The organism is Bacillus sp. CCNWLW194, assembly GCF_037120585.1.
GTDB lineage: Bacteria > Bacillota > Bacilli > Bacillales > Bacillaceae_G > Bacillus_A > Bacillus_A basilensis.
Genome location: NZ_JBBBBL010000001.1, coordinates 517,576 through 616,776, shown reverse-complemented (window position 1 = coordinate 616,776; position 99,201 = coordinate 517,576). Strand labels below are relative to the sequence as shown.

Annotated in this window: 88 protein-coding genes, 4 pseudogenes and 1 riboswitch (1 of these 93 only partly in view); of the genes and pseudogenes, 17 read left to right on the top strand and 75 right to left on the bottom strand. The window is 34.8% G+C overall.

Translation table 11 applies throughout. The features are described 5' to 3' along the window. On the top strand, positions 1-1,371 hold a 1,371-nt coding region (locus tag V7S50_RS03300), incomplete at its 5' end, for a Gly-Xaa-Xaa repeat protein (protein ID WP_336584246.1). 80 nt (positions 1,372-1,451) lie between these two features. Here the strand turns inward: V7S50_RS03300 and hfq are convergent. Both hfq and miaA read right to left on the bottom strand, forming a co-directional pair. Next, the gene (gene hfq / locus V7S50_RS03295; protein WP_000813896.1) at positions 1,452-1,676 is read right to left on the bottom strand and encodes an RNA chaperone Hfq; all 225 of its coding nucleotides are present in this window, start codon (positions 1,674-1,676) and stop codon (positions 1,452-1,454) included. A 21-nt stretch (positions 1,677-1,697) separates the two neighbouring features. After that, the gene (gene miaA, locus V7S50_RS03290; RefSeq protein WP_242251937.1) at positions 1,698-2,651 is read right to left on the bottom strand and encodes a tRNA (adenosine(37)-N6)-dimethylallyltransferase MiaA; all 954 of its coding nucleotides are present in this window, start codon (positions 2,649-2,651) and stop codon (positions 1,698-1,700) included. 182 nt (positions 2,652-2,833) lie between these two features. On the opposite strand from miaA, the gene V7S50_RS03285 reads away from it, so the two are divergent. Further along, a complete protein-coding gene (locus tag V7S50_RS03285; protein WP_242251938.1) occupies positions 2,834-3,079 on the top strand; it encodes a hypothetical protein in 246 nt (81 codons plus the stop codon). A gap of 62 nt (positions 3,080-3,141) precedes the next feature. Here V7S50_RS03285 and entD read toward each other — a convergent pair whose 3' ends face one another. The 8 genes from entD to gabP form a co-directional block, all read right to left on the bottom strand. After that, positions 3,142-4,074, bottom strand: a complete 933-nt coding sequence (entD, locus tag V7S50_RS03280; protein ID WP_242251939.1) for a cell wall-binding protein EntD — start codon at positions 4,072-4,074, stop codon at positions 3,142-3,144. 348 nt (positions 4,075-4,422) lie between these two features. Beyond that, a complete protein-coding gene (locus V7S50_RS03275) occupies positions 4,423-6,282 on the bottom strand; it encodes a PTS fructose transporter subunit IIABC (RefSeq protein ID WP_242251940.1) in 1,860 nt (619 codons plus the stop codon). 13 nt (positions 6,283-6,295) lie between these two features. Next, complete coding sequence (gene pfkB / locus V7S50_RS03270) at positions 6,296-7,207, bottom strand: 1-phosphofructokinase (protein ID WP_242251941.1); 912 nt, start codon at positions 7,205-7,207, stop codon at positions 6,296-6,298. Further along, positions 7,204-7,956: a DeoR/GlpR family DNA-binding transcription regulator gene (locus V7S50_RS03265; RefSeq protein WP_048530344.1), complete on the bottom strand. Its 753-nt coding sequence runs from the start codon at positions 7,954-7,956 to the stop codon at positions 7,204-7,206. The genes pfkB and V7S50_RS03265 overlap by 4 nt, the downstream gene beginning before the upstream one ends. 158 nt (positions 7,957-8,114) lie before the next feature. Beyond that, entirely contained in the window at positions 8,115-9,278 is a 1,164-nt protein-coding gene (locus V7S50_RS03260; RefSeq protein ID WP_242251943.1) for an iron-containing alcohol dehydrogenase, read from the bottom strand. Positions 9,279-9,395: 117 nt separating this feature from the next. Continuing rightward, on the bottom strand, positions 9,396-9,938 hold the full coding sequence (locus V7S50_RS03255; protein ID WP_242251944.1) for a DUF420 domain-containing protein: 543 nt from the start codon (positions 9,936-9,938) through the stop codon (positions 9,396-9,398). 317 nt (positions 9,939-10,255) lie between these two features. Further along, positions 10,256-10,594, bottom strand: coding sequence for a hypothetical protein (locus V7S50_RS03250; protein ID WP_242251945.1), 339 nt, complete (start codon positions 10,592-10,594; stop codon positions 10,256-10,258). Between the two features lie 134 nt (positions 10,595-10,728). Beyond that, positions 10,729-12,123: a GABA permease gene (gene gabP, locus V7S50_RS03245; protein ID WP_242251946.1), complete on the bottom strand. Its 1,395-nt coding sequence runs from the start codon at positions 12,121-12,123 to the stop codon at positions 10,729-10,731. Positions 12,124-12,393: 270 nt separating this feature from the next. Between gabP and V7S50_RS03240 the strand changes: the two genes are divergently transcribed. After that, positions 12,394-13,476 carry a chitinase gene (locus tag V7S50_RS03240; protein ID WP_242251947.1) on the top strand — a complete coding sequence of 361 codons (1,083 nt, stop codon included), beginning with the start codon at positions 12,394-12,396 and terminating at the stop codon, positions 13,474-13,476. A gap of 154 nt (positions 13,477-13,630) precedes the next feature. Here V7S50_RS03240 and V7S50_RS03235 read toward each other — a convergent pair. Together V7S50_RS03235 and V7S50_RS03230 are read right to left on the bottom strand one after the other, a co-directional pair. After that, positions 13,631-13,870 (bottom strand): annotated as a pseudogene (locus V7S50_RS03235) (amidohydrolase); the annotation flags it as partial. Positions 13,871-13,967: 97 nt separating this feature from the next. Then, on the bottom strand, positions 13,968-14,873 hold the full coding sequence (locus tag V7S50_RS03230; RefSeq protein WP_242251948.1) for a metallophosphoesterase: 906 nt from the start codon (positions 14,871-14,873) through the stop codon (positions 13,968-13,970). 193 nt (positions 14,874-15,066) lie between these two features. Here V7S50_RS03230 and V7S50_RS03225 point away from each other — a divergent pair, with 193 nt between their 5' ends. Both V7S50_RS03225 and V7S50_RS03220 read left to right on the top strand, forming a co-directional pair. Continuing rightward, entirely contained in the window at positions 15,067-15,882 is an 816-nt protein-coding gene (locus tag V7S50_RS03225; RefSeq protein ID WP_242251949.1) for a formate/nitrite transporter family protein, read from the top strand. 140 nt (positions 15,883-16,022) lie between these two features. Continuing rightward, entirely contained in the window at positions 16,023-16,295 is a 273-nt protein-coding gene (locus tag V7S50_RS03220) for an HU family DNA-binding protein (protein WP_001043904.1), read from the top strand. A gap of 30 nt (positions 16,296-16,325) precedes the next feature. Here V7S50_RS03220 and V7S50_RS03215 read toward each other — a convergent pair whose 3' ends face one another. The 11 genes from V7S50_RS03215 to V7S50_RS03165 all read right to left on the bottom strand — a co-directional run bounded on the left by V7S50_RS03215 (position 16,326) and on the right by V7S50_RS03165 (position 26,762). Next, the gene (locus V7S50_RS03215) at positions 16,326-16,793 is read right to left on the bottom strand and encodes a GNAT family N-acetyltransferase (RefSeq protein WP_242251950.1); all 468 of its coding nucleotides are present in this window, start codon (positions 16,791-16,793) and stop codon (positions 16,326-16,328) included. 170 nt (positions 16,794-16,963) lie between these two features. Beyond that, positions 16,964-19,381: a heavy metal translocating P-type ATPase gene (locus V7S50_RS03210; RefSeq protein WP_242251951.1), complete on the bottom strand. Its 2,418-nt coding sequence runs from the start codon at positions 19,379-19,381 to the stop codon at positions 16,964-16,966. 96 nt (positions 19,382-19,477) lie between these two features. Next, complete coding sequence (gene copZ, locus V7S50_RS03205; protein WP_060631903.1) at positions 19,478-19,684, bottom strand: copper chaperone CopZ; 207 nt, start codon at positions 19,682-19,684, stop codon at positions 19,478-19,480. 203 nt (positions 19,685-19,887) lie between these two features. Continuing rightward, positions 19,888-20,190, bottom strand: coding sequence for a metal-sensing transcriptional repressor (locus V7S50_RS03200; RefSeq protein WP_063221009.1), 303 nt, complete (start codon positions 20,188-20,190; stop codon positions 19,888-19,890). Positions 20,191-20,516: 326 nt separating this feature from the next. Further along, entirely contained in the window at positions 20,517-20,744 is a 228-nt protein-coding gene (locus tag V7S50_RS03195; protein ID WP_000849103.1) for a hypothetical protein, read from the bottom strand. Between the two features lie 275 nt (positions 20,745-21,019). After that, a complete protein-coding gene (locus V7S50_RS03190) occupies positions 21,020-21,838 on the bottom strand; it encodes an alpha/beta hydrolase (RefSeq protein WP_242251953.1) in 819 nt (272 codons plus the stop codon). Between the two features lie 13 nt (positions 21,839-21,851). Then, positions 21,852-22,673 carry an ABC transporter ATP-binding protein gene (locus tag V7S50_RS03185; RefSeq protein WP_242251955.1) on the bottom strand — a complete coding sequence of 274 codons (822 nt, stop codon included), beginning with the start codon at positions 22,671-22,673 and terminating at the stop codon, positions 21,852-21,854. A 14-nt stretch (positions 22,674-22,687) separates the two neighbouring features. Then, entirely contained in the window at positions 22,688-23,710 is a 1,023-nt protein-coding gene (locus tag V7S50_RS03180; RefSeq protein ID WP_029439532.1) for a FecCD family ABC transporter permease, read from the bottom strand. Then, positions 23,703-24,710, bottom strand: coding sequence for a FecCD family ABC transporter permease (locus V7S50_RS03175; protein ID WP_242251958.1), 1,008 nt, complete (start codon positions 24,708-24,710; stop codon positions 23,703-23,705). The genes V7S50_RS03180 and V7S50_RS03175 overlap by 8 nt, the downstream gene beginning before the upstream one ends. Before the next feature lie 27 nt (positions 24,711-24,737). Further along, a complete protein-coding gene (locus V7S50_RS03170) occupies positions 24,738-25,703 on the bottom strand; it encodes an iron-hydroxamate ABC transporter substrate-binding protein (protein WP_242251960.1) in 966 nt (321 codons plus the stop codon). A 300-nt stretch (positions 25,704-26,003) separates the two neighbouring features. Beyond that, positions 26,004-26,762: an exodeoxyribonuclease III gene (locus V7S50_RS03165; protein ID WP_242251962.1), complete on the bottom strand. Its 759-nt coding sequence runs from the start codon at positions 26,760-26,762 to the stop codon at positions 26,004-26,006. Between the two features lie 154 nt (positions 26,763-26,916). On the opposite strand from V7S50_RS03165, the gene V7S50_RS03160 reads away from it, so the two are divergent. Genes V7S50_RS03160 through V7S50_RS03150 form a run of 3 tightly spaced genes read left to right on the top strand, consistent with a single transcriptional unit; the run spans position 26,917 to position 28,932 of the window. After that, positions 26,917-27,513 carry a bifunctional transcriptional activator/DNA repair enzyme AdaA gene (locus tag V7S50_RS03160; protein WP_242251964.1) on the top strand — a complete coding sequence of 199 codons (597 nt, stop codon included), beginning with the start codon at positions 26,917-26,919 and terminating at the stop codon, positions 27,511-27,513. After that, positions 27,494-28,024 (top strand): methylated-DNA--[protein]-cysteine S-methyltransferase, encoded by a 531-nt coding sequence (locus tag V7S50_RS03155; RefSeq protein ID WP_242251966.1) that lies wholly within the window; start codon positions 27,494-27,496, stop codon positions 28,022-28,024. The genes V7S50_RS03160 and V7S50_RS03155 overlap by 20 nt, the downstream gene beginning before the upstream one ends. Continuing rightward, on the top strand, positions 28,021-28,932 hold the full coding sequence (locus V7S50_RS03150; protein WP_242251967.1) for a DNA-3-methyladenine glycosylase family protein: 912 nt from the start codon (positions 28,021-28,023) through the stop codon (positions 28,930-28,932). Before V7S50_RS03155 ends, V7S50_RS03150 begins: the two co-directional genes overlap by 4 nt. 37 nt (positions 28,933-28,969) lie before the next feature. Here the strand turns inward: V7S50_RS03150 and pepT are convergent, their stop codons facing one another. Next, the gene (gene pepT, locus V7S50_RS03145; protein WP_063221019.1) at positions 28,970-30,202 is read right to left on the bottom strand and encodes a peptidase T; all 1,233 of its coding nucleotides are present in this window, start codon (positions 30,200-30,202) and stop codon (positions 28,970-28,972) included. A 195-nt stretch (positions 30,203-30,397) separates the two neighbouring features. Here pepT and V7S50_RS03140 point away from each other — a divergent pair, with 195 nt between their 5' ends. Beyond that, a complete protein-coding gene (locus V7S50_RS03140) occupies positions 30,398-31,042 on the top strand; it encodes a YczE/YyaS/YitT family protein (protein ID WP_242251968.1) in 645 nt (214 codons plus the stop codon). A 92-nt stretch (positions 31,043-31,134) separates the two neighbouring features. Here V7S50_RS03140 and V7S50_RS03135 read toward each other — a convergent pair whose 3' ends face one another. The 3 genes and pseudogenes from V7S50_RS03135 to V7S50_RS03125 form a co-directional block, all read right to left on the bottom strand. Next, the gene (locus V7S50_RS03135) at positions 31,135-31,452 is read right to left on the bottom strand and encodes a hypothetical protein (RefSeq protein WP_242251969.1); all 318 of its coding nucleotides are present in this window, start codon (positions 31,450-31,452) and stop codon (positions 31,135-31,137) included. Between the two features lie 319 nt (positions 31,453-31,771). Next, positions 31,772-32,348, bottom strand: a pseudogene (locus V7S50_RS03130) (histidine phosphatase family protein). 30 nt (positions 32,349-32,378) lie between these two features. Beyond that, complete coding sequence (locus tag V7S50_RS03125; protein ID WP_242251971.1) at positions 32,379-33,194, bottom strand: alpha/beta fold hydrolase; 816 nt, start codon at positions 33,192-33,194, stop codon at positions 32,379-32,381. Positions 33,195-33,633: 439 nt separating this feature from the next. Here V7S50_RS03125 and V7S50_RS03120 point away from each other — a divergent pair, with 439 nt between their 5' ends. Further along, positions 33,634-36,354 carry a putative bifunctional diguanylate cyclase/phosphodiesterase gene (locus V7S50_RS03120; protein ID WP_242251972.1) on the top strand — a complete coding sequence of 907 codons (2,721 nt, stop codon included), beginning with the start codon at positions 33,634-33,636 and terminating at the stop codon, positions 36,352-36,354. A gap of 98 nt (positions 36,355-36,452) precedes the next feature. Here V7S50_RS03120 and V7S50_RS03115 read toward each other — a convergent pair whose 3' ends face one another. From V7S50_RS03115 to V7S50_RS03100, 4 genes are read right to left on the bottom strand one after another with little or no spacing between them, the layout of a single operon-like run. After that, on the bottom strand, positions 36,453-37,517 hold the full coding sequence (locus V7S50_RS03115) for an undecaprenyldiphospho-muramoylpentapeptide beta-N-acetylglucosaminyltransferase (protein ID WP_242251973.1): 1,065 nt from the start codon (positions 37,515-37,517) through the stop codon (positions 36,453-36,455). Between the two features lie 48 nt (positions 37,518-37,565). Then, positions 37,566-37,883 carry a DUF6572 domain-containing protein gene (locus tag V7S50_RS03110; protein WP_336375956.1) on the bottom strand — a complete coding sequence of 106 codons (318 nt, stop codon included), beginning with the start codon at positions 37,881-37,883 and terminating at the stop codon, positions 37,566-37,568. Between the two features lie 25 nt (positions 37,884-37,908). Further along, positions 37,909-38,820, bottom strand: coding sequence for an NAD-dependent epimerase/dehydratase family protein (locus V7S50_RS03105; protein WP_336375957.1), 912 nt, complete (start codon positions 38,818-38,820; stop codon positions 37,909-37,911). Next, complete coding sequence (locus tag V7S50_RS03100; RefSeq protein WP_063221028.1) at positions 38,817-39,803, bottom strand: UDP-N-acetylglucosamine 4,6-dehydratase family protein; 987 nt, start codon at positions 39,801-39,803, stop codon at positions 38,817-38,819. Before V7S50_RS03100 ends, V7S50_RS03105 begins: the two co-directional genes overlap by 4 nt. A gap of 298 nt (positions 39,804-40,101) precedes the next feature. Between V7S50_RS03100 and V7S50_RS03095 the strand changes: the two genes are divergently transcribed. Further along, positions 40,102-41,280, top strand: a complete 1,179-nt coding sequence (locus V7S50_RS03095) for a DUF2515 domain-containing protein (RefSeq protein ID WP_242251978.1) — start codon at positions 40,102-40,104, stop codon at positions 41,278-41,280. Beyond that, positions 41,186-41,656: a CBO0543 family protein gene (locus V7S50_RS03090; RefSeq protein WP_336584245.1), complete on the top strand. Its 471-nt coding sequence runs from the start codon at positions 41,186-41,188 to the stop codon at positions 41,654-41,656. Before V7S50_RS03095 ends, V7S50_RS03090 begins: the two co-directional genes overlap by 95 nt. A gap of 26 nt (positions 41,657-41,682) precedes the next feature. On the opposite strand, the gene V7S50_RS03085 is transcribed toward V7S50_RS03090, so the two are convergent. From V7S50_RS03085 to V7S50_RS03035, 11 genes and pseudogenes are all read right to left on the bottom strand, one after another. After that, positions 41,683-42,540 (bottom strand): PhzF family phenazine biosynthesis protein, encoded by an 858-nt coding sequence (locus V7S50_RS03085; protein ID WP_242251979.1) that lies wholly within the window; start codon positions 42,538-42,540, stop codon positions 41,683-41,685. Between the two features lie 165 nt (positions 42,541-42,705). Further along, on the bottom strand, positions 42,706-43,131 hold the full coding sequence (locus tag V7S50_RS03080; RefSeq protein ID WP_242251980.1) for a YfmQ family protein: 426 nt from the start codon (positions 43,129-43,131) through the stop codon (positions 42,706-42,708). Positions 43,132-43,152: 21 nt separating this feature from the next. After that, the gene (locus tag V7S50_RS03075; protein WP_242251981.1) at positions 43,153-43,824 is read right to left on the bottom strand and encodes an LrgB family protein; all 672 of its coding nucleotides are present in this window, start codon (positions 43,822-43,824) and stop codon (positions 43,153-43,155) included. A 23-nt stretch (positions 43,825-43,847) separates the two neighbouring features. Continuing rightward, entirely contained in the window at positions 43,848-44,204 is a 357-nt protein-coding gene (locus V7S50_RS03070; RefSeq protein WP_242251982.1) for a CidA/LrgA family holin-like protein, read from the bottom strand. Positions 44,205-44,237: 33 nt separating this feature from the next. Next, complete coding sequence (gene pdxR / locus V7S50_RS03065) at positions 44,238-45,671, bottom strand: MocR-like pyridoxine biosynthesis transcription factor PdxR (protein WP_242251983.1); 1,434 nt, start codon at positions 45,669-45,671, stop codon at positions 44,238-44,240. Between the two features lie 72 nt (positions 45,672-45,743). Continuing rightward, positions 45,744-46,517: an alpha/beta fold hydrolase gene (locus V7S50_RS03060; RefSeq protein WP_336375958.1), complete on the bottom strand. Its 774-nt coding sequence runs from the start codon at positions 46,515-46,517 to the stop codon at positions 45,744-45,746. 23 nt (positions 46,518-46,540) lie between these two features. Then, positions 46,541-47,221 (bottom strand): bacillithiol biosynthesis deacetylase BshB2, encoded by a 681-nt coding sequence (gene bshB2, locus V7S50_RS03055; protein WP_242252296.1) that lies wholly within the window; start codon positions 47,219-47,221, stop codon positions 46,541-46,543. Positions 47,222-47,274: 53 nt separating this feature from the next. Further along, the gene (locus tag V7S50_RS03050; RefSeq protein WP_242251986.1) at positions 47,275-47,466 is read right to left on the bottom strand and encodes a hypothetical protein; all 192 of its coding nucleotides are present in this window, start codon (positions 47,464-47,466) and stop codon (positions 47,275-47,277) included. Between the two features lie 214 nt (positions 47,467-47,680). Then, positions 47,681-47,794 (bottom strand): annotated as a pseudogene (locus tag V7S50_RS03045) (GntR family transcriptional regulator); the annotation flags it as partial. A 31-nt stretch (positions 47,795-47,825) separates the two neighbouring features. After that, positions 47,826-48,815: a phosphatidylinositol diacylglycerol-lyase gene (plcA, locus tag V7S50_RS03040; protein ID WP_242251988.1), complete on the bottom strand. Its 990-nt coding sequence runs from the start codon at positions 48,813-48,815 to the stop codon at positions 47,826-47,828. A gap of 177 nt (positions 48,816-48,992) precedes the next feature. Continuing rightward, positions 48,993-50,834: a S8 family peptidase gene (locus V7S50_RS03035; protein WP_242251990.1), complete on the bottom strand. Its 1,842-nt coding sequence runs from the start codon at positions 50,832-50,834 to the stop codon at positions 48,993-48,995. A gap of 294 nt (positions 50,835-51,128) precedes the next feature. Between V7S50_RS03035 and V7S50_RS03030 the strand changes: the two genes are divergently transcribed. The 3 genes from V7S50_RS03030 (at position 51,129) to V7S50_RS03020 (ending at position 55,918) form a co-directional block, all read left to right on the top strand. After that, the gene (locus tag V7S50_RS03030; protein ID WP_242251991.1) at positions 51,129-51,926 is read left to right on the top strand and encodes a cell wall hydrolase; all 798 of its coding nucleotides are present in this window, start codon (positions 51,129-51,131) and stop codon (positions 51,924-51,926) included. Positions 51,927-52,191: 265 nt separating this feature from the next. After that, positions 52,192-53,529: an NAD(P)/FAD-dependent oxidoreductase gene (locus tag V7S50_RS03025; protein WP_242251993.1), complete on the top strand. Its 1,338-nt coding sequence runs from the start codon at positions 52,192-52,194 to the stop codon at positions 53,527-53,529. 469 nt (positions 53,530-53,998) lie between these two features. Further along, positions 53,999-55,918: an LTA synthase family protein gene (locus V7S50_RS03020; protein WP_242251995.1), complete on the top strand. Its 1,920-nt coding sequence runs from the start codon at positions 53,999-54,001 to the stop codon at positions 55,916-55,918. A gap of 99 nt (positions 55,919-56,017) precedes the next feature. Here V7S50_RS03020 and V7S50_RS03015 read toward each other — a convergent pair whose 3' ends face one another. After that, positions 56,018-58,801 (bottom strand): dynamin family protein, encoded by a 2,784-nt coding sequence (locus tag V7S50_RS03015; protein WP_242251996.1) that lies wholly within the window; start codon positions 58,799-58,801, stop codon positions 56,018-56,020. A 572-nt stretch (positions 58,802-59,373) separates the two neighbouring features. Here V7S50_RS03015 and V7S50_RS03010 point away from each other — a divergent pair. Together V7S50_RS03010 and V7S50_RS03005 are read left to right on the top strand one after the other, a co-directional pair. Then, complete coding sequence (locus tag V7S50_RS03010) at positions 59,374-59,553, top strand: hypothetical protein (RefSeq protein WP_242251997.1); 180 nt, start codon at positions 59,374-59,376, stop codon at positions 59,551-59,553. Between the two features lie 219 nt (positions 59,554-59,772). Beyond that, positions 59,773-59,971: pseudogene (locus V7S50_RS03005) on the top strand (GNAT family N-acetyltransferase); the annotation flags it as partial. 186 nt (positions 59,972-60,157) lie between these two features. Here the strand turns inward: V7S50_RS03005 and mutL are convergent. The 32 genes from mutL to asd form a co-directional block, all read right to left on the bottom strand. Next, positions 60,158-62,101, bottom strand: coding sequence for a DNA mismatch repair endonuclease MutL (gene mutL / locus V7S50_RS03000; protein WP_242251998.1), 1,944 nt, complete (start codon positions 62,099-62,101; stop codon positions 60,158-60,160). 8 nt (positions 62,102-62,109) lie between these two features. Then, positions 62,110-64,788, bottom strand: coding sequence for a DNA mismatch repair protein MutS (gene mutS, locus V7S50_RS02995; protein WP_336375959.1), 2,679 nt, complete (start codon positions 64,786-64,788; stop codon positions 62,110-62,112). A 181-nt stretch (positions 64,789-64,969) separates the two neighbouring features. Beyond that, positions 64,970-65,512, bottom strand: coding sequence for an outer spore coat protein CotE (gene cotE / locus V7S50_RS02990; protein ID WP_001288800.1), 543 nt, complete (start codon positions 65,510-65,512; stop codon positions 64,970-64,972). Positions 65,513-65,636: 124 nt separating this feature from the next. Continuing rightward, a complete protein-coding gene (locus V7S50_RS02985; RefSeq protein WP_016086647.1) occupies positions 65,637-66,068 on the bottom strand; it encodes a RicAFT regulatory complex protein RicA family protein in 432 nt (143 codons plus the stop codon). Positions 66,069-66,071: 3 nt separating this feature from the next. Then, positions 66,072-67,601 (bottom strand): tRNA (N6-isopentenyl adenosine(37)-C2)-methylthiotransferase MiaB, encoded by a 1,530-nt coding sequence (gene miaB, locus V7S50_RS02980; protein WP_242252000.1) that lies wholly within the window; start codon positions 67,599-67,601, stop codon positions 66,072-66,074. 428 nt (positions 67,602-68,029) lie between these two features. Continuing rightward, positions 68,030-68,896, bottom strand: coding sequence for a 2-oxoacid:ferredoxin oxidoreductase subunit beta (locus V7S50_RS02975; protein WP_000190154.1), 867 nt, complete (start codon positions 68,894-68,896; stop codon positions 68,030-68,032). Beyond that, entirely contained in the window at positions 68,883-70,640 is a 1,758-nt protein-coding gene (locus V7S50_RS02970) for a 2-oxoacid:acceptor oxidoreductase subunit alpha (RefSeq protein WP_242252001.1), read from the bottom strand. Before V7S50_RS02970 ends, V7S50_RS02975 begins: the two co-directional genes overlap by 14 nt. A 226-nt stretch (positions 70,641-70,866) precedes the next feature. Then, positions 70,867-71,790 carry a dipeptidase gene (locus V7S50_RS02965; protein WP_149293650.1) on the bottom strand — a complete coding sequence of 308 codons (924 nt, stop codon included), beginning with the start codon at positions 71,788-71,790 and terminating at the stop codon, positions 70,867-70,869. Positions 71,791-71,860: 70 nt separating this feature from the next. Then, a complete protein-coding gene (gene spoVS / locus V7S50_RS02960; protein WP_000404341.1) occupies positions 71,861-72,121 on the bottom strand; it encodes a stage V sporulation protein SpoVS in 261 nt (86 codons plus the stop codon). Positions 72,122-72,270: 149 nt separating this feature from the next. Further along, the gene (locus V7S50_RS02955; RefSeq protein ID WP_003199419.1) at positions 72,271-73,065 is read right to left on the bottom strand and encodes a TIGR00282 family metallophosphoesterase; all 795 of its coding nucleotides are present in this window, start codon (positions 73,063-73,065) and stop codon (positions 72,271-72,273) included. A gap of 164 nt (positions 73,066-73,229) precedes the next feature. Further along, positions 73,230-74,792 (bottom strand): ribonuclease Y, encoded by a 1,563-nt coding sequence (gene rny / locus V7S50_RS02950; protein WP_063221052.1) that lies wholly within the window; start codon positions 74,790-74,792, stop codon positions 73,230-73,232. Positions 74,793-75,274: 482 nt separating this feature from the next. Next, positions 75,275-76,306 carry a recombinase RecA gene (gene recA / locus V7S50_RS02945; RefSeq protein WP_001283854.1) on the bottom strand — a complete coding sequence of 344 codons (1,032 nt, stop codon included), beginning with the start codon at positions 76,304-76,306 and terminating at the stop codon, positions 75,275-75,277. A gap of 143 nt (positions 76,307-76,449) precedes the next feature. Further along, a complete protein-coding gene (cinA, locus tag V7S50_RS02940) occupies positions 76,450-77,688 on the bottom strand; it encodes a competence/damage-inducible protein CinA (protein WP_242252003.1) in 1,239 nt (412 codons plus the stop codon). A gap of 20 nt (positions 77,689-77,708) precedes the next feature. After that, a complete protein-coding gene (pgsA, locus tag V7S50_RS02935; RefSeq protein ID WP_060631950.1) occupies positions 77,709-78,287 on the bottom strand; it encodes a CDP-diacylglycerol--glycerol-3-phosphate 3-phosphatidyltransferase in 579 nt (192 codons plus the stop codon). Positions 78,288-78,350: 63 nt separating this feature from the next. Beyond that, a complete protein-coding gene (locus V7S50_RS02930) occupies positions 78,351-79,262 on the bottom strand; it encodes a helix-turn-helix domain-containing protein (RefSeq protein ID WP_242252004.1) in 912 nt (303 codons plus the stop codon). A gap of 21 nt (positions 79,263-79,283) precedes the next feature. Beyond that, positions 79,284-80,069 carry a DUF3388 domain-containing protein gene (locus tag V7S50_RS02925; RefSeq protein ID WP_000574107.1) on the bottom strand — a complete coding sequence of 262 codons (786 nt, stop codon included), beginning with the start codon at positions 80,067-80,069 and terminating at the stop codon, positions 79,284-79,286. Between the two features lie 139 nt (positions 80,070-80,208). Further along, on the bottom strand, positions 80,209-80,457 hold the full coding sequence (locus V7S50_RS02920; RefSeq protein WP_029439572.1) for a DUF3243 domain-containing protein: 249 nt from the start codon (positions 80,455-80,457) through the stop codon (positions 80,209-80,211). Between the two features lie 75 nt (positions 80,458-80,532). Beyond that, entirely contained in the window at positions 80,533-81,246 is a 714-nt protein-coding gene (gene ymfI, locus V7S50_RS02915) for an elongation factor P 5-aminopentanone reductase (RefSeq protein WP_242252005.1), read from the bottom strand. Between the two features lie 103 nt (positions 81,247-81,349). Then, positions 81,350-82,636, bottom strand: coding sequence for an EF-P 5-aminopentanol modification-associated protein YfmH (yfmH, locus tag V7S50_RS02910; RefSeq protein WP_098554995.1), 1,287 nt, complete (start codon positions 82,634-82,636; stop codon positions 81,350-81,352). Continuing rightward, complete coding sequence (gene yfmF / locus V7S50_RS02905) at positions 82,637-83,911, bottom strand: EF-P 5-aminopentanol modification-associated protein YfmF (RefSeq protein WP_242252006.1); 1,275 nt, start codon at positions 83,909-83,911, stop codon at positions 82,637-82,639. A gap of 198 nt (positions 83,912-84,109) precedes the next feature. Beyond that, complete coding sequence (locus tag V7S50_RS02900; RefSeq protein ID WP_000008857.1) at positions 84,110-85,069, bottom strand: ABC transporter permease; 960 nt, start codon at positions 85,067-85,069, stop codon at positions 84,110-84,112. Continuing rightward, the gene (locus V7S50_RS02895; protein ID WP_060631955.1) at positions 85,070-86,128 is read right to left on the bottom strand and encodes an ABC transporter permease; all 1,059 of its coding nucleotides are present in this window, start codon (positions 86,126-86,128) and stop codon (positions 85,070-85,072) included. Continuing rightward, a complete protein-coding gene (locus V7S50_RS02890) occupies positions 86,121-87,653 on the bottom strand; it encodes an ABC transporter ATP-binding protein (RefSeq protein ID WP_242252007.1) in 1,533 nt (510 codons plus the stop codon). Before V7S50_RS02890 ends, V7S50_RS02895 begins: the two co-directional genes overlap by 8 nt. Positions 87,654-87,770: 117 nt before the next feature. Then, entirely contained in the window at positions 87,771-88,847 is a 1,077-nt protein-coding gene (locus tag V7S50_RS02885; RefSeq protein WP_242252008.1) for a BMP family lipoprotein, read from the bottom strand. A gap of 90 nt (positions 88,848-88,937) precedes the next feature. Next, entirely contained in the window at positions 88,938-89,663 is a 726-nt protein-coding gene (locus V7S50_RS02880; protein ID WP_000114176.1) for a GntR family transcriptional regulator, read from the bottom strand. 232 nt (positions 89,664-89,895) lie between these two features. Then, positions 89,896-89,997, bottom strand: a riboswitch (purine riboswitch). A 203-nt stretch (positions 89,998-90,200) separates the two neighbouring features. Next, positions 90,201-92,582: a DNA translocase FtsK gene (locus tag V7S50_RS02875; protein ID WP_063221062.1), complete on the bottom strand. Its 2,382-nt coding sequence runs from the start codon at positions 92,580-92,582 to the stop codon at positions 90,201-90,203. A gap of 211 nt (positions 92,583-92,793) precedes the next feature. Beyond that, the gene (locus V7S50_RS02870) at positions 92,794-92,997 is read right to left on the bottom strand and encodes a YlzJ-like family protein (protein WP_063221063.1); all 204 of its coding nucleotides are present in this window, start codon (positions 92,995-92,997) and stop codon (positions 92,794-92,796) included. After that, positions 92,994-93,743 carry a translocation-enhancing protein TepA gene (gene tepA, locus V7S50_RS02865; RefSeq protein ID WP_060631960.1) on the bottom strand — a complete coding sequence of 250 codons (750 nt, stop codon included), beginning with the start codon at positions 93,741-93,743 and terminating at the stop codon, positions 92,994-92,996. The genes V7S50_RS02870 and tepA overlap by 4 nt, the downstream gene beginning before the upstream one ends. 104 nt (positions 93,744-93,847) lie before the next feature. Beyond that, positions 93,848-95,518 (bottom strand): ribonuclease J, encoded by a 1,671-nt coding sequence (locus V7S50_RS02860; protein ID WP_063221064.1) that lies wholly within the window; start codon positions 95,516-95,518, stop codon positions 93,848-93,850. A 775-nt stretch (positions 95,519-96,293) separates the two neighbouring features. Further along, on the bottom strand, positions 96,294-97,172 hold the full coding sequence (gene dapA, locus V7S50_RS02855) for a 4-hydroxy-tetrahydrodipicolinate synthase (RefSeq protein ID WP_000564761.1): 879 nt from the start codon (positions 97,170-97,172) through the stop codon (positions 96,294-96,296). A gap of 11 nt (positions 97,173-97,183) precedes the next feature. Then, positions 97,184-98,416: an aspartate kinase gene (dapG, locus tag V7S50_RS02850; RefSeq protein ID WP_063221065.1), complete on the bottom strand. Its 1,233-nt coding sequence runs from the start codon at positions 98,414-98,416 to the stop codon at positions 97,184-97,186. A gap of 23 nt (positions 98,417-98,439) precedes the next feature. Next, positions 98,440-99,201 carry the 3' portion of an aspartate-semialdehyde dehydrogenase gene (gene asd / locus V7S50_RS02845; RefSeq protein WP_063221066.1) on the bottom strand. It continues 285 nt past the right edge of the window, so 762 of the gene's 1,047 nt are visible here — the last part of the coding sequence; the start codon falls outside the window, past its right edge — the gene reads right to left on this strand; its stop codon occupies positions 98,440-98,442.

Sequence of the window (99,201 nt, the reverse complement as noted above, 5' to 3'; positions counted from 1 at the left end):
GGTGCTACTGGACCTCAAGGTAACACTGGCGCTACTGGTGCTACTGGACCTCAAGGTAACACTGGCGCTACTGGTGCTACTGGTGCTACTGGACCTCAAGGTAACACTGGCGCTACCGGTGCTACTGGACCTCAAGGTAACACTGGTGCTACTGGTGCTACCGGTGCCACTGGCGCTACTGGGCCTCAAGGTGTTCAAGGTAACACTGGTGCTACTGGACCTCAAGGTGTTCAAGGTAACACAGGTGCTACCGGTGCTACTGGTGCCACTGGCGCTACTGGTGCCACTGGCGCTACTGGACCTCAAGGTAACACTGGCGCTACCGGTGCTACTGGACCTCAAGGTAACACTGGTGCTACTGGACCTCAAGGTGTTCAAGGTAACACAGGTGCTACTGGGCCTCAAGGTGTTCAAGGTAACACAGGTGCTACCGGCGCTACTGGACCTCAAGGTGCTCAAGGTAACACAGGTGCTACTGGTGCCACTGGACCTCAGGGTGTTCAAGGTAACACAGGTGCTACTGGGCCTCAAGGTGTTCAAGGTAACACAGGTGCTACTGGTGCCACTGGGCCTCAAGGCGTTCAAGGTAACACAGGTGCTACTGGGCCTCAAGGTGCTCAAGGTAACACAGGTGCTACTGGGCCTCAAGGTGTTCAAGGTAACACAGGTGCTACCGGCGCTACTGGACCTCAGGGACCTCAAGGTAACACGGGCGCTACTGGTATAGGAGTTACCGGACCTACCGGACCTTCTGGTGGGCCTCAGGGACCTACTGGACCTCAGGGACCTCAAGGTAACACAGGTGCTACTGGACCTCAAGGTGTTCAAGGACCAGCTGGTGCTACCGGCGCTACTGGACCTCAAGGTGCTCAAGGACCAGCTGGTGCTACCGGCGCTACTGGACCTCAAGGTGTTCAAGGACCAACGGGCGCTACTGGTATAGGAGTTACCGGACCTACTGGGCCTACTGGACCTAGCTTCCCTGTAGCAACAATTGTTGTAACAAACAACATTCAACAAACAGTACTCCAATTTAACAACTTCATTTTTAATACTGCAATTAATGTAAACAATATTATCTTCAACGGCACAGATACAGTTACTGTTATCAACGGTGGTATTTATGTAATTAGCGTATCCATCTCTACAACTGCACCAGGATGCGCTCCACTCGGAGTAGGAATTTCAATAAATGGAGCAGTCGCAACTGACAACTTCTCTTCAAATCTAATAGGCGACTCACTTTCATTTACTACAATCGAAACATTAACTGCCGGCGCAAACATTTCTGTCCAATCTACTCTTAACGAGATTACGATCCCCGTAACAGGAAACACTAACATTCGTCTAACTGTATTTAGAATCGCTTAAATTTCACTATTTATTGTTTATGGCAAATAAAAAAAGAGCGAGAAACTCGCTCTTTTTTTGTTATGTACAATAATTCATTACTACTCTAATTCAATTGAAACATTTTTTTGTGGAACAAATGTAGAAATTGCATGTTTATAAATAAGCTGTTGCTTACCTTCTGTTTCCAGTAGGACTGTAAAATTATCAAATCCTTTAATTAATCCACGAAGCTGGAAACCATTTAATAAGTACAGCGTAACAAACGTATTCTCTTTACGGAGTTGATTTAAAAACTGATCTTGAATATTGATTGATTGCTTCATGTCGAATCCTCCTCTTTTTCTCTACTTACTATTATTCGACTTTAGTTGTAACTTTCCTTCTATGTATCGTAAAATTTCTGACGTTTTTTCACCGTCTGTAACATCAAACCATGTGACATCCATCTTATTACGGAACCACGTTAATTGACGCTTTGCATAACGACGTGAATTCGTCTTTAATTGTGATACCGCTTCTTCTAAAGAGACACGATCCTCAAAATAATTATATATCTCTTTATACCCAATTGCTTGAATAGATTGACAATCACTTATCCCTCTATTATACAATCCTTCTACTTCTTCTAATAAACCTTGGTCCATCATTATATCAACTCGTAAGTTAATGCGATCGTATAGCATTTCTCGATCCATTGTCAAGCCAATCAAGGAAACATTGTATAACAACTCGTTTTCTTGTTTTTCAAGTTGATCACTCATTTTTTCACCCGTCGTGTGGAAAATTTCTAACGCTCTAATGACACGGCGTACATTATTTGCATGAATACGCTCAGCGCTTTCTGGGTCTACTTCTTGTAATTTCTTATGTACATATTCCACACCACGTTCTAATGCTAATTTTTCCATTTGCTCTCGATATATAGTATCACCAGCATCATCCGTAAACTGATAATCGAATAAAACAGATTGTATATACAGACCAGTTCCACCAACGATAATTGGCAATTTACCACGCTCTGTAATCTCTCGAATATGCTTACGAACACGTTCTTGAAATTCGGCAACTGAAAATGATTCTTCCGGATTTTTTATATCGACCATATAATGTGGAATTCCGTCCATCTCTTCTTTCGTCACCTTTGCAGTTCCAATATCCATCGTACGATAAATCTGCATGGAATCTCCACTTATAATTTCACCATTCAACGCTTTGGCAAGATCAATACTTAACTTCGTCTTCCCAACAGCAGTTGGTCCAATGATGACAGCAACTTTTTCACGTTGCACTTCTCCCATATCATTCAACTCTCTTTATGTAATGTACTCCATCTATTGATTATATCCAATCTTACCAATTTTAACGGCATGATTGCAAGTTCTTTCATTTCGGTACATGAAATTATAAATAAAAAAAGAACATAGTTTGTCCAATTCCGCATATACATGATTAAAAGTACCTTCGAGAGGATGAGTTGACTATGAAACAAACCACCATTAATTTTTCATCTTTAACAAAAGACCTCATTTTAGCTACTGCTACAAAAGAACAAAATTGTTCACAAGAAGAATTATACTTCGCCTTAAATTGTTTGCTACGCTCTTTTCATTCTACTCTCCAAGAAACAACATTACATCCAGAAAATAAAGATACAGAGTATATACAAAATCAATTTTGCAGTGCATATAAAATTATTACAGGTAAAACTATTTATCCTTTTCAATAATCCATAAAAGGCGGTTGCTTACATACTTTCAAGCAACCGCCTTTTATATTAATACATATACACTACTGGATAACTTTCACTTTTACAGATTTGCGCCCCCAGCTATTAGCAGTACCATCTGAGCCTACTAATACATCAATACGATTTCCTTTAATCGCACCACCAGTATCTCCAGCAATCGCTTCTCCATATCCTTCTACCCACACTTTTGATCCTAGTGGAATTACTTTAGGATCAACAGCAATTACTTTCATGTTTGGATTCGCTGTTAAATCATGCCCCATTGCAGTTAATACACGACCACCATACGTACCATTCTCACTTGGATGCGCTGTATACGCTGTCGCTTCTACTGTTATTTCACGTCCACCAGCAGGTGCACTTGTTTCAGTAGATTTCGCAACTTGTTTCGTAGTTGACTGCTGTTTTGCCACAGGTTTACTTGAATCTACATTCTTAACAGATTCTTTACTCTTAACTACTTTATTATTTTTAACCGGCGTATTTACCCTTACCGGCGCTTCTTCTTGCGTTACAACTTCTTTCTTTTCAATCACTGGTGCCGTTCCTGTTAAAAATGGCACGTGAACATATCCAACTTTTCCATTGTAGTCGAATTGTAACCATTCATTTTGAACCTGATTTGTCGTTTCAATTACATCATCTTTATTCAGTTTACCAAGAATTTCAGAGTCAGTATTCGCTCCGGCACGAACATTTAACACGCCTGCCGTTACATAATATGTACTTTTTGTAAATTCAGCACTTACAAACGCTTCTTTACCATTTACTTTAATTTTTGTCCATCCATTTTCTGTATTTATAACGTCTAATTTATTTCCACTTAACATTTTACCTACAAGCTTTGACTCTACAGTTGGGTTTTCTCTAACATTTAATACGTCTGTTGTTACAATCGTTTCTGCTTTCGCAGAACCTGTAAAAATCCCAAGACCAAAAACTGCCGCCGTTGCTATACCTAATAATTTTTTCATGAATAGCCTCCATTTGCTTTGTTTTCGTATTTTCATTATAGCAACGGATTTTTAAAATTTTTAGAAAACACACAATTACAAACCATTCGTAATATACGATTAATGATTTGTAACATAAATTTCCATATTAATGAATTACATTTCCAATAGAACCCCCAATAGTTTTCATATATTTTCCACATACAAGCACCAGAATTTTTTTCCAGAAAAAATTACAGTATTACTTTTTTGTTACAAAAAAACCATATTTCATTACATCTTTTACTAAAATTCATCTTTCTTCAATTATTAACCTCCTTTCTTGTAATAAAAGGGAGCAGCTAATAAAAGCTACTCCCTTTACACGTATTATTTAACTTTCTTTTTCCAAATTCCCATCATAAGAGCAGAAACAACTGCCCCTATCAATATCGAGAAAATATATAACACTGGTTTATTTACTAATGCGATAACAAACAATCCACCATGCGGTGCCGGTAATGTAATTTGGAATAACATAGATAATGCACCTGCAATACTTGAACCAACAACACAACTTACTATTACTCGAACCGGATCTGCAGCTGCAAATGGAATCGCACCTTCTGTAATAAACGATGCTCCCATAATATAATTTGTTAAACCAGACTTACGTTCCGCTTCTGTAAACTTCGATTTAAAGAATGTAGTTGCTAATGCAATTGCTAGCGGCGGTACCATACCACCAGCCATAACTGCTGAGTGAACACCAAAGTTCCCTGCTGAGATTGCAGCGATACCAAATGTAAATGCTGCTTTATTAATTGGTCCCCCCATATCGATTGCCATCATCCCACCTAAAATTAAACCTAATAGTATAGCATTTGTACCACCTAAACTATTTAACCAACTCGTTAACATTTCGTTTAACGCAACTACAGGTGGATTAACTACTTTTAACATGATAACACCTGTAATTAATAACCCTAATACCGGATAAATCAAGACTGGTTTAATACCTTCTAACTGCGCTGGTAAACTAGAAAATAATTTTTTCAAACCAACAACAACATATCCAGCTAAGAACCCAGCAATTAACCCACCTAAAAAGCCAGCATTTGCTTGCGCTGCTAAAAATCCACCTACAATACCAGGCATAAAACCAGGTCGATCAGCAATAGAACTTGCAATAAATCCAGCTAAAATTGGTACAAGGAATAAAAAGGCTCCTTTTTCTCCACCGCCAATAGTCATTAATATTTCAGCAATAGGACCTTCCGCCTTAATTCCACCGAACATAAATGCTAATGCGATTAAAATCCCGCCACCAACAACGAATGGAAGCATATTACTTACACCGTTCATTAAATGCTTATAAATTCCTAATCCTTTTTCTTTCTCCGTATTTTCTGCCTTTCCATCCTCTTTTACACCTTTAAAGATTGGTGCATCTTGTTTTACAGCACGATTAAGAAGATTTTCAGTTTTTCTAATCCCGTCAGCGACTGGCACTTGAATGACATGCTTCCCAGCAAAACGGTTCATTTCTACTTGTTTATCTGCCGCGACGATAATAGCCGTTGCACGTTCAATATCCTCTTTCGTTAAACCGTTTTTTATACCTGTTGATCCGTTTGTTTCAACTTTAATTACTATTCCTAACTCTGCTGCTTTTGCTTTCAAGCTATCCGCAGCCATGTATGTGTGAGCGATTCCAGTTGGGCAAGCCGTAACTGCTAATACGTACGGTTCATTTCCTTCTGGTTTTGCAACTTCAATATCAGCTTCTTCTTTTTCATTTTCTTTTTCATCAAATAAACGAAGAAGTTCCTCTTCATCCTTTGCTTCTAACAATTGCTTACGAAACCCTTCATCCATTAATAGTGTAGATAGGCGTGATAACGTTTCTAAATGAGTATTATTCGCCCCTTCACTCGCAGCAATCATAAAGAATAAATGTGCAGACTGTCCGTCAAGCGATTCATAGTTGATACCGCTTACACTTCTACCAAAACAAATCGCTGGTTGCTTAACAGCTTTTGTTTTCGCATGAGGTATAGCAATCCCTTCACCAATGCCGGTTGTACTTTGTGACTCCCGCTTTAAAATAGCTTCTTTAAATTCGGCTTTACTATTTAAACGATTTGCCCCGTTTAATTTCTCAACTAATTCATCTATGACAGCTTCTTTATTTGAAGCTGTCAAATTCATAATAACTGTATCCCTTTTTAATAGTTCTGTAATTTTCATATGTTACTTCCCCCTATCGCTTAGTTACAATTACTTGCGACAATAATTCTTCTACTTTTTCCTTTTCACATAAATCAGCTGAAAATGCTGTTGCACTCCCTGTAGCAACGCCATATTGAAATGCCTTTTCAATATCTTTTGTCTGTTCATATTTACCTATAAATCCCGCAACAAGAGAATCTCCAGCCCCAACCGAATTAATTACAACACCTTTTGGAACAGTTGCTTCATATATACCTTCTGCCGTAAACAATAAAGCTCCATCTCCGGCCATTGATACGATAACGTGCTCTACACCTTGTTCAATTAATTTTCTTCCATACGGTAAAATATCTTCTACTGTTGAAATCTCTACTCCAAATAACTCACCAAGTTCATGATGATTTGGCTTTATTAAAAATGGTTTGTTTTTAATTACATGCTGCAGCGCATTACCACTTGCATCTACCACTACACGAATGCCTTTTCCAGCTCCGAACGCTGCGATTGATTCATAAAAAGTAGTTGGGATAGACGCGGGTACACTTCCAGCTAGTACAACACAATCTCCCTTTTGCATACTTTCAATTTGTTCCATTAATTGTTCAAATTGCTCATTTGTCACACTAGGTCCTTGCCCATTTAATTCCGTCTCTTCTTGCCCTTTTATTTTCACATTAATTCGAGTATCTTCATTTACTTGGATGAAGTTTATTATTACCCCTTCATCATGTAATACATCTTTAATAAATTGACCGGTAAATCCACCAGTAAATCCAAGCGCTACATTTTCAACACCTAAACGATGAAGAACGCGAGAAACATTAATGCCTTTTCCTCCAGGAAACTTCATATCTTTCTCCGCTCGATTTACTTCTCCTAAATCGAAGGTATTAACTTGCACTACATAATCAATAGATGGGTTTAAAGTAACTGTATAGATCATTGTTTATCAGCCTCAATTACATTGGTTTGTCTTTTATATTTTTCTAAATCGATTTCTAAATGGTTTGTAATAATATTTGCATCTTCAACATTGGCAATTTTCGCAAACGCAACTTCTGAAAACTTACTTTCATCAATTAAGAAATATCCTTCGTTTGCTAATGTTAATGCCATTTGCTTTAAAAGTGCCTCTTCTGGATCTGGAGTTGTAAAACCAAGCTGTTCATGTACACCATTCGCCCCTAAAAAACATTTATCAAAGCGATATTTCTGTATACTTTCCTGCGCCATTGCACCGATTAAAGCTTTCGTCCTACTCTTCATCATCCCGCCTAGTAAATATGCACGAATATTATTTTCAACTAAAGCTTCAATATGCATAAGTCCATTCGTAACGACTGTAACATCTTTATTTATTAAAAATGGAATCATTTCAAATGTTGTACTTCCTGCATCTAAATAAATACAATCACCTTGTTCAACTATGTTAGCCGCATACTTCGCAATTTGTTGTTTTATTTGAATGTTTTTGGATGATTTTTCAACCATCGTTGGCTCCTGTCCTTTTCCTGTTAAAACAGCAGCACCACCATGAACTCTCTTTAATAACCTTTGCTTTTCCAATTGTGCTAAATCACGACGAATTGTTGATTCAGAGCTTTCTGTTCTTTCCACTAATTGTTGTAATTTAACAACCTTCTGCTCTTTTACAAGTTGTAATATCATTTGATGACGTTCAGGAGTTAACATTTTACTCACCTCTTCTTTGATTACAGTATAATGAAAACGATCACAAAAATCAACCATAAACATTCACAAATAACCAAAAACAATCAAAAACGGTTATAAACAACAAAAAAGAAACCCATTTGATCGTTATATCAAATGGGTTTCTTTACTCAATTCACTTATAAGGAAGCTTTATATATACTGAAAACATCATCTTTATTTAATTTTTTAAAGTTACCAAATTCGCCATAAGCCATCGCTTTATCCGCCATTAAATCAATTTCATTTTCACCAATAGCGTAATCAGATAATGTTACTGGTGCCTCAATCGAAGTCCAAAATTGACGTAACGCCCCAATTCCTTCTAACGCAATTTCTCGATCAGTCTTTCCATCTGTTTCTACATCGAATACACAAATAGCAAACTGTTTAAAACGACTTACATTTTCATCTACAACATGCTTCATCCAGTGCGGGAATAGAATTGCAAGGCCACCCCCGTGTGGTATATCATGAACAGCTGAAACTGCATGCTCAATATTATGAGTTGCCCAGTCTCCTTTTACTCCCATCGCTAAAATGCCGTTTAACGCCATAGTACCGCAATATAAAATAGTTTCTCTATGCTCATAATTTTCTAGATCACTTAAAAGCTTAGGAGCTGTCTCAATTACTGTTTTTAAAACAGATTCACAATAACGATCTTGTAGTTCTGTATTTGTTCCATGGTGGAAATATTGTTCTAATACGTGCGACATAATATCCACCATACCATAAATTGTTTGATCTTTCGGTACAGAAGCAGTATGCACTGGATCTAAAATTGAAAACTGCGGGAAGGTAACTGAGCTACCCCAACCATACTTTTCATTCGTTTCCCAGTTTGTAATGACAGAGCCAGCATTCATTTCAGATCCTGTTGCTGCAAGAGTAAGCACAGTACCAAATGGTAATGCCTCACTAGCAAATGTTTTTTTCGTTACAATATCCCACACATCTCCATCGTACTTACTACCAGCTGCAATTGCCTTCGTACAGTCGATTACACTTCCTCCACCAACTGCTAAAATAAATTCAACACCATTATCTTTACAAATTTGAATTCCTTTCTTTACAGTTGATACACGTGGATTCGGTTCAACACCTGTCAATTCAAATACTTCTGCATTTATATCCTTTAAAATAGAAATTACATTATCATAAATACCGTTTCTTTTAATGCTGCCTCCCCCGTATACGAGAAGAACTTTTTTACCAAAATGTGGAATTTCAGTTTTTAACTGTTCTAATTGACCTTTACCGAAAATAAGTTTCGTTGGATTACGAAATACAAAATTTTGCATATTCCTTTACCATCCCTTCTATATGAAAAGCAACTATACTTTTGTATACCATATTTTTTTCATTTCACAAAAATATTTGCTTAATAAAAAAATCCCAGCCTACAGGCTGAGATTTTTTTATTGGTAATAAGGTGAGATCATTAAGTAAACAATAACACCAGATAAACTTACATATAACCAAATCGGCATCGTCCAACGTACAATTTTACGGTGACGTGTTAATTGATTTGTAAAACCAAATACAAGTGCAAACAATGCAAGTGGTACAATAATTGCTGCTAGGATAATATGTGTAATTAAAATAATGAAATACACATATTTAATAAATCCTTCTCCACCAAAATGTGTTGCTGGCGCTAAGTAATGATACGATAAATACGAAACACAAAATAGCAACGTTGTTATAAATGCTGCTAGGATGAAACCACGGTGCATTTTCACATTCTTCTTAATAATAGAATATAAAGCAGCTAATAAGAATACGAACGTAAAACTATTAAAAATTGCGTTTAACATTGGTAAAATCGTTACATCAAAATGTACTTCTCCTTCATAGCCAACAGGTCCAAAGAACAAAAATAAAATAATCGCATTTACAATTACAGAAAGCGTTATCACAATAGGAGCATAGCTTTTCTGATTTGTTGATTGATCTACCAAAATGGTCACTCCTTCTTCCTTCAAATATGTATACGTAACCTCACTATTTTAACATACTATTCACAGTGTAAATGTGACAATAGTTTGACACAGCAAGACAAAACAAAGAAAAAATCCTTCTTAATAAAACTTCTTAAGAAGGATTTTATCGCTTTATTATTCAAATAGCAACGCGATTAGTTTTTGTTAAAAAATGTATCGCTATATGCTTGAAAAATTTCAGACACTTGATATCCCATTAATGAAATTGCTGTTAATGAAAAGAAACCAATCATAAGAAATCGAAACCACATATAAATCTCCTCCTTGTATTTAGCTTAAAAAACATTCGCTATATTACAAGTTGAATGGCACTCTTCATCGTCACTTTCCTTTTTCTTTACAATTGCTGTAATAAATCGAATCATAAAGAAAGCTACAAAAGGAAATTGTTCGTAATTTACCTTGGCATAGTTCAGCAACGGCTCGCGTTGCACATCGAACGGGGATGAGAAAGAATAGAACATACCTTGCTCTTCCATATATACAATTACAATCTTCATACAAAATACGATTCCTAGAAACGAAACAATATCTTGCCATTCTGTCGTATATAACAGGTTATACAGCTCTAATACGTACTCTTCCATCTTCATCCCCCCTTCCTTTTTTACCATTTTGCTCGCCTTCGTATAAAAAGTCAAGAAAAAAGTTTATATTCACTATGACAATAGTAATTACTCTTTTCTTTACTTATATATGAATCTTTTCTACTAATGATTGGATGTAGCATTTCTTAGAAAACAAGAAATTAGAATCGAACAGATTCCTCATTCTTACTTTTAGTATTCAACACTGTACTATTTTTATTTCTATTAAAAAGAAAATAAGAAATGATTATAAGAACTGTAACAAGCATCGTCAAAAGTGCTTGTGAACGTAAAGATTCAATTGCAAGCATCGCAACTAAAACTACTATAATAGCTGCAATTGTAACATACGTCACATACGGGAAGAACCACATTTTCACTTTCAAATTTTGTTGTTCCACTCTTCCCATTTTTTTACGAATCTTTAAATGCGAAACAGCAATAACGAGATAAACGAGTAACGCAATCCCGCCAGATGCATTCACTAAAAATAAAAAGACTTTATCTGGAGATATGTAGCTAAAAACAACTCCAATATAAGCGAAGAACGTTCCGAATAAAACTGCCCGGACTGGAACACCACTACTGTTTAATTTCAAAAACGCCTTTGGAGCATCTCCTCTTTCTGCCATCGAAAAAAGCATTCTTGAGTTTGTATATAAACCCGAATTTAAACATGAAAGTACAGCTGTTAAAACGATAAAATTCATAATTTGTGCTGCCGCTGGTATTCCTATATGTTCCAGTACCGCTACAAACGGACTTTTTAGTATGTTCGCTGAATTCCATGGAAGAAGTGTAACAACTACAGCGATAGATCCAATGAAAAATACGAGAATACGCCAAATCACGCTATTTGTTGCTGTTTTAACTGCTTTTACAGGTTCAGCAGATTCACCAGCTGCTACTGCAACAATCTCAGATCCCATAAATGAAAATATAACGACAGTAATTCCAAGTAGCACCGAACTTATACCGTTTGGCATAAATCCTCCTTGTCCTACTAAATTCGAAGTACCAGGTGCTTCCGTTCCTGGTACAAATCCTAAAATAACAGCTAGTCCAAGACAAAGGAACAAAACAATACTAATTACTTTAATAAAAGAAAACCAATATTCAAACTCTCCAAATGATTTCACCGAAAAAACATTCGTCAATGTTAATAAAATCGTTAATATTAGGCTTAATAACCAGAGTGGGATTTCTGGAATCCAGTATTGAATAATACCAGCACCTGCTGTGGCTTCAATCGCAATAACAATTACCCAGAAAAACCAATATAGCCATCCAATTGTATAACCTGCCCATGGCCCAATTGCTTCTCGTGCATATGTTGCAAATGAACCACTTGTCGGGTTAATAGCCGCCATTTCTCCTAACATTCTCATAACGAAAATAACTAGTAGGCCTGCTAAAGCATATGAAACGATAGAGCCCGGTCCTGCTGAATGCACAACTGCACCGCTCCCAACAAACAAACCAGCTCCTATTACGCCGCCAATTGAGATCATTGTAATGTGGCGTATTTTGAGGTCTTTCTTAAGATTTTTATCCAACTCTTGTACATCCCCTTCCAAACTTAATTTTGAAATTTATGTAAGAGTATTATGCGAAAAACCTTGTCCCATACTTTAAAATATATCAAAATATTCTGAAATTAACAATTGTAATGCAATCTCCTATAGAAATTATTACATTAGGTTTAATATTTTTCCATGCACAATTGTTGAGAAAATTATAGCCACCTTACAAAAGGAAGAATTTTCAGATATTATTAAATTGACAAGATTATACATCTAGACAACTTTTTGTATAGGAGTGTTAATATGTTAAACAAGTTCAAATTCATTTGTTGTACTTTAGTAATCTTCTTACTGCTACCGCTGGTTTCCTTTCAAGCACAAGCAGCAAACAATTTAGGATCAAAATTACTCGTTGGATACTGGCATAACTTCGATAACGGTACTGGCATTATTAAATTAAAAGACGTTTCATCAAAATGGGATGTAATCAACGTATCTTTCGGTGAAACTGGTGGTGACCGTTCCACTGTTGAATTTTCTCCTGTATATGGTACAGATGCAGAGTTCAAATCAGATATTTCTTATTTAAAAAGTAAAGGAAAGAAAGTAGTTCTTTCAATAGGCGGACAAAATGGGGTCGTTTTACTTCCTGACAATGCTGCTAAGCAACGTTTTATTAATTCCATACAATCTCTGATCGATAAATACGATTTTGATGGAATAGATATTGACCTTGAATCAGGTATTTACTTAAATGGAAATGACACTAATTTCAAAAACCCAACTACTCCTCAAATCGTAAATCTTATTTCAGCTATTCGAACAATCTCTGATCATTATGGTCCAGATTTTCTATTAAGCATGGCTCCTGAAACAGCTTATGTTCAAGGTGGTTATAGCGCATACGGAAGCATCTGGGGTGCATATTTACCAATTATTTACGGAGTGAAAGATAAACTAACATACATTCACGTTCAACACTATAATGCTGGCAGTGGCATTGGAATGGACGGTAATAACTACAATCAAGGTACTGCAGACTACGAAGTCGCTATGGCAGATATGCTCTTACATGGTTTTCCAGTAGGAGGTAATGCAAATAACATTTTCCCAGCTCTTCGTTCGGATCAAGTAATGATTGGACTCCCTGCAGCACCAGCGGCAGCTCCAAGTGGCGGATATATTTCTCCAACTGAAATGAAAAAAGCTTTAGATTATATCATTAAAGGCATTCCTTTCGGCGGAAAGTATAAACTTTCAAATCAAAGTGGCTATCCTGCCTTCCGCGGTCTAATGTCTTGGTCTATTAATTGGGATGCAAAAAATAACTTTGAATTCTCTAGTAACTCTAGAACATATTTCGATGCTATTCCCTTTCAAAAATAATAAAAAACAACAATAGGTTATAGGACCTATTGTTGTTTTTTATTTATGTAAATTACTTTTTCACTTCTACATGATGAAGAGATTTTTTTCGATCTCTTACATAACTATTTACAAGGCTTAAAAGTAATTTACCACCAATTAACATCGCGCGTTCATCAAAATCAGCACGTAACGCCATCGTCTCTCCAGGTCTTTCACCTTCAATTACACCGATTACCCCTCTTCCCCCAACATCTGTTGTCACATCAATATGAAAACTTTTTAAGATTTTAGCTATTTTTTTCGGCGTTTCTATTTCTTGAAACGATAGCTCTGGGTATTGATGAAAATCTCTTCGCCACAAAACCATTTGGTTATATAAACTTTCCAATTCTTTATGCCATGTTTCTATCATAGAAATTCCCCTTTCTTTTTTAACACTTTAAATAAAAGTTACATAATATTCTGTTTTTAATCAATAAAAAAGAGAACTTTCTCTGAAAGTCCTGCTACTATTGAATAGGCAAGTTACTATTTTGCTTCAACACAAATACTGAAAGTTCAGGCACACTCCAAAATCTAACAGGCATTCGAGTTGTCCCAATACCACGATTTACGTATAAATGTAACTGCTTATTCTTCCCTTCTAATTCATACATACCTTCAACATGACTTTCAGCTAGTTTTGTAGTAATTAATGGACCTATAAAAGGAATTTGAACTTGTCCTCCGTGACTATGTCCTGACATTTGAAAATCAACCGGATAACGAGCTACTTTATCTACAACATCCGGCTCATGTACTAATAGCATATTGAAATCTTGTTGCCTTACATGTTTTAAAGTCGAGTCTATTTGCGGCTTACCTAATAAGAAATCATCCAAACCTGATATTGTAATATATTTACCGTTTTCCGCTTTAATTTTCTGCACTTCATTTACTAACACAGAGAAACCAGCTTCCTCCATATACTTTTTATAAAATAAACTACCTCCACCGCCCCTGTCATGATTCCCAAACACAGCATATTTCCCTAAGGGCGCATGTATTTTCTGTAAAATACTTTTCGCTTCTTCTCTTTCTGCTTTATACGATCCAAACTTATCTATTAAATCCCCTGTGAAAACTACTACATCTGGACTTAATGCATTCATCTTCTCCACCAAATTTTCTAGTTGTTTCAATGTGAATTCTGGCCCTAAATGTACATCTGAGAACTGCAATATTTTTTTATTATTAAACTCTTTAGGAATTGTAGAAGCTTCTATTTCATTCCACGTAACTGTTACTAGTTTTCGTTCTATTTCTGTCGCATAGAAATACAAACTTATAGAAATCATTACTATACTTATGAAACTGATTATAGATATCTTGACGATTGATTTTTTTTGTTCTTCTTTTACATGATACGTATTCATGTTCTCACCTCTAGACGTACTTTAAAGCCTTATTGTTACATTAATGTGACAACACGAACAACATTAGTTATATCCAATTCCACCCCTGCTCACTTTGACAAATTTATACAGAAGTCATAACATATTTTTATAATACATAGATTCTTAAAAATGTTCCATTTATTTTTATCATTTTATTAAGGAGAGATTATTCATGTCTGTATTTACACCAGAAGAAATTACGGAACTTGCTGCTAATTCTGGAAGAAAAAAAGCTCATTTATCATTACTCCCTATGCTAATTCTCGGTTTTTTTGGCGGTGCTTTCATAGCATTAGGGTATTTACTCGATATTCATGTTATTGGAACAATGCCAAAGTCTTGGGGATCATTTACTAGTTTTCTAGGTGCTGCTGTATTCCCTATCGGACTTATACTCGTTATTCTTGCAGGCGGTGAGTTAGTAACTGGAAATATGATGACCGTTTCAATGGCGTGGCTTCATAAAAAAATTGACTTATTTCACTTCATTCGAAATTTAGTTATTGTTACGTTTAGCAACTTCATAGGTGCTGTATTCGTTGCTTATTTTTTCGGTCATATCGTCGGATTAACAGAGGGAGCTTTTTTAGCGAAAACAATTTCTATTGCGCAAGCTAAACTACAAGATACACCACTACAAGCTTTCATTTCTGCAATCGGATGTAATTGGCTCGTTTGTTTAGCTGTTTGGCTCAGTATGGGAAGTAAAGAATTTATCGGAAAGATTATCGGCATTTGGTTCCCAGTTATGACTTTTGTTGCGATTGGATTTCAACACGTTGTAGCCAATATGTTTGTCATCCCAGCTGCAATTTTTTCCGGTCATTTAACTTGGGCTGAATATTTTCCAAACTTCATTTTTGTTTTCTTCGGAAACTTAGTAGGCGGTATGTTCTTTGTAGCATTACCTTATTTCATATCTTATAATAAGAAACTATCTCTAAATAAAGAGAAGAATGAAATAAAGAACAAATCTGTATCGGCTTAAATTAGAGGTCTATAAAGTGACTCTAAAAATATTACAAATTTCATTTTTTTTGCGAATATATGTACGTACACTTGTTCTCGAATGTTTTATACGTTATAATAACAACTTAAATAGCATTATTTACATATGAGGTGAAAAACATGAACAAAACAGAATTAATTAAAAACGTAGCACAAAATGCTGAGATTTCTCAAAAAGAAGCTACTGTAGTTGTACAAACTGTAGTAGAATCAATCACTAACACTTTAGCTGCTGGTGAAAAAGTACAACTTATCGGATTCGGTACATTCGAAGTTCGCGAAAGAGCTGCTCGTACAGGCCGTAACCCACAAACTGGTGAAGAAATGCAAATCGCAGCTTCTAAAGTACCTGCTTTCAAAGCTGGTAAAGAACTAAAAGAAGCTGTAAAATAATGAAAAATAGCCTTCTCGTTTACGAGAGGGCTATTTTTTCATTATATAATTAATAAAAATCTGACCATTATGCTGTTTCTTTTGTTCCTTTATGCAAATAAAACCTTTACTTTCAAAGAAAGGTTTTGCTGTAATACTCGCCTCTGTATATATCTCCCTATGTCCCAAGTTCACTGCTTCTTTTTCTAACTTCTGTAATATGGATGAAGCTATCCTTTTCCCTTGATAATCTTTATGTGTAAATAAGCGATCTACGTAATAATCCTCATTATAATCTCCAAATCCGACTATCACACCGTTATGATCCGCTACATAACTAATATTCTTCTCTAAAGACTTTAACCAGCTTTCCCTATCTAGTTGATCTGATGCCCATGCCTGTAACTGTAACACGTTATAATCTTTTGCATTAATTGTATGAACTGTTTCATAGAACAACTGTAATACTTGGTCTAAATCGTCTTTATGGAATGTCCTAATGATCGTATCTTTTAACATATTTGAGCCTCCTTACTAAACTATCATTTAACTTTTCTACCATTTACGATTCAATATTTCTGCTTTATTATAACTTTTTTCTTCCTATATAAACAAAAAACAATACTTATTTCAAAGTATTGTTTTTTGTTTAAAAGCATATTCAATTACTCTATAGATTTACATTTTTATTATTTTAATTTCACTCTTTGCAATCGTAATGCATTTAATACGACCGATACAGAACTAAATGCCATAGCCGCTCCTGCAACCCAAGGTGCTAAGAAGCCGAACGCTGCAATCGGGATTCCTAAGCCGTTATAAGCTAGTGCCCAGAATAAATTTTGCTTAATATTTCTTATCGTCATCTTACTCATAAAGATTGCATCAGCAATACTATTTAAATCACCACGAATTAACGTAATATCTGCTGCTTCCATCGCTACATCCGTTCCTGTTCCAATTGCCATACCGATATCCGCCGTAGCAAGAGCAGGTGCATCATTTATTCCATCTCCAACCATTGCTACTTTCTTACCTTGCGCTTGAAGTTTTTTCACTTCTTCTGCTTTTCCTTCTGGTAATACTTCTGCAATTACGTGATCAATACCAACTTGCTTAGCGATTGCTTGAGCAGTTTGTGTATTATCTCCTGTAATCATAACAACGTCTAGACCCATTTTCTTCAGTCTAGCGATTGCTGCTTTTGAAGTATCTTTTACAGTATCTGCAACAGCCACTATACCAGCATATTCTTTATTGATCGCAATAAGCATTGCTGTTTTTCCTTCTCGTTCTAGCTCTTCCATCGATTTAGAAATTTCTTCAATATCAATATCGAATTTCTTCATTAATCGACGTGTACCAATTAATAGTTGTTTCCCTTCTACAACTGATTCGATACCGAATCCCGGAATCGCTTCAAACGTTTCTGAACTTGGGATATCAATTTTCTTTTCTTTAATTCCTTCTACAATCGCTTCTGCGAGTGGGTGTTCAGAATTTTTTTCTGCCGCACCTACTAAACGTAGTATCTCTTCTTCGTGGAATCCATCTGCTACAATTACATCTGTTAACACTGGTTTCCCATTTGTCACAGTACCTGTTTTATCTAGAATAACTGTATCTAATCGATGCGTTGCTTCTAAATGCTCCCCGCCTTTAAATAAAATGCCATACTCAGCTGATCTTCCTGATCCAGCCATAATAGATGTAGGTGTCGCAAGACCTAGTGCACATGGACATGCGATAACAAGTACTGCTATCATTTTCTCAAGTGCCCCGCCAAAATCACCTGGTGTAACAAATATCATCCACACTACAAATGTAATAATAGCAATTACAACTACAACCGGTACGAAAATACCTGAAATTTGATCTGCTACCCTTTGAATAGGAGCTTTTGAACCTTGAGCCTCTTCTACTACTTTAATAATTTGAGCTAATGCAGTATCTCTTCCTACCTTAGTTGCTTTCACTTTTAAAAATCCATTTTTATTCATTGTAGAACCGATTACTAAATCCCCAATTGTTTTATCAACTGGAATACTTTCACCCGTTAACATCGATTCATCAATTGCTGATTTCCCTTCTACAATCTCACCATCTACCGGAATTTTTTCACCAGGCTTTACATAAACGATATCACCAGCTACTACTTCTTCGATTAAAATTTTCATTTCTGTTCCATCTCGCACAACTGTAGCTGTCTTTGCTTGTAAACCCATCAATTTTTTAATTGCTTCTGATGAACGTCCCTTTGCTTTTGCTTCAAATAATTTACCTAAAATAATTAGTGTAATAAGTACCGCGCTTGTTTCAAAATATAAATCTGTCATATGTTCCGAAGAACCGATAGATTGAATGCTTAAATATACACTATAGAAATAAGCAGCCGATGTTCCAAGCGCCACAAGAACATCCATGTTAGCACTTTTATTACGTAACGCTTTATAAGCCCCAACATAAAACTGTCCACCAATGATAAATTGAACTGGTGTTGCAAGAGCTAGCTGCACCCAAGGATTCATAAGCATATCAGGTAAATAAATAAACGATGTAAATGAGAAGTGACTTACCATTGCCCACAGTAACGGGAATGATAAAATAAACGAAATGATAAACTTCTTCTTTTGTCGCTCAATTTCTTGTAAGCGATGATCAGTTGATCCATCTTGCTCATCTGATTTCACTTCCAATTTATATCCTAATTTTGTAATTGCACTCTTCATTTCATTTACATTAACTTCATCAGGATTAAAATCTACTGTAGCCGTTTCCAAAGCGAAATTTACTGTCGCTTCATTCACACCTTCTAATTTATTTAAACGCTTTTCTACTCTATTGGCACATGCTGCGCATGTCATTCCTGAAACAGTAAATTCAGCTTTATCACTTAAAATTCCATATCCTAACGATTCAACTTTTTCCTTAAATTGTTGTGGATTTGTTTTTTGGGGATCATACATTATTTTTGTTTTTTCAAGTGCAAAATTTACATTTGCATCATGAACACCTTCTACTTTTTTTAGACCTTTTTCAATTCTATTTGCACACGCCGCACATGTCATTCCTGATATTTGAAGATTGGCCTCTTTTTTTTCATTCATGTCTCTCACCTCTACATACCCTTATGAGGTATAATTATTAGCAAAATAAATCGTACTTCCTATAAAGTACGATTTATTTCCATATCTAAAAAATAATTATTGAACATCGTATCCTTGATCTTCGATTACAGCAACGATATCTTTTAATGTTATAGCAGACGAATCGATAGTAACTTCAACAGTTCCTTCTGCCAATTGAACCTTCACTTGTTCAACACCGTTTAACTCTTTCACACTGCTTTCGATAGCATTTACACAATGTCCACAAGACATACCTTCAACTTTTAATGTTAACTGTTCCATTTAAAATCCTCCTCTTGTTTATTCATTGTTTGTTAATCACAACCTCATCTTACCATACCCCCCTAAGGTAATCAATGGTTTTGTGTCATGATTTTTCAATTATTTTCTAAAAATTTATTTTACACACACTTTTTCACACCAATACCTCGAAATCCTATATAGAGGTAAATAAAAAAACAAGCCAGTTACATACTAGCTTGTTCTTACGCTTTTGAAAAACGTTCAAATACTGTCATTAATTCTTCAATTGCTTCGTCACCATTACCGTTTTTAATAGCACCCGAAACACAATGATTCGTATGGTTTTTGAGAACACCCATCCCTACTTTTTTCATTGCTGCATTAATCGCTGAAATTTGCACTAAAATATCCACGCAATAACGATCATTTTCAATCATATTTTGAATACCACGAACTTGTCCTTCGATTCTCTTCAATCTATTTATAATTTGCTCTTTTTCTTTTTCTGATCTATGTGTTACTGATTCATGCTCTTTATGATCCATATTATCACCTTCTTAAAAGTTCTCTTCATCCAATAAAACAATTGATTTTATGAGTATACCAATTATAGCATTAAATATCTATGTATGATACCCCATATGAGTATATTTCCACTTTATGATTATTCTTAACACATTATTAGCTTCTCAGTCTCAATTTTCATGATACCCTTTCCTTTTTGTCAAAAAATCATTATATGTCCGATCAAAATCCAATAAATTAAAACAATAATAAGCGAGGATTATCCATCCCCGCTTATTATTCGTCTACAAATATAAAAGCCTCAATCTTCACATATTTGAATTGAGACTTTTTTCTCCCTATATAATTATTGCTGATCACATACTTTTGTATCATTCACTACTGAAGTTCCTTCAACGGTTACCGTATGAAAACAATCATTCACTCGAACTGTCACAACATTATCTTGCCGATCAATGATATGATATTCATTAAAATTTTTATTCAGAGCACTGCGAATTTGTTCTCCTTCATAAATTGGGATGCCATGCGATAAAACCCAAATAAGTCCAGCGATAGCAAGAATAGTTTTCATACGATCTACCTCCTTGGGAATATAGTGAACTTTTCATCCATGCTTTTTCAGCTCTACGAATCCTGCTTGTAATAAACCAAGCCTTTTGGAAATAAGTTCATTTCGTCTATTTTATGTTTATGCTAATTGTGACCGAATTGTGACAACTTTTTGTCTCTTTAGACGAAAAGTTGAAACAAAACTTTCAAAAAGGACAATTCTACTTGCACAAACAAAAGGCTATGGAGAATTTCCCAGAGCCTTTTGTTTGCATTTTATTAGATATTCATTTCAATTTATAGGTAACTAATAAATCTTAATCCTTTACTTAAAGAAGTCGGCACAATAGATGCATGATTTTCCCCTTCAGCCTCATAAAACGCAAATCGAAACTGGTCGTTTTTTACCTGAAGAAGGCGCTCTGATAATTCGTTTGCACCTACAACCATATGCTCTCGTTCTAGTGAACCAACTGTAAGAAATACTCCTGTTTTAACTTTTGCATTGTTTAATTCATTTATAAGATTCTCTTCTTTTTCAAGCACAGATTGGTTATTCCACCAAATAGATGGACTACTAATAAAGTAATTTTGAAAGGCATTTACGTTTGTAAATAATATATGTAAAGCAAATAGACCACCTAGCGAATGCCCAAATAATGTTTGTTTTCTTTCATTAATTTTATAATGTTTTTCAATTTGAGGTTTCAGTTCTTCTTCTATAAAAGTAAAGAAGTTATGCGCACCTCCTGTTTTAGGCCACGGTTTACCGTCTGGTTTTAAAGGCGCATCTTTTGAAATTACGCTAGGCGTAAAATCATAGCACCTTTCTTCACCTGAAAATGCCCCTTCAATACGATAACCAATCCCTACTATAACGGCTGGTGAAACACCTGTTTTTTCTGCTCTAACTGATTGTATTTTAACTGCTTCATGGAATGTTTGAAAAAAGGCATTGCCATCTAATACGTATATAACAGGATATCCTGACTCTGGTGCTGGCTGTCTCGGCTTTGAAATATGAATTTGATATTCCTTACCTTCTAATTTTGAATACATGTTCCACTGCTCTGTATTAGATGTTATAATCTGCTGTTTTTCAATAGTAGTATTCATCTTATATCCCCCCTTAACTCGTTACATATATTCCCACTTTTTCATCTTGAGGTACAACGCTATCGTATCCAAAACAAACAGGAGACCCATTATACGGATCAATCATGACACGTGCATCAATATGAAATACTTCTTTTAACACTTCATTTGTAATGATTTCTTCTGGGCTACCAGTTGTAACGATTTCCCCTTCCTTCATTGCAATAATTTCATCTGAAAACCTCGCTGCATGGTTAATATCATGTAGTACCATTACGACCGTACAATTATGCTCTTTGTTTAATTTTTCTACAATTTGTAATACATCTAATTGATGAGACATATCAAGATATGTAGTTGGTTCATCTAGTAGTAACACTTCTGTCTCTTGTGCTAACGCCATCGCTAGCCATACCTTTTGTCGTTGACCGCCTGATAAATTTGCAATTTGTCTCGTTCGAAATTCAGAAGTTTTCGTTATATCTAATGCCCAGTCAATCATCTCTTTATCTTTTGAAGTTAGCTTATTTACATTATTTCGATGTGGATAACGTCCATAAGAAATTAATTCTTCTACTTTCAGCTCTCCTGGCGCAATTGGAGTTTGCGGGAGTAAAGCTAACTGCTTCGCAATTTCTTTCGTTGGAATTGTATTTAAATCCTGTCCTTGCAAATATACTTTACCGCTCTTTTGCTTTAAAATTCTTCCCATTGTTTTTAACAGTGTCGATTTACCGCACCCGTTTGGTCCTATAATTGTCGTTACTTTTCCTTCTTGTATTTCCACATTTAAATCGCGAAACACTGTAAGCTTTTCATAACTTGTTTCTAAATTTTTTGTACTTAAAATACTCACTTTTATTCCTCCTCTTACGCTTTCGCCTTATAAAGTAAATATAAGAAATAAGGTACACCGACAATAGAAATAACGATTCCAACTGGTAACTCTACAGGTGTGAAAACTGTTTTTGCAATAAAGTCTGAAGCAATTACAAGGAACATTCCGATTACTCCGCACGTCGGAATGATATGCTTATGCTGAATACCGACAAGTCGTTTCGCTATATGCGGTGCCATTAGTCCAATGAAACCAATACTTCCTGAAACAGCAACACATGCGCTCACAAGTCCAATACTACTTAGTAGTAAAATTGATTTCTCTCTTTCTACTGAAACACCTAAACTTGTAATACTCGTTTCTTCCAATTGAAATAAATCTAATAAATAAGCTTTCTTTTGTATGAGAGGAATTAATATAATAAGCCATGGCAACATAGCAATAATATATTTCCAGTTTGCATTATAAATACTTCCAGACACCCATACTGCAGCCATTTCAAAATCAGTTGACTTCATTTTGAGTGATAAGTACATAGAAAAGGCTCCAAATCCTGATCCAATCGCAATCCCTGTTAATAAAAGACGCTGCGAATCTAACTTACCGTTTTTCCAAGAAAACAGATAAATAATGATAGCTGCACCTAATCCGCCCACTAAACCAAACATTGGCATCATCATAATAGAAACCCAGTCTGTACTTTTTAATTGTCCTTGAAAGAAAAACATAAAAATAACGATGGCTGTTCCTGCTCCGGCATTTACGCCTAAAATACCTGGGTCCGCCAATCCATTTCTCGTAATCCCTTGAATTACAGCACCGGCAACGCCGAGACCTAATCCTACTAATCCAGCAATTACAATGCGCGGAAGACGAAACTCAAAAATAACTAAATCATGGTCTGGCACTGGATCTATTCTAAGGAGTGTTTTAAATACATCTGTAATTGTAATATCAAACGTACCATTCGTTAAACTTATGTAAATAGCACATAGTATTAAAAATATAATAATCCCCATCGTCATTCCAAAACGTTGACTTGAGCTTTTAAGCATGTCTCTCTCCTCCTCTTGTACGGATTAAATAAAGGAAGAAAGGAATTCCAATTAAAGATGTTACGACTCCGATTGGCGTTTCAAATGGATAATTTACAAATCTACTTAAAACGTCACATAATGCTAAAAAAACGCCGCCAATAACGCCTGCACATGGTAAAATCCATTTATAATCTACCCCAATTATAAAGCGAGTAATGTGCGGAATAATTAAACCTACAAAACCAACTTTCCCCACTAAAGCAACTGCAGTTCCTGTTAAAAAGATAACTGATAAAATAGCCATCGCTTTAACTAGTTTTGTACGCTGTCCTAGATTAATAGAAACTTCTTCTCCTAAAGAAAGAATAGTAATAGATTTTGAGATTAACAGAGCTAAAACTATTCCTATTATCCCAAAAGGTATCGTGATTTTAATTATATTAGGATCGACTTGATCTAATTTTGCATTAAACCAAAAACTAACATTTTGAGAAATTTGGAAATATGAAGCCATTGCAGCAGATACACTGCTTAAAAATGTTCCAATAACTGTCCCTATAATTGCTAACCGAACTGGTGATAAGCCATTTTGAAGAAGCGAACCAAAACCAAACACAATACCGGCTCCGAGTGCAGAACCAATCATTGAACATAAAACCATGCCAATTGAGGACATTCCTGGAAGAAAAATCATACAAAGTGTAATAACAAAGGCTGCCCCATCCGTCACACCCATAATAGAAGGGGATGCAAGATAGTTTCTTGTCATCCCCTGCATAAGTGCTCCTGATATGGCTAGAAATGCTCCGACTAAAAGAGCTGCAACTACCCTTGGCAAACGTGAAGTAATAATAATATTATGATTTACATCGCTTGAATCAAAATGAAATAATGCATTCCACACTGTTTGAGCATCGATGTTTTTCGCACCATATAATACAGAAAGTATAACTGTAAATAAAATCAATACGGGCGCTATACATAAAATGGTTACTGGTACCGCATTCGTTTTCTGCATATCATTCAACGCACCTTACTTATTATATTATTTAGATAAATTTTTCACTGCTTCTTTTAAGAATGCTGTTTTACTCCAAGCTGTACCACCTTGTGCCATTGGGTCCACAACGTTTACAAATACTTTCTTTTCTTTCGCAGCATTCATACTTTGCCAAATTGGATTGCCTTCAATTTCTTCTAGCACTTCCGGGTTTTTATTTTCAGTTGTCTCATATTGTAAGAAAATATAATCTGGGTTAAGTTCAGCAAGTTTTTCAAATGAGATTTTCTCTTGTGCTTTTACTGTTTTCAATTGTTCTGGAGCAGTTAATCCAAGATCTTTATAAATTACAGGGTTGAAGTACACTCCTTCTGGATATAGGAATAATTCGTTTGCTCTTAGTCTAATGACAAGTACTTTTTTGTCTTTTAACTTATCTCCTAGTTTTGCTTTTGCTTTTTCAGCATCCGCATTGTAATCTTTAATAATTTTTTCTGCTTTATCTTTTTTACCAGTTAATTCTCCCATTAACTTTAAGTTATCTTCCCAATTTGTTGAAACGTGTGATACCGGGAATGTCGGAGCTACTTTCGTAAACTTTTCAGCTGTTTCTGCTGGGAATTTCGTACTTGATGTAATAACATCTGGTTTTAATTGAAGTAATGTTTCGAAATTTGGTTGCATTTTCTCACCAACAGATTTCGCACCTTCTAAATCTTTCTCAAGATACTTTGGTAATTTTCCACCTACAGTAATCGCACCTACTGGTTTAATTCCAAGTACCGCTGCATCTTCCATTGACTCTAAACTAGCTGTCGCAATTTTATCTACTTTTGCTGGTACTGTATATTCTTTACCTAAGTATGTAATTTTTCGTTTTTCGTCTTTTTTCGTCTCACTAGCCTTTGTCTGTTGTGTTTTTTCTCCTGAAGTCTTATCCGCACTATTACATGCTGCTAGTCCTACACTTAAAACTGTAACCATCCCTAATGTAAATAACTTCTTATTCATCTTTATATATCTCCTCTCGAGTTTTCAAAACTATATTCTCAATAAAATTTAACTATATGAAACTTGTCTTACATATATATTTCATTAGATTAATAATTCTATCCAGAACTCATTCTCGTTCACTTCCCCTAGGATATAATTCTTTTACACCTCATCCATTGATAATCTTTTCCATTGATAATGATTATCGTTACTAAGTATATATTTAATATGCAATTATTTCAAGAAAGATTTGAAAAATTTTAACAAACTGAATTAAAAAAGAAGTATCCGCCTAATCTTAGGGGGATACTTCTTTTTTTAGAAATTTATATGTAATTCAACTGGGCAATGGTCTGATCCCATTACTTCACTATTAATTTTCGCCTCTGTTATTTGGTCTTTCATTCTTTCGGAAGCAACAAAATAATCTAAACGCCATCCAATATTTTTTGCTCTCGCTCCCATTCGATACGACCACCACGAATATGCGCCTTCCTGATCAGGATATAGATGACGATACGTATCAATAAATCCTTCTTCTAAAATACATGTAAACTTCTCTCTTTCTTCATCAGAAAACCCAGGATTTTTACGATTACTTTTTGGATTTTTCAAATCTATTTCTTTATGAGCAACGTTTAAGTCTCCGCAAAAAATAACTGGTTTTTTCTCATCTAATCGTTTAATATACGCCCGGAAATCATCTTCCCATTTCATTCTGTAATCTAATCGTTCTAATCCTCGTTTTGAATTTGGTGTATATAACGTAATTATGTAAAAATTTTCGAACTCTAAAGTAATAACTCGTCCTTCTTGATCATGCTCTTCAATGCCCAAACCATAAGTAACAGAAAGCGGTTCTTTTTTCGTGAAAATAGCCGTTCCTGAATAGCCTTTTTTCACAGCATAATTCCAATATGTATAATATCCCTCTGGATTTAAATCGATTTGCCCATCTTGTAATTTAATCTCTTGTAAACAAAATATATCTGCATTAGATTCCTCGAGATATTCTAAAAATCCACCTTTTGCGATAACTGCACGTAAACCATTTACATTCCATGAAATGAACTTCATTTATAGTCCTCCTCTTGATGTTTATTTCCAAATTTCATGCTATCACAAAATAGAAAAACAATCATATTTTCACCTTTGTAATCTTGCTCTTACATTTGTGAATACATACATACGTACATTATTCAGGTTATACTAATTTCAGAGGTGATGTTCTTTGCACAATGAAGGGTTTACGTTAACAAGTGAGCATTGGCAAGCAATTATTCATAATGATTCTTCCTATGATAACAAATTCTTTTATGCCGTGAAATCAACCGGAATCTTTTGCAGGCCGTCATGCAAATCAAGAATACCGAATAAAAACAATGTACGAATTTTTCTTCATGCAAATCAAGCATTAAGTGAAAACTTTCGCCCATGCAAACGTTGTAAACCAAATGGGCTCACTTTACCTAATGAAGAGTGGATAGAACAAATTAAAAATTATATTGAAAAGCACTTTGAAGAATTATTAACTCTCGACATACTTGCGGAAATGTGCCATGGTAGCCCCTTTCATTTACAACGTACTTTCAAAAAAATGACAGGAATAAGTCCAATAGAATATATACAACAATTCAGGATTGTTAAAGCAGAAGAATATCTATCAAATACAAATCAATCTATTAAAGAAATTAGTACTGCTGTCGGGATAGAAAACCCGGAGTATTTCGCAACTTTATTTAAAAAGAAAACCGGATTTACTCCTACTGAATATCGAAAAAAGAACGAAATGAAAGAGGGATACAATAATGAATTCCTACAAAAATAATTATATATATTGGACACTACTTACACATAAAAATTGGCATTTTCATATTGCTGCGACTGAAAATGGACTATGTTTCATTGGATCACAAAACGAAAACTTTGAAGAATTAAATATATGGGCTAGCAAAAAACTACCCCATCATATATTGATCCATAGTCCAGATTACTTGCAAATATATACGAAAGAAATTATCGAGTATTTAGAAAACAAGCGAGAAACTTTTACATTCTCTATCGATGCTTACGGAACTGACTTTCAATTATCTGTTTGGAATACGGTACGTGAAATTCCTTATGGAAACACATATTCTTATACAGAAATTGCCGAAAGAATTCAAAAACCTAAAGCTGTACGTGCCGTTGCTTCTGCTATTGCTGCCAACCCTCTTCTCATTACAATTCCTTGTCATCGTGTTATCGGGAAGAATGGTAAACTAACTGGTTTTAGAGGGGGATTAGAAATGAAGAAAGAATTGCTTGCATTAGAAAAGTTACAGGTGGAATTCATATGACAGCAAAATATAATAACGCATTAACTTTAGCAGTTCCAACAGAATTTAGTTTCCAAGAAAATTTGCGCTATCTATCCCGCTCTAACAATGAATGTATGTTTCACATTGAAGATAACAAAATTTATAAAGTTATCCCTGTTCACGATGTAAATCCTTTAGTTGAGATTAGTATGAATACGGATGATACTATTCAAATACGTTTTTTAGGAGAATCCTATATCTCTGAAAAGTGGATATGCAACGCTGTAGCTAACTATGTAACTGAATGGTTTGATTTAAATACTGATTTGGCTCCCTTCTATCAATTAGCTAAACTTGATCCACTCCTTCGAGGTCCTATTCAAAAGTTTTATGGACTTCGAACTTTAGGTATTCCTGATTTATTTGAGGCACTTTCCTGGGGAATTATTGGTCAGCAAATTAATCTTACATATGCTTATACGCTAAAAAGAAGATTAGTCGAGACATTTGGAAGTTATGTAGAATGGGACGATAGAAAACATTGGATATTCCCTTCTCCTGAAACGATTGGAAAGCTACATGTAGAAGATCTCAAAAAGTTAAAAATGACAACTAGAAAATGTGAATATTTAATCGGGGTTGCAAAGCTTATTACAGAAGGAAAACTATCAAAAGAATCTTTACTACAAATACAAAATATAAAAATCGCTGAAAAACAATTAACTGCTATACATGGTATAGGACCATGGACTGCCAACTATGTTTTAATGCGCTGTTTACGCTTTCCTTCCGCTTTTCCAATTGACGATGTCGGCTTGCACAATGCAATTAAATGCATAACAGGTTCCAAAAGTAAACCGACTAAACATGAAATAAAAGATTTTGCGGCAAATTGGATCAACTGGGAGTCTTACGCAACTTTTTATTTGTGGCAAGTTTTATACTAAAGAACCAAGTAGCACATCTGTACTACTTGGTTCTTTTTTAAGCCTGTTCTTCGAATCGTCTTGCAATTTCTACAATAACTTGAACTGCTTTTTCCATCGTATCTACCGAAACATACTCAAATTTACCGTGATAGTTTTCACCACCAGTGAAAATATTCGGCGTTGGTAATCCCATATATGATAATTGTGATCCATCTGTTCCTCCGCGAATTGGATGAATATTTGGTTCAATGTCTAAACTTTTCATTGCTTCATAAGCAATATCAACAATTTCTCTCACCGGTTCGATTTTTTCAAGCATGTTATAGTATTGATCATTCATTTCTAAAACGACTGCATCTTTCCCATACTTCTCTTGCATTTGTTTCACAATATTTTCAATGGTATTTTTACGTGTCTCAAAATTTTCACGATCAAAATCTCGAATAATATAATATGCTTTACTTTGCTCAACATCACCATTTAAAGAGAGTAAATGGTAGAATCCTTCGTATCCTTCAGTATACTCTGGTGCCTCTTCTACTGGTAAATGTCTATTAAACTCCATAGCAAGTTTAGTTGCATTACGCATTTTATTTTTTGCTGTCCCAGGATGTGTATTTGTTCCGTTAAACGTTAACTTAGCACCTGCAGCATTAAAGCTTTCATATTCTAAGCCACCTAATGGACCTCCATCCATCGTATAAGCAAATGATGCACCAAACGCTTCTACATCAAAATGAGCTGGTCCACGGCCGATTTCTTCATCTGGCGTAAATGCCACTCTAATTTTCCCATGCTTAATTTGTGGATTATGTATTAAATAATTCATTGCAACCATAATTTCTGTAAGACCAGCTTTATCATCTGCTCCTAGCAGTGTTGTACCATCAGTTGTAATAATCGTATGCCCTTTATAAGATGGTAATTCTGGGAACTGTTCCGGCGTTAACACAACATTTAGCTCTTCATTTAACGTAATCGCATTACCATCAAAGTTTTCATGAATTTGTGGCTTTACGTTTTTCCCCGTAAAGTCTGTTGCTGTATCTAAATGTGCTAAAAAGCCAATTACGGGAACATCCTTGTCCGTATTAGCCGGAAGTGTTGCCATTACATAACCATTATCATCCATCGTTATCTCTGTTAACCCAATTTCTTGTAGCTCTTCCACTAATAATTTACCAAACTCAATTTGCCCAGTTGTTGTTGGAACTGTATGGCTTTCCTCATTTGATTGCGTATCAATTTTGACATATCTCGTAAATCTTTCAATAAGCTCTTGTTTCAAATTTGTTCACTCCCTTTTATATTTCTTTCTTCATTATAATCCTTAAGACGAAATTTTTTAACTTTTTTGACTCTGAAAGTATATATTCCATTTACATTTTTAAAGATTTAAATAAATCAACAGAAGTCATAACATTTGTACATTTAAACTTTAACATGTAACATTCATAATTATAAAATATAGGAGGTATGAAAGATGAGGCTAACCCTCTTTCGCTATTTTCTTTTTTTCTTAGGATTAATTTTCTTTGGCCTTGGAAATGCTCTTGCAGTCAAAGTTAAATTTCTCGGTTTACATCCTTGGGAAGTTTTAAACATGGCTCTCTACCAAAGGTTTGGATGGACGATTGGTACGTGGAGTGTCATATGTGGGTTATGTCTCGTTCTCATTTCTTTACTAGTAGATCGAAAATATATAAATGTGGGAACATTTTTAAATACACTACTTATCGGTCCTATTATGGACTTTTTCTTACAATCAAATATTCTTCCAAATGCTAGTGATTATTTATGGATAAACTTACTCATTTTATTTTCTGGTATTGCCATTACAGGTATCGGTGGAGGTATGTATGTTGCAGCTGGAATTGGCGCTGGACCTCGTGATGGATTCATGCTTACTATTTCCGATAAAACAGGTCTATCTATTAGCCGTGCTCGAATCATTGTAGAATGCGTTGTACTAGTTATTGGATTTATGCTCGGTGGTCCTGTTTTTATCGTAACTTTTCTATACACTTTTATTCAAAGTCCAATCTTTCAGCAATCATTTAAAATGTTTCAAACACTCCTACATACTTTACAAAACAAAAACAAAGAGCAAATTAATGAAAATTTATAAAACACAACTTCATAAAAATAAATTCACCCTATCTACGATTCTTACCGCAAATAGGGTGTTTCTTTTTTCATCTCACAGTTTAAGAATATATACTATTTATTCACAATAAAAGTATATACATCATCATAAATACAACCGTTTACTCTAATAACATACTTCCCGGGTTTACTAAAACGAATTGTGTATTTATTTAGCTGAATTGCTTCTTTATCTCCAGAAAGAATATCAATACTTCTACCACTCAATACATAAAATTCACTTTGATTCATTGTTACATCAATTGTATTGAAATTTCCTTCTTTCACCTGCTGTATTTCCGCAGCGCTTACACTTGGTTCTAAAAACAGTAGTCCACTCAATCCAATCGTACCCGCTAAAGCTACTCCCGCAAACTTTTTAATCTTTTTCATCACAATGCCCTCCTTATAAATTTTGTGTAAAGGCAATATTCCCCTTTACACCACAAAGCCTATATGTAATGAAATGAAAAGTAAACGGGGACCGTAAGACAAAATTCTACATCTTTTTTTCCAATTGAATAGAAATCCAACGTTTGGAGTTTTGTCACATTTAAAATTGTTTTCTTAAGGAAACTTCCATTTGTATTATTCAGAAATTGAATAATTACTTATTGATTTAACATTCTAAAAATAGTTGATAAAAATGCATTCTATTAAAAAAGAGTGTGTTTTATAAGTACGAATTAAAACACACTCCATATATTCAGTTTCATTCTCTTATCCTTAATCTTTCTACATTCAATAATTGTTCATCATTAAATTCCAGCTTATATATGTCGGGCTTTGATGTATGTATTAGAAATTCAAATCCGTATTGATTATCAAAGTAATTCATCATTTGTGTCATTACAAGTCCATGTGTGCCAATTACAATTTTTTGCCCTTGAAAATCCATTAATATTTCCTTTAACACTTTCACTACCCGTCTCTGACAATCCTTATATGACTCTCCTTCCATATGTGCAAAGTCAGGATTAGAAAACATCTTCTTTACAAGTGGATACACCTCTTTATCTGGTATAATCTGATCCTCACTTGCAAACCTACATTCTTTGAGATTTTCATATACTATTATTTCTTTTTCATAGAAATTAGCTGCCGCTTCAATCGTTAACATAGCCCGATTATAAGGACTTGAAATAAAAGTATCAATTCCCTCCATTTTTAATACGTCAGTCACTCTATGAGTATCCATTTTTCCTTTTTCAGTTAATCCCCCGTGTTCTTTCACTCCCTTCTAATTTTGGTGATTCACCATGCCTAACCATATAAATATATGTATTCATACTTCCTCCTTGAAAATATTCATTCGTTTTTTATAAACTTTGCTGATCTGTTCTTCTAATCCATTCTCCTACTAAACTCTCGAATAATTCAGGCTGTTCAATTTGCAAATTATGCCCTGCCATATCTAACACTGCTAATGTCGCTCTTGGATAATCATCAATAATTCCTATAATATCTTTATAACCGACCGATATATCTTGTCTTCCGACTAATAAAAGAACGGGTTTCTCATATGTCTTATGATGAAAATTCATAGTAAGAGAGTAATTCTTTTGCAATCTATCAATAAATTCATAATTAGCAATTGTTAGTCCTGGCTTAATCTCCTCTTTAAACCTCTTATATGTATATTCATTCGCGACCACTGCTAACTTGCAAAACTCTTCTCTATCAGTGGAAGTTAGTGTATTTAAAAACTCCTTATCCTCTACAATTACCTGTTTATTCGGACGAGTCCTTTTTTCTTGCTCCGCTACAACAACAGGGCATACTAATAGTAATCCATTAACTCTTTCGAACAGCTTTGTGAGTATACCTCTAGCTAAATATCCACCATAGGACTCCCCTACTAATAAAAAGCTTTTAGATGGAATGATTTTTTCAATACATCCAATTAACAGTTCTAACATATGATCTGAACTATTTATCCAATCCGGAGCATTCGATTTCCCCATGCCAGGTAAATCAATATATATTCTTTGGTAACCTTTATATTTTGCGAATACTGATTCCATGCACCTCTGCATTAACCTATGATCAGGAGCACAGCCATGTATGATAATGACTGGTTTACCCTCTCCCACAATTTCATAGTATACTTCTGCACCTTTCATTCGAAATAACATAAAAATCCCTCCCTATTTAGTAAAGATGCTATCCACTCTGTAAGAATACACGTTCTTATTTTATATCTCCATTTAATATTTTTACAAATGTTAATTTTCAGACCGAAAATAAAAACCTTACTTAAAATAAGCCTATAACAATCAAAAATCAGCTAGAAAAAAGATTCTCATCATTTTATATGCAATTGTGCATCTCCACTTACAAATTACTAAAAAACCTTTACAATTCGAAGGATGATTAAATATACAATTCCCATTTAAAATCTTGATGAAGTACATATTATTAAAAACAATATTTTTTTAATTTTAAGAAGTATTACACTTTTCAACACTTTCCTTATAAACATGATTTTTATAAGGAAATCTGATACAATTCTTAAATAATATTATTATGTATAGATATTACGAATATAGTGCATAATTAAAGAAGGTGATTTTAGTGAAATTAAATAAAAATTTACAAATATGTATATTAATTGGAACATTAATATGTTATTCAATCTATTTTATGTTTTTTTATCTGTTCCCTACTCATTTTTCAAATTCAGACGTACGCTTCGCTTCTCTTATTGTTGAAGCCATTACATTTGTGTCACTCATTTACTCTATATATTCTAAAAAAGTCAGTTCAAATCCGTTTTGGATATGTATCACAATAGCAATTGGGAGTTTTTTATTAGGAAAAATAGTATATACATATCAAGATAGCTTCTTCGAAATTCCAATACATCGTTTTACTATTTCTGATGTATTTTACATGTTTTTTCTACTCTTTTGTCTTATCGCTTTCAGTTATAAAATCTTAAAAGAATGCGATAAATGGGAAAAAGCGTTCTTTATTTGTGATATATGTATAGTACTTACTTCCATATTCACATTAGAGTGGTATTTATTTAATCAACCAAATTTAAATATATTCTCTCTTTCACTAGGAGATGTTTTTCTTTCATTTCTATATCCAATTGCAGATTTATTATTTCTTTTACTAGGTGTTAGTCTCTTTTTCCGTCCAACCATTTTTAATTCGAAACGGAAAATTTACATCTTTATTTTTGTATTAATAAGTTCTGCAACTTTTAACTATATTTATTTTTACCTAAATAACCATTTATCAACTGAAACGATAACATTATTACGTCTTTTATATAGAATACCTATATTACTTATTGCAATAGCTGGATCTATTTCAGAAGACCGTAATAGTCATAAAAATTATTTCATTGTAAACCCTATAATAGGAAAAAAAGCTCTAGTTGTATTTCCCTATCTTGCTGTTGCAATACTAATCGGGTTTACATTAAAAGAACAAACAGCATCTTCAACTCTCATTACAGGAAATTGTATTACTTTCATTTTCGTACTCATTCGTCATTCTATTGTACGTATGCAAAACAATTCCCTAACCAAACGTTTACAGGCATTTAATGCTCAACTAGAAGAAAAAGTTACTTTACGAACTTCTGATTTAGTTTATAAATCAGAGGCTCTATCCCAAAAACAACAAAAATTCAAATCATTATATGAATATCACCCTGATCCTATTTTTACAATTGATTTAAATGGAGTATTCTTAAATGTAAATACAGCTGGAAATATACTACTTGGAGCACCAACAGATGAGTTACTCGGTGAAACTTGTTTTTCGATTATTTTAGATGAAGACGAATATAAACTAGCATCAGCATTAGAAAAAGTGAAACAACAAGAATCGGCATCCTTGCAACTACGTTCTCAATATAAAGATGGCTTTACTTATTTTTTATACGTTACCATCGTCCCTATTATGATAGACGGGCAAATTTCTGGAAGTTATATTATGGTGAAAGATATTACTGCACTAAAGAAACAGCAAGAAGAAATAAAATATTTAGCATTCCATGATACTGTAACGAAAATTGGGAACCGTGCCTTTTTCCATAAGAAATTAAAAAGAGTTATAAAACATGCTAAAACGACAGAAAGCGAGTTTGCATTATTATATTTAGACTTAGATCGCTTTAAAGCAATTAACGATACACTTGGACATTCGGCAGGAGATCACATATTAGAAGAAGTAGCGAAGCGATTCCAATCATGTCTTCCATCACATACTCATCTGTCAAGAATCGGTGGTGATGAGTTTACAATCTTAATTGAAAATTATACTGACGAAGATGCCTTATTCGAGTTATGTAATCAATTATTTAAAAGCATAGAAAAGCCGTTTGTCATATATGAGCATACATTAACTTTATCACTGAGTATCGGTATCGCTATTTATCCACATTCTGGAATCGATACCGCTACACTTTTGAAAAACGCTAATGTTGCAATGTATGATGCAAAGACAAGAGAGCTTAACGCTGTCTCTATTTATGACGATGTAATCGCTAAAAAAATTGAAAGACGATTACGATTAGAAAAAGATTTACCAAATGCAATACAAAATGAAGAACTGTTCCTTTTGTATCAACCTCAAGTTGATAGTGAATCTAATAAAATTATCGGTGCAGAAGCTCTAATTAGGTGGAATCATCCTGAATTAGGCGTTATTTCTCCATACGAGTTTATTCCAATTGCAGAAGAAACACTACAAATTATTCTAATAGGAAAATGGACATTAGAGCAGGCTTGTGAGCAAATGAAACGTTGGCACGCACTCGGATATTCACATTTAAAAATAGGTGTAAATTTATCTGCTAAAGAATTTGAACAAGAGGATTTTGTAAAGTCTATTTCTTCTACTTTAGCAAATACAGGTTTGCCAGCAAGTTCTCTCGATCTTGAGTTAACAGAGCGAATTGCAATGATGGATGAGCGAGAAACATTGATAAAATTGCGTACACTAAAAAGTTTAGGGATTCACATTTCAATCGACGACTTTGGTACAGGCTATTCTTCGCTAGCTTACTTACCTTTATATCCAATCGATACATTAAAAATCCCAAGAGAATTTATTACAATGTCTGAAACATGTGACGATGGAATGGAAATTATTAAAACGATCATCACATTAGCAAATACATTAGGAATGTCTGTTATTGCTGAAGGTGTAGAAACGAAAGAACACGTGAATTTCCTTCAAAAAAATAAATGTCAGTTTATTCAAGGTTACTATTATAGTAAACCTATCCATACTAATGCATTTACTGAGCTATTAGAAATCGGGATTCACCCATAGTACATAGCCAATCTGGATAAGTACTAATGAATTTGAACAACTATAGTAAAAAGGAAAGAAGATATCTTCTTTCCTTTTGTTTTTTATTTACATTTCCATTACTTCACGACTTCATTGATTATATCTATTAATTGATGAATCCCCTCATTATTGGTTTTCTTATATCCATTCATGTTTTGAATATATCTCTCCTTATTTGTATACAACTTATTTACTGCATGTATAAATGTATTCGTACTTACTCTGTCTTGGAGTATAACTTCCGCATATCCTCGCCGAGAAAAATATTCAGCATTTAAAACTTGATCTCCTCTACTGGAACTGTTAGTTAACGGGATAAGCAACATCGGTTTCTTCAAGAATAGCAATTCAGAAATAGCAGTAGAACCCGCTCTTGAAATTACAACACTCGCCATATTTAGTATATGCGGCAACTCTTCCCCTATATATTCGAATTGCATATAACCTTCCATGCCAATAGATGAATCTACCTTCCCTTTACCGCACATATGAACAATATTAAAATTTAATAATAATGTTTCCAAACTTTTTCTTACCATATTATTTATCCATTGAGCACCTTGACTCCCACCCATAATTAACAATACTGGTTTATCTTGCTGAAATTTACAATATCTTCTCCCTCGTAATACGTTACCCTTCTCAAGTTCTCCCCTTACAATTGGTCCTACATAAACCTTCTTCTCATTACTTACATTTTCTCCTGTCTGAGGAAATGTTGTACATAGCTTTGTAGCAAAAGGTAATGCTATTTTATTGGCAAGTCCTAATGTGCTATCTGGTTCACGTATAATTATAGGCACACGATTTAACCATGCCCCTATAGCAACAGGAACTGAAACAAATCCTCCTGCTGAAAAGATAACATCAGGCTTTATTTTCTTAATCAACTTATAGCTTTGTAAACAACCGTGTATAATTTTGAAAGGATCTTTAAAGTTCTCCAAATCCCAATATCTCCTAAGCTTCCCCGTTGAGACACTATTGTATTTAACATTTTGCACTAATGATTTTTCAATACCATTTTTGGATCCAATATACTCAACTCTCCATCCTTGCTCTATAAATTTAGGAATTAATACAATATTAATCATAACGTGTCCGGCTGTACCGCCCCCAGTAAAGAGAATCTTTTTATTCATAATTTATATCCACCTTTATTATTAAAAATCTAGCTTTATATTAGCCTTTTAAATGTAAATAATTTTATCATTTATATAAATATTTAACTCCACCTCTATATCTTTTAAAAAATCTTTAATGAGTTCATAAAAATCATTTCCATACTCACTACACTCATATTGAGCAAAGACTTGAATCACATACCTAGTTTCCGCCTCTAATGCTGACTTTAGTCGATTAACTCTTTCTTCTTCTACATACGCTCGATATTTATTTATTGCCTCTGAAAGATGCAAAACATGTGCTTCTTCATCCCTCCAGTCCAGCGTATCAACAATTGAAAGAAATAGCATATTTTGATTATCTATTACTTCATAACCATTCATATATTTCTTACACCCTTTATATTTTTCATTGAATGCAGATGTCATTACACTTTGCATACTCAATTACATCTTTTAATGATTGATGAAATTGAATTTCTGGGATCCAACCTAATCTTTTTATTTCCTCTATTTCTAGACTCTCATTTGAGTCGCTTCCACTTTTCACTGTTTCTTCTATGAAAAAATTTAGCTTTGTTAATTCTTTATATTGTTCTAGTACATTTAATAAAGATCGTTTCACTCCTGACCCGACATTATATTGTTTTCCATTTATTCCATCTCGTAATAACACATGATACGCTTTAACCGCATCACGTACATCTAAAAAATCCCTGCTATCTTTCAAACTGTTTACTTCAATAATGGCTTTACTTCTACCTGATTCTATATCTATCATTTTTTTTGCGAGAATCGAACAAATGCCATTTGATACTCCTGGACCAATTAAGTTTGAGGGCTTTGCAATAATAATATTTGAATCCATTAATCCGCCCCAAGCCTCTGCAATAATGACTTGCATCGTTTTACTTAAACTATATGGATTTGAAATTTTTATTTCGTTTATACTATCTGCTTGCAAAGCAGATCCTATAACTAACGTTCTACAATGTTGTGCTTCTTGCTTAATTGCTTCTAATAAATATAACGTCCCTATTACATTAATCTCTACATATTCAAGTGCAGCTGTCCAAGACTCTATGACCGAATTCCTTCCTGCTAAATGCAATACATAATCTGGCTTTATTTGTTTAATCACCTTCATTACTTCGCTCTTATTTGTTAAATTACAAATAATACTATTTTCTTTTTTTTCTCTATGTGTACAATTTTGAAACATAGGAATTACATGAAAGCCCTGCTCTAAAAAATATTGGCAAGCATGGCGTCCTGTAAAACCATTTGCACCTGTTATTAAAAGGCTCGCATTTTTTTTCATTGTAAAAAACCTCCTTTTAATAACATTTGTTTCACCTCATGTTTTGCAAGTAAGTCTTGTTGAGAGCTAAAACTCTTCACATCCACAAGCGGATAACTAGCATAATATTCTTGAAGCCCTTCTATAGGCATAGTCGGTAGTACTACAAAATAATTTTGATCAAAACTTATACTCGTTTTACTCTCTACCTCAGATAAAAGCATTTCACTTAATTTTTCACCCGGCCTTATCCCTATCTCTGTTAACTTCACATTTTCTTTTTTTGAATCTTCAATTAACACTTCTGCTAAATCTGTTATTTTACATGCCGGCATTTTCATAACAAAGATTTCCCCGCCTCTACCTTGATATACGGCTTTAAATAACAATCCAACAGCATCTTCAATTGTTAAGAAAAATCTAGTCATATTTGCATCCGTAATCCCTACTTGTGAAGATTTTTTAATTTGTTTTTTAAAAAGCGGTACCACACTTCCACTCGTCCCTAAAACATTTCCACCACGAACACAAATGAATTTTGTTTTCTTCGTTTGTACATTCGCATGAACCATTAACTTCTCACCAATTGCTTTTGTCATCCCATACGTATTTGATGGATCGGCTGCTTTATCCGTTGAAACATATATAACTTTCTCAACTTGCATCTGTATAGATGCTTCAATTACATTTTGCGTACCATGTATATTGGTTTTTATAGCTTCATAAGGATAATACTCACATACTGGAACGTGTTTTAAAGCTGCAAGATGGAATACATAATGTACACCTTGACATGCATAGATTAATTGATGCTTATCACGAATATCTCCAATAATAAATTTTAATCTATCATCATTTATAAACTGTTGCTGCATTTCAAACTGAACCGTTTCATTTCTTGAAAAAACCCTAATTTCTTTCGGTGATTTTTCTAATAGTTGTTTTATAAGTTCATGTCCCCACGAGCCTGTGCCACCAGTAATTAAAATTATTTTATCTAGCATTTCTTTTCCTCCTACCAAGCATTTCAATTAAAATTTATTGAATTATTTTCAATTGATTCAAATCATAATCGTCGTTTGTTACATTTAATTGACAAAATAAAAAAACCGAAACTATTAAATATAGTTTCGGTTTTTCATTTCACCTTACAACAGTAAGGTTTTTTATACTGTTTTGCATGATAACTAAATTCCCTGTAAAAAAACACCGCTCATTTATTTCTTATACTCGTAATAAAATAAATAGAATGATTCATAGCCAATAGTCATGTTTAAATTTATGAAAAAGGGAGGTAACGGAATGTACCGAAGCAATTCAAATCATACATATAACGGACCTTCCAAAGCACTGCCACTCTCCCTATTTGATGTAAAAAATGAATTGAAACAAAAAAGCAAACTCATTCATTCTGGCACGATGTATAAATTAACGAAAGAAGAGCAACTCATTATCAACAACATAAAAATACAAACAGAACAGCTAAATAAAAATAATGTTACAAGAACACGCGCATACTACCAATTTTACATTCAATATCCAGAAATACATTGGGCACTACTTGGACATATGGTATCACGTAACGGCGGTTGGAATATGACTGATTTAAAGGGCGATTTATATACGAGAATTTTATCAGAGAAAGATCAAATTACATTTTTTTCTTTTTTAGAAAGAGGGAATTGGCTTATTTTCCAAGATGTTTATCCTCAATTTTTGCTGTACGAACAAAGTGTAAAAAAATCACAAAAGCTATTTCACCTTCTCCCTCACCTAAATGTTTCTACATTTATGGAAACGATGTGGAACGATTTTTGGAAAACAGGTAATAAAAAAACATTAGCGATTGCAACTATTATTAATGAACAAAACTATTTAGAAAAAAGAGTGATTCAAAATGTACACTTTAAAAAGACTGTACTAAATAGTATTGGATTTAAACTCTTTGATTTTTTTCAGTTTAATCATATCCTTTTCCCATTCTACGAAAATGATAAGAAACAAAAAGTATTACTATTTGGTGATACAATGAAGCATTTTACTTCCTTACATGAACGAATCTTAATCGGAAAAAGGTTGTATTCATTATTATTTCGGGATACACATGTTTTATCCCAAATAATAAGCTGGGCTCAACATCATCCGCATACAGGATCAAGGAAAGATTACTGGCCCCATTTATTTTCAAGTGTAAATGAAACTTTTTCCCGTGAGTTTTATAAGCGCCGAATAAAGAAATGCCAGTTGCGTAATGGCGCTTATCGTATATACAGCCCTGCACTCAGCTACGCATGGCGAGATATTGAGCATGAAGAAGTTGACAGTGAAGATTGGTTTACGGACTGGCAAGTTGTAAATTACTTAGTGGATAAGGAGGAAAATATAAATGGACAAATTACAGAAGACTACTGTAAAACGCTCGAAAAAATTGAACTTGCCATTCTTGCAAAGAAAAATGTTCTCCTTCGAGAAGACGAATAACCTTTTCGCACTAGTTATTACAATCTTACTCTCTTCTATTATCGGGACTTACTTAGATGCTTTCTTTATTGCGAAACAAATATATTCCTTTCCGGTTAGACCCTTTCCCTCCGTATTTTCAGTTAACATCGGCTTTACTTTGTTTGTACTACCAATTTTAACAACGACTTTTATACAAATTTCAAAAACATTATCTGTATTTTCTAGGACTCTATTTATTGTTGCAATAGGTATTTGTGCCAGCATTTTTGAACAGATTGCTGAAAGATTAGGTTTCTTTATTCATAGCGTAGATTGGAATCATACATACTCTTTATTTGGTTATATGATTTTCTTTTCTTTTATTTGGAAAATATATTATTTCATACAAAAATAAAGAGACCCTTATAAATCTCTTTATTTTCACTCAATATTTTCTACATTTAAATACTTAGTTTCACAGTAATAGCCTTTGCCGCCAACATAAACTTTTTCTACTTTATTGTTGCTATTGGTTGCTAATGTAACTAATATTTCAGAAGGCGAGTGTACAGAATAACCTTGTTCAAATACATAGACTTCTTTTTGCAAGTTGTGCTGTTCATAAAGGTAGCAAGCTAATGCACCGTTTGAAGTTCCAGTCGCTGCTTCTTCATTGATATCGTATAGTGGAGCAAAATTTCTGCATATAATACGATTGTCATTAAAAGTATATAGATGCATCCCGACAACATTATAATACTTGCTGATTTCTTTAATTTTTTCAAAATTAGGTTGCAGTGTATGTAATTGTGTTTCGCTTTTTATAGGAATTAAAATATCTTTTAAACCCGTGGAGACAATTTGAATTGGATATTTATTGTCTATAGCTTTAATGTCAAAACAGTCGATGAACTCGTTTGGAGATACAACATCATAGAATATCGGTTTGTTTTGTTCCATGAATATGATGTCATCTTTTATGGTAATAGTAAGAACACCGCTGTTCGTTTCAATCGTATAGCGATTCCTGAAAAGTTTATTTAAATGCATCAGTATCGCGAAAGAGCCAATTGTGGCATGACCACATAAATCAACTTCTTCTTTTGGTGTAAAATACTGAAATTTATAATCAGCAATTTCAGATTCTGATATAAATGCGGTTTCCGCATAGCCCAGTTGTTTGGCTATTGCCATTTTTTGAGTAGTGGTCAATGTATTCTCAATAAATACCACTCCTGCTTTATTTCCACCTTTATGATCCTTGCTGAATGCACTTGCAACATAGACGGATATTTCCATAAGACACCTTCCTTCCTCACTTGTAGTAAATTGTAGCATAGAAAGCACTACGTATAAATGTTAATGGATAAACCTTCCATAAAACAAGAGACAAACTATTTTTTAGCATCTGAACTCTCAAAAAATAGTTTGTCTGCGGTCTGAGAGATTCTTATAGATCTCTTCTTAAGCATAATCTTTGGTTACCATTAATGATGTAGGGTTTTGAAGACTTTTTGAACGTAAACGATAGGCAACGATTTTCTTCTTATATTGCTTTATTACATCAATGTGTTCCTCATAGCTATACAGAGAAAACCTAATCTCTTTATTCCCTTTCTTCGTATTAATAACAATTGGTATGCCTTCCCCGTACGGTGGAAAATAATGTTTATCTAAAAATAAAGCCTCATTAAATTCATGAATAACTTGTAATTTCATTTCTCCCTCTATATTTTTTCCCTCTATCGATATAGAGGTATTCTCCGCCTCAAGCTTTTGATGCAATTCAAATCTACTAATAATTGATTCTACAACAGAAGTGGGCATACTAGAAACTAATACTTTAATAGCTCCAAAAATAAATAATGTAACTATAAACCATGTTGTCATTTTCATCATCTCCATTACATTTTAAAATATAAATTTCGTTCCATACGGTATGACTATACTAATAAGTATTCCGGTTACAATCATCGTCACCGAACCGATCGTCGCTTCTTTCTCGCCTTCCTTCACGAGACGGCTCACACCGATAATATGTGAGGCGCAACCCATTCCCACTCCTTTTCCAATCGTGCTCGTTATACGGAAAAACTTAAGTACCGTTGGTCCGATAATAGCACCTGTGATTCCTGCAACAACTACAAAACTAGAAGTCATAGATGGAATACCACCAATTTGATCCGCTAATGAAATAGCAATAGGCATCGTCGCTAATTGCGGGAGTGTTGTTAATATGAGTTCCTTATCTATATTCAACATCTCACCAACCACTACATTCATACTCGTTAAAGCCACTATACCTACCGCTACACCGATAAGTATCGAAAAAAAGTTTTTCATAAGTATTTTTCGCTCTTTAAATAAAGGTATCGCTAACGCTACAATTGCAGGACTCAATAAACCGGAAAGAATGTCTCCCCCATTTTCCCTATACTCACGATGAGAAATATCAAAAGTCAGAAATAAACAAATCATAATTGCCGTAACTGTTAACACTGGTAATGTAAATGGAAACGGAAATTTTTTATATAACTTTGTCGCCAATACATACATTACTACAGTAATAATAATGAAGACCATTTGCATCGTACACCTTGTCGATTTTATTTTTTTGATGTTACTAATAATTGACTTATATACCCTGAAACAATCAAAGTCACTACTGTACTTACTACTACTAAAAGGAATATACTACTCCCCTTACTGAAAAGAAAAGACCCGTTTTCCATCAGCCCTGTTGTCGAAGGAATTAGAAATAACGGTAAAAATACTATTAATTTTTCCGCACCTTCCTCAAACCACTTTAATGGTACAATACGAGTAGAAAGGAGTAGAAACAGCATTAACATCCCTATTAAACTTCCTGGCATTGATAGATGGAACACTCCCTGAATCCACGTACCAACTAAGCTAAATACATATAACACGCCTACTTGAAGTAAAAGCGTCACGTACTTCATTTCTTTTCCTCATTTCAATATTACGCATCACTATTATGAAATTTCATTTAACGTTTCCGCAAACCTCGTAATTCCCAGTTGAATTTGTTCGACATCTACTCTCCCAAAAGTAAATCGAATATATTCACTCTTAGTACCTAAAACACTTCCTGGGACAAACGCTACACCATTTCGTATAGATTCACCTAATAAATGATATTCATCAAACGTTCCTTGCACTTTGCACCATAAATGTATTCCACCCTCTGGAACAAAAAATTCAACCTGGTCCCCTAATATTTCTTCAAGCTTTCTAATTAACGCATCTCTTTTTTCCTTTAATTGTCCACGAAGCATTGTAATATGAGCATGAAAATCTTCTGATTCTAAAAATTGATTTGCCACCCACTGCGTAAATACGCTATGTCCAAAATCAACTTGCTGCTTCGCATCCGCTAAGCGTTCTATTACACGCGTAGGGCCAATTACCCAACCAATACGTAATCCTGATGCAACAATTTTTGATAATGAACTTACATAAAGAACATTTCCGTTTTGATCCATTGATTTTAATGTTGGATTCACTTCTCCATTAAAAGAAGTTAAACTATACGGATCATCTTCTACAATCGGTATACCAAATTCAGAAGACAACTCTAAAATCTTTTTACGTCTCGCTAATGAAAGCACAGTACCCGTTGGATTTTGATAATCTGGATTTAAAAACACCATACGAATACGATGCTTTTTATGCAAATCAATTAAGTCATCTGGATTCATTCCATGCTGATCTACAGGTAAATGGAATATTTTTAAACCAGCAGATTTAAACATAGGCAATGAGAAACAATACGAAGGGTCCTCAATTGCAATCGCATCGCCAGGTTTTAATAAGCATTGAACGATAAGATTAAGTGCCTGTTGTGCTCCAGATGTAATAAGGATAGAATTTGAATCTGCTTCAATTTGTTTATATTGCTGAACATGTGCTGCAATTGTTTTTCGCAACATTTCATTTCCAAGTGGATGGTCATAACCGAGGTTTTCCATAAATGTTTTCTCCGACAAAATCGTTCGGAATCTATCACTCGGAATTAATTCTGGTGACAATTCACCACTCGCTAAATTAATTAAGTCATCTTTTTGTGTTTCCGTTCTAATTTGTTGAACGAGTGGTACATTAGGTAAGAACGATCCATCCTCAACGTACCTACCCCAGTTCGGTATTCGTTTATGTGAAACACCCCATATGTCTGTATTCACCCTTGTTCCGCTTCCTTTTTGCCGTTCTACTACTCCAAGTGATTTTAATTCTTCATATGCAGCTACTATTGTACTCCGGTTCACCTGTAACTCTTTTGCTAACATACGCTCAGAAGGTAACTTGCTATCAGAAGGAAACTCACCTGAAGAAATACCCCTTTCAATATAATCCGCTATTTGTTTATATACAGGCGTTTTATCTGCACGATTTGGTTTCCATTCCATATAGTTGCCTCCTCTCAAAACTAACTATATTTTACTCACTAGTAACAGTATTGACTGTAATAATAGTATTAATTAATTAATTACATGATTTAAAAATCTTTCTACCGTCATATTAAAGCTGCTCGGTTGTTCTAAATAAGGTAAGTGTCCACTATTTTTAAACTCAATAAAAGTTGTATTTTTCAAACGTCTTTCAAACTCTCTTACATATTTCTTGGGGACAAAATCATCATTTTCCCCTCTTATAATTAAAGCGGAACATGAAATATTCGAAAGAAATGGTCTTTGATCATAATCTACTAACTCAGCAAATAATCTTTGAATATGTACCGGATTAATAAACTGTAAAGATTGATAAAACCCCCTGACAATTACTTCATTATTTGCTACTCCCATCGCCTTCAACAATGTATCCGCCCATGTTTTCCCGTTATCATGTAAGCTAAGTAAATCATATACTTCAAGCCGTTTCTTTCGATCTTCAGGCTCCAAATAGGGAAATGCATTTACAATAATTAAACTAGAAACAAAGTCAGGATATTGAATAGCAAAATCAATACCTACCCTAGCTCCTTTTGAAAGTCCACAAATGACTATTTTTTGTAACTTTAAATAATTGCATAACTCATACAAAACATTTACATATTCTTTAAAGTTAATTTCTAGCCCTTCAGATTTCCCATGACCTGGTAAATTAAGAGAGATTACTGTCCATTTCCCCTTGAAATATTGCCTTTGATATAACCAATTATTTGCGTTTCCTCCAAGGCCGTGTAAAAACAATATGACAGGACCCGACCCTTCTATATTGTAAAAAACCTTTCGATTCTTATATTCAAAATACATATTCATCACCTTCTGCTGTAGCATCACTTATTTTTATCTTTGAATGGATATATCCAAAACGGTTCTCTTTCTAACCACTCGACTGTTTCTGGTACACCATCGTCATACTCTCTTTTCAGTTCCGTTACTTTAGTCGCAAATTGTGATGCATGTGCTTGCAATGCTTCTAGCTTTTTTGGAACATATTCTTTTACTTCATTTTTAAAATGTGGCGGACCTATTTCCACTTCATGATTATTTGAAAAAGCTACCGCATAAAATGTTGGCCTTTTATTTTCAGGAATATTAGATAACGCTTCGACCACCGCTTCTCCTGTTGCATCATGATCTGGATGAACTGCATATCCCGGATAAAAAGAAATGACCAATGAAGGATTCAATTCTTCTACACATTTTTGTATTACACGTCTTAACTCTCCAGGAGTTTCAAATTCAAGAGTTTTATCACGATATCCCATCATACGTAAATCTTTAATCCCTAAAATATTTGTAGCGCTCTTTAGTTCTTTCTCTCTTATAGCATATAACGATTCACGTGTTGCAAAAGGCGGATTTCCCATCGCTCTCCCCATTTCACCTAGCGTTAAACAAACGTAAGTTAAAGGAACGTTCCGCTGAGCGTAAGCCAAAATTGTACCTGCCACGCAATATGACTCATCATCTGGATGCGGAAAAACAATTAAAACGTGGCGTTCATTTTTTATCAAAATCATACTCCTCCATCGTACACAATATTAATCTTTTTCTTTAAAAACTATTAAATCACTACCGCATACCACGTTACTCCAACAAGTAGTACGAAAAGAAGGATAATATAAATAGTTGATAAGTTTTTTACATTTTTCTTTGTAGACTTTCCGTAATTCTCCTCCACATTTCGTGCAACTAGTACGGTCCCAAACAGTGATATAATTACAATAATAACGACTAGTGAAATCGCAAAGCTCATTGTATTTTCACCTCTCTAAGGCTAGTCTATTTTTATTAAGAACTTCCTCTTTAAAACGTTGATAACATACTATCTTTCTTCTCTTATCATAATAGATGTTTGCAAAAAACGGACCAACCACTTTTACGTTTTTTTGCTCATCCACTTTAAAAATAAAAAGCAACTGAACACTTACGATCAGTTGCTTTTTTGCAAGATAAATTATTTTCTTTTTTCATTTGAAATTAATTCGATTTAAAAGTTTAGTCTTTTCATAATGAAACATCGATTGAGATAACTCGAAAATTGTCCCATTTACAAGATACACTGTATTTTCAATAAGAAGCGACGTATTTTATCGCTTCTTACTCTCATCATCTTTATTCTTTTATAAGTGACTTATTCGCTCTTATAACTTCTTGATACAGCAATGGTGACCATTTTTCATTTATGTAGTCTTGAATTATCCAGCCTACTCTTGTAGGGTCCTTTTGTTTTATATGATTTGCAATTTCAGGATTTATATAGGAGGCATAGTAATACGGACTATTCCATGCTGTACCACCAGAAGACAAGCTTGTAAAATTAATATACAGATGATTTAAATCCTCACTATTGTTCATCGTTTCATTTATCGTATCTTTAATAGATTTTACTTTCTCATCATAACTCACTTTATATTTATCTTGTACGGTTACATTTACATTTTGATTTACAGTTGTAGTAAACGTCTCATTATCTGGCCAATAAAAATTATTATATCCTCCAGATTCATTACTACCACTATATCTTTTTAGTAGTACAATTTTCCCACGAGCATCTCCCAATTTTATATTTCCTTCTGTTTTAAAAAAGATAGGATCAACAAAATAACTTTTTTCAAACGTACTACTAAATGAACCTTCTGCCCCTTTCATATCCTCATACTCTTTTTTTAAAGACATAATAATCGTTTCACTTGGGTTATCTTTTAGAAATTGTTTCGCTTCGTTTATGAATTCATGCAGTGTTACATAAAGATATAATGGCCCATGATGAAGAACTATCGTATTATCATCTGTTAAACGTCCTCTTATATCAAAAATTCTAGCTCCATGATTCATTTGGTAACGAAAATCATATTCTTGCGTCATTCCCCATACTTGCTTAATCGGATTTTGCAACTTGAACGTCCCGCTATCATGTGTTCCTGGAATTGAAATTCGTGCTAATGGGATATTATCAGGTATAGGTTGCATCCACTTTGACCAATTTTCAAGCTCATTAACAGAGCTTGCTGCAACTACTTGCTTATCATGTAAAGCAAATACAAATGTGATAAATATCGTACTACATATGAATAATTTCAAAATAAATTTTTTACTGCTCATTATTATTCCTCCTTTTTCTGTTTTATATCATACTTATTGAATATAATATAATCTGGTGAGTAAAAAATAAATAACATTTCATAAGTATGAAATATTGCATAGAAGTAACGTTAAAAAATCATTCACATATCCTGAATTAGAAAAATTTAAAGGAACTTCATCTGAAGTTCCTTTCGTTTACTTTATATTCAATACATATGAACCATCTTTATTCTCATACTTATAGACGTATAAATAATATTTACCTGGCCTTGCATTATAAGTACCTTTAATTACATTTCCTTCATTTTCACCATATGCTACATAGTTATTTAAATCTGATTCATGATGAAGTACCCATGTCATTCCGATATTTTGTTCATTTAGTAGAGAAATATTAATATTTTCTGGTGAGTCAATTTGGAAAGTAAATACATCTACATTATCACTATTATGTAGCGTTCCTTTCACCGGTGTATGAATGTTAACTTTATTTGCCTGTCTAGGCTCATTATTTGGTTCATTTTCTGTTACTTGTAACTCATTCCCACCGTTTGGTTTTCTTTGTCCATACCCTAAGTTTACCAGTATAGACTTCAAATCTGGTAAAACACCAATTTTATCTGAATATGGATCTTTAGATTTTGTTCCTGTGTTGTGGTTGCTTAATATTGCTCTTAGTTCACTCGGTCTATATGGTTTTCCTAAATTTTCTTTAGCAATGCTTTGTACTAAAGTCGCTGCTCCGGCAATAATAGGCGAAGCACTCGACGTGCCACTAAAGCTAGATGTATAAAGATTTACAGCACTTCGACTTTGCTCAGCTGTAGTTGTATCTACATTTTCTCCCCAGCCATACACATCAATACGGCTTCCATAATTCGAAAACCACATACGCTCATGAGGTAAAGATGAGGAGCCCGCTCCTACCATAATTGCACCTGAATCTTTAAAATCTTTACTATTACGATTTAAAATTTGTTTACCATTTCTATCTTTAAATTGATCTAAATCATTCCAACCATTTGCTCCAGCTTCTATAATGACAACACCTTTATCTGTACCAGCACGAATTGCATCAAAGATATCTGGTTGTACCTCAACAGGTAAATATTTATCACCGTATCCATCAAAGGAAGCCTGTGCCTCTAATAATAAAACATCCCCAGCTTCTAACTGATTCACAGCACTTAATATTGCATCAGCTGTATTATACTGTCCGTTATCTCTTATTTGAGAAATCACCTTTGCTTTCGCTTTTGGCGCAATCCCAATATTCCCAACTTTATTGTCCTCAGAGGATACAATTCCTAGTACAGACGTCCCATGACCGACATGTTGATCTATATTTATTCCAGACATTAATTCAATATTTTGATGTACTAAATCCTCATGATTTAATAACCATCCATATTCCATATCAACAAAGGTGACATCGCTTCCCTTACCGCCTTGAACTCCCCAGGCGAAAGGCGCATTAATACCGTATGGTGCTGCTTCAAGATAACCTTGTTTTTCATATCTAGGATTGTTATTCGGATTAAAAGATATACTTAATGGTTGTACCTCCGGTGGTGTTATTTTTTCTTGTTTCTTCATATACACATCTTCTATTAAAGAAGATGTCTTTAACTTATCTACTAGTTCTTCTTCATGCCCACTATTTTGAGTTTGAAGAATATAGTAGTTTAATAAACTTGTAGATACATTATTGGGTGCTTTCACTTCAAGATTTTGTATTTGTTCCGGGCTTACAGATGTGAATAAACGAGTAAATGTTACATCTGGATATTCTGTCAAAAGATCTTTTATTACTTTATCGTTCGTTTGAGATTGTATTTGTTTTTCAATACCATCTTCATATGGAAATTTCAAATCCGCTTTAAATTTTACAATGATTTGCTCATCTGTTTCTTGTTCTATTCCTAATTTACTCTGCTGTTCTATAGAATCAGCATGTACACTATTGACAGTTCCTCCTATTCCTAAAAGTGTTGTAATGATTACAGTTGACGCACACATTTTTTGAAATATTTTCATTACATCAATCCTCCTATTAATAATTATTAATCATTATATTAATCTATAATAATTTTATTTCTATTACGTATTCCCGTTCTACTAAATAGATTATAGTAATCAGAAATATGAACTTCAATGTATTTTCATATGCAATATTTCATATTCGGACTCTACACTACATGAATAAGAAACTTTTGATGATTATTTATTTTATATGTGCTAATATACTTACATTGATATATAGCATATATAAACATTTCAAACTACATTACTTAACAGTTTCACCTTAATTTTTTCTTAGGAGGATTTACAATGAAATTACTAAAAATAAAATATATAATCCCTTTATCTGCGGCTGCAATTACATTCGTATGTGGTCAAAGTACAGCTGAAGCTTCTACCATTCATACAGTAAAAAAGAACGATACACTTTGGGGCATTAGTAAACAATACGGTGTTTCAATACAATCCATTAAACAGGCTAATAATAAAAGAAACGATCAAGCTTTTATTGGCGAACAATTACATATTCCAGGATCCGTGAACTCAAATGAAATCACTGTTCGTCAAAACGCCAAACCTGCGAACATTTCTGGACAAATTATTTATCAAGTACAACCGGGAGATTCATTAGAAACGATAGCAAAGCGTTACAATGTTACCGTTCAATCTATAAAACAAATTAACACTATAGTCGGAAACAAGCTTTATACAGGACAACATTTAAAAATCAACACAAGCATTTCAGAAAAAGAAAAAGACTTAATGGCACGCTTAGTTACTGCTGAAGCAGGTGGCGAATCTTATAAAGGAAAAGTGGCCGTAGCAAAAGTTATCCTAAATCGTGTAAACGCAAAAGGTTTTCCAAATACAATAACAGGCGTTATTTATGAACCTATTAAATATGGATATGCATTTACTCCTGTTACAGATGGAAGAATTAATCATCCTGCAAGCCCAGAAGCAAAAATGGCAGTAGAAGAGGCTATCTCCACAAATGGAATACATTCTGATTGGCTTTATTTCTATAATCCGAAAACATCAACAGACAAATGGATTACGACACGTCAAACAGTAGCAGTAATCGGTAACCACGTCTTCGCTAAATAAGATTTAAAATCATTAACAGACCTATTCACTTAAAAGGTCTGTTTTTTTATATGTAAGATTTTATTAATCATATGACATAGTGATTTTTTAAAACTATTTCTTTTTTCAAATAAAAACATTTGTATTTACTCCACCAGTCGGAGAAATTAAAAAGCATCAAGTTCAAAAACTCCCTCTTTATTAATAAAAGCTATTTCTTAACTTCATAAAATTGTTATACACTAGAAAAATAAAAAACAAACTATTCGTTAGCAGGTGAAAGAATATGTATGATGTTACAATTATCGGCGCTGGAGTAAGTAGCATTTTTATGGCTTATTCACTAGCTAAAAGTAACAAAAAGGTTTTAATTCTTGATAAAGGTAAAGCGCTAGAAGATCGACATTGTCCTTTAGACGAAGGGAAAACATGCAATTGTACTACATGTGATAAATATTTCGGGTTTGGTGGTTTAGGAAAATCTGAAGGGAAATTTAATTATACAAACGGATTTGGCGGAGAACTTGAGCAAAAAGTTGGTAAAGAGGACTTTTTGCAGCTTATGGCTGAAGTAGATGAAATTCTATGTCAATTTGGAGGAAGTTCAGTTCCAAAATATTCTACAGAAAATCCAAATCTCAACAAAAGAGCTGAAGCATGTGGTTTACAAATGCTCACAACAGAAGTAAGGCATCTTGGTACTACACTTTCAAGTGACATATTTCAGCAACTCTACGAATTTTTACTTACGAAAATAAATATACAATTTCATATAGATGTACAACATATTACGAAGCAGAAAGATCACTTTACAATTGAGACAAATGAAGGAACAGTTCAATCTAAGCAACTAGTATTTGCAACTGGGCGTTCCGGAGCGGATTGGTTGAAAGAAATGTGCACTTCTCTAAATATTTCTCAGGAACAAACTCGTGTAGATTTAGGTATTAGAGTAGAGATGAAAGAACACCAATTACGTTCTATATTAAAAGATACATTTGAGACTAAACTTTCTTATGAGCATGAAGGTTTCACAGCAACTACTTACTGTATGAATCCAAAAGGACGTATTATTAGAAAATATGAAGAAGGTTTAGTTATGCCTGACGGTCAAAATTTTCGAGAGAAAGGAACTGGCACACCTAACTTGAATTTCACTTTATTTATTCCGCGCTATTTTTCAACTCTCAAAGAAGCAAATGTATATGCAAGTTCAATTATTAAAAACATTAACCAAGGACGAGATCGAATCGTTATACAGCGCTTAGAGGATTTACTAAATAAACAGCCTACAACAGCGAACGACATGAAACATAACCATATACAGCCTACACTACAAGGAGATTATGGAGACTTGAATACAGAAATTCCTCCATTATATATTGAAGGACTTAAAGAATTTTTATTACGCTTAGAACAATTCATCCAAGAACCGATCGATACAGATACTTTATTATATGGAATTGACGGAAAGTTCTATGCTCCTACGATAAAACTCAATAACCACTTTGAAACCAGTATAAATGGGCTATATTTAGTTGGAGATTGTTCAGGCATCACTCATTCATTATCTCAAGCTGCTGCAAGTGGGCTATATGTTGGAAAATATGTATCTAATATTTAAATTCTTTAATTAAGATACCAATCAAATATTTTAAGGTTCACAACGCTTTATTTATGTACCTTATCCCTCCCCCGCTAACGATTATCCCGCAAAGAATCGGGATTTTATGAGATACATATGTAACATAACTATGTATGTAAAACTATTGACATTCCATTCTAACAAATGGAATGTCAACAGTTTTACAAGTCTCTATTCGTTTCCACTTTCATTTGTTCGATATTTTGTAACATCATCATAGTGTTTAATATGTTAGGATGTCTATAAGTATTTTTTACTACAACTATGACTTTTTCTGTTCTGCTTCTAAAAAATAGATTTGTGCTTTAAAATTCCCCATTGTACGTATGTGAATACTTCATATTATTACCTTTAGAAACCATTAGTTAAATGGTTCATTACACTCTAATAGTTATAAAAATATAATATATAACACAAGTTAAATAAATTGTATAAAGAAGGAGTAAAAATGAAAAATAAAATCAATTTACAAATGCAAAATATAAGCTTTGTTTTAATAATCGCTTTAGCAGTATGGTTAAAAACATATCTTATTACGCGATTCAGTTTTGATTTAAAAATTGAGTCTTCTACACAAGAGCTTATTTTGTTTATTAGCCCACTCGCTACATCATTAGCTTTTGTCGGACTAGCATTATTTGCAACCGGTGAAAAACGAAATTATATCGCGCTATGTATCAATTTCTTATTAACAATTGTTCTCGTTGGGAATGTAATGTTCTATGATTTTTATAGTGATTTCGTTACGTTACCAGTACTTGGACAAACATCAAACTTCGGCCAATTAGGCGGCAGTATTATAGAAATATTGAACTACAAAATTATTCTCGCATTCGTAGACATTATTTTCTTCTTTATTTTATTAAAGAAGAAGTCACTAGTCTTCCAAACAGGACGTGTAACTCATTCGGCACGCTTGTTATATTTTCTCTTAACAATTGGTGTATTTTCTGCAAATCTACATCTTGCAGAAAAAGAACGACCTGAACTATTAACGAGATCATTCGACCGAGTCATGCTTGTTAAAAATTTAGGAATATACACTCATCAAGTATATGACTTAACACTGCAAGTAAAAGCAGGATCACAAAAAGCACTTGCTGATAGTAGCAAATTACAAGAAACAGAAAACTATGTAAAGGTAAACCAAAGTGAACCAAACCCTAATATGTTTGGTGCAGCGAAAGGAAAAAACGTAATTGTCGTTACTCTTGAATCCTTGCAAACCTTTTTAATAGGTACATCAGTCAATGGCCAAGAAGTTACGCCATTCTTGAATGAATTCATAAATGAAAGCTATTACTTTGATAATTTTTTCCATCAAACTGGACAAGGAAAAACATCCGATTCTGAATTTCTCATCGATACGTCGTTGTATCCATTAAATCGAGGAGCTGTATTCTTCACACACGGTAACAACGATTATACTGCGACTCCAGAAATTTTACGTCAGCAAGGTTATTTCACTTCTGTATTCCATGCGAATAACGCAACATTTTGGAATCGTAATATCATGTACTCTGCTCTCGGTTATGATCGTTACTATAATGAACTTGATTACAAAATTACGCCTGAAACAAATTTAAATTGGGGCTTAAAAGATATCGAATACTTTGAACAATCAGTAGATATATTAAAAACTGTTAATCAACCATTTTACGCTCGTTTCCTTACTCTAACAAACCATTATCCATTTACGTATGATGAAGATACAAAATTCATTGAACCATACAACTCTGGTAATGGCGTATTTGATCGTTATATCGTAACAGCACGTTACTTAGACGAATCAATTAAAAAATTTATTGAGCGTTTGAAAGCCGAGGGAATGTATGATGATTCTATTATTGTTTTATATGGTGATCATTATGGCATTTCTGAAAAACATAATCGCGCAATGGCACAGTTTTTAGAAAAAGATCAAATAACAGAATTTGACACTTTAAATTTACAACGCACACCTTTATATATTCATATCCCTGGACAGACAGAAGGTCAAACTATTGCAAAGCCTACGGGGCAAATTGATATGAAACCTACTATTCTAAATTTATTAGGAATTGATACTACGAACGATATTCGTTTTGGTCATGATATGTTTTCAGATGAATATACTGGCTTTGTTGTTTTACGTGATGGTAGCTTCGTTACAGACAAGTATGCTTACAAAAACAATATTTTCTATGACCGCATAACAGGTGAAATTGTAAATTTACCAAAGAAAGAAGCGCAAGCACTCATTAACCGTGCACAAAATGAATTACGAATGTCTGACAAAATTATTGAAGGCGATTTATTACGTTTCTCAGAAAGTAATAAAATTAAAACTGGCGAAGTACAAACTAAAATTAAAGAAATAGAAAAATAATCTAAATATAAAAAGGGAGCAACTCATTACAGTTGCTCCCTTTTATTCTCTTATAACACATGATGCAATTTCATATAAAAAACCTGAAATTTTTAACTTTTATTCTACGCTTGTTTCTAAAGTTACATCTGTATAGGTATGATCATCACCTATATGTAAAATCGCTTCACATTGACGTAATCTCAATTCAAAGAGCACGATAGAATCATGATAAACTTCAGGATTTGATTTCATTTTATGTAACATCTCTTGTTTTTCTTGTATTTCTAATTGCATATTTTCTACAGCTTGTTTCAAGGAGTTAAATGGATTCCTAAAGAATATATTAATATCTCGCTCTTGTGTGTTTTCAAACAGCTCAAATTGCAAGAAAAACTTCTTCATAATAGAATCCGTTACCTCGGTATAATCTTCATTTTCTACATACTGTTTGTATTTGTTATACAGCATAGATTTATTTTTAGGAAGAACTCCAAATAATTTACCGGCACTTTTCAGTAAAAATTGTGCTGGCGTAAATCGACGTAAAATATTTACTTCATCCATTTGTATTCTAGTCGTCATCCTGTCAGTATCTCTACGCCAGTCATCAAGCACTTTAAAGTCACATTCTAACTGTATTCTATTTTCTCCAAATAGTGAATTAAGCCCTTCACTAAGTTCTTCTAAATACGTTTGACTTTGAAGAAGCTCATTATTAGAAGTTGCAATCCAATTTTGCATAGAAAGAGCAAGATTAGGTAATACAGTTTGTTCTAAATATTTATGTACTCTTTCATTCATTGCTTTATTTAGTTCCGTATCCATGCGCCCGAAATCGCTTTCTTCACTAATTAAATTAGAACAGCTCTTTAATATCTTCGGAATATTTTCGGTAAGATCATTTGTAATTTCAGTCTTCATTGAACGATATGATTGTGTAATGAAATGAATTTTTTCCCTCTCAAATGCAGTAAGGTTATTAATGCTACCGTTTAGTTTCACTAGCATATCCTCATTCCAATTCATAGCATCCACTAGATTATTTTCTTTCTCAACTCGTTTATCTAAAAGATATGTAATTGTTTTTCGAATGAAAAACAATAGCTTTTCAGTACGTTCTGCATCGATATTTTTATGATTAAAGTTAAAATGAATAAACTCTGTTAATTCATTCAATTGCTGACTACTTGTATATAACGAAGAGTAAGGGAAAATTCTCGCATGCGGGAAATATGTGTTTATTCTCGCTGCCGTATCATGTAATACTCTTTTCACTTCTGCTTCACTATAGATGTTATCGATTTTATTTAATAAGAAATGCACTTGTAAATTTGGTGTATGTTCTTGAATGCTTAATAGAATATCACGCTCTTTATCAGTAAAAGGTGAATCCGCATTCAATACAAACAATAATTCATCCACAGAATTTAGATATTCAAATACCTCATCCCTAGTGTCGTTATTCCTATTAAAGCCAGGTGTAACTACAAATGTAAGTTTATTTTCACTTAAAAATCTGCATGGTAATTTAAATTCAACACATGCTCTATCTCTATATGTTTGATGGTGCTGAGACATCATATTATGGTAATCAGAGACATCTTCCGTTGTTGTAATTGCAGCGTCTGTTATGGCGTTAATTTCTGTATGAGCATCATTTTTTAAAACTACTACATTTGAAATTGATTTTTCTAATATATTTTCTCCTAATATAGAGTTGATAAATGTAGTTTTTCCGTTCCCTGAAGTTCCCGTTACTAAAATACGAGTTGTTCTTAAATCTGCGAGTTCGTCAACTAACCATCTAAATCGGTGACCTATTTCTATATTGTGCTTTTGTGCCCACTGTGTAATAGAATCAAAAAGATGTAAACTGTACTCTAAACCATTCACATGATTAATAGAATATGACATTAGGTTTTCCGCATGTTTTATATTTGCTGAATCTATTTTGGAAGGGAAAATCTCCTCCCATGCCAATACAGCTGCTGATGGAAATACAGCATAAGATGGATTGACTACTTTTAACCAATTCGTTAAAAGATTTGGAATGATATCGTGTAATTGTCTAAGCATATATTGCCCTTGAATTAATGCAAAGTACGTTTCTTCGTAAAGAGAAGAAATTTTGTCCCATATATCGGACGAATGTATTTCAATATGTAAGAAAAATTCATTTATTGTATTAAGCCATAATAAGTAATTTTGTTCATTTCTATAACTGTTCCAAAGTGATGAAACCATTTGTGTAAATTGTACTTGATCTACATTATTTAATGTAATTAATGCATCATAAAAATAATCTGGTGAAATATGTTTAGTAAATCCTTTATCAATATATCCTTTTAACACCTCAAACCATGGATAAGATTCTGTTCGAATTAACTCATTCACAGCAAGCTCTACTGCACTATCAAAATCTTGCTGTTCCTCATAAAAAGAACGGGCAATTTTTGTGACATTTGGATAATCAGGATTTAAGGAAACTGCTTCTTTAATAACAGAGAAAGCTGAGTCAAAATTATTTTGCTCTATATAAAGAGAAAGTAATTGTAGTCCAATCTCGGTCATCAATATTTTATTATCAGTAGTAATGGAAGTATAAACATTTTCAGCAACTGATAATTGATTAAGTTCGAAATAAGCATCCGCAATATTTTTTTGTGCCCATGGTGCTAATTCATTACTAACCTTCTCCCATTTAAAAATAGCTGCTTCAAAATCTTGATGGCGATAATAAAATTCACCTTGCGCAAAACGAATATAAGATCCATCAGAAATCTCATTTTTTTCTTCGTTTACATAAGCTTGTCCAAGTACGTCAAGAGTTGGTTTTGTTTCATTCTCCATTAGGAATGTTTCATAATACATCTTTTTTATTAATTGTTTTTCTAATCTCATCTTTTCCCCCACTATATCTTGAAAATACATTTTTAAGATATGTCAACACTTTATTTATGTATGCTTTTTATCTTAACAAAGAATATCTTGTGAAAAATTTCATTTTCCTTTCATTTTTCAAGTTAGATTGAATTTTTATGAGAAAAGTTTCAGTTTTTTTTCAATTCCCTTTCAGTTGTGAAACAGCATTAAATGTTCCTAATAACCTAATAAAACTATAATATCCCACATTATATTATCAGGAAAAACCTATATGGATTACATTATAAAAACAATTTATAACGAATATATATGCACAATTAACTTCACCTATATAAAAGAACTCGTCACATAGTGCTTGTTAGATAAACTGATATGCTACGTGAATTTCAAATATACCATGATAACTTAAACAACAATAATAGCGAGTGGCTATTCACACAATATCTTTCTCGAATTGTTTTCCTTTAAAATACTTCAGTAGTTACGTAATTAAATTCCATTAACCTCTATAAATAACTAGTCCAAAAAAAATCTATATGCATATCATGTTATAGTAAAGAATTCAGGAAATCCTAAAAGGAGGCATTTTCATGTTTGAAGATAAATCTAAAATCAACTACCCATATGAATTTACAGAAACTACAACAATCCCTCTAAAGAATCCTATCAATAAAAATTTTAAAAACGGCTCTGGTACACACACTTTCCCAATTAAGAAGCACTATAAAGAACAGGTGTTATATACGGAAAAAATTAATAAAAATAAATAATGATATTGATCCTTATGACAATTAGCCAAATAAGAATCAATATTTGGCCATTCATAGTTATGTGTTTAGTAATGTAGAAATCTTTATTATACAATTTACGTACCTTTAAAAAGTGCTGATATACAGCGCTTTTTTATACATAGATAAATCAAAGTTATCTTAGTCTAGAACTACTTACAACCTTAAGATTGATACGCTCAAATTTAAATAAACTACAAAATCACTCCGCCAGATAGTTATGTTATTTATGATGTCATGACAAAAGAAACATTTAGAGGTAAAGGAATTGGCAGTGACATGTTTCAATTTCTTCTAAATCAAACAAAAGCCAGTTGTATTACAAGCTTCAGATGATGGGAAAAATATTTATAAGCGATTTGAATTTATAGATGTCGGGGAAATGGTTGTATTTGAATAAAAGCTTTTCTTATTAAGCTACCAGGCGGGATTGTTGAGCAATATCGGCAGGAAATAATCCAACTTTTTATAAAAAATGATCCAATTGACACAAACAAAAAGATGTTTTCGGCATTATACCGAAAACATCTTTTTTATAATTTATTTTTAACTCAGTAAGATTAACTTTGACCTCAATATATTATCCCTACATAACCCTCTTAAACATCTTCTCCAACTCATAAGTAGAATGATGCACAAGAATCGGTCTTCCGTGCGGACATGTGTATGGGTTTGTTGTTGTACGAAGTTCTTCCAGTAAAGCAAATATTTGATCGTTCGTTAAATATTGATTTGCTTTAATGGAAGCTTTACAGCTCATCATGATAGCGGCTTCTTCACGCAACTTTTTAATATCAACTTTTTTTAGTTTGACGACTTGCTCCATCATTTCGTCGATAATTTCTGTTTCTTGTCCTTTCGGGAACCACGTTGGATGCGAGCGGACGATAAAGGATTGATGGCCGAATTGTTCCAGGAATAAACCGACTTTTTTTAGTTCTTCTAGCTGCTCTTCAACACGTAAAAATTCGGTAAGAGATAAATCAATACGGTACGGTACAAGTAGTTCTTGTACTTCTTGTGCTACTCGTCCTACTTTATCACGGAAGTATTCATAATTAATACGTTCCTGCGCGGCATGCTGGTCAATCATATATAAGCCTTTATCATTTTGAGCGAAAATATATGTTCCGTGCATTTGCCCAATTGGATAAAGCGGTGGTAAGTCATTACCGTTCATCTCAATCTCTTCTATTTTCTGAACATCTTCTTCCAATTCCTCTAATTCAAAGTCTTCATCGTTACTGTTCCACGATTTCTCTTTTTGAATTGGTTCTTCCATTATCGGTTTAGTAGATGGCTGCCAACTTTGTTCTTCCCTTACGAGCGACTGTGGTGGTTGCCATTCTTGTTTCGGCGGTTGCCACAGTTGTGCTGGTTGTTTCACAGTTATTGGTTCTTCTTGTTTTTCATCCATACCAGTCGGTAAAACGATGTCCGGCATGGATGGTTCTTTCGGCTTCGCATGCTCAAACTGGAATTGTTCTTGCACACTTTCATCTTTTTCTTTTTTCTTCGTTGTTACACCTGCATCTGGAATGAGCTGTATTTTTTTGAATGCCGCTTGCAATGTTTCTTCGATAAGCTTTAGCAGTTCTTGTTCTTTACTAAAACGAACTTCTAATTTCGCTGGATGTACGTTAACGTCAACAAGCATTGGATCCATTTCAATTGATAAGAAGCCGATTGGATATCGTCCGACTGGTAGTAATGTATGATATCCTTGCTGAATGGCTTTCATTAATACGAAATTTCGAACGTAACGGCCATTTACGATTGTTGACATATAATTTCGAGATGCTCTCGTTACTTCTGGTAATGTTACATAACCTTTAATTGTGAAATCTAAAGATTGTGCTTCAATCGGAATAAGCTTCTTCGCAACTTGAATGCTATAAATCGATGCAAGTACTTGTCTTACATCACCATTTCCTGATGTATGAAGCAATTTCTTTTCATTATGAAACAGCTTTAATGATACTTCTGGATGTGACATTGCAATACGATACACAATATCTGTAATATTCCCAAGCTCTGTATGAATGGTTTTCATATATTTTAGACGCGCTGGTGTATTAAAGAATAAGTTTTGTACTGTAATATCTGTTCCTTTTCGGCTCGCTGTTTTTTCCTGCTTTATAATGTCTCCACCTTTAATAATAAGGTGTGTACCAGGCGCATCACCTGTGCTAGTGATTAATTCTAATTCACTAACAGAGGCAATACTCGGCAATGCCTCGCCACGGAAACCGAGTGTTCTTATGCGAAACAGATCGTTTTCATCTTTAATTTTGCTCGTCGCATGTCGTTCAAAGGCGACGATACAATCTTCTTCTGCAATGCCATCTCCATTATCAATGATGCGAATTTTCGATAAACCAGCTTCTTCTAAGTGGATTTCAATAGATGTACTATTCGCATCGATAGAATTTTCCACAAGTTCTTTTACGACTGAGGCAGGTCGCTCTACTACTTCCCCTGCCGCAATTAAGTTAGAGAGTTGGTCATCGAGTTTGCGAATTTTCCCCATCTACTTACTCATCCTTTCTTTAACTTTTTCTGTAAGCGATACAGTTCATTCATCGCTTCTAAAGGTGTCATATCAAGTAAATCAATTTTTTTAATTTGCGCAAGTACTGCCGTTTCTTTTGCATCTAGAACTGGCTTGTCTTGTTTTTTCGAAGACTGTTCTCCACCAAAGAATGATAGTTGCGATTCTTCTTCAGTCTCTACTTTCGTCTCTTGTATTTCTACTGGCGCTTCTTTTACAACTACAGGTTCTGGAATAACTTCTTGCTCTTGCACTTTCACTTCTACACGCTTTGGAATAATAATTTCTTCTTGTCCTTCTAGTTGTGCTAACACTTCTTTCGCGCGAGCGATTAAACTATCTGGAAGCTCCGCAAGTTGCGCAACGTGAATTCCGTAACTTTTATCAGCTGCTCCATCTTGAATTTTATGAAGGAATACTACTTTTCCGTTCTCTTCAATAGCTGAAACATGTACATTCTTCAGTTGATCTAAACTCTCTTCTAACACTGTCAATTCATGATAATGCGTAGAGAATAACGTTTTTGCACCAATTTGGTCATGAATATGTTCAATGATTGCTTGTGCAAGCGCCATCCCATCATACGTAGATGTACCGCGTCCAATTTCATCAAATAAAATTAAACTTCTTTCTGATGCGTTTGCAATTGCATTTTTCGCTTCTAACATTTCGACCATAAATGTACTTTGGCCTGATATTAAATCATCCGCTGCACCAATTCTCGTAAAGATTTGATCAAATACAGGTAATATTGCTTCTGTTGCTGGTACGAAACAACCGATTTGCGACATAACAGTTACAAGTGCTAATTGTCTCATATACGTACTTTTACCAGACATGTTCGGTCCTGTAATTAAAAAGACATCCATCTTCTCTGGCATAATACAATCATTCGGTACATACAATTTCCCGTTCAATACTTTTTCAACGACAGGATGACGACCATCTTTAATAAAGATTTCGCGCTTCGTTGTTAGTACAGGTTTTACAAACTGTTCTTCTTCACTAACTGTCGCGAAACTTTGCAGTACGTCTAATTCACTAATTACTTTCGCTAAATGTTGTAATTTCGGAATAAATACTTTTACTTCTTCACGAAGCGCTGTAAATAAATCGTATTCTAGTTGTACAATTTTTTCTTCTGCCTCTAAGATTAATGTTTCTTTTTCTTTCAGTTCATCTGTAATGAAACGTTCCGCATTAGCAAGTGTTTGTTTACGCTCATAGCGCCCTTCTGGAAGTGCTGCAAGATTCGCCTTCGTCACTTCAATGTAGTAGCCGAAAATACGGTTGTACCCGATTTTTAACGATTTAACTCCTGTAATATCACGCTCTCGTTTTTCAAGCTCAGCGATCCACGTTTTTCCGTTTTTACTAACGTAACGATATTGATCAAGCTTGTCATTATAACCGTCTTTAATAATATCTCCATCTTTAATAGAAAGCGGTGGGTTTTCTTGAATACTTCTTCCTAGTAATTCAGTTAAGCTCTCACATGGATCCGCCCCTTGAATTAACCTTGCTGCATAAGTATCATCTAACAAACTAATCGCTTCTAAAATAGCTGGTACTTGAAGTAAAGATCGTCTTAACTGTAATAAGTCCCGTGCATTCACATTACCAAATGCAACTTTCCCTGCTAAACGTTCTAAATCATATACTTCTTTTAGTTTTTCTTTTAAATCTTCACGTAAGAAGTAATCATTTACAAATGTTTCAACCATTTCTAAACGCTCTTCAATTTTTTCTTTCTGAATAAGTGGACGTTCCATCCACTGTTTTAACATACGACCACCCATAGCTGTTTTTGTTTTATCTAATAGCCATAATAATGATCCTGTTTTTTCTTTCGTTCGAAGTGTTTCTGTCAGCTCTAAATTTCGCTTTGAATGCACATCAATTTTCATAAATTGATTTGTATAATAAATTTCTACTGGTTGTAAATGATCTAATGAACGTTTTTGCGTTCTTATCACATAGTTAAATAAGCGTCCAATTGCTTTAATTAACTTTGCTTGCGAAACATTTTTCACAAGATGTTCTAATCCTTCAGGAATTGCCGTTGCATCTTCATATGAAATTGTCATTTTTAATGTTTCAGTTAATTTATTTAATTCATCTTTAGAAAATGAAGAATCTACAACAATTTCCTTTGAACCAGTTGCATACACTTCTAATAAAATATCTTCTACTGAACCTGTTAACAACGTTACTGTATTTTGTCCAGTCGTTAAATCATTACAAGCTAAAGCATACGATCCATCTTCAAAATGTGTTAATGCTGCTAAGAAGTTATTTTCTTTCTCATCAATCGTACGCCCTTCCATCATCGTTCCTGGCGTAATTAGTTGTACTACTTCACGGCGCACTACACCTTTAGCTGTTTTGGGATCTTCCACTTGCTCACAAACAGCTACTTTATATCCTTTTTCAACAAGTTGCTCAATATAATTTTTAGCTGCATGATGCGGTACACCGCACATCGGTATACGATCACTACTACCACCATCTCGGCTCGTTAATGTAATTTCAAGCTCATGAGCTGCTTTAATCGCATCTTCAAAGAACATTTCATAAAAATCACCTAATCGGAAAAATAAAAAGGCATCTTGATAGTCTGCCTTAACCTTTAAATATTGCTGTATCATAGGGGTATATTGCGTCATACTTTTCCTCCATAATTCTTACATAGTAATCAATTTTCATATATGTCACATTTCACGGACATCCATATCTCCTATTTCAGGAGTCTTTCTTCATTATAGCACATTTCATAAGGAACCATGTTCATTCAAGCACTACTTATGTAAAGTAAAAAGCTAGGAAGAACTTCTCCCTAGCTTTCTATTACTCTTCTTCTGCATCAACGATAAAGTTCGGATCTAACTCTTCAAACTCATCATCATCGATTTGGAAATCTTCGTCTGATTCTACACAACCTTCAGGATTTACACTTACACAAATTTTCGTTTCGCCAACTACTTCTGTTACAAATTCACGTTCTACAGTTACAACAATTTTATTACCATTTGGTGACACAAGAGCTTCTAAACAATTTGGTGGCTGAATGACACGAGCAATAATTTCTAAATCATCACCAGAAAAGTTTTTATCACGATACCCAATACTTACTTCATCCGTGTAGTTCACACGTTCTGTTACAACTTCTGTCTTTGTATTGCCATCAAATGAATACCAAGTGTTCACATCATAGAAACCTTCAATTTCCACATGCTTTCCGTTCTTTCTTGCTTCGTACGAGTGGTTAATTACCCAGCACCCTAAAATACTTGTTGGCTCATTATTCGATTCACATGTATGCGTTGACTTTGTATACTTACGTCCTTTTCCAACCACTGCTTTTGTAATAATCTCTCTAAATTCGGACATTCGTAACCCTCCTCAATCACTATTCACTTAATCATATGCGTGACAATAGCGGAATGTGTCATTCTTTTTTCGAGAAGAACTACGTTTAATCCACTAAAAAAAGAGATGTCAATTCGACATCTCTTTAACAACCACAATTTCCTTTTTTACTTTCTACCGCTGCACCCGTTTCACCCTTCAATACATCGCCATTAGTTGAAATTAATATTTCATCTGTTACGTTGTTAGAAATCGTACTTGCAACTAGCTGTAGTAAGTCATTTACGTATGTTTGTGAAGATTTAAATTCTTGTACGACTGGAATACTGTCTAACTTATCTTGCAGGGCATCAATTTCAGCTTCTACTTTTTTCAAAGCTTCCCATTTCCCGTAATGCTGCAAATTTACTGCTTGCTTTTGCAGTGCTTTTATTTCATCAATTGCGCGCTTTACATTTTCATTTTTATGAATTTGCGCCTCTGCTTTCTTAAAGAAATCAACTTCTTCTGTTTCAGAAATCATTTTTGCTAATTCTTTCGCTTGTTCAACAATTTCATCTTTCGAATATGCTTTCATCTATTATTCCACCTCAATCGGCTCTTCAACTAATTCCCCGTTAAGAGACCAAGTTTTTGCTTCCGTTACTTTTACTTTCACAAGCTGACCAATTAAAGATTTTGAAGCGACGAAGTTTACAAGTTTATTCGTACGAGTATAACCTGCAAGTACTTCTGGATTATTTTTACTTTCCCCATCAACTAACACTTCTACAATTTGACCTTTGTAACGATTATTCTTTTCAATTGCCAACGTATTTACTAGTGTATTTAAGCGTTGAAGACGTTCTTTTTTCACTTCCATCGGTACATTATCTTTCATTTTTGCAGCTGGTGTACCTTCGCGCGGTGAATAAATAAAGGTAAAGGCAGTATCAAATCCTACTTCACGATATAACGACATCGTTTCTTCAAATTGCTCATCTGTTTCATTTGGGAAACCGACGATAATATCAGTTGTGAATACTGCATTTGGAATTGTTTCTTTAATTTTTCTTACAAGTTCTAAATAATGCTCACGTGAATATTTACGCGCCATAATTTTCAACATATCTGTACTTCCAGATTGAACTGGTAAGTGAATATGTTCTACTAAGTTTCCACCTTTTCCAAGCACTTCAATTAAGTGATCATCGAAATCGCGTGGGTGGCTCGTTGTAAAACGAATACGGGCTATATCAACTTTACGGAGTTCGTCCATTAAATCGCCTAGACCATATTCTATATCTTCAAAGTCTTTACCATATGCATTTACGTTTTGTCCAAGTAACGTAATTTCTTTATAACCATTCGCAGCTAAATGACGAATTTCTTGGATAATGTCTTCTGGACGTCTGCTTCGCTCTTTTCCGCGTGTATACGGTACGATACAATATGTACAGAACTTATCACAGCCATACATAATATTTACCCAAGCTTTAATATCACCACGGCGTACTTTCGGAAGGTTTTCAATTACGTCCCCTTCTTTTGACCAAACTTCAACTACCGTTTCCTTCGAGAACATTGCATCTTTTAGAATGTACGGTAATCTATGAATATTATGCGTCCCAAACACCATATCTACATGCTGATTTTTTTGCATAATTTTATTTACAACAGATTCCTCTTGAGACATACAACCACATACACCAATTAAAAGGTCAGGATTTCTTCGTTTTAGTGACTTTAAATGACCTAGTTCACCGAACACTTTATTTTCAGCATTTTCACGAATGGCACAAGTATTTAATAATACTACATCTGCATCTTCAGTTGAAAAGGTTGGCTCATATCCAAGTGCAGTGAAAATACCAGCCATTACTTCAGTATCATGCTCATTCATTTGACAACCATATGTACGAATATAGAACTTTCTCCCTGTACCAAAATTGCGAAACTCTTCAGGTAAGCCAAAATCCCGTTCAATTTTAACTTCTTCTTTCCCTCGCTTTTTCGCATCTTTTAAGGATGGTGGTTGGTATACATTTTCAAAGTATTTGCTATAATCTTTCTCTTCTTTTTTCGTAGAGGAATTTGCTTGTTGACTTACTAATCGTTGTTGCTCGTTCATCGGTAATCTCCTTTCACCCTTAACTATACACACTCTATAGTCCATTTTAATGCGCCTAGACCCACCTCAAAAATGGTTAGATAGCTTGAGAGATAACTTGTCCTTTGAAACTCGAGTAATCAATCTAATCATCCGTAAGAATGAAGTCTTCCCCACACAAATAGACATTCCCTTTTTGTATTTCTTTTGTCCTACCCAAAAGCATATTGCTTTATCCCTATAAACATTACCATAGTATGAAGCGTTTCGCCAATTTTTACAAAGAAGAAGGCTTATCCTATTATTACATTTCCTAGTTAATGAACATGCAATTTTCATACAACGATTTATATATTATTTTACCATTCTGAATTTTCTAAGTAAATATAACTACCTTATATTTTTCCTCATTAAAAAAGGTTGCCAAATGGCAACCTGCTCTTCTTACATTACATAAATTCAGCAACAAGCTCATCAAACATTTTCTGATCCATATTTAAATCAGATTGCACTAAAGGCTTCTCGCTATAGCCTTTTACAAGTTCTTGGTATGAAGGTTGTGCTGTATTTTGATAAATTAAACCTGTTACTAATCCGTTATTTTCCATTAACGTTTGCATAGCCATCATGCGATTAGACGGATCATATCCCTCTACTGTACTTAGTTTTGTTAAATTTTCTTTAAACCAATCGTAAGTATTTACTTTATTGTAAGTAACACATGGGCTGAACACGTTAATTAATGAAAATCCTTTATGATTAATACCAGCTTCAATAATTTGTGTTAATTCTTTTAAATCACTTGAAAAGCTTTGCGCCACAAATGTTGCACCAGCTGTTAAAGCCATTTCCATAACATTTAGTGACGGTTCAATTGAACCTTGTGGTGTACTTTTCGTTTTAAATCCAGCTTCACTACGTGGTGAAGTTTGCCCTTTTGTTAATCCGTAAATTTGGTTATCCATTACGATGTACGTAATGTCGATGTTACGACGAATAGAGTGGATTGTATGTCCCATACCAATCGCAAATCCATCACCGTCACCACCTGATGCAATAACTGTTAAATCACGGTTTGCCATTTTCACACCTTGTGCAATTGGAAGGGCACGACCATGAATACTATGCACACCATATGAATTAATATAACCTGAAATACGACCTGAACAGCCGATACCAGAAATAACAGCTAGTTCATCTGGATTTAAACCAACGTTAGCTGCCGCACGTTGAATTGCAGCTTGCACTGAGAAGTCTCCGCAACCTGGGCACCAGTTTGGTTTTACACTGTTACGAAAGTCCTTAAATGTTGCCATTTAATACAACCCCTTTTTTGCATTCGTTGTAAATCTCTTTTGGCAAGAATGGGTTCCCATCATATTTTAAAAGACTAGAAATTTTCTCACCGTTACCAAGATTCATTTTCATAATGTTAGCAAGCTGACCTGTTGCATTGTTTTCTACCACTACAACACGCTTCGCATTTTTCACAAGTGGATCGATTTCAGCTGTTGGGAACGGGTGAATTAAACGCACATGAGCATGGTTTACTTTCATGCCCTCTTGTTCTAAGCGCTCCATTGCTTCTTCGATTGCACCACGAGTTGAGTTAAATCCAACAAGTAATACGTCTGCTTCTTCATGCTTAACATTTTTATAGACAGGGGTATTGAACTTCAAGTTCTCCATTTTACGGAAACGTTTGTCCATTTGATCTTTACGGTTTATTGCTGATTCAGATGGTTTACCAGTTTCATCATGTTCTACACCTGTAACATGGTGAACACCATTTTTCATACCAGGTAAAACACGTGGTGAAACGCCATCTGCTGTTACTTCATAACGCTTGAAGTATGCTTTATTTTCACGTTCTGGCAATTCCGCTTCTAAATCAAGCTTACCACGACGAATTTCCACTTTATCTAACTTAAGTGGTTCTACCGTTTGTTTCCCTAAAGAAAGCTGTAAATCTGTTAAGAAAATAACAGGAACTTGATATTCTTCAGCTAGGTTAAATGCTTCTACAATATCATAGAAAGCTTCTTCAACTGTACTTGGCGCCATTACGATTTTTGGAATCTCACCGTGCGTACCGTAAATCATAGCCATTAAATCAGACTGCTCTTGTTTCGTTGGTAATCCTGTACTTGGACCACCACGTTGTGTATCAACAATCACTAATGGCGTTTCTGTAATACCCGCTAAACCAATCGCTTCCATCATTAAAGATAGACCTGGACCAGCAGATGCAGTTAATGTACGAACACCAGCATAGTTTGCACCGATTGCCATTGTACAAGCTGCGATTTCATCCTCAGTTTGGATTACTGTCCCGCCAACCTTTGGCAATTTTTTAATTAAGTATTCCATAATTTCAGATGCAGGTGTAATTGGATATGCAGACATAAAGCGAGCACCACCAGCTACCGCACCAAATGCGATTGCATCGTTTCCAATCATAAACATGCGTTTCTTACCATCAGCTTTTTCAAGCTGCATCATGTTTACTTTCTCACCTAGTAACTCTTTCATATATTGAGAGCCGCGCTTAATTGCGTCCATATTCTTTTGAACAACTTGCTCTCCTTTACGACCAAAGATCTCTTCAACAACATCTAAATAAGCTGTCTCATCTAATCCTAATACCGCACTTGATGCCCCAACAGCAACCATGTTTTTCATTAATGATGTGCCTAATTCTGAAGCAATATCTGTAAACGGTATCACATATAGATTTACATCTGTATTGTCAGGTATTGTCGGATTAAATTTCGCATCTGCAACTACAATCCCGCCCGGACGTAGTTCGTGGAAGTTAAAATCAATTGTTTCTTGATCAAAAGCAATTAAAATATCTAAGTCATCTGAGATCGCGCGTACTTCTGTTGTACTTACACGAATTTTATTATTTGTATGGCCGCCTTTAATACGTGATGAGAAGTGGCGGTAACCGTATAGGTAATATCCTAATCGGTTTAATGCAATACAGAAGATTTCTCCTGTACTTTCAATTCCTTCACCTTGTTGGCCTCCAACTTTCCATGAAAGTTGACTAATCATCTCCTACACCCCTTTTGGCTGCATTCATTGTAGTGTATTTTTTTACAGTAATAGTTTAGCATTTTTTATACAAATAAACTACAACGGACGCAAATTATGCCTCTTCTGATTTCCCTGAATCTTTAGTATAAAGCTATTTTGTTTTTCATTCTAGTATTAGGTCTTAAAAAAAGCAATAATATCAAATGAATTAATTCTAATTTTTCTGGATTTTTAAAACAAAATCTCAAAAACTTATATGTTCAACAAAATTATCATATAAAAATCGCTCTACAGTAGATGCAGCATAGTGTTTACAAAGCTCATTCATTACATTTTCATAATCTCGATACGCTGATACATTTACAACCGTTTCTAAAATCCCATCAAAATCTGAACCAAATCCTATATTGTTCTCTCCACCTAATGAACAAATATATTCGATATGTCTTACTATATCTGCTATATTCGCTTGTTTTTCATTTGTTAAAAACTGCGGTACAAAAGTGACACCTATCATGCCATTTCGCTTTATAAGAGCTTTAAGTTGTTCATCGTTTAAATTACGTGGATGCTGACAAAGTTTCATACAGTTTGAGTGGGAAGCAATAGGATTTTTTGCACTTTCTACAACATCCCAAAAACTTCTTTCATTCAGATGAGACACATCAGTCCATGCATGTAACGTATTAAGTTCTTGTACAACTTCTTTACCGAAAGTCGTTAAACCTGCCCCACGTGTCTCTAGCGCACCATCAGCTAATAGATTGGCATAATTCCATGTTAGTCCAAAAGAACGTACTCCTAGGCGATACAACAACCGTAATTTCATTGCATCTCTTCCAATTGCTTCGCATCCTTCTAGTGTTAATATCGCTCCAATCTCGTCCTGTTTTAACATGTTAATATCATCTTTTGTCTGAATAAACTTCACACCTGGTAGGGATAAAATTTCATTATAAAAAATATCTACCATTTGTAATGCTACTTCAAATCGGTTTTCATATGCCACTGTTTCTGGCACATATATAGCAAAACATTGTATACTTCCTTTTCTTCTCTTTAATTGTTCAAATGTAATATGTAATTGCGGATCATGTTTAAAATTCTTTTTCCCTTGTGCACTCCATAACTGAAGAAGCACATCACAATGAGCATCAAAAATTTTCATTTTCATTTTCATTTTCATTCCTCCATTATAAAAACAACCTGTTTGCATACTGCAAACAGGTTGTTTAAGCTTAACGAGGTTCTACAATTAATTTTATTGCTGTACGTTCTTCCCCATCAATCATAATATCCGTAAACGCTGGGATACAAATCAGGTCCAAACCACTAGGCGCTACAAATCCTCTTGCAATTGCTACTGCCTTTACCGCTTGGTTCAATGCACCTGCACCAATAGCTTGAATTTCTGCTGTTCCGCGTTCGCGAATAACACCTGCAAGTGCACCAGCTACAGAATTAGGGACCGACGTTGCTTTAACTTTTAATATTTCCATTCCGCGTTTCCTCCTCGTTTCTATAAAAAGTATTAGCAATTATTTCACTTTAACTTATATTCACGAGGAATGACGCGTATTCCTGCTAAATTTCTGTAATTTTTCTAAAAAATTAAAAAATAATAACTTATCTAAATTTTAGCCAAGAATTACTCAAAAAATGGTTGATCATCATTAATTAAGATACGCTCAATTTTCTTAGCTTTTCCTGTATTAGGATCCACATCAATTAGCACTGCACTTAATTGCGTTCTACCATTTGTTACTTCAAATCGTACTGGTAAGTTTGTTAAAAACTTCTTCAATACCGCTTCGCGGTCCATACCTAAAATTCCATCGTACGGTCCTGTCATACCAACATCTGTGATATATGCCGTTCCGCTTGGTAAAATACGATTATCTGCTGTAGGAACATGCGTATGTGTACCTACTACCGCTGTAGCACGACCATCTACATACCAACCTAACGCTTGTTTTTCACTTGTAGTTTCTGCATGAAAATCAATAAAGATAATATTCGTACGTTTTTTTGCAATATTAATTAATTCATCCACTTTACGGAATGGACAATCAATTGGAGGAAGGAAAGTACGTCCTTGTAAATTAATAACTGCAACTTCTGTTCCATTACAGTTTACAAAGATAAGCCCTTTTCCTGGAGTTCCTTCTGGAAAGTTAGCTGGTCTTGCAAGATATTTTGCATCATCAATAAATTCAAATACTTCACGGTTATCCCAAGCATGGTTTCCAAGTGTAACCGCTTGTGCCCCGCATTCTAAAAAGTTTCGATATATTTTTTCTGTAATTCCACGTCCACCTGCTGCATTTTCTCCATTAATAATGGTTACTGTAGGTGTATATTTCTTCTTTAATGCCGGTACGTATTGTTGAATCATACCTCTACCAGGAGATCCTACTACATCCCCAACAAATAATATTCTCATATGTCTTACCCTTCCTATGTACTACATTTTTTATTACTATAGCTTCAAGTGATTTCCTTACAATATATTTATTATAAGTTTGTTTCATTTGTATGCTATATATAACTAATTTCCTTTATTTTAACCAATTCCAACACAAAAAAATAAAGTGGTGTTTCACCACTTTATTTTGCGTATTCCACTGCACGTGTTTCACGAATAACAGTTACTTTAATATGTCCTGGGTAATCCAGTTCATTTTCAATACGTTTTCGAATATCACGAGCTAAACGATGAGCTTCTAAATCATCAATTGTATCTGGTTTTACCAGAATACGAACTTCTCGTCCTGCTTGAATTGCGAAAGATTTTTCTACGCCTTCATAAGACTCTGAAATCTCTTCTAGCTTTTCAAGACGACGAATATAGTTCTCAAGTGTTTCACTACGAGCTCCAGGTCTTGCAGCTGATAATGCATCTGCTGCTGCAACTAAAACTGCAATGATAGAAGTTGGTTCTGTGTCCCCATGGTGAGATGCAATACTATTTATAACTACAGGATGCTCTTTATATTTCGTTGCGAGTTCAACACCAATTTCAACGTGGCTACCTTCTACTTCATGGTCAATCGCTTTACCGATATCATGTAATAGACCAGCACGTCTTGCTAGTTTTTCATCCTCACCAAGCTCTGCTGCCATAAGTCCAGTTAAATATGCAACTTCCATAGAATGTTTTAAGACGTTTTGTCCGTAACTTGTACGGTATTTTAAACGACCTAAAATCTTAATTAAATCTGGATGTAATCCGTGAACACCCACTTCAAACGTTGTTTGCTCTCCGACTTCACGAATATACTCGTCCACTTCACGTCTTGATTTTTCGACCATCTCTTCAATACGCGCTGGGTGAATACGTCCGTCCTGTACTAGTTTATCAAGAGCGATACGAGCTGTTTCACGACGAATTGGGTCGAATCCAGAAAGGATAACCGCTTCTGGTGTATCATCGATAATTAGGTCAATACCTGTTAACGTTTCTAACGTACGAATATTTCGACCTTCACGTCCGATAATACGTCCCTTCATTTCGTCATTTGGAAGATTTACAACCGAAACGGTTGTTTCAGCAACATGATCAGCTGCACATCTTTGCATTGCAAGAGATAAAATCTCTTTTGCTTTCTTATCCGCTTCTTCTTTCGCACGAACTTCACTTTCTTTTACCATTACGGCAATTTCATGAGAAACTTCACTTTCTACTTTACCAAGAATAATTGCTTTCGCTTGTTCGCGTGTCAGATTGGAAATGCGCTCTAATTCTGTTTGTTGCTTTTGAACTAACTCTCCCACTTTGCTTTCCAACTCTTCAATCTGTTGTTGTCTCGCTACAAGAGAATCCTCTTTCTTTTCTAACTGTTGCTCGCGTTTATCGAGCGTTTCGTCTTTACGATCAAGGTTCTCTTCTTTTTGCATTAAACGATTTTCTTGTTTTTGTAATTCGCTTCTACGGTCACGAATTTCTAATTCAGCTTCTGTACGAAGTGTATGAATTTCATCCTTTGCTTCTAAAAGCGCTTCTTTCTTAAGTGCTTCAGCCTCACGATTCGCTTCGTCTAGAATACGTTTCGCTTCATTAGATGCACCATTAATCTTCGCTTCAGCAATAGACTTTCGAACAAAAAAGCCAACAACTGCACCGACTGTTGCAAGCAAAATGGAGATGAGTATCCAAACTGTACTACTCATGATTTCACCTCCCCTTGCTATGAATGAAAAAAGACTGTCGGCATGTACATTGAATACCAACATACAGCAAAGACCGTCGTCCCGCTTTTTTAAGGGACTTTCTTCATTTCACAATTAAAATGTCATATTATTATTTCGGCAAGATTTAAGTCTTACTCCGAATATTACTTCTCTTCTTGAGAAGAGTATTTCGTATATAAGAAAAAATATACATTCTCATTGTATCTATCGCAATTTTCATTGTCAAGCGTTGTCTACTTTTACTTTCTTTACCTTCAGCCCTGAATGTTGTCTGAATTTGAAAAATAGATAGCATATTATCCTGGAAAACCTTAGTAAATACCATTTCATTTACTTAAAACATATAAATATTCCTCTTTACACATCCCATTTGAGTCAAAAAAATATTTTTATCACTGCGATATATTCCACTTTAATAGAAGATAAAAAAATAAAAGACACGGTCCCGTGTCTTTTATTTTTTAATCTTGAAGAGTTGAATCTTCCGTGTCTTCCACACCAGAATCTTCACCAATTCCGTGATGATCACGAACAAAGAAGGCAATTTCCTCTCTTAAATCCGTATTCTCTTTTAAGAATTGCTTCGAATTCTCACGACCTTGTCCTAAACGCTCTTCATTATAAGAATACCAAGCACCACTCTTTTGAACGATATCAAGTTCAGAAGCCATATCTAAGATTTCACCTTCTCTTGAAATACCTTCTCCGTACATAATATCAACTTCAGCAACACGGAATGGTGGTGCTACTTTATTCTTAACTACTTTTACTTTCGTTTTATTACCAACGATGTCGTTACCTTGCTTTAATTGCTCCGCACGACGTACTTCAAGACGAACTGTTGAATAGAATTTCAACGCACGACCACCTGGAGTTGTTTCTGGGTTCCCGAACATAACCCCAACTTTTTCACGAATTTGGTTAATAAAGATTGCGATTGTTTTTGATTTATTGATTGCACCTGAAAGTTTACGAAGTGCCTGTGACATTAAACGAGCTTGTAAACCTACGTGAGAGTCACCCATGTCCCCTTCAATCTCAGCTTTCGGTACAAGAGCTGCTACAGAGTCAATTACAATAATGTCAACCGCGCCACTTCGTACAAGTGCTTCTGCGATTTCTAGTCCTTGCTCCCCTGTATCAGGTTGTGATAATAGTAATTCATCTATGTTAACGCCTAATTTTTGTGCATATACAGGATCCATCGCATGCTCCGCATCAATAAACGCTGCTTGTCCACCTTGACGCTGTACTTCAGCGATTGCGTGTAATGAAACTGTTGTTTTACCCGAACTTTCAGGTCCGTAAATTTCAATAATACGGCCACGCGGGTATCCGCCTACCCCTAGTGCCACATCAAGTGCTAAAGAACCACTTGAAATTGTAGAAATTCTACGCTCCGCTTGTTCTCCTAATTTCATAATTGAACCTTTACCGAATTGCTTCTCTATTTGTTTTAACGCCATATCTAATGCCGCTTGACGATCACTCATTCAAAATTCCTCCTTAACTGAATTGCTAATCTTATTATACCTATTTTCAATTCAATTTGCCAACAAAAATCGAACATTTATTCGATTTTTTTATTTTCCATTTAATAAAACTCCATTTTTGCATTAAAAAAGCTAGAAGAGACTCACATCTCTTCTAGCTTTTTATACAAATGATAAAATCCATATTTCGCCGAACGTTCCCTAATTTGTTGACGACTTCCACTTAAATGGAGAGGAAAGACTATAGTTGGTTCATCCTTAATCGCCAATCCAATGAATACCGTTCCCGGCTCTTTCTGTTCTGAAGCATCCGGTCCTGCTACCCCAGTGAAACTAATTCCGATATCCGCTTTTAATATACCTTTAACATTTTCAGCGAGATAACAAGCACATTCTTTACTAACTGCACCATCAGTAGACAACACTCCCCCAGGTACATGTAGAACATGTTGCTTCACATCATTATGATAACAAATGACACCGCCTTTAAATACTGAAGACACACCAGCACTTTCTGTCACTTGATTGCCGAAGAGACCACCTGTTAAACTTTCTGCACACGCTAAAGTTAATCCTTTTTTCTTCAATAACTCTATCGCTTTATAGTGCAGAAACTCTTGGTCATATCCGTAGAAAAATTCTCCTACTCTTTCTAAAATCAAATCTTCCATATGCTGGATGAGTTTCGCTGCTTCATCAGCATTTTGATGTTTGGCAGTTAAACGTAGTGTCACTTCTCCATCATTCGCAAGGGGGGCGATTGTCGGGTTCGTTTGTCTATCAATTAAATCTTGAACTTTCACTTCTAATTGAGATTCCCCAATTCCGAAAAAACGAAGCACACGAGAATAAATGTTTTCTCCTGTTGTAAAGTTACGTAAAAAAGGCTCTACATAACTTACATACATCGGCTTCATCTCTTTTGGTGGTCCTGGTAATAAAATATAAACTTTTCCGTTCTTATTTAACCCCATACCAGGTGCCATACCGTGATCATTCGCAAATACAGTTGCTCCATCTAAAACGAGCGCCTGCTTTTTATTATTCTCCGTGAATTCGCGGCCTGTACGCTTAAAGTAATCGCTTATTGAGGCTAATGCTTTTTCATCATACACAAGCTCTCCACCCAAACAAGAAGATATCGTTTCTTTCGTCAGATCATCTTTTGTCGGACCTAATCCACCTGTGAAAATAAGCATGTCAGCACGTTCTTCCGCAACTTCAATCGCCTGCTGTAATCGTTTGTTATTATCTCCAACTACAGTATGGTAGTACACATTAATTCCAATTGAAGCTAACTTCTCAGATAAAAACTGGGCATTTGTATTTGCAATTTGTCCAAGTAATAATTCAGTTCCAACCGCAATAATTTCAGCATTCATCCCAATTCCCCCATAAACTTCTATTTTGAGTTTACAAAAGCTTCTCTATTTTTCCAGAAATAATCCCATCCTGAAATAACAGTAAAAATTAATGCAATCCATATAAAGATATCAGCTACCGGAATATGGATTAAATTTAAAGGTACATCGTGTAATAAGTATGCTGCGATCGCAATAATTTGTGTCCATGTCTTAATTTTCCCTAGCTGATTTGCCGCAACTACTTCTCCTGTCCCAGCAAGTACAAGGCGTAAACCAGTTACCGCAAACTCACGGCTTATAATTACAATAACAATCCAAGCAGGTACGTATTGCATCTCAACTAATGTAATAAGTGCTGCTGAAACAAGTAATTTATCAGCTAACGGGTCAAGAAACTTCCCTAAATTCGTTACAAGATTATACTTTCTTGCGTAATGTCCATCAATCCAATCTGTAGCCGAAGCAATAATAAAGATAAGTGCTCCTACTAAATGTTGAATTGGTAAATCAACATCACCAATTGTGTATGAACCCCAATCAAAGGGTGCTAACATAATTACCATAAAAATTGGAATTAAGCAGATTCTAGATATTGTAATTTTATTTGGTAAATTCACAGCTATTCCTCCATCATATCAAAAACATTTGTTCATTGAAAAAAGTCATCGAAGCGATGACTGTTATTGTGCTGGTTGCTCTATCCCTTGGTTTTTTATCACCAATCTTTGGTGAAGTTCTTTTTCTGTATCCAATGGGTAAGCGACCACTTGGCCATTCAGTTTAACTTCAACATTCGTTGCATTTCCAATATTAAGTCGCACTTCTTTTATTGTTGATACATCATGTTTTTCTACTTGACCCTCTTGTACTGTAGTGTTTAGAATTACATTCCCAGCATCATCTTTAACATCTACATAACTCGCACCTTTACTCGATATTTCCAGTTCTAATGTTTTATTATTATGAATTTCCAAAGTAGATACTATACCAGTTGTTCCAACTACTTTCACCTCTTGTTGTCCAGTTGGTTGTGCGGGTTGTTCTTCTTTCTTTGGCTCTTCTTTCTTTGGTTCCTCTTTTTTCGGTTCTTCCGCTTTCACTTCTTCTTTCTTCGTGTCTAACGGAGAGTTTTCCGCTTTTTTAACTTCAATTTTTTCACTTTGAGCATTCGGAACTTTCTCATCATCTTTTCCAGTTAACGCTTGAAACACAAACCAAATTACCACTCCAACTGCGATTACTAACAGCGCAACTAAGATTTTCGGCATATGATCTGCAATTGGCCAAGATGAAGATTTTTGCATTGTTTCTTGTGTTTTTTGTCCAGTTGATACTTGTGGAACGTCGCGTTTTTCAGATTGTGGTATCGTACTCTGATACTCTACAAGCAGTTCCTCTCCACTTAATCCAACCGCATCTGCGTATTGTTTAATGAATGCACGCGCATAAAAAGCTCCTGGCAATACATCATAATTGCCTTCCTCAATCGCTACTAAATGGCGCTTTTGAATTTTTGTAATCTCATGCAGCTGATCAATAGACAAGCCTTTCGTTCCTCTTGCTTCTTTCAGCTTTTGTCCTAATTCTGTCACTACTAACACCTCAATATTTCTTTAAAAGTCAAACATAGAGAAATTATTTTGCGTACCTTGCTCAATTTCATCTACTAAATTATATTGAATTTCTTCATCATAATCGTTACGCAACTCGATAATATAATCAAAATCATCCAACGTGTATTCTGATTGACTCACAAATACGTCAGGATGTTCCACAACTTTTGTTGCAGGCAATCTCATAATTTCACGAACAAGCTGCCAATGCCTTTCGTTAGCACGCTTTGTTGACACGATTCCATCTAAGATAAAAATATTGTCGTCGCTATACTCATCTTCAATCAATTGACTACGAACAGTTTGCTTAATAAGAGTAGATGATACAAATAACCATCTTTTATTTGCACAAACACTTGCGGCAACAATGGATTCTGTTTTTCCGACACGAGGCATTCCTCGTATCCCGATTAGTTTATGACCTTCTTTTTTCATTATTTCAGCCATAAAGTCTACAAGTAATCCTAATTCATCACGCACAAAACGAAATGTCTTCTTATCATCTGCATCCCGTTGTATGTACCTACCATGTCTAACCGCTAGCTTATCTCTTAGCTTTGGCGGACGATATTTCGTTACCGTTATGTTATCCATCGTATTTAAAATTGATTCAAGTCTAGAGATTTGCTCTTGATTATCACACATAAGGAGTAATCCACGTCGTGCATTATCTACACCATTAATTGTGACAATATTAATGCCGAGCATACCGATTAACGAAGAAACGTCACCAAGCAAGCCAGGTCGGTTTTTATGTATTTCATATTCAAAATACCATTCAATCATCCAAGATCACTCCCCTTGCTTACTTTACACCTACGTACTATATTATATGATTTCACCTTAATAGGGAAGCTAAATGTATAATCTATCCCGCGTTATTGTTATACAAAAAAAATAGAGAGGAGAATCTCCTCTCTATTTTTTACTTATGTTGTACAAACTTTACCATTAAGTTTGCGATTGTATGTTGCTCTTGTTCATCAGCAACTTTCCAAAGCTCAGACAATAATTTCTCTTGATCGTTGCGCGCTTCTACTTCATTTGCTAAATAATCACCAACACGAAATGCCATATCTGATACAGCACCACTGTTAAGCCCTTTTCCTTCTGCTTGTTCTAAACGTTCTCCTAAAAAGCTCTTCCATTGATCAAAATTATCTAAAACTGACATGTGTAAGCACCTCACTACTTAGTAATAGAATCATGCTTAATTTGTACAGTTTTTCATTTTTTATGTAAGAAATTTTTAACAATGCCAACCGCCATTTACTCCGATAATTTGTCCAGTTATGTAAGATGCACCTGGCGATACGAGAAATGACACTGTTTTTGCTACTTCTTCTGGTAATCCCAACCTACCTAACGGAATCTCTTCAGCAATTTCATTCTTATCCTCTTCTGAAAATACACTTAACATTTCTGTTTCAATTGCACCTGGCGCCACCGCGTTAACTCTTAATCCACTTAATGAAACTTCTTTTGCTAAAGCTTTCACATATGAATTTTGCGCACCTTTTACCATCGAGTAAAGCACTTCACATGATGCACCAATTTGTCCCCATATAGACGAAACAATTACAATATTACCACTTCTCCGCTGAATCATAGATGGCAGTGCCTTTGATAATAGTTTATAGATGCTCTTCACTTGAAGTTCTACCATATAATTCAATTCATCGTTCGTTACATCTGTTACGAGTCCAAAGATACTCTTCCCAGCTGCATATACGATAACATCAAGAGGATGTTCAATTTGTGCCCACAATCGCTCTGCCCCGTCACTAGAAGCTAAATTCGCTTGAACAGGAATCACTTCAGCCCATTCTTTCTGCAACTCATTCACTTTCTCTTCACTGTTATTATAATGAACATATACTGTATATCCATCTTGAATTAATTGTTTTGAAATAGCAGAGCCAATCCCTCCGCTTCCTCCAGTTACTAATGCATACTTTTTCATAAATTCCCTCTCTTATCTCGACAAAATCTTTTTCCTATAAATAAATAATACCCTCATCTTACAATTTATCAATGATAAGATGAGGGTATTATTATGAAACCTTTTATTTTTTCGGTAAAACTTGACAAACGCTCATTTTCTCTTCTGACAACAATAATTTGGCTACTTCTTGTAAATCTTGAACCGTTAGACTTTCTAATACAGTCAATGCCTCAAACAGACTCGATTCATTAAACGCATATCTTGTAAATTGATTCGCAATATATTCAGGTGAATTCAAGGAGCGTAAAAAGCCACCTATTTTCTTTTTCTTGACCCGTTCTAATGCCGCCTCATCTAATTGATCATAATTTGTGTTTAATAATATTCCTTTCAAACGCTCTTCCAGCTCATCAGGTTGCTTCGTATCGCCGCCTACCATTGCAAAACCGAAGTTATTCTCTTCCGTATAATCATACGAGAACGAATCATCAATGAGTCCTTCATTATATAAAGATTCGTAATGAACGGAGCTTTTCCCAAATAAATAATCTAAAAGTAACGTAAGCGCAATTTCTTGTTTTAAAAGGGCTTCCCCTTTTTCTTTTAAGTTTGTCGCTTTAATACCGACTAAACATTTCGGTGTTTGTACAGGCATTGAAATAATTTTCTTCTTTTCATTTACCTCATCTGGTTCTTCTTCAAATGAACGTACAATTTCTGGCTGGTTTTTATAATCTTTTTTCGCTTGATTTTCACGTATCAAATCCATCGTTTTCTCTGGATCAATTGCACCTACAACAAACATCAACATATTACTTGGATGATAAAACGTTTCATAACATTCATATAATAGGTCTTTCGTAATTTTACTAATAGACTCGATTGTCCCTGCAATATCAATTTTAATTGGGTGCTTTACAAACAAGCTATCAATTAATCCAAAGTATAAGCGCCAATCTGGATTATCCTGATACATTTGAATTTCTTGCCCGATAATCCCCTTCTCCTTTTCAACTGTTTTTTCAGAGAAGTAAGGCTCTTGTACGAAGTTTAACAATGTATTTAAATTTTGTTCTACATTTGATGTACACGAAAAAAGATAAGCTGTTCTTGTGAAAGATGTGAAAGCATTTGCCGATGCTCCTTGTTTACTAAACAATTGGAAAGCATCGTGATCTTCTTTTTCAAATAATTTATGCTCAAGAAAATGAGCAATCCCATCAGGCACACGAATCATTTCTTCTTTGCCTAGTGGTACAAATGTATTATCCATAGAACCATATTTTGTCGTAAACGTTGCAAATGTTTTATTAAATCCTTGCTTCGGTAAAATATATACATCTAATCCATTAGGAAGTTTTTCATAATAGAGTGTCTCTTTCAATTGCTCATAAACAATTTTCTCCATTTATTCTCCCTCCGTTCCGTGTAAAAAGTAAATTGTATCTAGTTCAATATTTTTAGCAACTTTCACAATCTCTTCTTTCGTCACACTTTCAATGCCTGTAAGCCATTCTTCAACCGGACGCGTACGGTCTGAAATAATACCATGATACAGCATTTCCACAAATCCGCGTGGTGTATCAATTGCTTCTAATATTTGATTTTGAATGACACTTTTCGTTTGATGCATCTCTTCTTCAGAAAAATCACCATTTTGCATTGCAAGCATTTGCTCTTTAATAATCTCAACCGCTTTTTCATAATTTTTCGCTTCAATCCCTGACATGACAAATAATAAGCCTTTATGACTTTCAAAGCGGGATGCTGCATAGTACGCTAAACTATTTTTTTCACGAACATTAACGAATAACTTCGAATGAGAAAATCCTCCAAACAATCCATTGAACAATTGCAGCGCAAAATAATCTTCGTCTTTATACGTAATAAATGTACGATAACCGATGTGTAATTTACTTTGTTTTAATTCTTGTTTTTCCACAACTTCTTTTTCTTCATTATTTCTCTTATGAAGAAGTACATTTCTTTCTCTCGCAGGACGCGCTGAAATTGAAAAATACTTACTTACAAGATCAACTGCATTTTCTGAAATATCACCAATAATGTATAGATCCATTTCGTCTTCCGCTAACACTTTTTGATAATATTGATACAAACTTTCATTTGTAATAGATGCAACACTCTCTTTTTTCCCATTTGCGCTTAAACGATACGGTTCTACTTTGCACATTTCTTCAATTAAACGCTCGTTTGCATAACGCATTTTATCATCATAAGTCGCTTCAATTCGTTGCAAGAGCGCTCTCTTTTCACTTTCTACAATAGAAGATAAAAAACTGTTCCCCTCTGTTGCTGGATGTAAAACGATATCCGATAACATAGAAAGCGCTTTTTCAAATAACGGTGGTGCATCATGTAAATATACTTCATTTGCAATGTCTACATAAATAGAGATGACATGGTCTTCTCCCTTTTTACTTACATCTACTGCCAAAGAAGATCCGTATAATTCTTCTAAATATTGACGAAGACGAATTACAGAAGGAAGCTTTTCTGTCGCACTTTGCAATACGTATGGCAATAGGGCACGCTCTGTCACCGTCTCCTCATTTAAAGGTGCTTTAAAACGAAATACAAATGTATTTGTTTTATATTTATCAGTTGGAATAATATGTACTCGTAAACCACCTAACTCATGTAACTGTTGTTCCATCAGTTTCATTTATAGCCCTCCTTTACGTATATAGGAATATTCCTCTTCAATATACAGTTTTTAGAAATGAAAAATCAACTTTTCTTCCTCACTATACTTACATTAGCCCCTTTCTAAAAACTGTAATATGTAAGGAACATAGTAAAATTCCGTATTAAATATAGTCTATGTAAAAAAGCCCGCACTAATGTGCGAGCTTTTTTATACTTATCGTTTTCCTTTTTCATAAGGAGTTCCTAATGCTTTCGGAGCTTCAGAACGACCTACAAAACCAACAAGTGCTAATATTGTGAATACATACGGTAATATTGTTAATAAAACACTCGGAATTTGATCTAATACAGGAATTGTCCCACCTGTTACACTTAATGATTGCGCAAAACCAAAGAATAGCGCTGCACCTAATGCACCTAGTGGATTCCACTTCCCAAAAATCATAGCAGCTAAAGCTAGGAAACCTTGTCCTGTAATAGTTGCCCCTGAGAAGTTATTAGAAATTGACATTGCAAAAATCGCTCCACCAATTCCAGCAAACACTCCCGATATACAAACTCCGATATAGCGCATTTTATATACGTTAATCCCCATCGTGTCCGCTGCCATTGGGTGTTCACCAACAGCACGCAATCGAAGACCGAACGGTGTTTTATAAATAACATACCAAACAACGAATGCTAAAATAATGGCAATATACGACGTTATTGGTACGTTTGAGAAGAATATTTTTCCTAAAACCGGAATATCCGAAAGGCCTGGAATGTCAATCTTTTCAATACGATACTGAATAAAGTCAGTTTGCCCTTTATCAAAAATCTTCTTAATTGCAAATACTGTTAAACCAAGAGATAAGAAGTTAATCGCTACACCACTTACAACTTGATCCGCTCGAAATGTAATAGAAGCTACCGCATGAAGTAATGCAAATAACCCACTACCAATTGCCGCAAATAATAACGCAATCCAAGGAGTCATCGTTCCCCAAGTATCACCCATTAATAAGTTTGTAACAACTCCAATAAATGCACCAAATAGCATTAGTCCTTCTAATCCTATATTTACAACACCCGATCGTTCACTAAATACACCACCTAGTGCTGTAAAAATTATAGGTGCTGATGTATATAACGTACCCGTCACAAGAATGGCTAATATATCTAAAAAGCTCATTTATTTCCCCTCCTTGCTCATGCGTGTAAGCGCCCATCTTAACACATAACTACATGCAACAAAGAAGATGATACATGCAATAATTACGTTAATAAGCTCTGATGGTACATCTGCCTCAAAGTTCATTTGAGGGGAAGCACTTTTTAAACCACCAAATAATAAAGCTGAAAGGATAATACCAAACGGATTGTTCCCTCCAAGTAAGGCTACAGCTATCCCGTCAAATCCTACTCCTGTAAACGAAGACATTGCTGTCATACTTTGGAATGTTCCTAATCCTTCCATCGCGCCACCAATTCCCGCAAATGCACCAGCAATTGTCATGGAGAATACTACATTACGAGAAACTTTCATACCTGCATATTGAGAAGCATGTTGATTAAAACCTACCGACTTTAATTCATAACCTAAAGTTGTTCGATCTAATAAGAACCACATTAAGATAGCTACTAAAATAGCCACAATAATTCCCCAGTGAAGGCGTGAACCATCAGTAATAGAAGCAAGCCAGTCTGAAGATAATGACGCACTCTCTTTAATATCGTATGTTTTATCATTACCCTCATGTAAAAAGCGCTTAATGATGTCATATGTTACATATAATGCGATATAGTTCATCATAATTGTTACAATAACCTCATTAACTTGAAACTTGCCTTTTAAATATCCAGGAATGAATCCCCATATTCCGCCCACTAATGCTGCAAATAAAATAGATAATGGAATGTGAAGAACAGCTGGTAGCGAAACTGCATAACCGAACCAAACCGCTGCAAGCCAACCAACTAACAATTGACCTTCTACTCCGATATTAAATAAACCTGTACGAAATGCAAACGCCACCGATAAGCCAGCAAGAATAAGCGGTATCATTGTACGAAGCGTTTCACCAATTGCACTTGAACTGCCGAACATTCCTGTCCAAAGTGCACTATAACCAACAATTGGGTCATAGCCACTAACTAGCATTACAATTGCTCCGACAAGTAAGCCGAAAATAACGGATAGTACTGGGACTAAAATATTTATCGTTCGTTCTGTTAAAAGTTTTTTAGCCATTTGTACCCACCTGCTCCTTCTTTGTTCCTCCAGCCATTAACAACCCAAGCTGTTGTTCATTCGTTTCTTTCGCATCAACAATTGCTACGATTTTCCCTTCATAAATAACAGCAATTCGGTCACTAACATTTAAGATTTCATCTAACTCTAGTGATAAAAGTAATACTCCTTTTCCTTTATCCCTTTGCTCTATTAATCTCTTATGAATAAATTCAATTGCTCCTACATCTAAACCACGTGTTGGCTGTGCCGCAATTAACAAGTCAGGATCACGGTCCACTTCACGTGCAATAATTGCTTTTTGTTGATTCCCCCCAGATAAAGCGCGTGCTAACGTTTGCTCACTAGGTGTACGTACATCAAACTGTTCAATAAGCGCCTTTGCTTTTTCTGTAATTTTACTGAAATTTAAAATCCCTTTCTTTGAAAACGGATTTTTATAGTACGTTTGCAGCACTATATTATCTCTAACAGAAAAGTCAAGAACGAGGCCGTGTTTATGACGATCTTCTGGAATATGACCAATTCCTTCTTCTGTTATTCTTCTAACAGGCCAATTTGTTATTTCTTTTCCTTTAATTGCAATAGAACCTGACTCAACTTTTCGTAAACCAGTAATTGCTTCTATTAATTCACTTTGTCCATTTCCATCAATCCCTGCAATTCCAACAATTTCTCCCGCACGAACAGTTAAGTCAAGGCCTTTTACAGCAGGTAGTTGGCGTGCATCTTGAACAACAAGATTTGCAATTGAAAGTACCTCTTCTTTTGGCTTCGCGTCTATTTTTTCTGTTTTAAAATTCACTTGACGTCCGACCATTAATTCTGCAAGTTTATTTTCATTCGTATTTGCAACGTCAACCGTTCCAATCCCTTTTCCTTTACGAATAATCGTACAACGATCGCAAACTTCCATAATTTCTTTCAACTTATGTGTAATAAGAACAATAGATTTCCCTTCTTGTACAAGCTTTTTCATAATTTGAATTAGCTCATGAATTTCTTGCGGTGTTAACACAGCTGTCGGCTCATCAAATATTAAAATTTCTGCCCCACGGTAAAGTGTTTTTAAAATTTCAACACGCTGTTGCATACCAACTGAAATATCCTGTATTTTCGCATATGGATCTACAGCTAAACCGTATTGTTCAGACAATTCCTGAATTTCTTTAGCAGCTTCGTCAACAGCAATTTTCCCTTTTTTCTTCGGCTCATTTCCGAGAATAATATTCTCTGTAACTGTAAAATTATGAACAAGCATAAAGTGCTGATGAACCATTCCAATACCAAGGTCATTTGCCACATTCGGATTGGTAATGTTTACAGGCTTTCCTTTAATTTTAATTTCACCTTGTTCTGGTTGGTACAAACCAAATAGTACATTCATCAATGTGGATTTCCCTGCACCATTTTCTCCAAGTAAAGCATGTATTTCTCCTTGCTTTACTTGCAGCGTAATGTCATCATTCGCTACAATGCCTGGGAATACTTTCGTAATGTTATTCATCTCAATTACGTATTCCATTGTGTTCCTCCTTTTAACAGGGAACATTCCCTATTACACTATTAACTTATTAAGCAATTTGGAAGTTTTATACATACAAAGGTTAGTTCTATGAACTAACCTTTGCTATTTCTCTATTTATTTTTTTAGAGAAGCTTCATATTCTTTATACTCTTTATCTGTAGCTGGTACTTTAATTTCACCATCTGTAATTTTCTTTTCAAACTCTCCTACTTTTGTTAAGATTTCAGGGTTAACTTTTTTCACGTTGTCAGTTGTTTTTGCAATACCAACACCGTCATCTTTTAAGCCAAACGCTTCTATTTTACCGCCTTTTAATTTACCGTCTTTTGCTTCTTGTGCTACTTTTTCAACAGCGATATCTACACGTTTTACCATTGAAGTTAATGTTACGTTTTCAGGCATACCTTCTTGGTTTTGGTCACGGTCAACACCAATTACCCAAACATTTTCACCTTTTTTCTTACGGTTTTTCGCTTCAGTGAACACGCCGTTACCTGTACCACCAGCAGCATGATAAATTACATCTACACCTTGACCATACATTGCTGATGCAAGAACTGTACCTTTTTCAGGTTTATCAAATGCTTCCGCATATTCAGATACAATTTCAATGTTTGGATTTACTGCCTTTGCACCAGCTTTAAATCCATTTTCGAATTTACTAATTAAATCACTCTTCATTCCACCAACAAATCCTACTTTATTTGATTTTGTTGACATAGCTGCTACTGCACCTACAAGGAATGATCCTTCATGATCTTTAAATGTAATACTTGTTACGTTCGGTGCATCTACAACCGTATCAACGATTGCGAATTGTTGTTTTGGAGATTCTTTTGCAACTTCTTTAATTGCACCTTCTAATTTATAACCAATTCCGAAAGATAAATCATACTTATCTTTTGAAAATTTCTTTAAGTTTGGAATATAATCTGCTTCTTTTTCAGACTGTAGGTAACGATAATTTGTCTTTTCTTTTAATCCATTATCTTTACCAAACTTTTTTAATCCTTCCCAAGAAGATTGGTTGAATGATTTGTCATCAACGCCCCCAACATCTGTAACCATACCAACCTTAAACTCTTTATCTTCTTTCTTGTCACTGCTCGCCTTATCCGAGTTACCACATGCACCTAACACCGTGCTTGCTGCTAATGTTAATGATAATAAAAGACCTGTTTTTTTCTTCATACTAGAAACCCCTCCTGAAATGATTTGTCTATTTTTTTATACGCTGCTGTCCCTAACTTCTTGCTGTCACCTCCCTAAAAAGGAACTCACCTACATACGTTTTCTTAGTACGTGGAAGCTAAACTTGTCAGCTCTAAAGTAATTGATAGAATATAAGATTGGCTCATCATTTTGATCATAGTGCATTTGTTTTAATACTAGCAGTGCTGTTTCTGGCTCACATTCTAAAATCGGTGAGATTTTCGGGTGATAACCAATTGGCTCAATATGAGCAACCGCATATGTTATGCGCTTATGCGTGTTATTATGTATCACCGTTAGTAATGATTCTTCATTGTATCCCGATAAATCCGGCAATATTTCTTTTGCAAGTTTATCGATACAATATACAACAGGTTCCCCATCTGCTGTACGTACACGCTCAATCATCACTGCATTAAAACCATCTTCACTATTAAACTTCTCTTTTTCTTCTTCTGTTAAACTTGTTGTAGATGATGATAAAAAGATAGTTCCTGGTGTTTTCCCCACACTAGAAATCATATCTGTAATACTAGAAAGTTGTTCAATTCCAGAAGAAAATAACGGCTTGGCATTTACAAATGTTCCTACACCATGTCTACGAATGACAACATTTTCTTCTTCTAAAATACGCAGCGCTTCCCTTAAAGTCGCTCTACTTACGCCAAGTTCTTTCGCTAAATCAAACTCTGATGGTAGCTTCTGTCTTTCTTTGTAAGCTCCATCTTTAATTTTTTCTTTGATGTGATCAATCACCCGTAAATATAGGTGACGACTATCGGATTTTACTGACATAAGACTCCCCCGCATTTCAATTATTCGACCTCTGATGTAAGACTTCTTTTCTCTTTTTTCAACTTACAAAATAATAAAATTACTCAATACTAAAAATAATCATAATTGCCGAATAAATATTAATAATTTTTTAAGATTAAATTTTCACTCTTTACTGCATAAAAAAAACTTTGCACCATAAACATTCCTCATTTCGAGAAAAAGTTCGGCACAAAGATCTCTTACATCCTTTGTTACACACTTTTCCCCTCATAGTCCAGCAATTCATGGTTGCCAGGTAGAAACTTATGGACCTTATCTCCAAGATTATATGAGGCAGTGATTCTTTTCGAAGTAATCTTACCACTTGCTCCCATACGTGTCAACAAAATTTAACATTTTTCTACATTAAATATCGAACGTTCATAAAAAACCACACCAAAGTATTCGTATTCTAAAGAATCACTTTAAATGTAAGCCCTTTCTTTGCCGCTGGATATAGTATATAACAAAACCAGCATATAAAAAAGCCTAATTGTAAAAACAATTAGGCTTTTTTTATGAACTTTTTTCTTGTACATCATTAATGAGCACTTCTCGTGGTTTACTACCTTCATACGGACCTACTACACCATTCATTTCCATTGCATCAATTAAACGGGCAGCCCGCGTATAACCAACTCTAAACCTACGTTGTAACATAGAAACAGATGCTGTTTGCATTTCCACTACGAGCTGAACTGCTTCATCATATAAATCATCTTCTACTTCCTGCTTTGTATCAGGAACATCTTGCGGAATCATATCTTCTTGATATTGCGCTTTTTGCTGGCCAATAACATATTCTACAACTCTCTCAACTTCATCATCTGATAAAAACGCACCTTGTACACGTACAGGCTTCGATGCACCAATTGGTATAAACAGCATATCTCCACGACCTAGTAGCTTCTCTGCACCACCGCCGTCAAGAATTGTACGAGAATCTGTTTGAGAAGATACAGCGAATGCAATACGTGATGGAATATTCGCTTTAATAACTCCCGTAATAACATCAACTGATGGACGCTGCGTTGCAATAATTAAATGAATACCAGCAGCACGAGCCATTTGCGCTAGACGCATAATCGCATCCTCTACATCAGACGAAGCAACCATCATTAAATCTGCTAACTCATCTACAATTACTACAATATACGGTAATTCCGGTTGTTTCGCTTCTGATTGACTATTATGTTCTTTAATATAGTCATTATACCCTTCAATATTACGTGTACCACTATGAGCAAATAGTTCATAACGACGTTCCATCTCACTCACAACTTTTTTCAATGCTTGTGATGCTTTTTTCGGATCAGTTACAACTGGCGTTAACAAATGAGGTACACCGTTATATACATTTAACTCTACCATTTTCGGATCAATCATCATTAATTTTACTTCATGTGGTTTTGCACGCATTAAAATACTAACAATAATACCGTTAATACATACACTCTTCCCACTACCTGTCGCACCAGCTACAAGCAAATGGGGCATTTTATTTAATCGAGCTAATACAGCTTCACCTGTAATATCTCGTCCAAGACCAATTAACAACTTCTCTTCCGGATGATTATTAGCCTTAGAATCAAGAACTTCCCTTAGTGTTACCATAGAAACTTCTGAGTTCGGAACTTCAATCCCTACAGCTGATTTCCCGGGAATTGGAGCTTCAATACGAATGTCCTTTGCAGCTAAAGCAAGCGCTAAATCATCACTTAAACTGACAATTTTACTTACTTTTACCCCCATATCAGGGTACACCTCATACTTCGTAACTGCAGGACCTCTATGTACTTTTGTTACTTTCGCTTTCACACCAAAACTTTGGAATGTACGTTCTAATTTACGAGCGTTCTCATAAATTTCCGCATTTTCATTTGTAACTTGTTTATTCTTTGGAAATTTCAATATATCAAGTGCAGGAAGCTTGTAATCTTTATTTTCTACATTTGAAAATTGCATAGGAGGCGCTTGTGTTTCCCCCTCTAGCGATTCAACGATTTTTTCTCCACGCTTTTTCTTCGGCTCTTCAATTGGCGGAGCCTCTTCGATAGACGGTGAAGTGATTAACTCTTCTTGCTCTACTTCAATTCGTTTATCCTCTTCTTCATTTACAGGATAATTCTCAGTGAAATTTGAAATAATTGGAGGATCAATTGAGATTTCTTCCATCGGCTCAATAATTTCTTCTTGTTCTGCAGCACGTTTGCTCCTTGTGCTTCTTGTTGTTTTTTTCTTTTCTGTTTGTTCAGCCGTTCTTTTGGCTCTCCAATCTTTATAATCCCCTTGCATCACTTGAAATTGACTTCTAAGAATTCTACCAACTGGAGCTAACACTTCTCCAATATGCTTATTTGTTATACAAAGTATACCGAGAATAACTAAAATAATACCAATGATATAAGCTCCTACTTCGTCAAATAAGAAGTAACATGTAGCAAACATAAGCGCACCAAACATGCCACCACCTAAATGAACACTATCTGGTCCTTTTTTCATTTCAAGAAAGAAATTATCTTTCGTACTCACAATAACAGAAGTATTTTGCACTGCCCCGTCTTTCGTAAGAAGGTTAAATAATGTAATATGGCTAAACATTAATATCGCCAATACTATTAAATAAAAACCGATTAACCGTTTATTTAATAGATTCGGCCATCCACGTTTTATAACGAACGAAACGGATAAAGCTATTACACCTAACACACCAATTATGTACCACTCACCAAAGAAGAAGCGAAAAAATAACACAAACGATTTCCCTACAACACCTAGCTGTAAAATCGTAATGATTGAAAGTGCAAAAAGAGTTAAACCGACGATTTCATAATACAAAGTTGGCTTTATCGTACGTCTTGCCTTTGCCTTCGTCCCTCTTTGCTTTTGTTTTGCCATTTCTTCACCTCGTGTTCTACATATAAGTAAAGCCCCCTAAAAAACTCCACCTATATGTCCGTTTTCTCTATTTTTTCAGGTCTTTATATCTTCTATTTTTACACTTCTTGTAAAATGTTAAATAAACAGAAGAAAGCAGCCCTCTCATGGCTGCTCAACCGTCTTGTTTTTTATATTATACCATAGCTTCTACACAAAATCCTTCTTTTTGCTAAAAGGTTATTTGCTGGCCAGGCTCAAACTCTAAGTAGTGAAGCGGGTCCGTACTTAACACCCGCACAATCGAATAACTCCCACGTTCTTCTTCAGAAACCATTAATTCAACACCGTTTATATTTACGATTTTTTGACTTTCACATTGTGAATAATCGGCTGGATACACGAGTTGCTCTGGCATAATTGTATATAAAATCATTGTAACATTGTCCCTTCTGCACTATCATTCCCGCGAGCATCTATTAATTCGTTTAATTTTCGAATCGCATTTCCAATACCACCGACATCATCTATAAGACCATACTTCACTGCATCTCCACCAATTACATTCGTACCAATATCTCGCGTTAGATTCCCTTTCGCAAACATAAGCTCTTTAAAACGATCTTCCGTCACTTTCGAATGCTTCGTCACAAATCGAATGACTCTTTCTTGCATTTTATCTAAATACTCAAATGTTTGCGGTACACCTATAACAAGACCTGTTAGACGAATAGGATGAATTGTCATCGTCGCAGTTTCTGCAATAAATGAATAGTCCGTAGAAACGGCTATTGGTACCCCGATAGAATGCCCTCCACCCAGAACAAGTGATACCGTTGGCTTTGAAAGCGAAGCGACCATCTCAGAAATTGCTAGCCCTGCTTCAACGTCACCTCCGACCGTGTTTAATATTAAAAGCAAGCCTTCAATTTTCGGATTTTGTTCTATCGCAACAATTTGCGGAATAATATGCTCATATTTTGTTGTTTTATTTTGCGGCGGCAACTGAACATGACCTTCCACCTGTCCAATGATTGTTAAACAATGAATACGCGATTCATTCATTTGTGGTACATTCGTTTGTCCAAGCTGTTGAATTTTTTCCACTAATGAAGCTTCTTTCCCACCTTCTTTCGGCTCAGCCTCTTTCTCTTCATTTGTATAACGATCACGTTCTGTCATATCGCATCCCCTTTCACTCGTATATAACTATTATTTCTTAAGTTATAAATTTCATTCGATAGAGTGAAAAAAGAAAAAAAGATCACCCGTAAAGGTGACCTTTTTTATACTTCCATAATAATCGGTAAAATCATAGGCTTTCTCTTCGTCTCTTCGTACAAGAATTGCCCTAATAATTCACGAATATTTTGTTTTAACATAGACCATTCAATTGAATATTCTTTAATTGATTGCTCAACAATCATACGTACAATCTCTGTAGATCTGTCAATTAACGCTTCTGATTCACGAACATATACAAAGCCACGTGAAATGATTTCTGGACCAGAGATAATTTTCTTTTCATCTTTACCAAGTGTTACAACAACTACTAATATTCCATCTTGAGATAACATTTTTCTATCTCGAAGAACGATATTACCAACGTCACCTACACCTAGTCCATCAATTAAAACATTACCAGCTTGCACTTTGCCAACTAAGTTTGCTTCATCGTCACCAAAAGCAATTACATCGCCTTTTTCTACGATAAAGATATTTTCTCTTGCAATACCTACATCTTCAGCTAAATATGCATGTGCTTTTTGCATACGAAACTCACCATGTACGGGTACAAAATATTTCGGTTTCATTAAATTTAACATTAGTTTTAATTCTTCTTGGCTACCGTGACCTGAAACGTGAACTTTTCTTTCACCGTAATAAACAACCTCAGCTCCAGCTCTAAATAACAAGTCAATAATTTTCGATACAGATATTTCATTACCCGGAATTGGAGAAGCCGCAATAATAACCGTATCACCTTTACGAATTGAAATTTGTTTATGAGCTTGCTTTGCCATTCTAGAAAGGGCTGCCATCGGTTCACCTTGGCTACCTGTCGTTAAAATAGCTACCTTTTTCTCTGGGAAATTGTCTACTTCTTGTAGTGAAATAACCATACCCTCTGGAACATCTAAATAACCAAGACGTCTTGCGATATCTACCACTTTTACCATACTACGTCCTACAACCGCTACTTTTCGTCCTGTTTCAGCAGCTGCATCAAATACTTGTTGAATACGATGTACATTCGATGCAAATGAAGCAACAATAATACGTCCTTCTGCTCCGTAGAACACTTTAGAAATTTCTACACCAACTTCTTTTTCAGAACCTGTATAGCCTGGACGCTCAGCATTTGTACTATCAGATAGTAAGCATAGTACGCCTTCATTTCCGATTTGCGCCATTTTTCCAAGGTCCGCTCCATTATTTCCAATTGGAGTTTGATCGAATTTAAAGTCTCCCGTATATACGATAGCACCTTTTGATGTATGGAAACAAACACCAACAGAATCTGGAATACTATGTGTCGTTCCAAAGAATGACACCGTTGTAGTATTAAACTCTACTGTTGAATTTGAATCGATTGTTTTTAAGTCTACGCGGCCTAACATACCCGCTTCGCCAAGTTTTTCTTGTATAAGCCCTACTGTTAATTTCGTTGCATACACTGGAATAGATAATTTACGAAGTACGTAAACAATACCACCAATATGATCTTCATGACCGTGAGTAATAAATAAACCTTTTACTCGCTCTTGATTTTCCACTAAATATGTAATATCAGGAATAACGATATCAATTCCAAACATTTCATCTCCCGGGAACATTAATCCTGCATCTACAATAAAGATTTCAGAATCAATTTCAACACAGTACATGTTTTTCCCGATTTCACCTACTCCACCAAGAGCAAATACTTTAACAGACTCATTCTCTTTTCTCTTCATGTTGTTGCCTGGTTTAAAAATCTTTCAAACACTGATTTCACTAAAATTGCAGAGACACCAGGGGAAACTCTACAACCACCATATATTCACCGTCCAAGACGAATGTCCTTACCGTTATGCGATATCATGTCCTTGTTTATTTTTTAAACCAGGTTTCACCTCTCTTTCATTATATAAATCAAATATCTTATTCGATATGATATGAAAATGTAATCAAATTATAATTTTTTACCAATTTTGCTAAGCATACCCGTACTAAGCTACTTAGCCATATTATACCTGATACAAGAAATAGAACACAAGTTAAATCGTGCGAAAGAAAAAGTAAAAGAACGGAATTACAACAAAAGTATCAAACATATTTCCTTTATGTTTACTTCGATTTTATACTTCATATTATTTTGAAGAAATATCCATAAATACTAAATTAATTTCATAATATGGATTTTCAAGACTTATTTTTCTAGAATCGAACAAAAACACTTACAAAATGTAGTTTTTGTTCGATTCCCGTCACATTTGAGGCAATTTCTGCAATAAACAAAATCGATAGTTTATTACGTTTATACAAATGTTTATTCTAAAATAACTATGATTTTTTGCTTCCTTTAAAGGGGTACGATTATTTTCTTATACATGTTGCAATACATAATGAAGAAGCGGCTAAACAGGTGCATAATATAGATTTTATAAGAAGACATATAGATGAGAATAGAGAGGAAAAGATTTTCATACCAATAAAAAATGACCTAGTTCTACACTAGGTCATTTTTTATTAACGAGGGATAGATTGCATAACAGATTGTAACGTTACTCTTTCTTCTTCTGTTAATGGAAGAAGCGGTAAACGTACAGAACCTACATCTAATCCAACCATTTGTAACGCTGTTTTTACTGGAGTTGGGCTTGGCGCCATAAATAATGAATCCGTTACTCTTACAAGTAATTGATGTAATTTTTGCGCCTTCTTAAATTCTCCTGCTTGGAATGCCGCAATCATTTCTTGCATTTCATTTCCGATAACATGAGATGCTACAGAAACGATACCTTTCGCTCCAACTGCCATAGCTGGTAACGTTAAACCATCATCACCGCTGTATACTGCAAAGTCGTCCGCTGTTTTTTCAATGATTTCTGTCATTGTTAACACATCGCCGCCTGCATCCTTAATCGCAACAATGTTTTCTATTTCTGATAAACGAACAACTGTATCAACGGAGATTTGTACAATAGATCGTCCTGGAACGTTATATAGCATAACCGGAAGCGGCGTGCTTTCAGCAATTGCTTTAAAGTGCTGATACATTCCTTCTTGGCTCGGTTTGTTATAATACGGTGCTACTAGCATTACTGCATCAACACCAACCTCTGTTGCCTTTTTAGTTAAGTCAATAGAAGCATGCGTATTATTGCTACCTGTTCCAGCGATTACGGGCACCCTTTTATCGACAACAGATACGACATGGCGATATAACGCTACTTTTTCTTCTGAAGTTAATGTAGGAGATTCTCCTGTCGTTCCTCCTACCACGATTGCTGTTGTACCGTTATCTATTAAATAATTTACCAATTTCGTTGTCTTTGCAAAATCGATATTTCCGTTTATATCAAACGGTGTTACCATCGCGGTTGCAATTGTCCCAAAATCTATCATGGTCTCACTCCTTATTGTTCCAGTTGCTTTTCTTTTGAAAGCTCAAACGCACTATGTAATGCATTTACAGCTTCCACTAAATCAGTTTCTTTTACAAGAACCCAAATTGTCGTATGGCTATCTGCAGATTGCAGAATTTGAACACCTTTTTCCGCTAAAGCTGTAACGATTTTCGCAGTAACCCCTGGGTATCCTGCCATTCCAGCTCCTACAATAGATACTTTTGCACAATGCTCTGTCACAATTGGCTCATATCCAAGGTTCTGTAATAATTCAACTGCACGATTTGATACATTATCACTCACCGTATAAGCTACCCCAGTAGGTGAAATGTTAATTAAATCGACACTTATTCCTTCATTCGCCATTTCTTTAAACACATGCTGCTGCAAATCAAATGCTGTTTCTTTTGCAAGCACTTTAATTTGCGTTACGTTTGATACGTGAGCAATACCTGTAACAGGGCGTTCTTCTACATCACGGCCTTTTGTAGCACCGTCAGATGCTGAAATAAGCGTACCTTCACTATCAGAATACGTAGAACGTACACGAAGCGGTACTTTAGCATGCATCGCAATTTCCACTGCCCGTGGATGAACAACTTTTGCACCTTGATATGCCATGTTACAGATTTCGTTATACGTTACTGTTTGAAGATGACGTGCATCTTTTACGATACGAGGATCCGCAGTCATAACACCTTCTACATCTGTAAAGATATCGATATATTCAGCATGAAGCGCAACACCTAAAGCTGAAGCTGAAGTATCGCTACCACCGCGTCCAAGTGTTGTCGTATCACCTTTTTTCGTTTGCCCTTGGAATCCTGTAACGACGATTACATCTACATTTTCTAACTCTTCATGTATACGATCGCAATTCATTTCAATAATCTTAGCATTCGTAAAATCAGCATTTGTTACAAAACCAGCTTGTGCACCATTGAACGCTGCCGCTTTTATACCGTTCTCATTTAACATATTAGAGAAGACGATTGCTGAGATTAATTCTCCGCATGATAATAATAAATCTTGCTCACGATTAGAAATGTGAGATTCCTCTTGATTTACAAGACTTAACAAAGTATCAGTTGCATATGGTTCACCTTTACGGCCCATAGCAGATACGACAGTAACTACTTTATAACCCGCATCTAGCGATTTTTTTATATGATGAAGCGCATGCTTACGTCCATTTTCATCACGTACGGATGTGCCACCAAATTTTTGAACAATAATTTTCATATTTTGCACCTTCTCTTAGCCGTTTACACTAATTGTAATTTTACTAAGCGCTCTGCAATTTGAACAGAATTCCATGCAGCGCCTTTTAATAAGTTATCAGATACGACCCAAAGATGGAATCCTTTATCGTTATTTAAATCTTTACGGATTCTTCCAACGAATACTTCGTTTTTACCTACTGCAGTAGCTGGCATTGGATATAACTGCTCTGCTGGGTTATCTTGCAGAACGATACCTTCCGCATTTGCAAGTAAGCTCTTTAATTCTTCTACTGTTACGCCTTCTTTTTCTACTTCGATGTAAACAGACTCAGAGTGACCTGATACAACTGGTAAACGTACACATGTTGCCGCTACTTCTAATTCAGGCATATGCATAATTTTTTTCGTTTCATTAATCATTTTCATTTCTTCAAACGTAAATCCATTATCTTGGAACTTATCAATCTGCGGAATCGCGTTGAAAGCAATTTGGAAATGTTTCTTATCACCTGATACAGGTAAAACATTCGCCTTCACTTCTTCGCCATTTAAGATTGCTTGTGATTGTTCATGAAGTTCTTCAATCGCTGCCGCACCAGCACCTGATACAGCTTGATATGTGGAAACGATTACTCGTTTTAAACCATATTGCTGACGAACTGGCTCAAGAGCTACTACCATTTGAATTGTAGAACAGTTTGGATTTGCAATGATACCATTATGTTCTTTTAAGTCGTTTTCATTTACTTCAGGTACAACAAGTGGCACGTTTTCTGTCATACGGAATGCACTTGTATTATCAAC

What these genes read in the sequence shown, in the direction of transcription:
- hfq (WP_000813896.1), bottom strand. Translation starts at nt 1,676, where the DNA reads ATGAAGCAATCAATCAATATTCAAGATCAGTTTTTAAATCAACTCCGT.
- miaA (WP_242251937.1), bottom strand. Translation starts at nt 2,651, where the DNA reads ATGGGAGAAGTGCAACGTGAAAAAGTTGCTGTCATCATTGGACCAACT.
- V7S50_RS03285 (WP_242251938.1), top strand. Translation starts at nt 2,834, where the DNA reads ATGAAACAAACCACCATTAATTTTTCATCTTTAACAAAAGACCTCATT.
- entD (WP_242251939.1), bottom strand. Translation starts at nt 4,074, where the DNA reads ATGAAAAAATTATTAGGTATAGCAACGGCGGCAGTTTTTGGTCTTGGG.
- V7S50_RS03275 (WP_242251940.1), bottom strand. Translation starts at nt 6,282, where the DNA reads ATGAAAATTACAGAACTATTAAAAAGGGATACAGTTATTATGAATTTG.
- pfkB (WP_242251941.1), bottom strand. Translation starts at nt 7,207, where the DNA reads ATGATCTATACAGTTACTTTAAACCCATCTATTGATTATGTAGTGCAA.
- V7S50_RS03265 (WP_048530344.1), bottom strand. Translation starts at nt 7,956, where the DNA reads ATGTTAACTCCTGAACGTCATCAAATGATATTACAACTTGTAAAAGAG.
- V7S50_RS03260 (WP_242251943.1), bottom strand. Translation starts at nt 9,278, where the DNA reads ATGCAAAATTTTGTATTTCGTAATCCAACGAAACTTATTTTCGGTAAA.
- V7S50_RS03250 (WP_242251945.1), bottom strand. Translation starts at nt 10,594, where the DNA reads ATGGTAAAAAAGGAAGGGGGGATGAAGATGGAAGAGTACGTATTAGAG.
- V7S50_RS03240 (WP_242251947.1), top strand. Translation starts at nt 12,394, where the DNA reads ATGTTAAACAAGTTCAAATTCATTTGTTGTACTTTAGTAATCTTCTTA.
- V7S50_RS03230 (WP_242251948.1), bottom strand. Translation starts at nt 14,873, where the DNA reads ATGAATACGTATCATGTAAAAGAAGAACAAAAAAAATCAATCGTCAAG.
- V7S50_RS03225 (WP_242251949.1), top strand. Translation starts at nt 15,067, where the DNA reads ATGTCTGTATTTACACCAGAAGAAATTACGGAACTTGCTGCTAATTCT.
- V7S50_RS03220 (WP_001043904.1), top strand. Translation starts at nt 16,023, where the DNA reads ATGAACAAAACAGAATTAATTAAAAACGTAGCACAAAATGCTGAGATT.
- V7S50_RS03215 (WP_242251950.1), bottom strand. Translation starts at nt 16,793, where the DNA reads ATGTTAAAAGATACGATCATTAGGACATTCCATAAAGACGATTTAGAC.
- V7S50_RS03210 (WP_242251951.1), bottom strand. Translation starts at nt 19,381, where the DNA reads ATGAATGAAAAAAAAGAGGCCAATCTTCAAATATCAGGAATGACATGT.
- copZ (WP_060631903.1), bottom strand. Translation starts at nt 19,684, where the DNA reads ATGGAACAGTTAACATTAAAAGTTGAAGGTATGTCTTGTGGACATTGT.
- V7S50_RS03200 (WP_063221009.1), bottom strand. Translation starts at nt 20,190, where the DNA reads ATGGATCATAAAGAGCATGAATCAGTAACACATAGATCAGAAAAAGAA.
- V7S50_RS03195 (WP_000849103.1), bottom strand. Translation starts at nt 20,744, where the DNA reads ATGAAAACTATTCTTGCTATCGCTGGACTTATTTGGGTTTTATCGCAT.
- V7S50_RS03190 (WP_242251953.1), bottom strand. Translation starts at nt 21,838, where the DNA reads ATGAATACTACTATTGAAAAACAGCAGATTATAACATCTAATACAGAG.
- V7S50_RS03180 (WP_029439532.1), bottom strand. Translation starts at nt 23,710, where the DNA reads ATGCTTAAAAGCTCAAGTCAACGTTTTGGAATGACGATGGGGATTATT.
- V7S50_RS03175 (WP_242251958.1), bottom strand. Translation starts at nt 24,710, where the DNA reads ATGCAGAAAACGAATGCGGTACCAGTAACCATTTTATGTATAGCGCCC.
- V7S50_RS03170 (WP_242251960.1), bottom strand. Translation starts at nt 25,703, where the DNA reads ATGAATAAGAAGTTATTTACATTAGGGATGGTTACAGTTTTAAGTGTA.
- V7S50_RS03165 (WP_242251962.1), bottom strand. Translation starts at nt 26,762, where the DNA reads ATGAAGTTCATTTCATGGAATGTAAATGGTTTACGTGCAGTTATCGCA.
- V7S50_RS03155 (WP_242251966.1), top strand. Translation starts at nt 27,494, where the DNA reads ATGAATTCCTACAAAAATAATTATATATATTGGACACTACTTACACAT.
- V7S50_RS03150 (WP_242251967.1), top strand. Translation starts at nt 28,021, where the DNA reads ATGACAGCAAAATATAATAACGCATTAACTTTAGCAGTTCCAACAGAA.
- V7S50_RS03140 (WP_242251968.1), top strand. Translation starts at nt 30,398, where the DNA reads ATGAGGCTAACCCTCTTTCGCTATTTTCTTTTTTTCTTAGGATTAATT.
- V7S50_RS03135 (WP_242251969.1), bottom strand. Translation starts at nt 31,452, where the DNA reads ATGAAAAAGATTAAAAAGTTTGCGGGAGTAGCTTTAGCGGGTACGATT.
- V7S50_RS03125 (WP_242251971.1), bottom strand. Translation starts at nt 33,194, where the DNA reads ATGTTATTTCGAATGAAAGGTGCAGAAGTATACTATGAAATTGTGGGA.
- V7S50_RS03115 (WP_242251973.1), bottom strand. Translation starts at nt 37,517, where the DNA reads ATGAATAAAAAGATTCTCTTTACTGGGGGCGGTACAGCCGGACACGTT.
- V7S50_RS03110 (WP_336375956.1), bottom strand. Translation starts at nt 37,883, where the DNA reads ATGAATGGTTATGAAGTAATAGATAATCAAAATATGCTATTTCTTTCA.
- V7S50_RS03105 (WP_336375957.1), bottom strand. Translation starts at nt 38,820, where the DNA reads ATGAAAAAAAATGCGAGCCTTTTAATAACAGGTGCAAATGGTTTTACA.
- V7S50_RS03100 (WP_063221028.1), bottom strand. Translation starts at nt 39,803, where the DNA reads ATGCTAGATAAAATAATTTTAATTACTGGTGGCACAGGCTCGTGGGGA.
- V7S50_RS03095 (WP_242251978.1), top strand. Translation starts at nt 40,102, where the DNA reads ATGTACCGAAGCAATTCAAATCATACATATAACGGACCTTCCAAAGCA.
- V7S50_RS03090 (WP_336584245.1), top strand. Translation starts at nt 41,186, where the DNA reads ATGGACAAATTACAGAAGACTACTGTAAAACGCTCGAAAAAATTGAAC.
- V7S50_RS03085 (WP_242251979.1), bottom strand. Translation starts at nt 42,540, where the DNA reads ATGGAAATATCCGTCTATGTTGCAAGTGCATTCAGCAAGGATCATAAA.
- V7S50_RS03080 (WP_242251980.1), bottom strand. Translation starts at nt 43,131, where the DNA reads ATGACAACATGGTTTATAGTTACATTATTTATTTTTGGAGCTATTAAA.
- V7S50_RS03075 (WP_242251981.1), bottom strand. Translation starts at nt 43,824, where the DNA reads ATGGTCTTCATTATTATTACTGTAGTAATGTATGTATTGGCGACAAAG.
- V7S50_RS03070 (WP_242251982.1), bottom strand. Translation starts at nt 44,204, where the DNA reads ATGAAGTACGTGACGCTTTTACTTCAAGTAGGCGTGTTATATGTATTT.
- pdxR (WP_242251983.1), bottom strand. Translation starts at nt 45,671, where the DNA reads ATGGAATGGAAACCAAATCGTGCAGATAAAACGCCTGTATATAAACAA.
- V7S50_RS03060 (WP_336375958.1), bottom strand. Translation starts at nt 46,517, where the DNA reads ATGTATTTTGAATATAAGAATCGAAAGGTTTTTTACAATATAGAAGGG.
- V7S50_RS03050 (WP_242251986.1), bottom strand. Translation starts at nt 47,466, where the DNA reads ATGAGCTTTGCGATTTCACTAGTCGTTATTATTGTAATTATATCACTG.
- plcA (WP_242251988.1), bottom strand. Translation starts at nt 48,815, where the DNA reads ATGAGCAGTAAAAAATTTATTTTGAAATTATTCATATGTAGTACGATA.
- V7S50_RS03035 (WP_242251990.1), bottom strand. Translation starts at nt 50,834, where the DNA reads ATGAAAATATTTCAAAAAATGTGTGCGTCAACTGTAATCATTACAACA.
- V7S50_RS03030 (WP_242251991.1), top strand. Translation starts at nt 51,129, where the DNA reads ATGAAATTACTAAAAATAAAATATATAATCCCTTTATCTGCGGCTGCA.
- V7S50_RS03025 (WP_242251993.1), top strand. Translation starts at nt 52,192, where the DNA reads ATGTATGATGTTACAATTATCGGCGCTGGAGTAAGTAGCATTTTTATG.
- V7S50_RS03020 (WP_242251995.1), top strand. Translation starts at nt 53,999, where the DNA reads ATGAAAAATAAAATCAATTTACAAATGCAAAATATAAGCTTTGTTTTA.
- V7S50_RS03015 (WP_242251996.1), bottom strand. Translation starts at nt 58,801, where the DNA reads ATGAGATTAGAAAAACAATTAATAAAAAAGATGTATTATGAAACATTC.
- V7S50_RS03010 (WP_242251997.1), top strand. Translation starts at nt 59,374, where the DNA reads ATGTTTGAAGATAAATCTAAAATCAACTACCCATATGAATTTACAGAA.
- mutL (WP_242251998.1), bottom strand. Translation starts at nt 62,101, where the DNA reads ATGGGGAAAATTCGCAAACTCGATGACCAACTCTCTAACTTAATTGCG.
- mutS (WP_336375959.1), bottom strand. Translation starts at nt 64,788, where the DNA reads ATGACGCAATATACCCCTATGATACAGCAATATTTAAAGGTTAAGGCA.
- cotE (WP_001288800.1), bottom strand. Translation starts at nt 65,512, where the DNA reads ATGTCCGAATTTAGAGAGATTATTACAAAAGCAGTGGTTGGAAAAGGA.
- V7S50_RS02985 (WP_016086647.1), bottom strand. Translation starts at nt 66,068, where the DNA reads ATGAAAGCATATTCGAAAGATGAAATTGTTGAACAAGCGAAAGAATTA.
- miaB (WP_242252000.1), bottom strand. Translation starts at nt 67,601, where the DNA reads ATGAACGAGCAACAACGATTAGTAAGTCAACAAGCAAATTCCTCTACG.
- V7S50_RS02975 (WP_000190154.1), bottom strand. Translation starts at nt 68,896, where the DNA reads ATGGCAACATTTAAGGACTTTCGTAACAGTGTAAAACCAAACTGGTGC.
- V7S50_RS02970 (WP_242252001.1), bottom strand. Translation starts at nt 70,640, where the DNA reads ATGATTAGTCAACTTTCATGGAAAGTTGGAGGCCAACAAGGTGAAGGA.
- V7S50_RS02965 (WP_149293650.1), bottom strand. Translation starts at nt 71,790, where the DNA reads ATGAAAATTTTTGATGCTCATTGTGATGTGCTTCTTCAGTTATGGAGT.
- spoVS (WP_000404341.1), bottom strand. Translation starts at nt 72,121, where the DNA reads ATGGAAATATTAAAAGTTAAAGCAACGTCGGTCCCTAATTCTGTAGCT.
- V7S50_RS02955 (WP_003199419.1), bottom strand. Translation starts at nt 73,065, where the DNA reads ATGAGAATATTATTTGTTGGGGATGTAGTAGGATCTCCTGGTAGAGGT.
- rny (WP_063221052.1), bottom strand. Translation starts at nt 74,792, where the DNA reads ATGAGTAGTACAGTTTGGATACTCATCTCCATTTTGCTTGCAACAGTC.
- recA (WP_001283854.1), bottom strand. Translation starts at nt 76,306, where the DNA reads ATGAGTGATCGTCAAGCGGCATTAGATATGGCGTTAAAACAAATAGAG.
- cinA (WP_242252003.1), bottom strand. Translation starts at nt 77,688, where the DNA reads ATGAATGCTGAAATTATTGCGGTTGGAACTGAATTATTACTTGGACAA.
- V7S50_RS02925 (WP_000574107.1), bottom strand. Translation starts at nt 80,069, where the DNA reads ATGATTGAATGGTATTTTGAATATGAAATACATAAAAACCGACCTGGC.
- V7S50_RS02920 (WP_029439572.1), bottom strand. Translation starts at nt 80,457, where the DNA reads ATGTCAGTTTTAGATAATTTTGATCAATGGAAGAGCTTTTTAGGAGAA.
- ymfI (WP_242252005.1), bottom strand. Translation starts at nt 81,246, where the DNA reads ATGAAAAAGTATGCATTAGTAACTGGAGGAAGCGGAGGGATTGGCTCT.
- yfmH (WP_098554995.1), bottom strand. Translation starts at nt 82,636, where the DNA reads ATGGAGAAAATTGTTTATGAGCAATTGAAAGAGACACTCTATTATGAA.
- yfmF (WP_242252006.1), bottom strand. Translation starts at nt 83,911, where the DNA reads ATGAAACTGATGGAACAACAGTTACATGAGTTAGGTGGTTTACGAGTA.
- V7S50_RS02900 (WP_000008857.1), bottom strand. Translation starts at nt 85,069, where the DNA reads ATGAGCTTTTTAGATATATTAGCCATTCTTGTGACGGGTACGTTATAT.
- V7S50_RS02895 (WP_060631955.1), bottom strand. Translation starts at nt 86,128, where the DNA reads ATGGCTAAAAAACTTTTAACAGAACGAACGATAAATATTTTAGTCCCA.
- V7S50_RS02890 (WP_242252007.1), bottom strand. Translation starts at nt 87,653, where the DNA reads ATGGAATACGTAATTGAGATGAATAACATTACGAAAGTATTCCCAGGC.
- V7S50_RS02885 (WP_242252008.1), bottom strand. Translation starts at nt 88,847, where the DNA reads ATGAAGAAAAAAACAGGTCTTTTATTATCATTAACATTAGCAGCAAGC.
- V7S50_RS02880 (WP_000114176.1), bottom strand. Translation starts at nt 89,663, where the DNA reads ATGTCAGTAAAATCCGATAGTCGTCACCTATATTTACGGGTGATTGAT.
- V7S50_RS02875 (WP_063221062.1), bottom strand. Translation starts at nt 92,582, where the DNA reads ATGGCAAAACAAAAGCAAAGAGGGACGAAGGCAAAGGCAAGACGTACG.
- V7S50_RS02870 (WP_063221063.1), bottom strand. Translation starts at nt 92,997, where the DNA reads ATGATTTTATATACAATTATGCCAGAGCAACTCGTGTATCCAGCCGAT.
- tepA (WP_060631960.1), bottom strand. Translation starts at nt 93,743, where the DNA reads ATGACAGAACGTGATCGTTATACAAATGAAGAGAAAGAGGCTGAGCCG.
- V7S50_RS02860 (WP_063221064.1), bottom strand. Translation starts at nt 95,518, where the DNA reads ATGAAGAGAAAAGAGAATGAGTCTGTTAAAGTATTTGCTCTTGGTGGA.
- dapA (WP_000564761.1), bottom strand. Translation starts at nt 97,172, where the DNA reads ATGATAGATTTTGGGACAATTGCAACCGCGATGGTAACACCGTTTGAT.
- dapG (WP_063221065.1), bottom strand. Translation starts at nt 98,416, where the DNA reads ATGAAAATTATTGTTCAAAAATTTGGTGGCACATCCGTACGTGATGAA.